We start from the raw sequence: 112,793 nt of genomic DNA, 5'->3' as shown, positions 1-112,793 counted from the left end.
TGTTCAAACCTACAGTTAGTTCTCAACTTTCGAAACAAGAAAAATGCTGCCACAACGACAGACGCTCTTGAGCCAAGAAATCGGGAGCTGCCAAAGCCGTGCGGAACTGTTGGAATGCTGGAAGCAGGCCGCCCGGGAATACGGCCTCGACCACGTGACGCTGGCGGTCGCTCCCACCAGCCAAGACAAGATCATCGGCCCGCTTGTGCGCGAGACCACGCTCCCGGCAGACTATTGCCGCGAATTCGACCGCCAGGGTTTCCTCCGCTATTGTCCGACCGTCCCGCATATCAGTCGCACGATCATGCATGCGGCATGGTGGCTGGGTGCCGACGGCCACAGTCCGGATTTCGAATGCCCGCAGCCCCTGGCAGACCTGATGCGGAAATACCAGCTGCTTTCCGGCATCCTGTTTTCGCTGACGGCAATTGACGGCACACGCTACGTGGTGCGCTATGACGGCAAGCGCCCGCCCCTGCAGCAGCACGACATCAATGAACTGTCCATGCTGACGACGCAGGCCTTCGACATGTTCGACCGTCTGCGCCGGACGGCGAGCAACACCAATGTCCTGTCCGCACGCGAGCTGGAAGTGGTGCGCTGGACGGCACAGGGCAAGACCTCGCTGGAGATCGGCCAGATCCTGTCGCTCTCCGACCATACCGTCAATGCTTACATGACCAATGCGATCCGCAAGCTCGATTGCGTCAATCGCACCCAGCTCGTCGCCAAGGCGATCCGGATGAAGATCATCAGCTGATCGCAGCAAGATCCTGAAATCGAAAGGCCCGGTCTTGCGACCGGGCCTTTTGCGTCATGGCAGGCGCGAGGGCCTCAGCGATCGAGGATCGCCCGGATCTCGACCATGTTGGACCGAACCCGAAGCGTATAGAAACCCATGGTCGCCAGATGCGTCGGCATGATCCAGCCGTCCTCGCGTCCATTGGAGATGATTGCCGGCTGGATTTTCAGGGCGCCCTGCAGCTGGCGCTCCATCTCGGCCCAGATGGCGGTCAGATTGCGCTCGCGAATGACATCGGCGAAATCGGCATGGGCGGCCTTCAGGAGAGCGTATTGCGCATAGAGCTGGCCGAACGCAAACCAGTAGCGATCATCGGCCCGTGTATCGAACCAGCCGGCATTGAACTCCTCGGAGCGGCGGCGAAGAATATCGGACGTGTTGCCGAGATCGCTCGCCATGCCTTCCAGCAGCTGCAGGAGGTTGTCGGCGCGCGAATCGAAGACCGCTTCGCAATTGGCAAGCGACGTGTTGAATCGGTTCCAGCTGTCGACGGCAGCGCGATAATAGCTGGGCGTCGGCGTCTTGAAGCCGAAGGGATCGACGCCGAAATACCAGGTTCCTTCATCGAACTGGATATTGCCGCGGGCATCCTGCAGGTCGTTGTTGATCCCCGAGGTTCCGCGCACGCGGCCGAGATTGTCGGCGAGCTGGATGGCGGTGCGGCGCACCACCTGGTTCACGCCGCGCTGGAACGAGGCCTTGTTGTCGAAGAAGGGGGTATTGTCCCAGTCGATGCCGAAGAAGCCGACCTTGTAGAGGAGCGTCGACGAGATCCAGGTGTTCTGGTTGACGTTCTGATCGGTCAGCGCGGCGGCGAGCGTGACGACGGCGGAATCCTGGCAGCGATTGGCCTGGTCCGGCAAGGGCGCGCCTGCGGGAACCTTGCGCGCATCGAGCTTGTAGGTCTCGACGAAGGCCGGGTCGAAGTCGTTCCAGATCTGCGTGCGGTAGAAGAACTGGCCGTAAGCGAGGATCAGGAGCAGCAGAATGCCAAGGATCGGCCCCTTGATGATCCAGCTGCGGTCGCGATACCAGCCATGCGCGGCGAGAAACGGCCAAAGCAGCCACGCGACGACCAGGCCGACGCCCCGGCCGATCGCGGCGAAGACGCGCTGGAAAAACGCGATGATCGGGTCAAGCATGGTCATCTCCTAGTCCATAGAGGCGTTTGCGAAATTGGGCCTTGTCCTTCAGATATGTCTCGGACAGGCGGGATACAACATAATCGCGATAAGCTTCCGGATAGCGCTCATAGGCGCGGTAGAAGCCCTGCTTGTCGAAGACGAAGCGCGAAACGAAATCGTCCGGCGTCAGATGCGCGATCAGCCGGTTGGTGAGCCACTGGTCGGGATGGCCGGGTTCGGCGCGCACCAGCCAGAGCCGAAACTTCGGATCGATATCCGCCATGCGCAGATTGCCCGTGCGTGACAGCGTCCTGAGCGCCTCCTGCAGGAGGGGATAGACGCCGCCTTCGTTGATGGCACGGGCATTGCGATGCAGGAAGGTCTGCATCCAGACGGGGTCGATCCGCGTCAGATCCGGCACGGGATCGAGGGTGGCCGCCACGGACAGCAGCGCCATTTCCAGCCTGTGGGCAAAGAGCCCGGAGCTTTCGACCCAGCTCGCCCGTGGCAGATCGAGACGGCCCGTGCGTGCCAGGAAATCGGCGACCTGTGCGGTATCGTCGATCGAGATATAGCTGACCTGCCAGGGCCGCGAGCGCCGGAAGCCGGGCGCGCCCGGATCGCAGATGACAGTGGTGATCTTGTCGTCGACGAACACGAAGACGCCGCCGAAATGATCGGCCCAGAAGGCATCGTGGCGGAAGACGAGTTGATCGGGCACCAGCGTGTTCTGCCTGATGTCGCCGGTTTCCTTGGCGAGCGCCACCATGCGGGTGAGCATGTCGTCGTCGCGCCAGGCATCGGGGCCGGTGACCAGTGCATCGCAGAGCTGGCGCAGCTCCCCGGCCTTGCCGAGCAGGTCCTCGGCCGACAGCACCTTGAACTTCACCTCGTTGATCGACAGCAGATCATCGAGCGTCTTCACCTCCGATACGCTGTCCTCGATCTCGCCATAGAGCGTGTCCTTGAGCGTGATCGCATGGATCGCCCGGGCGTTTGCGGCAAAAAACTCGTGCATCAGGCCGGCGGTATTGGAAAAACTCGTATGCACCACCGGCAGGCTGTCCTGCTCCGGGGTGAGGATCACGAAGCGGCGGTTGACCTTCAGCGGGTCGAGATAATCGGGATCGCCGAGTTCGTCGGCCACCTGTGGCGAAAAGCCGGTGATGTCGATGTCGAATTCGGTGAGTTTCGTCTCGGGCAGGCCAAAGGCGACAAGCGCCTTGTTGTAGCGGGCAACGAGATGCGGCTCGCGGATCGCCAGCAGGCGGCCGTAGATGAGCTCGGCTTGGAGGAGACGGTTCATGCGGGCCGCTCCGCTGGGAGGTAGGTCAGGTCACAGCTGAGTACGACTTGGTTGATCCGACCATCAAGGATGGCGATCAGCGTATCGAGCACGGCTTCGCGTTCACGCAGTACATCTGCGTTCCAGAACCTAACGACTGACCACCCATTGGCATTCATAAAAGCATTCCGTTTTGCATCATGTTCACTATCAGCATGCTGACTGCCATCGACTTCAACGACCAAGAGAGCCTCACGGCAGGCAAAGTCGGGGAAGAATGGTCCGATCGGCAGTTGCCGGACGAACTTGTATCCGCCGAGACGCCGCGCCCGCAATTCGCTCCATAAAGCAGCCTCAGCGTCGTTCTCGACCTTTCGCAGACTTCTCGCCCTTGCTGTCCTTTTCTGGTTCGCACCCCGCATCTGTGCACCCTTGACCACATCGCGATCTGCAAATGCCCCTCACCCTACCCTCTCCCCGCAAGCGGGGAGAGGGAGGAGCGCGACGCCAGCCACCTGGCCTTCTCCCCGCCTGCGGGGAGAAGGTGCCCGAAGGGCGGATGAGGGGCAAGCGCAGCACTCACTCACCACATCCCCTCCCCCTTCATCTTCTCGATCTCCCCGATCGCTCGCTCGCGCTGGCGTTCGCGGCGGATGATCTCCGTCACCGCCGCATCATCAGACTTGTCGGCATAGCGGAATTCCGAGTCGGCGTAGCGGTTGATCTCCTGAAGGATCATGTCCATCGTCACGGGGCCGCGCAGCTCCGCGATCATCGCCTTCTTCTCGTCATAGCTCTTGTGGACGAAGGCATCAGGCTTTTCGAACCAGGCATCGGGCAATTCGACATCCATTGCCCGCATCTTGATCGCATCGGTGATGTTCTTGATAGCGCGGCCGGTGAAGCGCGCTTCGGCGAGCTTGATCGCATGCAGATAGGCGCCGACATCCTCAAGCGTTTCTATCTTGCCCTCGGCCTTCTCGTAGCGTTCCCAGACCGCCACGAGCCCGTCCTCCTTCGGGCGGTCATGCTCGCCATAGGAGCGGCTGACGGCCTTCTGTATTTCCTGGCCGGCAAAGAGCTTGTGGTCTCCGAGCGGGATCTGGTGGTTCTTGCCAACCAGTAGCGAGAAGATGTCGATATAGTCCTCGCGCGTCTGCGGCCCGTCGACCAGCCAGCGGGCCCCGGCGCGCTGGCGCAGCGCATCGTCGACATTTTCAGGATAGTTGGAGAACATGCCGAAGGTCGCATTGCCGCGCACCACGGTCGAGGCGCCGGCAAAGCTCTCCATCAGTACTGCCGTCACTTCGTGCTGGCCGGCCGACGCCCGGTCGTCGGAGCGCCTGGCGGTCACCTGGTCGACGTCGTCGATCGTGCCGAAACCGATGACGCGGGGGTTGAGCACGTTGTTGACGAAGCTTTTGGCATTCTGGCCCGACTTGCCCTGATAGGACGAGATCTGGTCGACGCCGAAATTCTCGTAGTGGAAGGCGTAGCCAGCCATCTTGCAGTAGTCGTTGAGCAGCCCCGCCAGCATCTGGATCAGGATTGTCTTGCCGGTGCCCGGCATGCCGTCACCGATGAAGGTGAAGAGAAAGCCGCCCAGCTCGACGAAGGGGTTCATCTGCCGGTCGAAATCATAGGCCATCAGCATCTTGGCGAGCTTCAGCGCCTGATATTTGGCGATGTGGTTGCCGATGATCTCTTCCGGCTTCTTGAACGACATCGACAGTGGCTTCGACTTGACGCCCGGCACCGCGTCGAAACCATCAAGGGTAAAATCGTCCTGATCGACGCGGATATGGGCGTTTTCGAAGACGCCGAGATGTTCGAAGCGTGCCTTGCGGGTGAGAAGCCCGTCGAGCGCGAGATCGGCGAGACCGCGCACACGACCGATCAGCGTCTGATCGTCACCAGCCCCCTTGGCGGCTGTATCGATGGCAGCGACCATGCTTTTGAGCGCATCCTGGGCCGTATCGAACAGGAAATCGGGTTCGCGGATACCGTCGAGCTGTTCGCCCTCACCGGAGACGGTGGACTTGAGATAGGCGGCAAAGGCAAACGCTGCCACATAGGCCTGAGACGAGAGCAGCGCCTTGAAGCGGGCGGCCTCTTCGCCCTGCAGCGGTGCGCTGATGTTGCGCGCCTGCAAAGGCTCGAGTTCGCTCTGGCGGGCAAAGACATCCGATATCGCGAGCGCCACCTGCGCACCGCGCCGCACGCGATAGAGCACGGCATGCTGGGCCGGCGTCATCAGCGGATCGGCTGTGCCGGCCGACTGAATGGTTTTGGTGAGTTCGATCTCGCGGGTTCTGCGCACCGAGCCGGTGGAGACCGTCGAGACAAACCGCCGGCCCGTGCCGGCAATCGGGGCGCCGGACGAACCCTCGCCCTGATCGAGCACGATCACCCGCGTCACCAGCCCCTGGGCGACCGCGAGATGTTTGGCGATGTCTTCTTCCCTGAGCGTCGTCAGCCCGGCCGTCAGTTCACTCATCTTCAGACCTCGCTCACGATCTGGTTGCCGGAAATCACATGCACCTTGAAATTGCCGAAGATCGCGCTGACCTCGTTCGCCGCATAAAGCGCCTGATAGGCGTCATGCGGCACAAGTGCATGTTTTTCATAGGTCGAAACACCCATGCGCGCCGCTTCGAGATCATGCGTCTCGATATGGAATTCCTGGGTGGCCGGCGTTGATGAAAAGAAGCCCTTCACCGCCGGCTGCTCGCGCTTGGAGAAGACCTCCTGCACCGTCCAGGTCATCACCCAGGCATTCTCCGGTCTGCGCACCCGGTCGAGGATTTCGGTGACGCGACCGGAGTTTTCGGTCAGCCCGGTCGAATAGAGTGGCCCCAGCACGACGCGCCGCACCGATTTCGGATGCAGGTTGGGAAAGTCGCGATCCATATTCGTCGCGATCGTCGCCGGCGTCAGCGAATAAGCGGAATTCTTGGCGCAGAAATCATCGAAGCCGCGCGCCAGTTCCGGATTGAGCAGCCCGCCGACGGGAAGCGGAATCTCGACCTCTTCGTTGAGCGTGCCTGTCTCGGTCACCAGGATTTTCGCCACGTTCTCGGAGGAATCCTCGACCGTCGCGAGATAGATCATCGGCAGCGTGCTGACCCCGTCGAAGGCAGCCCAGCTGACGAGATAGGACGGCCGGCGCGATTGCGGATTGACGCTGACGGCAACGGTGGTCGGCAGGACGAAGGGCGAGAAGATCTCGCCGGCGCCGACCTGCTCGAGATAAAGCCGCTCGGCGATCTGCTGCTGCAGGGCTGCCGGAAACTCCTTCTGCCGCAAGATGAAATCGACCATTTCCGCGCGCAGCTTGCCGACATCCGGGATCGTCGAGAGCCGGGATGCAGCCCCTGCCCGGTCGTTTTCAAGCTCCAGCACGTTCTGGAAGATCGGAAACCCGCTCTCGGCCTGCGCGATCTTGAACTGGCCGGAAAAACCGATGCGGTTCTGCCATGAGGTAAAGGAGTTTCGCAGGCGATCGAGGTAGGGCAGAAGATGCAGCGTCGGCGGACCCTTTTCGCCGAAGCGGCGGTCCGGCTGGCCGAAGAACTGCTCGAGCCCCGACAGCGCCGAGGCCATCGTGGTGAAATAGTGCGACACGGCACTGGTGCGATCGACGACGTTCATGCCCCTCCCCCTATCAACAGGACTGCGCACCGCGAGAGCGGCACGCGATCCGAAGATCGCGTCCACGCATCCGGCATGATCAGGGCTTCACGTAGTTGGCGGCGTTGTGCTTGTCGAGCACGGTCTGGAAACGCCGGGCGAAGGCCTCGTCGGCGAGCTTCTTGCGGCGCTGGATGTCCTGCGTCGAGAGCATGTTCTTCTCGTGCAGTTCCAAGAGATCGCCGATATGGCGCTGGGCTGCGGCGCCGATGCCGGCCATCGTCTCTTCCGCCGCCGTGTCCACCTGGGAGCCCAGCGTGTTGATCCGGTGCGCGACCTCCTGCTGGGCAGCCGTCTTCAACGAATCCTCCAGCGCCTTGTAGAGCACGATGCGCTGCTCCGTATCGATGGTCAGCTTGTTGATCAGCGTGTTCTGGGCGGCAATCTGGTTGTTGAGCGAATCGACGAAGGTCTGGAACATCGAGGTGTAGCGTTCCAGCGTCTGGCTCTCGGCCAGCAGTTCCTGCTCGCGCGCCTGGGCCTGGTTGTAGTCGGTCGCGAGCTTGGAGCGCTCGGCTTCCAGAGCGGTCCGCTCGGACGTGTCGGTGGAGGCGGCGATCTTGTTTTCGATGTCGAGCAGCGCCGGATTGAGCGTCTCGATGCGCTTCTGGGTTTCCTCGAGATTGGCGATCGTCTGCTTGCGCCGCTCGATCACCTGCACGAGGCTTGTTTCCGAAGTCTTGTAGCGTTCTTCGAGGACGGACTTCTGTTCCTTGAGGATGCCGACGATGCTGTCCGACTTGGCGAGCAGTTCCTGCAGATTGCCGGCAAGCGACATGTTGCGCACGCGTTCGGTGCGCATGCGCTGCGCCTTCTGCTTGGAGAAGATGCCGATGAACTTTTCCATGCCGGAAAAGCTCTTCATGCTCTCGAACTCGGCGCCGAAGACATTGGTCGCGTCTTCCAGCCCGATGATCAGGTCGGCGATGTTGGATTCCATCACCTTCTGCTGCTTCAACACGTCCTCGATACGGGCATTCTCGATATCGAAGTCCTGGCCGGTCAGTTTGCTGTCGCTCTTGGCGAGCGTATCCAGCACCATTCCGGACTGTTCGATCTTGCCGCGCATGTCCGAGACGACCTTGCGCGTCTTCTCGATCTCGCTGTCGAAGGATTGCAAAGTCGCCATGTTCTCTCCCTGTCACTCCTGCCGGCGGCGGGCCGGCCTCGTCTCGTGCCACCATAACGCGTTTCCCGGTGCAGGAAAGCGTCGGAACGCACAGCGCCGATGGCGCTCACCCAATGTGGATGATCGCGGCCGCCACACAAGAGGGCGTAGCAGAGAAATGCGACAGCCGGTCAACGGCTGCCGCAGCGCCAAGTTGTGCCGAATTACTGTCCGCCGGCGGCGGGGTCCTTCAGATAGGCAATGACATTGGCGATGTCCTCGTCCTTCTTCAGACCGGCAAAGGCCATCTTGGTGCCCTTCACCAAGGCTTTGGGTGCCTTGAGATAGTCCGTCAGCAGCGCGTCGTCCCAGACCTTGCCCTGACCGAACTCGGTCATGGCGGGGGAGTATTTATAGTCGGCGATCGACGCCACCGGGCGCCCGACCACACCTTGCAGCGTCGGGCCGACCTTGTTCTTGGCCTCGGTTGCGATGTGACAGGCCGAACAGACCTTGAAGGCCTTGGCCCCGGCGACCGGATCGCCATCGGCGAGCGCCGGAAGCGGCAGGGCGAGCGTGGACAACAGCACCAGCATGGAAGACGTTTTCATCGAAACTCCTTTTGATCCATTCGACAGCGCCGGCAAGCGCTGCGATATCCAGACACCTGATGGCATGACACGGCAAGAGCGCGCATTGACGCGCATCAACTTCCACTGATTTTTGGCATTCGCGACATCGGCGCCGGAATGCGACAGTTAAAGGCGATGGAGGTCGCAAACAGGGGTCATGCCGCGGCGCAAACGCGCGGGCATCCTTGCAATTCTCCGGTATTGAATGTTGACTTGGGAACTTCAATAAAAAAACGGGAGCCTGAAATGAATACCATCCTCGCTTGTCGCCGCACCCTCGTCGCCACCGTCTCGCTGCTGGCGATCTCCGCCATGCCGCTTGCGGCGGCAGAAGCCGAGAGCTGCTCGACCGTCCGCTTCTCCGACGTCGGCTGGACCGACATCACCGCCACCACCGCGACCGCCTCGGTCATCCTCAAGGCGCTCGGTTACGAGCCGACCACCACGGTTCTCTCCGTGCCGGTCACCTACTCCTCGCTGAAGAACAAGGACATCGACGTCTTCCTCGGCAACTGGATGCCGACCATGGAAGGTGACCTCGCTCCCTATCGCGACGACAAGTCCGTCGAGATCTTCGGCCCCAACCTCGAAGGCGCGAAATACACGCTCGCCACCAATGCCAAGGGCGCTGAACTCGGCATCAAGGATTTCGCCGACATCGCCAAGAATGCCGACGCCCTCGGCGGCAAGATCTACGGCATCGAGCCGGGCAATGACGGCAACCGCCTGATCCTCGACATGATCGAAGGTGACAAGTTCGGCCTCGGCAAGTTCGAAGTCGTCGAATCCTCCGAACAGGGCATGCTGGCCCAGGTCGCCCGCGCCGAAAAGGACGGCGAACCCGTCGTCTTCCTCGGCTGGGAGCCGCATCCGATGAACGCCAACTTCAAGCTGACCTATCTGTCGGGCGGCGACGACGTCTTCGGTCCGAACTTCGGTGGCGCGACGATCTTCACCAACACCCGCGCCGGCTACACCGCCGAATGCCCGAATGTCGGCAAGTTCGTCACCAACCTGAAGTTCTCGCTCCAGATGGAGAACGAGATCATGGGCAAGATCCTCAACGACGGCGCCGATGCGGAAGCCGCGGCCACCGACTGGCTGAAGGCCAACCCGGCCGTGATCGAGCCCTGGCTCGCCGGCGTGACCACCAAGGACGGCAGCGAAGGTCTGCCGGCAGTCAAGACGGCTCTCGGTCTCTGAAGACTGTCCATCGACTGGGAAACCGCGCGGACGGACGCAGCACCGTCCGCGCGGCCTCCAGGCAATCCACATGAGGCGGTTCGGGGACATCAATGAATTTTCTGACTGACTACAAATTGCCCATCGGGGCGCTTTCGAAGAGTTTCGTCGACTGGCTGACGACCAATCTCGACGTACTGTTCAATCTGATCGCCACGATCCTCAGCGCATCCATCAATGCGATGCTCTTCGTGCTGCAGGGCCCCTTCCTGAAGGGGACGGCGTTCGAGCCCTTTTATCCGCTGCTGATGATTGCCCTCTTCTCGCTCTTTGCCTGGGTCATGCGCCGCTCGATAGGCGTGGTCGTTTTCACCTTTCTCGGCCTTCTCCTGATCTACAACCAGGGTTACTGGAAGGAGACGATGGAAACGCTGGCGCTCGTGCTGGCGGCTGCCGGCGTCTCGATGGTCATCGGCGTGCCGATCGGCATTGCCTGCGCCCGCCGCCCCTGGCTCTACACCGCCGTGCGCCCGGTGCTCGACCTCATGCAGACGATCCCGACCTTCGTCTACCTGATCCCGGCGCTCATCCTCTTCGGCCTCGGCATGGTCCCGGGTCTCATCGCCACCGTCATCTTCGCCATTCCTGCCCCGATCCGCCTCACCCGCCTCGGCATCATCTCGACCCCGCCCTCGCTGGTGGAAGCCGCGGTCGCCTTCGGCGCCACCCCCTCCCAGGTGCTGCGCAAGGTCGAACTGCCCTTCGCCACGCCGCAGATCATGGCGGGTCTGACCCAGACCATCATGTTGTCGCTGTCGATGGTCGTGATCGCGGCACTGGTCGGCGCAAGCGGCCTCGGCGTGCCCGTGGTGCGCGCGCTCAACACCGTCAACATCGCCCGTGGTTTCGAGGCAGGCCTCTGCATCGTCATCCTCGCCATCATTCTCGACCGGATCTTCCGCATCCCCGGCATGGGAGACGACGCATGAGCGACGCAGTAATCTTCGGCAATGTCGACATCGTCTTCGGCGACAATCCGCAACGCGCCCTCGAAATGGTCGACCAGGGCAGGACCCGCGACGAGATCGGTGCCGAAACAGGCCTGGTGCTCGGCGTCGCCGGCGCATCGCTTGCCGTCCAGGAAGGCGAAATCCTTGTGCTGATGGGCCTGTCCGGCTCGGGCAAGTCGACCCTGCTGCGCGCCGTGAACGGCCTTGCCCCGGTGGTCCGCGGCAATGTCGCCGTCAAGACGGACGCCGGCTTTGTCGATCCCTACAAGGCCTCGGCCGGCATTCTGCGCGATCTGCGCATGCACACCGTCTCCATGGTCTTCCAGCAGTTCGGCCTGCTGCCCTGGCGCACGGTTGCCGAAAATGTCGGCTTCGGCCTGGAACTGGCAGGCGTGCCGGATGCCGAGCGCGAAAAGACGGTGGCGACCCAGCTGGAACTGGTCAACCTGTCGAAATGGGCCGACCGCAAGGTGCAGGAACTCTCCGGCGGCATGCAGCAGCGCGTCGGCCTCGCCCGCGCCTTTGCGACCGGCGCGCCGATCCTCCTGATGGACGAGCCCTTCTCGGCACTCGACCCCCTGATCCGCACCCGTCTGCAGGACGAACTCCTCGAATTCCAGGCGCGGCTGAAGAAGACCATCCTGTTCGTCAGTCACGACCTCGACGAGGCCTTCCGCATCGGCAACCGCATCGCCATCATGGAAGGCGGCCGCATCATCCAGTGCGGCACGCCGCAGGAAATCGTGCGGAACCCGACCAACCAGTATGTCGCGGATTTCGTGCAGAACATGAACCCGATCAACATGCTGACGGCGGCCGACGTGATGCGCAACGGGGTCACCGGCGAACAGGGCCAGGTCACCGGCACGACGGCGCCGCGCACGCCGCTCGTCGACGTGCTCGATGCACTCGCGCGGCAACCCGGCACCATCGGGGTCGTTGACAACGGCGTCGTCATCGGCACGATCGATGCTCAGGATGTCGTGAGCGGCCTGACCAGGCACCGACGCAAGGCCTGACGCCCGGCCCGGCATCCGCAAGACAAACAGGCGGATACCGGAGACAAGGGATATGACGGACAAGCCAAAGGTGATTCGCGACACAGACGACGATGCGCGCCGCCAGGCGCGCATTTTGCTGCGCGGTGCACGATTTGCAGCCATCGGCGTCATCGACCCGGAAACGGGTTTTCCCTTCGTCAGTCGCGTGCTGCTCGGCACCGATATCGATGGTGCCGCCGTCATCCTCGTCTCGAACCTGTCGGCCCATACCGGCGCGCTGCTCGCCGATCCGCGCGCCTCGCTGCTGACCGGCGAACCAGGCAAGGGGGACCCCCTCGCCCATCCGCGGCTCACCGTGCAATGCCGGGCTGAAAGCGTCGAGCGCGACAGCGCGCTGCATGCGCGGCTGCGCGGCCGCTTCCTCGCCCGCCACCCGAAATCGCAGCTTTATATCGACTTTCCCGACTTCCGTTTCTTCCGTCTGGTGCCCGAAAAGGCGAGCCTCAATGGCGGTTTCGGCCGCGCCTATCATTTGGGCAGGGACGACTTTCTCATACCGATTCCTATCGATAATTTCTGGGAGGATCAGGAAAGCCTTATACGAGATTTAGGGGGGTCTAAACCGGCCATCGCCTCTCGGATCGCCACCGAAATTTACCATGCGCCGGATGGTAAATGGACCGTCTGCGGCATAGATTCTCAGGGAATAGACTTAATTTTCAAAGACATGCTCATCCGCCATGAATTTGTGACGCCCGTCACAAAAAAGCAGGATTTAGAATTAGTGTTACCTAAAACAGAATACACGGTACCTTAAATTTAGGCATATACAATTTTATTCTCGTTGATAGACTTAATGACATATCTAAGGCACCGATTTTACGATTGCCCCTCCCCCAAGGCGCTCGCCCAAGGAAAGTTGAACCGATGAAAACAAGAGCATTGTCCGAACAATCCACCGTTGCCGCAGGCTTGCTGTCCGCCATGGCAAACCCGAAGCGCCTCATGATCCTTTGCAGCCTTGTCGAGGGTGAAGTTCCGGTTGGCGTTCTGGCAGCCCAGGTCGGCCTGAGCCAGTCCGCCCTGTCGCAGCACCTGTCCAAGCTGCGCGCGCAGAAGCTGGTCAAGACCCGCCGCGACGCCCAGACGATCTACTACTCCTCGACCTCGGAATCGGTCATCAAGATCCTTTCGACGCTCGAAAGCATCTACTGCCCACCCGTTGCCGCGAGCAAAACTGCCGCCTGATGACAGCGCTGCCAAGACCCGATGCCATTGGCCTCGGGACGAGTGAACCCGCTGGTTTTGTCAGCCGGGGGGCATGACGGAAGCGCAGCGCAACGACAGACACACCGACCGTGAACTGAAGCCCCGGAAGCAAACCGCTCCGGGGCTTTTTGCCAGGAGCGACAGAGAGCAGAGAGCAACACCGCGCTCCTTCGCCACAAGCACCGGCAGTTTACCCTGTTAAGCTGGCATCTGGATCAGCGGATCACGCGACCGCATGCGTGGACCGGGCGACGACGGATCACGCGGCGAACGCCAGTCGGGACGCTTCAGGCGCATCCGCTTCCTTGCCCGCATCATCACGCAAATTGCCAGATCCATGACCTTTGTTGATGCCACCCCGGCAGTGGCTTGACCGCGCTTCATGCCCTGCTAACGTGACGACGCAACGACAGCCGCGGCAGACGCGCCGATGGCCGGGAGAATGGCCGCCCGCGACCAAAAGGGCCATGGAGAACACGATGTCTAACCGCCTGAATTCCACGCCGAACGACCTGCGCGCCTTCTGGATGCCGTTCACCGCGAACCGCCAGTACAAGAAGGAGCCGCGTCTCTTCGTCGGCGCCAAGGACATGCACTACACCACCCATGACGGCCGCCAGGTGCTCGACGGCACCGCCGGCCTCTGGTGTGTGAACGCCGGCCACTGCCGCCCGAAGATCACCGAAGCGATCCGCGAGCAGGCGGGCGAACTCGACTATGCGCCGGCCTTCCAGCTCGGCCATCCCAAAGCCTTCGAATTGGCGAACCGCCTGATCGATCTGGCGCCCGACAACATGGCGCATGTGCTTTACACCAATTCCGGCTCGGAATCGGTCGAGACGGCGCTGAAGGTGGCGCTGGCCTATCAGCGCGTGAAGGGACAAGGATCCCGCACCCGCCTGATCGGCCGCGAGCGCGGTTATCACGGCGTCAATTTCGGCGGCATCTCGGTCGGCGGCATCGTCTCCAACCGCAAGATGTTCGGCACGCTTCTGACTGGCGTCGACCACATGCCGCACACCCATCAGCCGGGCAAGAACGCCTTCTCCAAGGGCATGCCGGAGCATGGCGGAGACCTCGCCGACGAGCTGGAACGCATCGTCACCCTGCATGACGCCTCGACCATCGCCGCCGTCATCGTCGAACCCGTCGCCGGCTCGACCGGCGTGCTCATCCCGCCGAAGGGTTATCTGCAGCGCCTGCGCGAACTCTGCACCAAACACGGCATCCTGCTGATCTTCGACGAAGTCATCACCGGTTTCGGTCGCCTGGGCGCCCCTTTTGCGGCCCAGTATTTCGACGTGAAGCCTGATATCATCACGACGGCCAAGGGCCTGACCAACGGCGTCATCCCGATGGGTGCGGTCTTCGTCACCGCCGAAATCCACGACGCCTTCATGACCGGCCCGGAACACATGATCGAGTTCTTCCACGGCTATACCTATTCCGGCAACCCGATCGCCTCTGCCGCGGCCCTCGGCACCCTCGACACCTACAAGGAAGAGGGCCTGCTGACCCGCGCCGCCGAGATCGCCCCCTATTGGGAAGAGAAGCTGCATTCACTCCGGGATTGCCCGAATGTCATCGACATCCGAAATCTCGGCCTGATCGGCGCGATCGAACTGAAACCGATTGACGGCGAACCGACGAAGCGTGCCTTCAACGCCTTCCTCAACGCCTACAATGACGGCCTGCTGATCCGCACGACCGGCGACATCATCGCCCTTTCGCCGCCGCTGATCATCACGACCGAGCAGATTGACGAGCTCTTCGACAAGCTGCGCAAGGTGTTGATGAACAACATCTGAGATTTTCTCCCAGTGAAGACAAAAGGCGGTCCCTGTGGCCGCCTTTCGTTTGTCGAAGCTTGTGCGAAGCTGACCACGTCGATCCGCCTGCGCTTGTTCCGCCCCCGGCCATCCCGTATTCTCAAGGGAATCGCACGTTCGATCCCGGCGCAGATGACCGCGAGGGTAAGACCGACGACTGTAGCACACCCGGCCCTTTCCGCTTCCGACATCAGGTCTGGAGCGACTTGTCCGGGTCAGGTCCCGGGAGGATTTCCGTGGTCGACCTCTTCAAGCGCATGTTCGGTAAAGACGCATCCGCCAACTTCACCCCTGCTCAGCCAGAACCGGCCGCCGCCTCCGCGGCCCGGGCCGATGAGGCACGCCTCGCCGCCCGCCGTGCCCAGATCAGCAATGATCTCTTCGAACTGCAGCAGATCGCCATGGCGGAACTGGCGCTCCGCCGAGAGCAGGATGCCGCTGCCGCCAAGGCCGGCTTCGAGGCAGAAGACGGCGTCGGCGGCCGCATCCTGACCGTCTGACACGCGGCCGCCATCGCCGGTTTCCAATCCGCTCCGAGAAAGCTGTGGCGTCTTCGCGCACCATCCCGTCGGGGCTTTTGTCGCACTCCGTTTTTGTCTAAAGCAATCATGGGGAGCAACAAAAGAACCCTGATGGCGTCAAAACCGGCAGAGATCGGTCGCGCAGACCCAAGGAGACGGACATGAAATTTCAACTTCTCGCCAGTGCGGCCCTTGCCGCGCTGATCGCCACCGCACCAGCGGCCCGCGCCGAAATCGTGCTCGGCCTGATGGCGCCGCTGACCGGCCCGCTCGCAGCCGTCGGTGCCCAGATCAAGAACGGCGCCGAAACCGCCGTTGAGGAAATCAACAAGAAGGGCGGCGTCAACGGCGAACAGCTGAGCCTGAAGATTGCCGACGATGCCGCCGAACCGAAGCAGGGCGTTTCCGCCGCCAACCAGCTCGTCGGCGAAGGCGTGCATTTCGTCGTCGGCCCGGTCACGTCAGGTGTTGCCGTTCCCGCCTCCAGCGTTCTGGCCGAAAACGGCGTGCTGATGGTCACCCCGACCGCCACCGCCCCCGACCTCACCGCCCGCGGCCTGACCACCGTCTTCCGCACCTGCGGCCGTGACGACCAGCAGGCCGATGTCGCCGCACAGCTGGTTCTCGCCTCCTACAAGGACAAGAAGATCGCCATCCTCGATGACAAGGGCCAGTACGGCAAGGGCCTTGCCGATGCCTTCAAGACCGCCCTCAATGCCGGCGGCGTCACGGAAGTCTTCCGCGACTCCCTGACCGCAGGCGAAAAGGATTTCGGCGCGCTCGTCACCCGTCTGAAGTCGGAAGGCGTCGAAGTCATCTATTTCGGCGGCTACCACCCGGAAGCCGGCCTTCTGGTGCGCCAGATGCAGGATGCTGGCCTGAAGGCCCAGCTGATCGCCGGTGATGGCCTGTCGAACAACGAATATGTGACGATCGGCGGCGACGCTGCCGAAGGCACGATCTTCACCAACGCCGCCGACGCGCTGAAGAACGAAGACAGCAAGGCCGCCGTCGCCGCCCTCCAGGCGAAGAACGTGCCGGCCGAAGCCTTCACGCTCAACGCCTATGCCGCTGTCGAAGTGATCGCTGCCGGCATCACCAAGGCCGGCAGCGCCGACGATGCCGAAGCCGTGGCAACGGCCCTGAAGGACGGCTCGGAAATCCCGACCGCCATCGGCAAGCTGACCTATGGCGAGACCGGCGACCTGACCTCGCAGAGCTTCGCCGTCTACAAGTGGGAAGGCGGCAAGACCGTCGCCGCTGAATAAGACGTCAACATCGAGAATGAAGAAGGCGGCCGGCAACGGTCGCCTTTTTTTTTTATAACTCATCCCCAGGCAATGCGAAAAATCCGGCAATTCCGGCCCGCCTGGCGGTTTCCTTTGTCCCGTCGCCCTTTTATGACAGCCGCATGACATTTCCGTGAAAAGGTCCGGAACCCGATGCTCAGCCTGTTTCGTAAAATGCTTCCCCGTGAAGATCGTTTCTTCGACATGTTCGCCGCCCATGCCAAGACCGTGGTCGGCGCGGCCGAAGCGCTCGGCACCCTGTTGCAGGGCCAGGACATCGAGGGCAATTGCAGAAGGATCGTCGCCCTTGAGAATGAGGCCGACGACATCACCCGCGAGGTGCTGCAGGCCGTGCGCCGCAGCTTCATCACCCCCTTCGACCGGGGCGACATCAAGGACCTGATCCAGTCGATGGACGATGCCATCGACATGATGCACAAGACGGTAAAGACGGTTCGCCTCTATGAGCAGACCAGCTTCGATCCGCGCATGCAGGAAATGGGTCGCGCCATCGTCGAAGCGGCACACCTGATTGCCGAGGCGGTTCCGCTGCTCGACAAGATCGGCCAGAACCACCAGCGCCTGACGCAGATCGCCGAAGACGTGACCCGTGTCGAGGGTCGCTCGGACGAACTGCATGACGAAGGCCTGAAGGCGCTCTACCGCACCCATCGCGACAGCGGCAATGCCATGGCCTATCTCATCGGCACGGAAATCTACGGCGAACTCGAAAAGGTCCTCGACCGCTTCGAGGACGTCGCCAACGAGATCAGCGGCATCGTGATCGAGAACGTCTGATGGAAGCGACGCTCGCGTTCCCGCTGCTCGTCGCCCTGATCGGCATCGCGCTCTTCTTCGACTTCCTGAACGGCCTGCACGATGCCGCCAATTCGATCGCGACGATCGTGTCGACGCGGGTGCTCAAACCGCAATTCGCCGTCGCCTGGGCGGCCTTCTTCAATTTCATCGCCTTCCTCTTCTTCGGCCTGCATGTCGCCGAAACGCTCGGCAAGGGCATCATCGATCCGGCCATCGTCTCGCCGGCAGTGATCTTCGCCGCCCTGATGGGTGCGATCATCTGGAACATCGTCACCTGGATCTTCGGCATCCCCTCCTCCTCCTCGCATGCCCTGGTCGGCGGGCTGGTGGGTGCGGGCCTCGCCAAAGTCGGCTTCAGCGCCATCGTCTTTGCCGGCTTGTCGAAAACGGTGCTGGCGATTTTCCTCTCGCCGATGATCGGCTTTCTGCTCGCGCTCGTCCTCGTGCTGATCGTCTCCTGGGTCTTCGTCCGCCAGACGCCCTTTGCCGTCGACAACACCTTCCGCGTGCTGCAGTTCATCTCCGCCTCGCTCTATTCGCTCGGCCATGGCGGCAATGACGCACAGAAGACCATGGGCATCATCGCCGTCCTGCTGTTCAGCCAGGGTTATCTCGGGCCGGAATTCCACGTGCCCTTCTGGGTGGTGATCTCCTGCCAGTCGGCCATGGCGCTTGGCACGCTGTTCGGCGGCTGGCGCATCGTCCACACCATGGGCTCGAAGATCACCAGGCTCAATCCGATGCAGGGTTTCTGCGCGGAAACCGGCGGCGCGATCACCCTCTTTGCCGCCACCTGGCTCGGCATCCCGGTTTCGACCACCCACACGATCACCGGCGCCATCGTCGGCGTGGGCGCAGCAAGACGCGCAACCGCCGTGCGCTGGGGCCTCGCCGGCAACATCGTCATCGCCTGGATCGTCACCCTCCCCGCCGCAGCCCTGATCTCCGCCACCTTCTACCTCCTGGCGGATCTGTTCGGCTGAACCCGTTGCGTCTTGACCCGCGACGGCTATGATCCGGCGAGCGACAAAAAGACGAGGGAATCGTGACCGTGCAAGCAGGGGTCGAGGCGTTCATCACGCGCTGGCAGGGGCAGGAGGCGATATGACGACGTTGGACGTGGTCATTTCAGCCTTCGGACATGCCGTTTCAAAGAAGCTATCCAGCCCCGTGATCTCCGGCGCGCCGGAAGATCAACTGCGCGGTCCTCTCGAAGCCCTGATTATGGATGGGATCGTCCACCTGCTCGGCTATCCCAAGGACGCCGTGGCTCTGATCGGCGAAACCAGCCTCGCCGATATCATGACCCGGCCCGATTATGCGGTGACCTTCGGCAAGGCGCTGACCGGCTTCATCGAGGTCAAGGCACCTGGAAAAGGCGCCGATCCTCGGCGCTTTCAGGGGCACGACAAGGAGCAGTGGAACCGACTGAAATCGTTGCCCAATCTGCTTTATACCGATGGCATGAGCTTTTCGCTCTGGCGTGACGGTGAATTACAGGGCGCGATCATCCGCTTGGAAGGCGATCTTGAGGCGGATGGGAAAGCCGTAAAAGCGCCGGGAGAACTGCTGACGCTGTTTTCCGATTTCCTCACCTGGGCGCCGCAATCGCCGAAGAATCCGAGACGGCTGGCGGAAGTCTCGGCCCGCCTGTGCCGCCTCTTGCGCGACGAGGTGACGGAGCAGCTCGATCGCGGCAATCTGGTCTTGAGCGGGCTTGCCGACGACTGGCGCAAGCTGTTGTTTCCGCAGGCCGATGACGCGCAGTTTGCCGATGGTTATGCCCAGGCGGTCACCTTCGGCCTGCTGATTGCCAGAACCCGCGAGATTCCGCTGTCGCAGGGCATTGATCACGCCGCCTCTGATCTCAAGAAATCCAATTCGCTGATCGGCACGGCGCTCGGCCTTTTGACCGACAACCCGGAAAACCGTGCCACGCTGAAGACCTCCCTCGACACCATGGCGCGCGTGCTGGATGCGGTGAACTGGCGCCAGGTCGGCAAGAACGATCCCGATGCCTGGCTTTATTTCTACGAGCATTTTCTCGAAGTCTACGACAACACGCTGCGCAAGCGCACCGGCTCCTATTACACCCCGCCCGAAGTGGTGAATGCCATGGTGCGCATGGTGGACGAGGTGCTGCGCGGGCCGCTGTTCGAACGCCCCCTGGGCTTTGCCTCCGCCGATGTGACGGTGGCCGATCCGGCTGTGGGCACCGGCACCTTTCTTCTCGGCGTTCTGCGCAAGATTGCCGAAACCGTCAACACCGACATGGGAGAAGGTGCCGTACCCTCGGCCATTTCGGCGGCCGCCAACCGGTTGATCGGCTTCGAACTGCAGTTCGGCCCCTTTGCGGTGGCGCAGCTGCGTCTGATCGCCGAGTTCCAGGAACTGATGGCGCCGGCCGGGGTCAAATCCTCGACGCTGCCGGCGCTGAAACTGTTCATCACGGATACGCTCGGCAACCCTTATGTCGAGGATGAATGGCTGCCGCAGGTCATGCAACCGATTGCCGCCTCCCGCCGCCAGGCCAATGCCATCAAGAAGGGCCAGCCGATCACGGTCGTCATCGGCAACCCGCCCTATAAGGAAAAGGCGGAAGGTCGCGGCGGCTGGATCGAGGAAGGGTCGAAGGGGCATTCAGCCCCGATGGACTGGTGGCGCCCGCCGGTGGAATGGGGTGTCTCGGCCCACACCAAGCACCTGAAGAACCTCTATGTCTATTTCTGGCGTTGGGCCACCTGGAAGGTCTTCGGCACGGGCAACTATGCCGCGACCGGCACGCCCGACAAGGATGAGGAAGGCGTGATCTGCTACATCACCGTGGCCGGCTTCCTCAACGGCCCCGGCTTCCAGAAAATGCGCGAGGACCTGCGCCGCAGCTGTTCGCGCATCTGGATCGTCGATTGCTCGCCGGAAGGCCACCAGCCGGATGTCGCCTCGCGCATCTTTCAGGGCGTGCAGCAGCCGGTCTGCATCGTTATCGCCGCCAAGAAGCTCGGCAAGGATCTGGGCCGCCCTGCAGATGTGCGCTACCGGTCGCTGCCCGCCGGAAGGCGCGAGGCGAAGTTCGCGGCGCTGTCCAGCCTGTCCTTGGAAACCGGCGACTGGACAGAATGCCCGGGCGGCTGGCGCGAAGCCTTCTTGCCGGAAGCGACCGGCGCCTGGGCCGACATGCTGCCGTTGAAGTCCTTCTTTGTCTATGACGGCTCCGGCGTCATGCCGGGCCGCACCTGGGTGATCGCGCCGGACAGGGAGAGCCTTGCCCGCCGCTGGGATCTGCTGGTGGCGGAGAAGGACGAGACGAAGAAGGAGGTGCTGTTTCATCCGCAGCTTCGCAATGGCGCGGTTGCCAGCCGCCATATTCGCAAGATTGTTGAAAAGCCTCTTGGCGTTAGACCGACGCGAGCCATCTCGATCTTGGCTGACACAGGCAGTTGCGAGCCGGCGGTGAGATACGGCTACAGGAGTTTTGATCGCCAGTAGATTTCGGGGGATGCACGATTGATCAATGATGTGCGCCCTGAACTCTGGGACAGCTACTCCAACCAGCAGATCTTCCTGACGGGATTTGACGCTCACTCCCCAACATCCGGTCCGGCAATTTCCTTCACGGACCTTATTCCAGACCTACACCACTACAAAGGCTCCTTCGGCGGTCGCGTTATGCCGCTCTGGCGTGATGCTGCTGCCAGCCAGTCCAACATCCGCCCGGACATTCTGGCCTTTCTCGCCGATGCCTATGGGCAGGAGGTCACACCGGCCGATGTCATGGCCTATCTCGCCGCCGTCATGGCCCATCCCGCTTTTACCGCCCGCTTCAGGGACGATCTTGTCCAGCCCGGCCTGCGCGTGCCGCTGACGGCGGATGCCGGACTGTTTTTCGAGGCCGTGGCGCTCGGTCGTGAGGTGATCTGGCTGCATTGTTATGGCGAGCGTTTTGTCGATGCCGCGAGCGGCCGCCCCAAGGGTCCGCCGCGCCTGCCCCCGACAGATGCGCCGCGCATTCCCGCGGACGGCGCCATTCCCGGCGCGCCGGAACCCTTGCCGGACGTGATCGACTATCAGCCGGGAAACCGCCGGCTGATCGTCGGTCAGGGCTTCATCGACAATGTGGCGCCCGAGGTCTGGGCTTACGAGGTCTCCGGCAAGCAAGTGCTGAAACAATGGTTCAGCTACCGCAAGCTCGACCGCTCCCGCCCGATCATCGGCGATCGTCGCCCGCCGTCGCCGCTCGATAAGATCCAGCCGGATCATTGGCTTGCGGAATATACGAGCGACCTGATGAACCTGCTGCACGTTCTGGGGTGTCTGGTTCGGCTGGAACCGGCGCAGGCGGATCTCTTGCAACGCATCTTGGATAAGCCGATGCTCGGCCTTGATGCCGACACCGCGACCGCCGACAATGGTGCAGAATCATCGGACGACACCATCTAGGGCATCATGAGAGCGCAACTTGATCTGTTCGGCCTAGCCGTGGACTTGGCCCCCGCCGAACCCGCCAGCTATAAACCGGACCCGGATCGGGTGCGAGGCAAGCTGGCGGCTGTCTTATCAGAGATGCGAGCCGCCGACACCATGCCCTGGGACCGCAAGAAGCGCGCCTATCATCAGTTGCTCTTCCCGCAGATGACTCGCTCCCTACCGCCTGAAGAAGCCGAGGTCCTGCGCGCGGCCTTCGACGTGGAATGGCAACGCCTCACGGCGGCTTGACTCCCCCATTCGACCTTGGTCACGCAGACACTGCCCCTCCCACAGCGGCCGATCCCTGAGTTCCGGTGATGCCAGCCAGCAGCAAGCCTTTGGCATCGGAGCGGATTATCAGGCGTGCAGTGTCGGGTCTGGGGCTATGAGCGGAGGGCCGGGTGTCGGTAGCCGCCCGCAATGCGACACGTCGCCGGTCATATGAGGAACACGGTGACAGACGCGTTTGATGCGTTATGCTGGCCTTGCGGGTGAGCGACCGGGAGGACGACATGCGGAAGGGCTTCAGGGACTTGCTGGCGGAGGCCGAAGCGCTGGTTGAGGCGGTCGACACCGCCGAGGCGGCGCGGCTGCAGGTGAGCGACAACGTCGTCTTCATCGATCTGCGCGACCCGCGCGAACGCGAGCGCGACGGCACGATCCCCGATGCCTTCTCCTGCCCGCGCGGCATGCTGGAATTCTGGATCGACCCGGAAAGCCCGTATCACAAGCCGGTCTTTGCCGAGGACAAGCTCTTTCTCTTCTATTGTGCGAGCGGCTGGCGCTCGGCGCTTGCGACGAAGACGGCGCTGGAAATGGGGCTGGAGAATGTCTGCCACCTCGAAGGCGGCTTTTCCGCCTGGCGCGATGCCGGTCTGCCGGTCGAGGCGGTGGAGCTGAAGGGCAAGGGATGAGCCTTGCGGATCATCGGGAGCCTCCGCAACCGGTGCACGGCTTGAAGGACCGCGGCATACGCCCCATCTGAGACGTAAGGAGCCGCACGACTGCGGCCGGTGCGCATGACAGCATCCGGGCCGGTCGATGAAGCGCAACAGCCACGAACCCGTTCTCCGCCGACATCAGGTCGCTGGGGAACGGAATTCCGGCAGGTCTCGTCAGGAGACATCCATGGTCGACAAGGTCAGCCGTATCTCCGGCAGTGAAGCCTCCACCCGAACCGAGACGGGGCACACGCTCAATCTCGGCTCCGACGCCCAGAATGCCTGGGTTGCCGCCCGCCAGTCGAAAATCAACGATGACCTCCTGGAGCGGCACCGGGAGGCCGAGGAGGAACACGCCCGCCACGACACGCCCGATGACGGGCCGGAAACCTCCGAAAAACGGCCGTCGCGCCAGTGGATCGAGCCGCCGGAGGCGGAAGTGCCCCCCGAAGACAGCGCCGAGGAGCCGCGCCTGTCCGGCGAAAGCGAGCGCATCGGCACCCAGAATTTCGACGAGGATACGCCCTTCGGCGACCGCGAACTGATCGTCTGACGGGGCTGTGCCTACGCGCCCGCCTCCCCGCCGAGAGGTCGGGCGTCGCACTTTTGCCGGAGTTGCTCTACAGCTTTTCCGGCGAAAACGGGTTCGCCTTCAATGCTCTATGTCTTTGTTTTCACGCAATTCCGGACGCAAAACCGCTTCGCACTTTTGCTGGATTTGCTCTAGTCTGGCGACAAACAGACGAGGATCCGCCATGCCCCAGACGATTCGCATCGAAAACACCAAGCTTGCCGTCGAAATCTCCTCGCTCGGCGCCGAGATGCAGTCGCTGACAACCGCGGATGGCCGGAACTGGCTGTGGAACGGCGATGCGGCGTGGTGGACGGGGCGCGCTCCCCTTCTCTTTCCGATCGTCGGCAAGGCGCCCGGCGACAGGCTGGCGATCGACGGCAAAACCTATCCCATGGCCCAGCATGGCATCGCCCGGCGCCGCGAATTCGTCATCGTCGAGCAGACGGCGACCGCCTGCCGACACGAACTCGTCTCGACCGCCGAGACCCTCGACGTCTATCCCTTCGATTTTCGCCTGACGCTCGAGCATCGCCTGAACGGCCGGACATTGACGGTCACGGCCACCGTCGAAAACACTGGCTCTGTCCCGCTGCCCTTCGGCATCGGCTTCCACCCGGCTTTCCTCTGGCCACTGCCGGGGGCCGAGGACAAGGCCCATGCGGTAATCCTCGACAACGGCGCCGAACCCGGGGTCGTCCAGCTGGAAGGCGGACTGATCGGCAAGACGCTGCCCACCTCGCCATTCAAGGCGGGGCGGCTGGCGCTCAACCACGACCTCTTCGCAAACGACGCGCTGATCTTCCCGGAAGGGGCCGGTACCGGCCTGACATTTGCAGCAGAAGGCGGACCATTCCTGCATTTCAGCTTCGAAAACCTGCCCAATATCGCGCTGTGGCAAAAGCCCGGCGCCCCCTTCCTCTGCATCGAGCCCTGGCACGGCATGGCAGCCCATGCCGGCGGCACGGCGGAACTGGTCGAGCGGCCCTATACAGTGGCGCTCGCGGGAGACGATAAAATGGCCTTCGGCTTCAGTGTTGAAATCCGGGAGTGAGCGCAGAAGTCGACCCCAGGCACCGACCTTCTGAATGAGCTTTACTCGCGCTCGCGGACGGCTGAACACCGGTCGTTTCACCTTCACGCACCCCTAACGTCATAGGGTCCGCCGGAGGGACACGCAGGAATGCGAATCCACCATCATTTTATAGATAAAATTGCGCCCTCCGCCCTAAAAATTGACGACGTCGTAAATTATTATAGTTTTTTCTTGCCACCCTCTCCAAAATATGGATTCATTTATCGATAGAGTTCAAAAATTATCTATAATTTGAGAGAGGCATCATGAGCGAAATGATGAGTGCACAACGCTTAAACACAGAAACGCTGGCCCGCAGGATCGCGATTGTGATCGTCGGCGCAGCCTTGATGACACTGGCCGCCAAGACGCAAGTCCCATTCTGGCCGGTGCCGATGACGCTGCAGGTGGTGGCCGTAATGGGCTTTGCCGTCCTTCTGGGGCCACGCCTCGCCACCGGGATCTGCCTCGCCTATCTGGCCGCGGGCGCCGCCGGCCTTCCGGTCTTTTCCGGCAGCCCTGAACGCGGTATTGGGCTTGCCTATATGATGGGACCGACCGGTGGCTATCTGGCAGGCTTCCTCATCGTCTCCTGGCTGGTCGGCGCTCTCTCCTCAGGGCGCGGCCTGATCGGGCAGATCGGCGCCATGCTGGCGGGTCTGGTCGTCGTCTATGCCTGCGGCCTGGCCTGGCTCGCGATTTATGTGCCGGCCGCAAAGCTGCTGGCCGCCGGCCTCCTCCCTTTCCTCCCTGGCGATATCGTCAAGATCGCCGTGGTGGCAGCTGCAACAGCGCTGCTGTCGCGCACCCGCTTCAACCTCAGGGCTCTTGATCAATGAGCCCGGAAACGCCCGTGATCCGGCATGACTGGACGGTCGAGGATATCCTCGCCGTCCATGACCTGCCGCTGCTCGATCTCATCGGCAAGGCCAATGCGGTGCACCGCACACACCACGATCCCAACCGGGTTCAAAAAGCGAGCCTTCTGTCGATCAAGACGGGTGGCTGTCCGGAAAACTGCGCCTATTGCGCACAATCGGCGCATCACCGCGAGGTCGACCTCACCCGTGACCGGCTGATGAACCCGAAAGTCGTAGTCGCCATGGCCGCCCGCGCCAGACAGGCAGGCGCCGAGCGCTTCTGCATGGGCGCGGCCTGGCGGCAGGTAAAGGACGGTCCGGAATTCGACGCCGTCCTGGACATGGTGCGCGGCGTGCGGGATCTCGGCATGGAGGCCTGCGTCACGCTCGGCATGCTGAAACCGCACCAGGCCGAACGGCTGGCCGAGGCGGGCCTGACGGCCTATAACCACAATCTCGACACCAGCCCGGAATTCTACGACCAGATCATCACCACCCGCACCTATGAGGACAGGCTGGAAACGCTGGCCACCGTTCGCGCCTACGGCATCGATCTGTGTTGTGGCGGCATCATCGGCATGGGTGAGACGATGCGGGATCGTGCAGGCATGCTCAGGGTGCTCGCGACAATGGACCCGCATCCGGAAAGCGTGCCCATCAATGCGCTGGTGCCGGTTGCCGGTACGCCCCTGGCGGATCAACCGCCCATCGACCCCTTGGAATTGGTGCGCATGGTTGCCACCACCCGCATCGTCATGCCCACCTCGACGGTGCGGCTGTCGGCCGGTCGCTCCGGCCTGACGCGCGAAGCGCAGATCCTGTGTCTGGTCGCCGGCGCCAATTCCGTCTTCTATGGAGAGACGCTGCTGACCACGCCGAATGCCGGCATTGGCGAAGATGCCGAACTCTTTACCGCCCTCGCCGGCATCCCGTCCGGGCTGGACGCGGCAGGCAAGCAGGCCAGCGCCGCCTGATCCCCAAGGCCGGCAGGTGACCTCACCTGCCGGTCCCGCAACCGCAACCGGGAAACGCTTGTCTCCGCGTCGCTTCGATTGCATCGACGCGATTGCTCTTCTCACTCCCATGCCATGCCGGTAATCTGGCCAAAATGAATCGGAGTGACAGACAATGACCGACCTCGCACGCCGCATCGACCAGGGGACCGGTCGCGAACCAGCCGATATCGTGTTGAAGGGCGGGCGCTTCTTCGACCTGGTGACCGGCGAACTCGTCTCATCCGACATCGCCATCTGCGGCGAGACGATCATCGGCACGGTCGAGGGTTACCAAGGCCGCGAGGTGATCGACATCACCGGCAAGATCGTCGTACCCGGCTTCATCGACACGCATCTGCATATCGAAAGCTCGCTGGTCACCCCGCATGAGTTCGACCGCTGCGTGCTGCCTTATGGCGTGACGACCGTGATCTGCGATCCGCACGAGATCGCCAATGTGCTGGGCACCGAAGGCATCCAGTTCTTCCTCGATTCGGCCGAACAGACGATCATGGACATCCGCGTCCAGCTCTCCTCCTGCGTGCCGGCGACGCATCTCGAAACCTCCGGCGCCGATCTGCCGATCGAACGCCTGGTACCCTTCCGCAGCCACCCGAAGGTCATCGGGCTTGCCGAATTCATGAATTTTCCCGGCGTGATCCACAAGGATCCGATCTGCATGGCAAAACTCGAGGCCTTCCAGGACGGTCATATCGACGGCCATTCGCCGCTGCTGTCAGGCCGCGATCTGAACGGCTATCTCTCCGCCCGCATCCGCACCGATCACGAATGCACCAGTGCTGCCGAGGCCATGGAGAAGATCCGCAAGGGCATGCATATCCTCGTGCGCGAGGGCTCCGTGTCGAAGGACCTGCACGCGCTGATGCCGATCCTGACCGAGCGGCTTTCGCCGTTCCTGGCGCTCTGCACCGACGACCGCAATCCGCTGGACATCGCCGAACAGGGCCATCTCGACTATCTCATTCGCGAGGCGATCAGACACGGCGTCGAGCCACTGGCGATCTACCGCGCCGCCTCGATATCGGCCGCCCGCGCCTTCGGGCTGCGCGATCGTGGCCTCGTTGCCCCCGGCTGGCGGGCGGATCTGGTGGTCGTCGACAGCCTGGAAAACTGCAAGGCCGAGATGGTGTTTTCAGCCGGCCGGCGCGTGACGGACGCGCTCTTCGCCACCCGCAAGCCGGTCGCCCCCGTCGGCCTCGACAGCGTCAAGGCCAGGGCGGTGAAGGCCGCCGATTTCGGCGTACCGGTGGCGGAAGGCGAGACTCCCGTGATCGGCATCATGCCCGGGAAGATCATCACCGAGCACCGTCGCTTCCGCCTGCCGACCTCCGGCAACCAGACCGCCGTCGATCTCGAAAACGACGTGATCAAGGTCGCCGTCATCGAACGCCACGGCAAGAACGGCAACCACGCCAATGGCTTCGTCCAAGGGTTCGGCCTGAAGAAGGGCGCGATTGCCTCGACTGTCGGCCATGACAGCCACAACATCTGCGTGGTCGGCGTCTCCGAGGAGGACATGGCGCTCGCCGCCAACCGGCTGGGCGAAATCAAGGGTGGCTTTGTCGTGGTCGAAGACGGCAAGGTCACCGGCGAGATCCCGCTGCCCGTCGCCGGCCTGATGAGCCTCGAGCCCTACGAGAGCGTGCGCGACACGTTGCATCACCTGAGAAAAGCCGCCTATGCCCTTGGAACGACTCTCGAAGAACCCTTCCTCCAGGTCGCCTTCCTGCCGCTGCCGGTCATCCCGCATCTGAAGATTTCGGACAAGGGCATGGTGGATGTCGATCAGTTCAGGCTGATTGGGTGAGGATTACGGGCTTCGTTCGCACCGGGGCTAGATTCAGTGGGAACCGATCTCTGGATACAACCATGTGAGTTTTTCACAGGGGTCGTTCCAACAAAGGCTGCCCCTTCTCGTCACTCTCGTTGAATTCCAGCTGTCCGGGAAAGAGAACTCGAAATCGAATGCGGTCGCACTGAACGCATCCAAACAAGTCTTAGCATCAAGTCCGGTCGAACAACTGGAGCAAAGCCATGCCGGTCGTTTTTCGAAAGAGCGGATATCGATTTCTATTCTACTCAAACGAGGGATCGCCGCGCGAACCGGTTCACATCCATGTCTTCCGGGCTGGTGACGATGCCAAAGTTTGGCTGGAACCACAGATTGCTCTCGCGGAGAGCAACGGGTTCAACAGCCGGGAACTCTCTGATATCATGCGCATTGTGGATGAGAACCGTTCCGAGATCGAAAGGGCCTGGCATGAGCATTTCGGCGACTGAGGTCAGATTCGACGATGCGACCATGTGGGTCTCACTCTCGGACGGGCGGATCCTTGGCGTGCCGCTTGCCTGGTTTCCGCGACTTCTGCCCGCATCCCCTGCAGATCTCTTGAACTATGAGCTGAGCTCCACTGGCATTCATTGGGAAGACCTCGACGAAGACATTTCGGTGGCAGGACTTCTTGCTGGTCGGGGAGACCAGACGAGACCAACCGCTTTGGCGGCGGAATAACTTCTGCCGGCATGAATATTTCATCCGATCAACCCACTCCCCTCCGCCAGCGCCTCGCACGCCTCTATTACGGCCGCGACACCGCCGCCATCCGCTTCCAGTTCGCGCTGATGGTGATCGACCTTGCGATCATCGGTTTCTTCCTCGCCGGCCCCTATCTGCGCGACCGACCGAGCTATCTGATCCTCGATTATGCCATCGCCGCCTGGATCGCCGTCGAAATGCTGGCACAATGGGGCGCATCGCGCACCACGCGCGGCTTTCTCACGCGGCCGATGACCTGGGTCGACCTTTTCGTGCTTGGCACGCTGCTCTTTCCGCAATGGCTGTTCAACTTCGCCTTTCTGCGCGTCGCCCGCATCTGGGCCGTCGCTCAGCGGCCGGTCTTCAGGTTGATGCTGAACCGACTGGGGCTGAAGGAGCAGGGCGACGTCGTCACCGCCTTCATCAACCTCTTCGTCTTCCTATTCCTGGTCACGGGCTTCGTCTACAGCTTCTTCTTCTACCGCGAAGATGCCGGCACCGGCTTCATTGACGCGCTCTATTTCACGGTCGCGACGGTAACGACAACCGGCTTCGGCGACATCACGCTTCCCGGCACCTTCGGCAAGCTGACCTCGATCGTCACCATGATCATCGGCATCTCGCTCTTCGTGCGGCTGGCCCAGGCGATCGTCCGGCCTTACAAGGTCACCTTCCCCTGCCCCGAATGCGGCTTGCAGCGGCACGACGCCGACGCGGTGCACTGCAAGGCCTGCGGGCACACCCTGAACATTCCCGACGACGGCATGTGACAAGGCGGTCCAGCCGGTCAGAGACGCTTGCGGAAATAAATGACCCGCTCGGTTTCCGCAAAGCCGAGGGCCGCATGCATGGCGTGGGACGCCGCATTGTCGAGTTCGGCATCCGACGCGATTTCCCTGATGCCGAGCCCACGAGCCCAGTCGCACACAGCCATGACGAGGGATGCGGCAATGCCGGAGCGGCGTGCCGAGGGGTCAACGATGATGCCCTCGAGAAAGGCAACCGGTGTGGTCTCGCAGCCATTCACATAATCCGAGCGCAGGCTGGCCTCGGCAAGCCCGAGGGCCTCACCGGCCGGCCCGATACAGAGAAAGGCGACCAGCCTGTCGGGCTTGGCCAAGGCAGCCGCGATCTCGGCGCGGTGCCCGTCGAGGGAGAGGTCCGGCCACAGCCTGTGACGCAGCCCCGCCCAGGCTTCCATATCCTGTGCCGAGGCGATCCGCACCGTGCCCGTTATCTCACACCCGCGCACAGAACCCGTCGAGCGATCCGAGGTGGATCTCGCCATCGGCGACATATCCACCAAGCCCCGGCATGGGGACCGCCTCGCGGATGGTCATGCCATGCGGCACGGCGATCTCCTGCGGCCCACGGCGCAGGTTGAAGACGAAGAGCATCTGCTCGTCACCCTTCTTGCGGGTGAAGGCGAGCACATCCTCATTGGTCGCGAGGAAATGCATCTCGCCATCGAGCAGCGCCGGGTGCATCTTGCGAAAGGCAAGCGTGGCGCGGTAATGGGCGAGCACAGAGGCCTCGTCCTTTTCCTGGGCGTCGACGGCAAGGGCGGCATGCTCCGCCGGCACAGGCAGCCAGGGTTTTCCCGCAGAGAAGCCCGCCTGCTTCTTGCCCTTCTCCCAGACCATCGGCGTGCGGCATCCGTCACGGCCCTTGAAGGCCGGCCAGAAGCGGATGCCATAGGGGTCGCGGAGATCCTCGAAGGCAAGCTCCGCCTCGGGCATGCCGAGCTCTTCGCCCTGATAGAGGCAGATCGAGCCGCGCAGGGTGGCGAGCACGCTTGCCGCCAACTTTGCCACCGCCTCCCGCTCTTCCGGCTTGTGCATGAAGCGACTGACATGACGCGTCACGTCATGGTTGGAAAAGGCCCAGCAGACCCAGCCGTCCTTCACCTGTTTCTGGAAGCTCTCGACACAGTGGCGGATATGGCTCGGGGTGAAATCCGGCCCCAGCAGGTCGAAGGTGTAACACATATGCAGCTTGTCGCCGCCGGACGTATAGGCCGCCACGGTCTTCAGCGAACGCGCCCCGTCGCCGACCTCACCCACCGTGGTCCGATCAGGATATTGATCGAGCAGCGCGCGGAACCGCTTGAGGAACTCGATATTCTCCGGCTGCGTCTTGTCGTGCAGATGGCTCTGCATGCCATAGGGATTGACGTCGGGGGCATCGAGGCCCGCATCGTCGCTGTCGGGGGCGTGCGGCGGATTGTCCCGGAGCTCCTTGTCGTGGAAATAATAGTTCACGGTATCGAGCCGGAACCCGTCGACGCCACGGTCGAGCCAGAACTTCACCGCGTCGAGCACGGCATCCTGAACCTCGCGATTGTGGAAGTTGAGATCCGGCTGGGAGGTCAGAAAGTTGTGCATGTAATACTGCTTGCGCACCCCGTCCCATTCCCAGGCGGGACCACCGAAGACCGAGAGCCAGTTGTTCGGCGCCGTCCCGTCGGGCTTGGCGGCCGCCCAGACGAACCAGTCGGCTTTTGCATTGTCACGGCTCGTGCGGCTTTCCTTGAACCAGGGATGCTGGTCGGAGGTATGCGAGATCACCTGGTCGATGATGACCTTGAGGCCGAGGCGTTTCGCCTCCTTCATCATCGCATCGAAATCGGCGAGCGTGCCGAACATCGGATCGACGTCGCAGTAATCGGACACGTCGTAGCCCATATCTGCCTGCGGCGAGGTGAAGAAAGGCGACAGCCAGATGGCATCGACGCCGAGCGCGGCGATATAGGGTAGCCGCTCGATGATACCCTTGATGTCCCCGATACCATCGCCGTTGGTGTCCTGGAAGGAGCGTGGATAGACCTGGTAGATCACGGCACCCCGCCACCAGTTCGAAGACGTCGTCTGGTAGGGTTTGGCGGCGGCTTTGGTCATGGGCACGTCCTCTGGCTGGAATCAGGGATAGGGTTCAGGCAACCCGCTTGCGGGCCGAATGTCAAACGCACCCCCTGCTAGACTGACATCTGGCTGTAATGTTCCCGTCGCATAAGACCTGGTGATGACACGCACAGGATGAACGCCAGATTCATGGGGTGATTCCGGAATCGAGCAACCGCCGCATGCCCAGCACCCCGTTGCCCAGTCCCTCGCTGCCCGGCCCTCCTCCGACACGGCTGACCATCGTCACCGATGCCTGGCACCCGCAGGTCAACGGCGTCGTCCGCTCGATCGAGACCACCAATCGCGAACTGAAGAAGATGGGCGTCGAGGTCTCCATGATCACGCCCGAGCCGTTCCGCAGCGCGCCCATGCCGACCTATCCGGAAATCCGCCTGTCGCTGGTAACCCCGGCCCGGATCGGCCGGATGATCGAAGCACAGCAGCCGGATTATGTGCATATTGCCACCGAAGGGCCGCTCGGCCTGATGGCCAGGCGCTGGTGCCTGCGCAACAAGCGCGCCTTCTCGACGACCTATCACACCCGCTTCCCGGAATATGTTGCAGCCCGCCTGCCCTTGCCGCTCTCTTGGCTCTACGCCTATGTCCGCTGGTTTCACAATCGCGGCGGCGCCTGCATGGTGGCGACCGAAAGCCTGCGACGGGAACTGACCGCGCACGGCATCAAGAACCTCAGTCTCTGGAGCCGCGGCATCGACACCACCCTGTTTCGCCTGCGCGACAAGGCGGAAAAGCCCTTTGGCCTTGCCCGCCCGATCTTCATGACCGTCGGTCGTGTCGCGGTGGAGAAGAACCTGCCGGCCTTTCTCGATCTCGATCTTCCCGGATCGAAGGTGGTGGTGGGCGACGGCCCTGCCCGCGCCGAGCTTCAGGCCCGCTATCCCGACGTGCATTTCACCGGCATGCTGCATGGAGAAGCGCTGGCCGAAGCCTATACGCAGGCCGACGTCTTCGTCTTCCCCTCAAAGACCGATACCTTCGGCAATACCATTCTGGAGGCGCTCGCCTCCGGCGTGCCCGTCGCCGCCTATCCGGTCACGGGACCGATCGACATCATCCCCGCAGGCTCCAATGCCGGTGCGCTCGACCAGGACCTGCAGGTGGCGTGCATCGCGGCACTCCAGGCCTCACCGGACAGCGCCCGCAGGCTCGCCGAGACCTATTCCTGGCAAGCCGCGACCGAACAGTTTTTCGACAATGTCGTGGAAGCCAAGGAGCAGCGCCGAAAGCGAGGCCTGCGCGGCCGTTTCGGCACGCGGCCGGCCGACCTCACCGGTTGATGCCGGGCGGTCAGCGCCTGCGCTTGCGGCCTTCGAACGGATTTTCACCCGCCTTGAAATGAATGCGGATCGGCACGCCGGGCATCTGGAAGTCGGCGCGCAGACCATTGGTCAGGTAGCGCACATAGCTTTCCGGCAGGGCGTCAGGCCGCGTGCAGGAGATCATGAAGGCCGGCGGGCGGGCCTTCACCTGCGTCATGTATTTCAGCTTCAGGCGGCGACCCGAAACCGCCGGCGGCGGGTGCTGGGTCGTAACCGCGTCGAGCCAGCGGTTGAGCTTCGCCGTCGAGATGCGCTTGTTCCACACCATGTCGGTGTCGATGATGTTCTGCATCAGCTTGTCGAGGCCGTAACCGGTCTGGCCGGAGATCGGCACGGCACGGATGCCGCGGGCCTGCGGCAACAGACGTTCGGTCTTTTCGCGCAGATCCGCCAGAACCGCCTGCTGGTCCTCGACGAGATCCCACTTGTTGAAGGCGAGCACGGCGGCCCGCCCCTCGCGAAGCACGAAATCGACGATCTGCAGATCCTGCTTCTCGAACGGAATGGTCGCATCGAACACGATGACCACCGTCTCGGCAAACCGCACCGCGCGCAGGGTATCGGCCACCGAGAGCTTCTCGAGCTTCTCCTGCACCCGTGCCTTGCGCCGCATGCCGGCAGTATCGAACATCTTGATGGTGCGGCCGCGCCAGTCCCATTCGACCGAGATCGAATCGCGGGTGATCCCGGCCTCGGGTCCGGTCAGAAGACGGTCTTCGCCGAGGAAGCGGTTGATCAGCGTCGACTTGCCGGCATTGGGTCGTCCGACGATCGCGACGCGCAGCGGCTTGCTGTCGTCATATTCGGGTTCGGCCTCGTCGTCGTCGAGGTCGTCATCCTGCGGCAAGAGAATGTCGGTTTCGGCTTCGTCGTCCGGCTCCGGAAACGCGCGATCCTCGCCGATCGCCTCGACGATGGCATCGCGAAGGTCGATCATGCCCTGGCCATGTTCGGCAGAGATCGGAACGGGTTCGCCGAGACCGAGCGTATAGGCATCGTAGAAGCCGGAATCGGAACCACGCGCTTCCGACTTGTTGGCAACAAGCACAACCGGCTTGCCGCGCCGGCGCAGCATCTCCGCCAGTGACTGGTCGACCGGCGTCAGGCCGTATTTCGCATCGACGACGAAGAGCGACAGATCCGCTTCTTCGATTGCGGCCTCCGTCTGGGCGCGCATGCGGCCTTCGAGCGTCTCGGGGCCGGCCTCTTCGAGACCGGCCGTGTCGATGATGGTGAAGCGCAGGTCCACGAGCTTGGCGTCACCGGGGCGACGGTCGCGGGTCACACCCGGTGTGTCATCGACGAGCGCCAGCTTCTTGCCAACCAGACGGTTGAAAAGCGTGGATTTGCCGACATTCGGACGACCGACGATGGCAACGGTGAAACTCATGGAACACTAGCTTTCCGGCCCTTGGAGGCCTTGTTGTTACGGCGCCTTGCCGGAGGCCTTGATGTTGTCGAGCAGCATCTGGGCGCGGGCCGACGTGTTGCGCGGGGTTTCCGCGTCTTCTGTGATCTGCTCGAACCATTCGCGGGCGCGCACCATGTCGCCGGCCTTGTAGGCGGCAAGACCGAGCGCTTCGCGGGCAGCGTGGCGCATGGCATTGGCCGGCGTCGCCATGGCTTCGACCTCCGCCGAGACCTGCTCATAGGTGCCGTTGTCGACCATCAGCCAGGCAGCGCGAACGCGGGCGGCATTGCGCACGGCTTCCGGCACGCTCTGGTCGTCGCCGATCGCCTTGAACGCGGCAATCGCCGCTGCCGGATCGCCCTTTTCGGCGAAGACCGAGGCACCCCGGAACCGCGCCAGAACGCCATAGGCGCCATAGCCATCCTTCTCCAGCGCCTGCAACGCGGCTTCCGCCTCGTCGCGCTTGCCTTCGTCGGCGAGCTTCAAGGCAGCGAGGAACTGGTCGCCGGCGCCCGACGCCTGGGTCGTGTCCCAGTGATCCCACAGCCGATGGCCAGCCGTGCCGACGACGATCAGGGCTGCGACGCCGATGATGATGCGGCTGTAGCGCTTCCAGGCATTGCGCACCTGATCGGAGCGAAGCTCTTCGTTGACTTCGCGGATAAAGCTGTCGTTCTGGTCAACCATTCATACCCCCGGCAGTGCCGGCCTTTCCATGCAATCTCATGCGTGAGCGGCCTTCTAGCCGATTTTTGCGCGCTTGTAAGGGGAAAACCGCCAAATGCCCTGGGCGTTCACATCGGCAGCGGTGCGACCCCGATCAACAACTCGTGCAGCTTGAAGGTGATGAGCGCCCAGACGACGAGGCCGAGGACCACCGCGATGGCGTCGAAGCGGGCCGAAACGAACGGACGCAGCACGAGGTCGCCGGCCCGCAGGCGGCGCTTGTAGCTGATGCGAAGCACGACACCCCAGGCAAGCAGTGCGCCGAACAGCAGGATCGAGGCAAGATCGCCATTGGCGATCAGATGGGCTGCCGCCCAGATCTTGATGGCGAGCACGATCGGATGTTTCGTCTTCGTCGCAATATGCCCGGCCGGCAGGAAGCCGGCGACCAGACAGATAGTGGCGATCAGCATCAGCGTGATGGTGAGGTGGTTCATGCCCATGGGCGGGAACCAGACATTGACGACCGGCGCCGTGGCATAACCCCAGATCAGCACGACCAGCGACACGAGACTGAGCACCGAATTGATCACCCGCCAGCCCATCAGCCCGAAGCGCTCGATCATCGACAGGCGAAAGCCCGGTGCGACGACGCGGATGAGATGGGTTGCGAGAAACAGGATGATGCCGAGGATGAGGAGCGTCATGGGGCGGGACCTTTCAAGTCGAATTGCTGAAAGCCTTACTGGTCTCGGCCACGAATATCCAGCGCGTTCAAAGCTTCGCCGCATTTGGATGGGACGCAGACACCCCATTTGATTTCCGGGTGTTTGCCGATGTTTCGTTCCCTGACCGCCGTTTCCCTTGCCCTGATGGCGACGACCGCCCTTGCGGAAGACCCGGCCCCTGCGGCAAAAGGTGCAGGCGACGCGAAGCCGAAACAGATCCTGATGATCTCCTTCGACGGCGCGCACGACAACATGCTCTGGAAACGCAGCCGCGATATCGCGAGGCGGGCGAATGCCCATTTCACCTATTTCCTCTCCTGCGCGACGCTGATCCCGAGGGGCCGCGCGAGCGATTACAAGGCGCCGGGCATCAAGGCCGGGCGCTCCAATATCGGCTTTGCCCAGACGGTGGACGAGGTCGGGGCGCGGCTCGACAACATCTGGAGCGCGCACAACGAAGGCCACGAGATCGCCAGCCACACCTGTGGCCATTTCGACGGCAAGGACTGGACAAAAGACCAGTGGCTAACGGAATTTCAAAGCTTTGACCGCGTGCTCGCCGGCGCCTGGAAGGACAACGGCCTGTCCGACCGCGAGCCAAAGGGCTGGGCGGACTTCGTCCAATCAGGCATCACCGGTTTTCGCGCGCCCTATCTCTCGGCTCCCGACAGCCTTTACGAGGCCGAACGCGAGCACGGCTATCGCTACGATGCGAGCCTGGTGACCCATGACCCCGCCCCGCCGCGCAAGGAGGAGGGGCTGATCCGCTTCGGCCTGCCGCTGATCCCGGAAGGTCCCGAAAACCGCCGCATCATCGCCATGGACTACAACCTCTTCATCCGCCATTCCGGCGGCATCGACCACCCGTCGAAGGGCGACGAATTCGCCGAGCGCAGCTACAAGGCGTTCAAGACCGCTTTCGAGACCCAGTACAACGGGGAGCGCATGCCGCTGCAGATCGGCCTGCACTTCGTGACGATGAACGGCGGCGCCTATTGGGCGGCGATGGAGCGGCTGGTGGCCGAGGTCTGTCCGAAGCCCGACGTCGCCTGCGTCACCTATTCGGAGGCGCTGGAGATGCTGGGCACCAAGGGCGGCGCGGCCGCTGGCACGGGCGCTATGTGATCGGTCGATCAACGGGACAGCAAAAGGCCGCGCCGGTTGCCCGGCGCGGCCTTGTTCATTTCTTTCTCCGGCAATCGGCTCAGGTCGGCCGGTCTGCAGCAATCTCGCCTTCTGCGGCCTCACGCTCCAGGTAGCGCTGGTCGATCTCCGGCAGCGGTTCGTCGTCGATCGCCGCCTCGAAAGCCTTGAGGCGCTTGTGGATCGACAGAAGCTCGATGATCGTCGTCCAGGAATTGACCAGATACTGGAACGAATTCGACACCTGTCCGAAGGCGGTCGCGATCTGCTGGTAGATACCGTAGGTGATCTTGCCGGCGACAATGGTCGGCACGAGCACGATCAGGAGGAAAATCGCGTCCGCCTGCATGTAGAAATAGCGGGCGACATTGAAATAGAGGTAGTGGAAGTAGAGCGTGAAATAGTTGGTGCGGACGTTGTTGTAGAGTTCCTTCACCGTGGCGGGTTGGGCGCGATCGGCATGATCCTCGCCGTAGACCAGTTCCTTGCGGTAGGCAGCTTCCACACGCTGGTTGCGGAAGTTGAGGCCCGGCAGCCTGATACCGGCAACGGCCAGCAAGACAGTGCCGAAGGCCGACCAGAAGATCGCCAGCCAGAAAAGCGCATGCGGCACTTCGCCAATGATCGGCAGCTCGCTGACGTAACCCGACAGCGAAAACAGGATCGGCAGGAAGACGATCAGCGTCATCACCGCATTGATCAGCGAGATGCCCAGCCCCTCAAGTGTCGAGGAGAACCGCATCGTGTCTTCCTGCACACGCTGCGACGCACCCTCGATGTGCCGGACCTTCTCCCATTTCGACATGTAGAAGTTGTTCATCGCCGTTCGCCAGCGGAAGATATAGTGGCTGGTGAAGAAGTCGGTCACGATCGAAATCGCCATGCTGACAAAGACGATCTTCGCGAAGACGATCTGCAGGCTGTAGAAATCCCAGACGGTGATGCCGGGCTGCTTCGACAGCGCATTCTGCAGCAAATCGCCGAAGGGGCGGCGGAAATTGTTGATGACGACCGACACCTGAACGCCGAAATAGACCGCAGCGATAATGAACAGCGATCCCCAGATCGACCAGATCTTCCAGGGGTGATCCTTGGCCAGGATCGTCCAGACCCCACCAAAAGCCAACATGCACAGAAGGAAGTAGGCGTAGAAGAACAGGTTCGACGGCAGAGCGAAGAAGCTCAAATCGAAAGGCTCGGTCTCGGGATGGACATAACCCAGGCTGTTGCCGAAGCCTTGTACCGCGAAGTACCAGGCGAGAACGCAGACGAAGGTGAAGATGACCGCCGATGTGAAGAACAACTTGGGTCGGGGGAAGAAGGAATGAAACACGGGGGAAGCCTTCGTGTGGGAGAAGTCCTGCAAATCGAGACGGAACCTATGGCACAGGCTCCGATGCGGCAACAGCACCGGCAAATTGTGGCGGAATTACCCCCGCAATAATTACAGGTTTGCAAGAATAGGCCGGTTGACCGTTCGAGAGTGAACGCGTCAGGCTGCAGCACCCCGCAAGACGAAATCCGCCTCGATCTCGTCGAAAGGCACGAACACCTTGGAAGCCTCGTCTTTCTCGACCAGACCCCATTCGACCAGAACACCCACATCCTCATGCACGCGCTTCACATCGCGCTCCAGCGCCCGGGCAAGGCCTCTGATGGTGGACGGCCCGAGCGTTTGCAGGCGTTCGATGAGCTCCCACCGTTTCGGCGACAGGATCGAGAACAATTGCGCCGGAGAGGAAAAGGTCAGAACCGTGGAATGAGGCGCTGCTTTACCCGTCTTCCACACATCCACGAAGCGCTCAGCCATAGCCTCGACCTGGGCCAGCGCATCCGCGTCACGACGGATCTGAATACGAGCTTTCGTCATGGATCAGCCCTCCCCAAGATGAAGAACGGTCGTCGTATGATGTGTCCAATATAGACAAGCGGCAAGCAGCTGGTTCGCTTATCCTTGCCTCCGCCCCAAAAATCGCTAGGGAAGTCGCACAGCTTTTTCAGGAGTGCCAAATGAGCGACCTCAGCCTGCAGCAGGCCATCGACAACATCTACACCTCGATCAACAACGACAATGAAGAGATCGATCTGCACATTGCCGCCCTGAAGGCTGCGATGGCGCGCGAAGGTGTCAAGGAAGCGGTGTTCGAGCCGTCCAAGCTCGCCCAGTCGAACCGCCAGGGCCGCAAGATCATGCAGTCCTATTTCAAGAAGAAGGGCGTTGCCGTCGCCTTCTCGAAGTCCGAGTAAGCCTGCGGACAGGATGCGATAACGCTCGCCTCAGTCGGCGAGCGTCAGGATCAATGGTCCATTCTTCGTCACCACGATCGTGTGTTCGAACTGAACGGTCGGCGCCGGAGGATCGCTGAAGAGCGTCCAGGCATCCTTGTCGCCGTCCTCGGCCCAGTGGCCGCCGAGCGAGAGGAACGGTTCGACGGTGAACACCAGCCCCTCCTCCATGATCCGGGTTTCATCCGGATCCGGCCAGGTCGACAATTCCTTCGGCTCTTCGTGCAGCGAGCGGCCGACGCCGTGGCTCGCAAGATTGGTGATCAGCGTATAGCGGTTCTTCTTGGCGAATGCCCCGATCGAATTGCCGATATCGGCCATCGGCCGGCCCGTCTTCACTTGGTTCAGGCCCACCCAAAGTGCCCGCTTGCCGTCGCGCAGCAACCGTTCCTGCTTGGCCGTGCCAGGCGGCACGATGAAGGACGAGCCGGTATCGCCGAAATAGCCGAGCTTTTCGGCAGACACATCGATGTTGACGAGATCGCCCGCCTTGATCACCCGGTCGCCGGGAATGCCATGGGCAATTTCCTCGTTGACCGAGATGCAGGTGGCACCGGGAAACTGGTAGCAGAGTTCCGGCGCCGACTGCGCACCATTGTCTTCCAGAAGCTTGCGGCCGATCTGGTCGAGTTCGCGTGTCGTGATCCCCGGCTCGAGCGCCGCGGCCATCACCTTGACGGCGGTCGCGCAGATCCGCCCGATATCCTTGAGACGGACGAGGTCCTCTTCGGTTTCGACGATCATGGGCAGTCCTTCGGCGGTTGTTCTGAGCGGGTATCTGCTGCCTTAGGCGGCAGACGCCTTCTCCGTCAACGCCTTGCGCACCAGCGGCGCGACTTTTGTCCCGAAGAGCTCGATCCCGCGCATCAGCTCCTTATGTGGCATCGGCCCGATCGCCATCTGCAACAGGAAGCGGTCATTCTTGAAGATGTCGTGCATGGCGACGATCTTTTCGGCGACTGCCTCGGGATCACCGACGAAGAGCGCACCGCGCGGCCCTCGCGAGGCATCGAACTGTGCGCGGTTGGTCGGCCCCCAGCCGCGTTCGCGGCCGATCCGGTCCATCACGACAGCCTGCGGCGCGTAAAAGATGTCGGCCGCCGACTGCGTCGTGTCATGGACGAAGCCATGCACGTTGATCGAGGTCTTCAGCGTCGACGGATCGACGCCCGCCTTGGCCGCACTCTGGCGATAGAGATCGAAGAAGGGGGCAAAGCGATGCGGCTCGCCGCCGATGATGGCAAGCGCCAGCGGCAGGCCGAGATAACCGGCACGCGCCGCCGACTGCGGCGTGCCGCCGATCGCGATCCACAGCGGCAGCAGATCCTGCAGCGGACGCGGATAGACGCCCCTGCCCTGGATAGGCTTGCGGGTCTGACCTTCCCAGGTGACCACTTCGTTTTCGCGGATCTCCATCAAGAGCTGCAGTTTTTCGGCAAACAGCAGGTCGTAGTCTTCGAGGTCGTAACCGAACAGCGGAAAGCTTTCGATGAAGGAGCCGCGCCCGACCATCAACTCGACGCGACCATTGGAGAGCAGGTCGGCCGTGGCATATTGCTGGAAAACGCGCACCGGGTCGTCGGAGGAGAGCACCGAGACAGCACTCGTCAACCGGATGGTCTTCGTTTGCACGGCGGCAGCGGCAAGGATCGTTGCCGGCGACGACGCCATGTAGTCCGGACGGTGGTGTTCGCCGAGCCCGAAGACATCGAGGCCCACGTCGTCGGCGAGCCTGATTTCGGCAAGAAGTTCATCGACGCGGCGCTTGGCTTCGGCTCCCTTGTTGGTGGCATTCGGGTCGACATCGGCAAAGGTGTAAAGGCCAAGTTCCATGGCAAGACTCCTGATCACGTGTGTTGCCCCAGACATAGAGAGTTGCAGCTGCAGACAAAAGAGCCCGGCATCGAACAGTGTGTCACGCCTGCCGGCAAATCCCGCGCCGCACGGATGCAGCGCTGCGGCAAAACGCCGTTGCACCGGAACTTCTTTTGAGACTAACCTTTGATTTCGCGGGTGCAATAAATCACCCGTCATCCATCGGCATCCGTCGAGAAGGAAAATTCAGATGAAAAGAACAGTTGTCGTCACCGGCTCCACCAGCGGCATCGGGCTGGGTATCGCACGCGCTTTCGCGACGGAAGGCGCCAATGTCGTGATCAATGGCTTCGGCGACAAGGCCGAGATCGAAGCCATCCGCAAGTCGCTCGAAGACAAGGGCGGCAAGGCGCTTTATCACGCCGCCGACATGACCAAGCCGGCTGAAATTGCCGACCTGATCGCCACCGCAGAGCGGGAATTCGGCGGCATCGACGTGCTCGTCAACAATGCCGGCATCCAGCATGTCGCCCCGGTCGAGGAGTTCCCGATCGAGAAATGGGACATGATCATCGCGATCAACATGTCGAGCGCCTTCCACACGATTCGCGCCGCCGTTCCCGGCATGAAGGCGAAGAAGAAGGGCCGCATCATCAACATCGCCTCCGCCCACGGCCTCGTCGCCTCGCCCTTCAAGTCGGCCTATGTCACCGCGAAACACGGCATTCTCGGCCTGACCAAGACGGTGGCGCTGGAAACCGCCCGCGACGGGATCACGGTCAACGCGATCTGCCCCGGTTATGTGCTGACCCCGCTGGTCGAAAAACAGATCCCCGACACCGCCAAGGCCCGCGGCATTTCGGAAGACCAGGTGAAGAACGACGTCATGCTGCATCTGCAGGCGACCAAGGAATTCGTCGAGGTCGACCAGGTCGCGGCACTCGCCATCTATCTTGCCTCGGATGCGGCGGCCCAGGTCACCGGCACCTCGATCTCCATTGATGGCGGCTGGACAGCACAATAGACTTGAAAGATTGCGCTGCGCCGCCCACCATCGCGAGATGGGCGACGCAGCCGCGTCCGGCAGTCGGACACCGAGGGGGGACACGGTCTATTCATGGCAGACAGCATTCGTTTCATCCTGAACGGCGAGGACATCGCCCTTGCCAGCCTCGATCCGACCGAGACGCTGCTCGATTTCCTGCGGCTGAAGCGCCGGCTGACAGGCTCCAAGGAAGGCTGCGCGGAAGGCGATTGCGGCGCCTGTACGGTGCTGGTCGGACGCCTCATCTGCGGACGACTGGTCTATGAAACGGTCAATGCCTGCATCCGCTTCGTCGGTTCGCTCAACGCCACCCATGTGGTGACGATTGAACATCTGGCGGCCAAGGATGGCACGCTGCATCCGGTGCAGCAGGTCATGGTCGACTGTCATGGCTCGCAATGCGGCTTCTGCACGCCCGGCTTCGTCATGTCGCTCTACGGATTGTGGCTGACATCGGAGCACCCTGATAGAGCCGAGATCGAGCGCGCCCTGCAGGGCAATCTCTGTCGGTGCACGGGTTATGAGCCGATCGTCAAGGCCGCCGAACAGGTCGCCCAGATCCGCCCGTCTGCCTTGTTCGACCCGCTGGAGCGCGAGCGCGCCGAAATTGTAGCCCGCCTCGAAGAACTGGCGACCCGCGAAACCATCGCCATCACGGGCCCGGACGGCCGCCGCCTCGTTGTGCCCGGCAGCATCGAAGACCTCGCCGAAACGCTCGCCGCCCATCCGAAGGCAACTGTGGTCGCCGGCGCGACCGATGTCGGGCTGTGGGTCACCAAGCAGATGCGCGTGCTCGATCCTGTCATCTTCATCAACCATCTCGAAGACCTGCAGAAGATCACCGTGACCCCAGAGGGCATCACGCTCGGCGCCGGCGTCAGCTACACCAGCGCCTTAGAGGTGCTGCGAAAAGAGATCCCCGCCTTCGGTCGCCTGATCACCCGCATCGGCGGCCAGCAGGTGCGCAACATGGGCACGATCGGCGGCAATGTCGCCAATGGCTCGCCGATCGGCGACTCACCCCCGGCGCTGATCGCGCTCTCCGCCACCGTCACCCTGCGCTCCGCCAAGGGCACCCGTACCATGCCGCTTGAGGACTATTTCATCGACTACGGCAAGCAGGACCGGCAACCAGGCGAATTCGTCGAGAGCCTCTTCGTGCCGCGCCCCAAGGCGGAGAGCCACGTGGCCGTCTACAAGATCACCAAACGCCGCGACGAGGATATCTCCGCACTCTGCGGCGCCTTCCACCTGGAAACCGATGCCAGTGGCGTGGTCACGCATATCCGCATCGCCTTCGGCGGCATGGCGGGAACGCCGAAGCGGGCGCGATCCGTCGAGGCAGCGCTCTACGGCAAGCCCTTTACGCAAGAGGCGGTGAATGCCGCAAGAGACGCCTTCGACCTCGATTACAAGCCGCTCACCGACTGGCGCGCCACGGCCGAATACCGCCAGCTGACGGCGAAGAACCTGCTGACGCGGTTTTCCCTGGAGGTGTCCGGTTCGCCGCAGGAGCTGCAGCGCTTTGCGGCGGAGGAGGCGTGATGGGGAGCGTGTCTGAACGTCATGCCGTGTTGTACCCCCCTCTGCCCCCTGAGCCTGTCGAAGGGCGGACATCTCCCCCTCAAGGGGGGAGATCGGCAAGACGATTACGCTCGCCCAGATCAAGGGTCGCACTTGCCATGGAAGGGCAGGAAGGCTGCCGCGCGTCGATCTCCCCCCTTGAGGGGGAGATGTCCGGCAGGACAGAGGGGGGTGATCTTGCGGTCTCAAGGCCCCTCACCCTGACCCTCTCCCCGCAAGCGGGGAGAGGGGATATCAGGCAGGCGGTATCGCCACCTCTCCTTCTCCCCGCTTGCGGGGAGAAGGTGGCCGGCAGGCCGGATGAGGGGCAGCGCGAAACACACGGAGGCCTTCATGGATAAGGCGACCTACGAGACGACGAAATACATCAAGGGGCCGATGCACCAGTCGCTCCGGCATGATTCAGCGCACAAGCATGTGTCGGGAAGTGCCGAATATATCGACGATATTCCCGAACCTGCCGGCCTCCTGCACGGCGCGCTCGGCATGGCGGATCGCGCCCATGCCGAGATCCTGTCCATCGATCTCTCCGACGTGAAATCCTATCCCGGCGTGATCGATGTGCTGACCGCAGCCGACATCACCGGTGTCAACGACGTCTCCTCCGGCGGCCGTCATGACGAGCCGCTGATTGCGACCGACAGGATCGAATTCCACGGCCAGACCATCTTCGCCGTCATCGCCGAGACGCGCGATGCCGCCCGGAAAGCGGCGCGGCTGGCCAAGGTCGAATACCGAGACCTGCCGTTCTGGACCGATATCGACGGCGCGCTGGAGAATGGCAGCCCGCTCGTGACGCCCGGCATGACACTGAAGCGCGGCACGCCGGAGACCGAACTCGACAAGGCAAAGCATCGCGTCAAAAGCTCGATGCGCATCGGCGGCCAGGAGCATTTTTATCTCGAAAGCCATATCGCGCTCGCCATCCCCGGCGAGGATGATGATGTCACCGTCTGGTCCTCGACCCAGCACCCCTCTGAAATCCAGCACATCGTCGGCCATGTGCTCGACATCCCCTCGAATGCCATCACCGTCAACACACGCCGCATGGGCGGCGGCTTCGGCGGCAAGGAAACGCAAGGCAACCAGTTTGCAGCGCTCGCCGCACTCGCCGCCAAGAAGCTGAAGCGCGCCGTGAAATTTCGCCCCGACCGCGACGAGGACATGGGCGTCACGGGAAAACGCCACGACTTCAAGATGGATTTTGACGTCGCCTTTGATGACGACGGAAAGATCCATGCGATCGAGGCCAACTTCGCCGCCCGCTGCGGCTACTCCTCGGATCTCTCCGGACCCGTCACCGACCGCGCGCTGTTTCATGCCGATTCGAGCTATTTCTATCCGCATGTGAAGCTGACCTCGCAGCCCTTGAAGACCCACACCGTCTCAAACACCGCCTATCGCGGCTTCGGTGGTCCTCAGGGCATGCTGGGTGGCGAACGGGTGATCGAAGAGATCGCCTATGCACTGGGCAAGGATCCGCTGGAGATCCGCAAGGCCAATTTCTACGGCGAGAAGGGCTCGGGTCGTGACGTGACGCCCTACCACCAGCAGGTGGAAGACAACATCATCCTGAAGGTCGTCGAAGAACTGGAAACCGCGTGCGACTACCAGGCCCGTCGCCAGGCGATCGTCGACTTCAACAGGACGAGCCCGGTCATCAGGAAGGGCATTGCCCTCACACCGGTCAAGTTCGGCATCTCCTTCACCATGACCGCCTTCAACCAGGCGGGCGCGCTGGTCCACATCTATCAGGACGGTTCGATCCATCTGAACCATGGCGGCACGGAGATGGGCCAGGGCCTCTACACCAAGGTCGCCCAGGTCGTCGCCGATTGTTTCCAGGTCGATGTCGACACGGTGAAGATCACGGCCACGACGACGGGCAAGGTGCCGAACACCTCGGCCACGGCCGCCTCCTCCGGCTCGGACCTGAACGGCATGGCCGCCTTCGACGCTGCCCGCCAGATCAAGGAGCGTCTGGTCGCGTTTGCCTGCGAGAAATACGGCGTGCCCTCCGCCGAAGTCGAGTTTCTGCCGAACCGGGTCCGTGTCGGCGGTGAGATCTTCGCCTTCGGCGAGTTTGCCAAACTCGCCTATCTCGGCCGCGTCCAGCTGTCTGCCGCGGGTTTCTACAAAACCCCGAAAATCCATTGGGACCGCGCCGCCGGCCGCGGCACGCCCTTCTATTACTACGCCTACGGCGCCGCCTGCTCGGAAGTCTCGATCGACACTCTGACCGGCGAATATCTGATGGACCGCACCGACATTCTGCACGATGTCGGCAAGTCGCTGAACCCGGCCATCGATATCGGCCAGATCGAAGGCGGTTTCGTCCAGGGCATGGGCTGGCTGACGACGGAAGAACTCTGGTGGGACGGCAAGGGCCGCCTCAGGACCCATGCGCCCTCCACCTACAAGATCCCGCTCGCCTCCGACCGGCCGAAGATCTTCAACACGAAGCTGGTGCCCTGGTCGGAAAATACCGAGCCCACCATCGGCCGCTCCAAGGCCGTCGGCGAGCCGCCTTTCATGCTGGCGATCTCGGTTCTGGAGGCGCTGTCGATGGCGGTGGCATCGGTGGCGGATTACCGGGTTTGCCCACGGCTTGATGCGCCGGCCACACCCGAGCGGGTGTTGATGGCGGTGGAGAGGTTGAAGCGGGTGTGATGGATGGAGCGATGACGCACCACGCCGTTCCAGACAGTCACCGCAGGAACGCACGGCGGATGCGCAAAGCTCTGACGGTCGCGGAATTGCGTTTCTGGAATGCCGTGCGGGCCCATCGCCTGATGGGATTGGGGTTCCGACGCCAGGTGCCGATCGCCGGTTACATCGTCGATTTCGCCTGCCCGGAGCACAAACTGGTGGTGGAAATCGACGGGCCTAGCCACACATTCGATCAGAGGATCGAGCGCGATCAAGTCCGAGATCAGACGCTTGCTGCCCTGGGATGGATGGTCCTGCGCTTCACCAATGAAGATGTGCTGAACGATCTGGATGATGTGTGCATCCACATCCTGCGAGTGATTGGAGTGCGGCGTTTTGAGTAATGCATCCGCATTTACCCCCCTCTGTCACTCCGTGACATCTCCCCCTCAAGGGGGGAGATTGCCGAGACACGTCCTGCCCGTTGAACATATCCTTCTGCGGCCTTACCAACGACACAGCGGCACAGGGCTGAACAGCCTGCGGAAGCCGAGCGTCATCCCCACGCCAATCTCCCCCCTTGAGGGGGAGATGCCCGGCAGGGCAGAGGGGGGTACCCCGCACCCAAGCACAGCGCAGCGAGATGCGGCATGACCACCCTGCCCGCCTTCCTCAAGAGCCATCCGCACACCGTTCTCTGCGAAGTCGCCGAGACGAAAGGCTCGACGCCGCGCGAAGCCGGTACGTTGATGCTGGTGGCTGCTGAAGCGATCTGGGGCACGGTCGGCGGCGGTCATCTCGAATTCATGGCAATCGAACACGCCCGCAAACATCTGGCGGGTCAAAGCGTGCCGGATACGCTCGACGTACCGCTCGGCCCGGAAATCGGCCAATGCTGCGGCGGCCGAACGCTTCTGTCTATTCGAACCGTCGATCAGGCCCTCGTTGCCGAACTCACGCAACGCCTGGCAGATGAACGCGCGGTCTTCCCCGACGTCATGGTCTTTGGCGCGGGCCATGTCGGCCTCGCGCTCGCCCGGGCGCTGGCTCCCCTCCCGCTCAACGTCAGCCTGATCGACACACGGTCGCAAATCGATGGCGACGTGCCCGACGGCATCACCTTTCGTCGCGTGGCCATGCCGGAGGCCGAGGTGTCGAAGCTGAAATCCGGTGGCGCCATCGTCATCCTGACGCATGACCATGCATTGGATTTCCTCATCGCCAGACAAGCGCTCGCCCGCGCCGACCTCGCCTATGTCGGCATGATCGGCTCGAAGACCAAGCGCGCAACCTTCGGCTCGTTTCTCGAACGCGAGGGTGCGGATCGGTCGGGGCTCGAACGCCTGACGCTGCCGATCGGCGGCAGCACGGTGAAGGACAAGCGTCCGGCAGTGATCGCCGCCATGGTCACGGCGGAATTGCTCGGCGTGCTGCTCGGCGCCCACGCTTGAATCAATCTCTCAAGCGCTGGAATCACATTGCCAACGCATGGCACCAAACCACTGAATTCGAAAGGCTTCCTCAAAGCGGCCCCGGACGGAGATAATCGTCCACACCGCCTCGGTGGCGCCAGAGATCGCCACGCGCATCGGCCCCGGACAACCGGTTCGCCATACCGATATCTCTCAACAGATCGTCGGAGATGTCATCGATATGGATCAAGTGCCGACGCCGACGCGACCGGAAAAGCCCGGACCACAGGAAGGACACCAGCCTGTCAAACGGCAATATTCTACTGATCGCGGACACCATGTCTGCCTCCACGCGGGTTCAATCTATCGGTTTCTGATGGCCTGACCTTGCCCGCGCTTGCGGCGGCAATCCAATTCAAATACGCTGGCTTTGCATAAAGAAAGCTTATCCATGAAACTGTCGAAACAGCTGCCGCTCAATGCGCTCCGCGTCTTCGAAGCCGTTGCCCGGCTTGAGAGTTTTACGCGCGCAGGCGAAGAACTCGGCATGAGCCAGACGGCGGTGAGCTATCAGATCAAGCTGTTGGAAGCCCATGTCGGCGAGGCACTTTTCCTGCGCAGGCCGCGGCGCATTTCGCTGAGCGAAGCCGGCGAGCGGCTGTTACCGAAGGTCACGGAAGGGTTTGAATTGCTGCGCGAGGCCCTTGCCGATCTGCGCAACACGGCCGATGGCACGCTGATCATCCACGCCACGGCGACCTTCGCTTCGCAATGGCTCGCCCGCCATCTCGGCCACTTCCAGCTGCGCAATCCGGGGATCGCGGTGCGGCTGGATACATCGCAGGAGGTGATCGATTTCAGCCGCACCCAAGCTGATCTCGCCATCCGCACCGGCAGGGGCATCTGGCCGGGTTTGCGTGCCCATTTCGTCATGCGCAATCACTTCACGCCGATGCTTTCCCCAAAGCTTGCCGACAGCATCGGCGGTGTGCGCGAACCGCTCGACCTTTTGAAGCTGCGCATCATCGATCCGTCGGATCCCTGGTGGCGGATCTGGTTCACGGCAGCCGGTTATCCGGACGTCGCCCTCGACAGCCACCAGCGCACCCGGCTCGGTGCCCAGTCCTTCGAGGCCGCCGCGGCCGTTGCCGGCCACGGCATCGCCATTCTGCGGCCCGAATTCTATCCCGAGGAGATCGCGTCCGGGCGGCTGATCCAGCCCTTCGAGCTCACCTGCGAGGACGGATCGCACTACTGGCTGGTCTATCCCGAAGCGCGCCGCAATGCCGGCAAGATCCGTGCCTTCAGGGAATTCATGCGTGGCGCCTTGCAAAGCTTCGAGTCCGTTCCGCCCGGCGCAGGTGCCTGAGCCGAGCATCCCCGCCAACCTTGAGACATCGACGGGCTTCCGCTCATTTGGCAACGGAGAAAACTTCCCGTGCAGCTTTTGCTGCAGCGCTTCCTTTCCCCTTCCCTTCCTGCGGTTTTTTTCGCAATGTCGATGCAATCGGGGAACATGAAAGACTTGGCATATGTATGAATACGCGATCGCCTGGGAATGGCTGTCCTTCGCCGTCCGCTGGCTGCATGTGATCACGGCCATCGCCTGGATCGGCTCGTCCTTCTATTTCATCGCGCTCGATCTCGGCCTGGTGAAGCGTCCCGGCCTGCCCGTCGGCGCCTATGGCGAGGAATGGCAGGTGCATGGCGGCGGCTTCTATCACATCCAGAAATATCTGGTGGCCCCCGCCTCAATGCCGGAGCATCTGACCTGGTTCAAATGGGAAAGCTACGCCACCTGGCTGTCAGGCTTTGCCATGCTGGCGGTCGTCTACTATGGCGGCGCCGATCTCTTCCTCATCGACCGTTCGGTGCTGGAGCTTGCCCCCTGGCAGGCGATCTGTCTGTCGCTCGCCTCCTTGGCGCTCGGCTGGATCCTCTACGACCTCCTGTGCAAGTCACCACTCGGCCGCAACACCTGGGGCCTGATGGCGCTGCTCTATATCGTGCTGATCGCCATGGCCTGGGGCTATACGCAAGTGTTCACCGGCCGCGCCGCCTTCCTGCATCTGGGCGCCTTCACCGCGACCATCATGTCGGCCAATGTCTTCTTCATCATCATCCCGAACCAGAAGATCGTCGTTGCCGACCTGATCGCCGGCCGCACGCCGGATCCGAAATACGGCGTCATCGCCAAGCAGCGCTCGCTGCACAACAACTATCTGACGCTGCCCGTCATCTTCTTCATGCTGTCGAACCACTATCCGCTGGCCTTTGCGACCCAGTTCAACTGGGTGATCGCAGCACTTGTCTTCCTGATGGGCGTCACCATCCGCCACTGGTTCAACACCACCCATGCGCGGAAGGGACAGCCGACCTGGACCTGGCTGGTGACGGTGCTGATCTTTATCGTCATCATGTGGCTGTCGACCGTGCCGAAGGTGCTGACCGGTGCTGAAGAGCAGGCAAGCCTCTCGCCCCGGCAACAGTCATTTGTCGACAACGGCCATTTCGAAGCCGTACGCGATGTCGTACAGGGGCGCTGTTCGATGTGCCACGCAGCCGAACCCGTCTGGGAAGGCATTGCGAGGGCACCGAAGAACGTAAAATTCGAGACGGACGGCGAGATCGCCGCCCATGCCCATGAAATCTACATCCAGGCCGGCCGCAGCCATGCCATGCCGCCCGGAAACATCACCGAGATCTCGCCCGAAGAGCGCAAACTGCTCGTCGCCTGGTACGAGACGACGGTCGAAGGCAAGTGATGACAACAGAGATCCTGATCCGCGGCCGCCTCCTTTCCTTCCGTCGAGCGCCCGAGCATGCCGGCGACCACGGGAGCTATCTCTACGAGGAAGACGGCGCGCTGCTGGTCCGTGATGGCAAGATCGCAGCCGCCGGAACCTATGGCGAGGTAAAGCCGAAGGCCGGCGCGGAGACATCAGAGATCGACCACCGCCCGCATCTCATCCTGCCCGGCCTGATCGACTGCCATGTGCATTTCCCGCAGATGCAGGTGATCGCCTCCTATGCCGCCAATCTGCTGGAATGGCTTGATACCTACACCTTCCCCGAGGAATGCCGCTTCGTCGAGACGGCCCATGCAGAACGGATCGCGACGCAATTCTTCGACGAGTTCCTGCGCCAGGGCACGACCACGGCGGTTGCCTATTGCTCGGTGCACAAGGCCTCGGCCGATGCCTTCTTCACTGAGAGCCTGCGTCGCGGCACGCTGATGATCGGCGGCAAGGTGATGATGGATCGCAATGCGCCGCAGGGGCTGCTCGACACGCCACAGCTTGGTTATGACGAGACGCGCGCCGTCATCGAACAATGGCATGGCAAGGGCCGCAACCACGTCGCCATCACGCCACGCTTTGCCATCACCTCGACGCCCGAGCAGATGGTCATGACGCAGAAACTGGCGGAGGAATTCCCGGACCTGCATATCCAGACACATCTGTCGGAGAACCACGACGAGATCCGCTACACCTGCGAACTCTATCCTGACGCCCCTGATTATACCGACATCTATGCCCGCTACGGATTGCTGCGGAAAAAGGCCCTCTTCGGCCATGCGATCCACCTCACGGATAGAGAAGCCGATGCCATGGCGGAGAGCGGTGCTGTCGCGGTCCACTGCCCGACCTCGAACCTCTTCCTCGGCTCCGGCCTCTTTCCGCTGAAGGCGATCCAGCGCCGCGAAAAACCTGTGACCGTCGCGGTCGCCACAGATATCGGCGGCGGCTCAAGCTATTCCATGTTCAAGACCATGGACGAGGCCTACAAGATCCAGCAATTGCTCGGCGAGCGGCTGAACCCGCTCGAAAGCTTCTACCACATGACACTCGGCAATGCCGTGGCGCTCGATCTTGCAAACCGGATCGGCACGCTGGACGAAGGCACGGATGCCGATATCGTGGTGCTCAATGCGGCCGCCACACCCGCCATGCGGCTGAGGATGGAAACGGTGACCTCGCTCACCGAAGAGCTGTTCCTGCTGCAGACGCTGGGAGACGACCGCGCCGTGGTCGAGACCTATGTCGCCGGCAAGGCGTCGAAACCGAGGGCGGAGGCGTAAGGGTAAGATGAGCGAAAGCGGCTATTCCGGCACCCCTCTTCCGAAGAAGCTCGGATTGAAGCCGGACCTGACCGCTTTGTTCGTCGGATTGCCATCGGACCTCGACTATCTGACCACCGATCTGCCGGCCGCATCGACCGTCGGCGGCCTCGAAGCGGCGCACGGTTCCGGTCTCGACTACCTCCACGTTTTCGAAACGGAACGCGCCCGCCTTGAGGATCACGCGTTGCGTCTCAAAGCCATGCTGAAACCCTCAGGCATGCTGTGGATTTCCTGGCCGAAGAAAGCCTCGAAAGTCCCGACGACCATCACCGAAGATGTGCTGCGCAGCGTTTTCCTGCCGACGGGCCTCGTCGACGTGAAGGTCTGCGCGGTCACCGACATCTGGTCCGGCCTCAAATTCATGACCCGCAAGGACCTTCGCTGAACCCACAGCCATCCCGAGGAGGATGCACCGTGCTGGCCACCAACCTCGCTCTCGGCACCCTGATGATCTCGCTGACGGTGGTCATCCACACGCTCGGCCTCATCGCCATCACCCATGTGATGAGCTGGGTCACGGACCGCGTCCGCCTGCACGGCCATCGCAGCCGTATGCTGGCGATGAACACGGTCGTGATCGGGGTCTTCGCCGTGCTGACGACGGAGGTCTGGCTCTGGGCCGCAAGCTTCACCCTGATCGGCGTCGTCGATGATTTCGAGACCGCCCTCTATTTCTCCACCATCACCTTTTCCACCGTCGGCTACGGCGATGTCGTGCCGCATCCCGAATGGCGCATGCTGGCAGCGCTCGAAGGCGTCAACGGCTTCCTGCTGATCGGCTGGTCGACCGCCTATCTGATCGCCGCCGGCATGCGCGTCGGGCCGTTCAAATCGGGCGAACACTTCTGAAACCGCAAAGAGGTAAATTTTTTTTACCTCTTTGCGTCGCTGCCAGTTCACAGCCGGCCTGCTGCCGTGATATGGCGGTTCTCAAGACCTTTCCGGAGAACCAGACCATGGCACCGATCCTCGAAATATCAGATCTGAAGAACCTCGCCCGCAAGCGCGTGCCGAAACTCTTCTTTGATTATGCCGACAGCGGCTCCTACACCGAGAGCACCTACCGGGCGAACGAGAGCGATTTCTCGAGGATCAAGCTGCGCCAGCGCGTTCTCGTCGACATGAGCGGCCGCTCGCTGGAAACGACGATGATCGGCGAAAAGGTGAAGATGCCGGTGGCACTGTCGCCGACGGGCCTGACCGGCATGCAGCATGCCGATGGCGAGATGCTGGCGGCAAAGGCAGCGGAAGAATTCGGCGTGCCCTTCACGCTCTCGACCATGAGCATCTGCTCGATCGAGGATGTCGCCTCCGTCACCAAGCGCCCCTTCTGGTTCCAGCTCTACGTCATGCGCGACCGCGACTTCGTCGTGAACCTGATCGAGCGCGCCCGCGCCGCCGGTTGCTCGGCGCTGGTGCTGACCGCCGACCTGCAGCTGCTCGGCCAGCGCCACAAGGATATCAGAAACAGCCTCGCCGCCCCGCCGAAGCTCACCCCGAAGCATCTCTACCAGATGGCGATCCGCCCGCGCTGGTGCTGGAACATGCTGCAGACCAACCGCCGCACCTTCCGCAACATCCATGGCCATGCCAAGAACGTCACCGACCTCTCCTCGCTGCATGCCTGGACGGCCGAACAGTTCGACCCGAAGCTCTCCTGGCCCGATGTGGAATGGATCAAGAAGCAGTGGGGCGGCAAGCTGATCATCAAGGGCATTCTCGACGTCGAGGACGCTCGTATGGCCGCAGAGACCGGGGCTGACGCGATCATCGTCTCCAACCATGGCGGCCGCCAGCTGGACGGCGCCCATTCCTCCATATCAATGCTGCCGAAGATCGTCGATGCCGTCGGCGACAGGATCGAAGTGCATCTCGATGGCGGTATCCGCTCCGGCCAGGACGTGCTGAAGGCGGTGGCGCTGGGTGCCAAGGGCACCTATATCGGCCGCCCCTTCCTCTATGGCCTCGGCGCCATGGGCCAGAAGGGCGTGAAGACGGCGCTGGAGATCATCGCCAAGGAGATGGATGTGACGATGGCGCTCTGCGGCAAGCGGCAATTGGCCGATGTCGACCGCGGCATCATTGCGGAATGCCCGTTCTGACTGAAGACGTGATGCGAGGCGCTCTTGGCGCCTCGCCATTAAACTTGCCCGGCCGAAGCTACTCCGCGACGAAGCCCGTTGCCAGCGCGCTCGCCCATTCCGGCCGGTGGCGTTCGCCCGCCAAGCGGCTCATCGCCATGTGATCATAGGGCACCAGCCGGAACGTGACGCCCAAGGCGCCCGACGCATCATCGAGGATGGCATAGCTCGCATGCGGCAGCCCCGCCTCCACCTTGTGCGGGTAAGGCGCGTCATCCGTGTAACCCGGCCCGCCGACACTGCCGGGATTGACGATCAGCCGCCCATCGGAAAGCTGCACCGCACGCGGGATATGGGTATGACCGCAGAGGATCAGCGGTTGGGTGATGCCATCAGCCCAGGTCTCGATCGTCGCCCGGTCGCGCAGATGCACATGGCCTTCGCGCGACACCTGCTCCAGCCAGTAGGTGCCGTCGTCCTGCGGACGGGCATGACAAAGATAGGCAACGTCCCGGAAGACGGCATCGAACGGCAATGACCGCAGCCAGTCGAGATGCTCGGGCTTGAGTTGCCGGAAGGCATCCGCTTCCCATTCATGCATATCGCCGGCGGCATGTTCGACCAGGTAGCGATCATGATTGCCGCAGACGGTGAAAAGGTCCAGCGGCACGAGAATGTCGGCGGTGCGCCCGGCTTCGAGCGGCCCGGACAGGCAGTCGCCGAGGTTGACGATGTCGGCAGTCGCAATCCCCTGTGCGGCGATATCGGCAAGCACGGCCTCGAGAGCGAGCGCGTTGCCATGAATGTCGGCGATGGCTGCGAACCGCATCAGCTCCCCCGATAGGTGGAATAGCCATAGGGCGATAGAAGCAGCGGCACATGGTAATGCGCCGTGGGGTCGGAAATGCCGAAGCGGATCGGGATCACGTCGAGAAAGGGCGGATCGGTGAGCCTGGCTCCCGTGTCCTTAAGATAGTCCCCGGCATGAAAGAGCAGCTGATACTGCCCGACCTGAAACTCCTCGCCAATGAGCATCGGCCCGCCATCGACGCGCCCGTCGTCATTGGTGAAGACGGTCTTGATCAGTTCCGCCTCCTCGCCATTCATCCGCATCAGCTGGATGCGCAAGCCCTGGGCGGGTTTGCCGAGCGCCGTATCGAGCACATGGGTGGTAAGGCCGGTCATAGCTGGGGCTCCCGAATCGTGAAGGGGGTCTCGAAGAAGAACTCTTCCAGATTGTTGCCGGGTCCATCGCGATCGACAACCAGGAAATCGCTGACCGCGCCAATCGCCATCAGCGGATGGTGCCAGGTGTTGCGCCGATAGTTCACGCCCTGATGCGGGGCGGCCAGAAACACCTGCGGCACGCCCGGCTTGCCGTCTTCGTCCGGCGAGACCGCGACCAGGAAGGGCCGTACGGAGAGCGGTGAAAAGCTCTGGCTGCCGAAGGGATGCCGCTCCATCATGCCGATCGCGTACGGGAAGACGCGCGGCTGGCCCCGGAAGATGTTGACGATCACCCTGGCCCCCTCGCCCGCAATCTCGGGCGAGAACAGCGCATGAAAGCGCTCCGTGGTGCCGCCATTGATCAGCCGCATGGTCGGCGGATCGGCTTCGATGACCTCGCCGAAGGGCGCGAAGGCTTGAGCCGTCAGGGGACGGATGGGGAGGTTTATGGGCAAAGGGGGTTATTCTCCCTGAATATGCGGATGGCGGAGCTGGTCGATCTGGCGGACCAGCTTCGGAAGATCAGACTGCACCGTATCCCAGATAATCTGCCAATCCAGTCGGTCATATTCGTGGACCACAAGATTGCGTAAGCCCCGCATCTTGGCCCAAGCGATCTCCGGCTGCTCGGACGTTATATCGGGAAACCGCGCCTGGATGCGCGCAGCGGCCGCTGCGACCAAAACAAAGGTCATCGCCACCGCATGTTGGCGCAAAACATCGGACTGAAACGCCTCAAAACTCACCCCATCGAGAAAGCCGATGGCTTCGGTCGCCGCCTCCTCCATGTCGATGAGATTATCGAGCAGCCGCTCTTCGGGCGTCATATGGCTCTCGCTTCGGCGAGAATCCGATCGCGCATACGCGCTTTCAAGCCTCCAGAGGTGACGATGTCCACCCGACAGGGCAACAGATCTTCCATCTCCGCCTGCAACCCACCCAGATCAAACAGCGTCATCCCCGGCAGCCCATCGACAAGAATGTCGAGATCGCTGTTCGGGCCGTCCTCACCCCGTGCGACGGAACCGAAGACGCGCGGGTTCGTCGCCTTGTGACGTGCCGTCACATCGCGGATGGCTTGCCTGTTCTTCTCCAGCACTTCGGACGGTCGCATGCTCCATCTCCTGGACCGCAATCATAGAACAAACGCGAAGCGGGAGAAAGCGGCGAGACCATGCCCCAAACGAAAACAGCGCCGGCGTTTCCACCGGCGCTGCAATCTTTAAGCCTCAGCCTGAAATCAGGCGGCAGACTTGGCGTAATCGGCCGTCGGCACTTCGGCGATCGTCTTCAGGACGACGGAAGCTATCTGGTAGGGGCAGCCCTGGGAGTTCGGGCGACGGTCTTCCAGGTAACCCTTGTAGCCGTTGTTGACGAAGGAATGCGGAACGCGGATCGAGGCGCCACGGTCGGCAACGCCGTAGGAGAACTTGTTCCACGGAGCCGTTTCGTGCTTGCCGGTCAGGCGCAGATGGTTGTCCGGACCGTAGACAGCGATATGCTCTTCCCAGTTCTTGCCGAAGGCCGCCATGAGGGCTTCGAAATACTCCTTGCCGCCCACTTCGCGCATGAACTGGGTGGAGAAGTTGCAATGCATGCCCGAGCCGTTCCAGTCGGTGTCGCCGAGCGGCTTGCAATGGAATTCGACGTCGATGCCGTACTTTTCGCAGAGGCGGAGCAGCAGGTAGCGGGCGATCCAGATCTGGTCGGCGGCCTTCTTGGAGCCCTTGCCGAATACCTGGAATTCCCACTGGCCCTTGGCCACTTCGGCATTGATGCCTTCGTGGTTGATGCCGGCTTCGAGGCAGAGGTCAAGATGCTCTTCGACGATTTCGCGAGCGACCGAGCCGACATTCTTGTAGCCGACGCCGGTGTAGTACGGGCCCTGCGGCGCCGGGTAGCCCTGCTCCGGGAAGCCGAGCGGACGGCCGTTTTCGTAGAAGAAGTATTCCTGCTCGAAACCGAACCAGGCGCCTTCGTCGTCGAGGATCGTGGCGCGGCTGTTGGACGGATGCGGGGTGACGCCGTCGGGCATCATGACTTCGCACATGACGAGAGCGCCGTTGGTGCGAGCCGGATCAGGATAGATGGCGACGGGCTTCAGCACGCAATCCGACGAGTGGCCTTCGGCCTGCATCGTCGAGGAGCCGTCAAAGCCCCAGAGCGGCAGCTGTTCCAGGGTCGGGAAGCTGTCGAATTCCTTGATCTGCGTCTTGCCACGCAGGTTCGCTACCGGCTTGTAGCCATCGAGCCAGATGTACTCGAGCTTAAACTTGGTCATGGTGCTCTCTCTTCAGTCTCGCGCCATTCATGAGCGCAACAGAGGGGTGATTCTCCGGCTTGCCCGGGAGTCGCGAGATAAAATGCAGGAAGCGTGCCAGTTTGCGGCGACCACCGCAACGGATGGCAATTTTCGCAGGATCGGCCCCGAAAAACCGGACAGCAAAAGGGTTTTCTTAAATACCCTGCGACATAATGACGGAACCTTCGGACGCCATCAGGGGTTTCCGAGAGGGAAAAGACCAGAAATGCACTGTGATGATTTTAAATTCATCACTTTTTCTGCGCCATATGTGCCCATATTTTAGGCATTTTGCACTTTTCGTGTGCATTTGATTTTTAGACGTGTTAGGGATGGAGCATCGAGACAACACTCGGTGAAACGAGAGGTAGTAGCATGACAACGAACATGGTTCGGGAATCGGCGAAGATCTACGAATTCCCGGTGCGTGACCTGGCCCGGCTCAACGCCATGCGTGAGCGCCAGACGCCGAAACCCGTGATCTACGAGAGCGGTTCGGCAAGCTGGTATCACGAGGAAGCGATCCGCGAGGCCGAACGGGCGCCGAAGCAGTAAGGCCGTCAAGGCAAACAAGAAAGCCGCCCGCATTGCGGACGGCGAAAAGCATGCGACGAGCGGGCCCTTGCCCGCTCTTTTCGTTTTCAGAGCAATTCCAGCAAAAGCGGGAACCGGTTTTGCGTCCGGAATGGCGTCAAAACAGACGACTTAAGCCTTGGTGCCGAAGAGGCGCAACCGCATCACGCCGCCATCCGGATGCATGGCAATGCGCACATGGGTGACCGGACCGATCTTCTGCACCTGATCGCCCTCGTAGAGATGCTCGGCATCCATCTGCATCTTCTGCCGCGGCAGAACAGGCTTCCACTGTTCGGACGCCGCGATTTCCCCCGCGCTGAACGTATCGCCGGCCTCCGGCAGATAGGCGCCGAGCAGTTCGCAGGTATCGGGATAATTGCCCTTGAAGAAATGGGTGTCGATCAGCACGCGATTGATCACCCCGGCATGGCCGAGCCGGATGATCGCCCAGTCATGCCCTGGGCCGCGGCGACGCTTGGTTTCCCAGCCATCGCCCATGTTGATGCCGCGCCCCGGCGACAGGATCTTGTCGGGATGACCGTAATGCGCATCCGACCAGGCAAGCGATTTCGCGCCGTGGAAGATATAGGCGAGGTCGATCTCCTCCGTCGCCCCCACCTTCGACCAGTCGAAATGGGCGGCGCCATAGACGCGCAACCGCGCCACACCGCCATCCGGGTAGATGTTGAGACGCAGATGCGTCCAGACCTTGGACGTGTCGGCATTGGCAAAGAAGTGCTGCGCGGAGGCGCCGAGCGGCGATTTCGCCACGAGTTCCGTCCAGACCGTCTGATCGGTCGGATCGCCGTCTTCGACAAAGGCCGCCTCGATCGAGCCATGCGGCGGATAGTTTCCGGTAAAATAGCGTGTGTCGACATCGAAACCGAAGATCCGGCCCGGCATGGCGAGCCTGACGATCGCCCAGTCATGGCCCGGCACGCGCTTGCGCCGGCTTTCCCAGCCATCCATGTATTTGCCGTTGTCGTCGTAAAGGTCGGGGTCGAAACTCGCGGGATCATCGTTCAGCATGCGCGACACCGGCGCGAAGAACTCGTCGGAGGTCGAGAGCCCCCGCGCACCGAGCCGGGCCGAGGCGAGATTGACGGCACCGGCCGCAAAATCGGGCAGTGCGACGGTCGAGATGTCGAGCATGTCAGTGGGTCTCCGGAAGAAGGCTTTCGAGGCGAAGCCGGGCGATTTTCTCCACCTGCTGGCAGGCGGTGTCGAGTTCCTGATCTCTGGAATTGTTGATGCGCGTCTCGAAGGCCGCGAGAATGTCGTCCTTGGTGAGCCCCCTGACCGCGATGATGAAGGGAAAGCCGAACTTTTCGACATAGGCCGTATTCAGTTCAGTGAAGCGGGCATGCTCGTCAGCCGACAGCCGATCGAGCCCGGCACCGGCCTGTTCGCGCGCGCTGTCCTCGGTCAATCCACCGGCAATGGCAAGCTTGCCGGCAAGATCCGGATGCGCCCTCAAGACGCCAAGCCGCTCGTCCGCGCTCGCGGTCCGGAAGATCATCGCCAGCGCATCATGCACGTCGAGCGCGGTGAGCGGTTCGGCAATCATGCCGGCATCGAAGGCCCGCTCGGCAATGAAGGGAGAATGCTCGAACACGCCGCCGAAACGCTGAACGAAGTCTGCTCTGTCCATGCCATCAATCCAGTATCATGTAAGGCCGGAGCAAAGACGCCACGGCAGGTAAGGGCTGCCGCGAAGCAGTCAGCACAAGGAGTAGCCGAGCCCCAGACGCTTGTCGAGTTTCCGTCTGAGGGAGTTGATATCGACCCCGGACCGAACTCGACGGCTGGCAGCAAGCCTCGATCGGCTGATCTCAGGAGCACAATCTCCCGAGATTTCGAAAGGATAGGTCACACGATAGCCAGGCGATGTCCGCAATCCTTCCGTCATCGACATGGCGCGCCTCGCCAAGGAGTGAGCGTCTTCAGCTCCGGCGCCCAGGTTGGGGCGTGACGGGTTGGCAATAAATCGCGGTGCCGGCGCCTTCCGGTACCGCGACGGCTTTGGGCGTCTTCTGGCGGGTGGTCGAGGATACCCGCAGCAGGCGCTGGAACTTCGGGCAGTCCATATGCGATTCCGCCTTGCAATCGGCCACATGCCGCAGGGCATTTCGAAGCGTCGTCAGCTTGCGGATCTGCGCGTCCAGCTGGTCGGCCTTGCCATGCAGGGTCAACCGCGACAGCTCCGGCAGACCGTCGGGACCGAACATGCCCCGCATCTCTTCCAGCGAAAAACCCGCCGTCTTGCCAAGCGCGATCAGCGACAGTTGCATGAGGGCGCGCGGCTCGAACTGGCGGCGAAGCCCGTGTCGGGCGACCGACCGGACAAGCCCCACCTCCTCGTAGTAGCGCAACGTCGCAGCGGAGACGCCGGCCCTGCGCGCCAGTTCGCCGATATCGAGCAATTTCATCCTTGACCTCAAGTTGACTTGAAGTGGCAGGCTATCTGTCTCCCTTCCACGAGACAACGAGAAACATCATGAAATTCCCTTCTGCCGCGGCCAAAAATCCTGCACTTGTCGTTCTTGCCGGCAGCATGCTTGTCGGTTCGCTCGGCATCAGCCTGGCAACGGTTGCCCTGCCTGCCCTGGCGAAAGCCTTCGCCGCCCCCATCCAGTCGGTACAGTGGGTCATCATCGCCTACCTCGTTGCCGTCACCGCCAGCATCGTCGTGCTCGGCAGACTGGCCGACATCATCGGCCAGACCCGCGTCCTGATCCTCGGTCTTACGGTCTTTGCGCTGGCATCGCTTGCCTGCGCCCTCGCCCCGTCCCTCTCCTGCCTGATCGCCGCCCGCATTTTCCAGGGGCTTGGCGGCGCGGTGCTGATGGCCTTGCCGGTCTCGATGATCCGCACGGTCGTCGCAAAGGAGAAGACAGGCTCGGCCATGGGCCTGCTCGGCACGATGTCGGCCGTGGGCACGGCACTGGGCCCATCGCTTGGAGGCCTGACGATCGAGCGATACGGCTGGAATGCGGGCTTTCTGGCGGTCGGGCTTCTTGGCCTGATGCTCTTGATACTGGCCATCGCCACCTTTGCCAGACCGACCCGCAGCGCGAAGAGCGCGTCCGGATCGATCGATTGGCTGGGCAGCCTGCTGTTGGCGCTGGCGCTCTCGACCTACGCGTTGTCGATGACGGCGGGGAATGGCGCTTTGGATGCCAGGGGGCTCCTCACGATCACGGCGGTTCTGATCGCGTTGTTTGTCTGGCGCCAGAAGGCGGCGGCAAGTCCGCTCGTGCCCATCGCCCTCGTCGGCGACCGGCGGATCGGTCTTTCCCTGGCCATGAACCTCCTTGTCACCACCGTCATGATGTCGACCCTGGTGGTCGGGCCCTACATGCTGTCGCTCGGCCTCGGGCTTGGTGACTCCTTGATCGGACTTGTGATGGCCATCGGGCCGCTGACCTCTGCGCTTTCAGGGGTGCCGTCCGGTCGCCTGACCGACCGCTACGGCGCGGCACGCATGTTGCCGTTTGGCCTCCTGCAGATCATCGTCGGCCTCGTTGCTCTCGCGATCCTGCCACGCCTCCTCGGTCTCTGGGGGTATGGCCTGGCTCTGGTTCTGCTCACGCCGGGTTTCCAGATCTTCCTGGCCGCCAACAATACCGTCACCATGCAAACGGTGGCGGAAGATCAAAGGGGCGTGCTTTCTGGCCTTCTCGGCCTTTCGCGCAACCTCGGCTTTGTCACCGGTGCATCGGCGATGTCGGGCCTCTTTGCCTATAACCTCGGCGTGGTCGAACTGGCTATGGCAGCTCCGGCGCTGGTCGCGGACGCCTTCACCGTCACCTTCGTGACGGCCACGGCCCTTCCCATCCTCGCTCTCATCGCCGATCGCCTCAGGCGTTGAGCCTCACACCTTCAATTGATAGCCGTTCCGCTCGGGAAACGGCCAGTCGGCCAGCAGCGCCATGTCCGGCCGGTAGATCTCCACCTTGAGCGGATAGCACTTCGCCTCATCGCTCGAATGGCTGGTGCTGCAGTCACCGCCCGGGCAGGCCGAGAGCGCGCCGAGCAGATCGATTTCGGCGAACATTTCGAGGAAATCGCCGGGGCGTACCGGGCTCGCCTTCATGAAATACTGCTGCGTGTCACGGGTGAAACCGGTGCACATGAAGACGTTCAACACGTCATGCACATGCGGCTCGACCGCCTTGATATCGGCGCCCGTGTGATGGGCAAGCGCCCGGCAGAGATTGGAATGGCAGCAATGGTGATAGTCGCCGCCCGAAAGCAGCCGGTTGGTATAGGGGTCACAGCGCGTGCCGATCACGTCATGCACCCCGCCGCCGAATTCGTCGAAACCGTACCAGCCGAGCGTATCATGGCTGATCGTCGCCATGGGGCGCAGCGACGGCAGGTTGCTCCAGAGACGGTTGCCGGTCGTGACATGGGTGGCATGCAGCGCCCGCGTCTTGCCGGAAAAGAAGCGCTCGGAGAGGTCGTTGGCGTTCCAGAGGTTGAGGTCGCCCACCTGCGGCCCCTCGATGCTGACGATGCGAAAGAAATGCCCTTTCGGCACCTCGAAGGTATTGCCTTCGCGCGGCGGAACGATCACTTCGCCGACCTTTTCCATGGTCGCCCGCGCCCGCTCCAGGATGCTCATGTCGGGCGCCTTCAGGGACTCGACCGGATAACACACGACCGGCTTCACCGCCAGGCGGGCAGCCGCGTCGGCGGGAACGGGGATGGTGGCGTTGAAGGGGGACATGGGAGGCTCCGATTGGCGCGAGAATGAGGAATCGCCCGGCAAGTTGCCCGAAGCGCGCGCTGCTGACAACACGGCTTCTCCCACCACGAGGTCGTGCACCGCGATGATCGCCTGGAACAAGCAGGCCACACGTTCTGTCACACACAGTTGCTAGAGAATGGGCCGCCAAGATCCCCACATTTGCAAGGAGCAAAGTCATGGCGGACTGTCCCAGCAATTCTTCTCCCATCATTCGTGACGTCATTGCGGCCCGCGCCTCGCGCCGGGCCTTTCTTTCCGGCGCCGCCAGCCTTGGCGCGCTCGCAGCCGGTTCCGGCTTCGTCGGCTCGTTCTTCGCCGAAGAGAGTTTTGCCGCCTCGGCAACCTCCTCGCTCGGCTTCAGCGAATTGAAGCGCGTCTACGACAAGGACATGGCCGTGGCACCCGGCTACACGGCGGAAGTGGTCGCGCGTTGGGGCGACCCGATTGCGGCCGACGTCGCCGATTTCTCCGGCGAAGTGCCCTCGGCAGCCGAACAGCTGGTTCGCTTCGGCTACAATTGCGACTACATCGCCTTCATGCCGCTGCCCAAGGGATCGGCCACGGCCGACCACGGCCTTCTCTGCGTCAACAACGAATACATCTCGCCGAACGTGATTTTCGACGGCATGACCGAAGACGATGCCGGCAAGATGATGACGCAGGAACAGGTGGATTTCGGCATGGCCGCCATGGGCCACTCGATTGTCGAGGTGAAGATCGAGAACGGACGCTGGGCCATGGTCAAGGACAGCCCGTTCAACCGTCGCCTGACAGTCGAGACGAAGATGCAGCTGTCCGGCCCCGTCGCCGGCCACGACCTCGTCAAGACCAAGGAAGACCCGCAGGGTCTGACGGTCAAGGGCACCAACTACAATTGCGGTGGCGGCGTCACCCCCTGGGGAACCGTGCTGACCTGCGAAGAAGGGGCCTCCGACACCTTCGGTGGCAGCACAGCCGGCTCTCCGATCGCCGCAGTTCTCGACCGCTATGGCTTCGACGGTTCGGACTTGTATGGCCGCGCCCGCTTCCATGACCGTTTCGACATGGACAAGGAGCCCAACGAACCGAACCGCTTCGACTGGGTGGTGGAGATCGATCCCTACGATCCGCAATCGACACCGATCAAGCGCACGGCCCTTGGCCGCATGAGCCACGAGGCCTCGACCGTCGTGCACAACAAGGACGGCCGGATCGTCGTTTACATGGGTGACGACGACTATTTCGAATACACCTACCGCTTTGTCACGGAAGCCGCCTTCGACCCGGCGCAGCCGGAGACGGCCAAGGACATTCTCGACAAGGGCGTCCTCTCCGTTGCCCGTTTCGATACCGATGGCACGCTGCACTGGCTGCCGCTGGTTCATGGCCAAGGTCCGCTGACCGCCGAAAACGGCTTCGCGTCACAGGCCGACGTGCTGCTGAAGACACGGCTTGCGGCTGATGCCGTCGGCGCAACCCCGATGGACCGCCCGGAAGATTTCGAAACCAATCCGGTGACCGGTCGCGTCTACGCGGTGATGACGAAGAACAAGAAGCGCGAGCAGGACAAGCTCAACCCCGCCAATACCCGGCCTGAAAACCTCTGGGGCCATATCGTCGAACTCATCCCGCCCGGCGGACGCGGCAAGGATGCCGACCATACGGCAGAGGTCTACCAGTGGGACCTCTTCGTGCTGGCCGGCAATCCCAAGGACGAAGCGACCAAGGCGAGCTTCCATCCGGAAACCTCGGAAAACGGCTGGTTCGTCTGCCCGGACAATATCAGCTTCGACCCTCAGGGGCGTCTCTGGGTCGCAACCGATGGTGCCAATGATTTTGGCCTGCCGGACGGCATCTACGGCATCGACACAGAAGGCCCGGCCCGCGGCCTGCCGAAGCTGCTCTTCACCTGCCCGGCCGGTGCCGAGGCGACCGGCCCCTGCTTCACGCCGGACGGCAAGACGCTCTTCGTGTCCGTCCAGCATCCGGCCGAAGATGCCGAAACGCTCGACAAGGCAACGACGCTGTGGCCGGACTTCAACGGCAAGCTGCCCCGCCCGTCGGTCGTCGCGATCCGCCGCCAGGATGGCGCCGCCGTCGGCGTCTGAGCGAAAGAAAACCGCCGTCCCTCCCCTTCGGGAGAGGGGCGGCATACCCGCTGCAGGATCACCAAGCCGGCTTGTGAAACTTGTGCCAATGCTCTGCAATCTCGATCCGCTTCGGGACCCAGACCTTCTCATGGCCCGTCACATAATCGATGAACCGCGCCAGCGCCGCAGCCCTCCCCGGTCGACCGACCAGACGGCAATGGAGGCCAACGGACATCATCTTCGGGCTGCCGTTTTTGCCCTCCTCATAGAGCACGTCGAAGGCGTCCTTGAGATAGGTGAAGAACTGGTCGCCGGAGTTGAAACCCTGCGGCGTGGCGAAACGCATGTCGTTGGTCTCAAGCGTATAGGGGATGATCAGGAAGGGTTTGCCCTCGAGATCCGGCACCCAGAACGGCAGGTCGTCGGAATAGTTGTCGGAGGAATACAGGAAGCCGCCCTCCTCCATCACGAGGCGTAGCGTGTTCATGGAGGGCTTGCCCTGATACATGCCGAGCGGATGCGAGCCGGTCAGCTCTTGATGCAGGCGCACCGCCTCGCGGATATGCTCGCGCTCGACGTCCTCAGGAAAATCCTTGTATTCGAGCCAGCGATAGCCGTGGCTGGCGATCTCCCAGTCGGCTTCCTTCATCGCGGCCACGGCTTCCGGGTTGCGCGCCATGGCGAGTGTGACGCCATAGACGGTAACAGGCACCTTGCGCTCGGTGAACATTCGCCACAGCCGCCAGAAGCCGGCGCGCGAGCCGTATTCGTAGATCGATTCCATGTTGAGATTGCGCTGGCCGGCCCAGGGCTGGGCGCCGACGATCTCTGACAAGAGGCATTCCGATGCCGGGTCGCCATCGAGAATGCAGCTTTCGCCCCCCTCCTCGTAGTTTACCACGAACTGCACCGCGATCCGCGCATCCCCCGGCCACTTCGGATCGGGAATGTCGCGGCCATAGCCGATCAGGTCGCGGGGATAGGGAGCAGTCGTCATCGGTTCACCTCTCGTGTTTTGACGCGAGGCTATTGGCGACGATGGCAGCTGTCGAGATGGAAAAAGCGGAATTTGCTGCAGCGCAAACCGGTCAGGCAATCTTGCGGCTGGAAACCCGGCCCAGCGGATGCAGCGAATGCACGGTAAACGGCGCGCCCCGCTCAGTTTCGACAAACAGCGCGAGATTGGCCACAACCACGGGCTCGGCGAGCACCGGATCGAAATGGGCCTTCAGACCCTGTTCGATGCGCGGGAAATCCCGTGCCAGAAGCGGGCCGGTCAGCGTCATGTGGAAACGGAACTCGTCCATCACGTAAGGATGGCCCCAGCGGTTGAGGTTGGAGAATTGCGGCGCCGACAGGCGCTCGGGATTGCGCCGCTCGATCTCGGCCTCGCTGAGCGGTGCCCGATAGCCATCGAAGGCCTGCACGACGGCCGCCGCCAGGTGGTCGATGGCGCTGCACGGCCGTTCGAGAATGAGCCCGTAGACTTCTCCGACCCGCCCGACGCTGAGGCCCGACAGCGTCACCGGCTCCAGACTACCGGCAAAATGCATCAGTTCGCGCAGCAGCATCGCCTCATTCGCCCCCTCGTTCAGCCGGAACGGCGCCTTGAAGGTGGCGTGGAAACCGAAACGCCGGGGAAGCGCCGTGTGGAAGGCGATTTCGTGCACGCCGATTCCCTTGAGGCCTGGATGATCCACCGCATGGCCGGAATAGACATTGCGTCCGAGCCAGCCGGCAGCGGCAAGCGTCAGCGGATCGCCGGGCGGCGGCGTGAAGCAGATGGCATAACGCATGTCGAGCACCCCGTGCTGGCTCGGTTCGGGCACTTTAGCAAGTGCCGTTGCAACCCAGTGGTTAGGTGATTTGCATGACAGTATGACGAAACGGGAGGCGTGAAATCTGACAGATGAAGCCTAAGCCGCTCACGACCGCGTGTCGTGCCAGCGCCTTGGTGCTGACCTCGGCCGATCAGCAGAGCGTGGCGGCGACGGCAAGGTGATGGGTGGTCGAAAAACTCGCCGGCAATCCGGCGTCCAGTCCCTGGATTGGCGCGAGCGCCGCGCGCGCCAGCACATGCGCCAGCCCGAAGCTGACCTTGAAACCGCCGGTAAGCGCGATGACCCGCTCGGCCTCGGGATGCGGCCCGACCATCGGATCGCGGTCGATTGCCTTCGGCCTCAGGCCCGCCCAGCGCTCGATCACGTCGGCATCGCCGAGCGCGGGCGCAAGCTGCACCGCCCGCGCCACAAGATCATCCAGCTGCCGGTCCGTCGAAAACGGCTCATCGAACCGATCCTCGCTGGTGCTGCCGATCGCGACCTGACCGCCCTCATGCGGCACGATATAGAGGCCATCGAGATAGAGCAGCGGAAGATCGGGCGCCACCGAAGGTGCCGAAAGAAGCGCCGCCTGCCCTTTCACCGCCTGGCCGAGTGGACGGGCAAGCGCCGGACCGAGGGTGGACAGAAGCGGAAACGAGGCATGTCCAGCAGCCACGATCAGATGGCCGAATCCGATGCTGCTGCCGTCGGACAGGGTGGCACGCGCACCCGTCGTATCAATGGCCTCAACCGCGACGCCTTCCCGAAACGTCACGCGCGAGGATTGTCGCAATCGGGCAATGAGCATGGCGGTCAGTCCGCGCGGCGAAACGCGCGCCGCAAACGTGTCCGAGACCAGACCCGCCGCCATCACATCGGACGCCGGCCAGCCGTCACCATGCGGCGACCGGTCGATGACGTCCCAGCTGAAACGCACGCCCTGCTGGCTCCAGTTGGTTTCGGCTTCCGCCTGATGCCGTTCGGCAATCTTGCGCAGATGCGGTTTCGGAAGCGGGATCAGACGGCCAGCCCGGCGATAACCGGCGGAAAGTCCGGTCTCTGCCTCCAAAGCTGCTATCGCATGCTCCAGCGACAGCAGCGCGTCGAATTGCAGCTGTTTCTTGTCGTTCCATTTGTCAGGCATATGCGGCATCAGCGCGCCGAGCAGTCCACCGCTTGCACCGCCCGCAAGCGGTCCGGCATCGACGAGCAGCGTGGCAAGCCCTGCCCGGTCCGCTTCAAGTGCCGCCCAAAGCCCCATGATGCCGCCACCGGCGATCAACACATCCGCAGATGATTGACCCACGACCACGGGCGATTTATCGGACATGTCATGACCCAATCAAATGAGCTGCCGGCAAACGAGACGCTGGCCAATGCGGCACCGGATACGACCGAAGCGCCCCTGACCTGGCACGACGGCGATATGCCCTATTCGACCGCCTTTGGCGATCACTTTTATTGCCAGACGGATGGTCGTCTCGAATGCGGCCACGTCTTCCTCGCGGGCAACGGCCTGCCGGCGCGCTGGCAGAACGCGGCCGAATTCCGCATCGGCGAGCTCGGCTTCGGCACCGGCTTGAACGCAGCCGAAACCTGGCGCCAGTGGAAGGCGCATCGCGGGCCAAACGGCCAACTCCATTTCGTCTCCTTCGAGCTGCACCCGATGCAGGCTGATGACATCGACCGCGCCCTGTCGCGCTGGCCGGAGATCGATGCCGAACGCAAGTCCCTGGTCGCTCGCTGGCCGGAAACGCCGGAAGGCCACGTCGACATCGACCTCGATGCCCAGACCCATCTCACCGTCGTCTGCGGCGATGCCCATGCCAGCCTCGGCGCAAGTGATCTCACCTTCGACGCATGGTTCCTGGACGGCTTTGCTCCGTCGCGCAACAGCGCCATGTGGTCGGCCGAACTCATGCAACTGGTGTTTGACCGCACGCGGCCCGGCGGAAGCTTCGCCACCTATGCGGCCGCAGGCTTCGTGCGCCGCAATCTGATCGCGGCAGGCTATGCGCTGGAGCGCCGGCCGGGCTTTGCCGGCAAACGCGAAATGCTGTGCGGTATCAGGTCTATCGACTAGAGCTTCCGGCGAAAACGATGGGTCGCCTTCAATGCTCTATATCTTTGTTTTCACGCAATTCCGGACGCAAAACCGCTTCGCACTTTTGCTGGACTTGCTCTAGGAGCCGTCGGCGCGCAGCGCCGCCGGTGCCGCCTGTGACCATTCTTCGATCTTGCGCAGCAGCAGTTCCGGCGAAATCGGCTTCGACAGGTAATCATCCATGCCGCAGGCAAGGCAGGCTTCACTGTCGCTTGCCATGGCATGCGCGGTAACCCCGATGATCGGGACGTGTTCGCCCTGCCCTGCCGCCTTTTCCTCCTCGCGGATGATCTCGGTCGCGCGATGCCCGTTCATGACAGGCATCGAGACATCCATCAGGATCAGGTCGGGCCGTTCGCCCTGCCAGGCCGCAAGCGCCACCTCACCGTTCTCCACGATACGATAGGCGATATCGGTACCGGCGAGGATCTGGCGGAAGACGATCTGGTTGACCGGATTGTCTTCGGCGATCAGCACCTTGAGCCCGCTGCCGTGGCGAAGCTCTGCTTCATCGACATTCGCCACGGCCGGCCGACCCGTCGTGACAGCAGGCTCGGCAGCGGCTCTGGATCTGGCAGCCATCACGCCATTCACGCGCGCGCTGCGGATTACATCGATAATGGCGCCGCGCAGCACGTTGGCACGGGCCGGCTTCATCAGATGCGCCTCGATGCGCAGGCTCTCGAACAGCCGGTCGTCGCCGACCATGTCCATCGACGTCAGGAAGATCAGTGCCGTCTCGTCGAAACGGGGATCATTGCGGATGGCACGGGCCACATCCAGACCGTTCATCTCCGGCATCTGGTAGTCGATCACGACGAGATCGATCGACAGGCCTTCGCGATGGGCCTCGTCCAGTATGGCAAGCCCCGAAGGCCCATCGGGGACCGCAAGACCATCGAACCCCCACATGGCCAGTTGCTCGCTGATGATCCGGCGGTTGATGGCATTGTCGTCGATGACGAGCACGCGTGCGTCCTTGACATTGGGCGGCAATTCCTTCTGCCGGCTGCGCTCGGCCACAACGGGCAAGGGCAGATCGACGATGAAGGTCGAGCCTTGTCCGACCTCCGATTCCACCCGCATCTGCCCGCCAAACAGTTTGACCAACCCGCCGGTGATCGCAAGGCCGAGACCGGTTCCCTCATGACGCCGCGTCGATGAGGTGTCGGCCTGGGAAAACTTCTCGAAGATCTTCGCCTGCATCTCCGAGGGAATGCCGATACCGGTATCCTCGATCTGGAGACGCAGCGTTGCCATTCCCTCCGCCAGAGGCTCGCTTGAAACCTCGACATGCACATGGCCGCGTTCAGTGAACTTGATGGCATTGCCGAGCAGATTGGTGACGATCTGGCGGAAACGCCCGGGATCGCCCATGAAGGTGTGGCGCACCGTCTGGTCGCCGGACACGACGAGCTCGATGTCCTTTTCCGCCGCCGCCGAGAGCAGGGTCGCCACATCCTCGACCGCTTCGACCGGATCGAAGGGCGACTTGCGCAGCTTCATCTGGCCCGCATCGATCTTCGAGAAGTCGAGAATGTCGTTGATGATCGTCAGCAGCGCATTGCCGGATTTCACCACGATGTCGACGAATGTCTTCTGCCGGCTGTCGAGCTCCGATTTCGACAGAAGCTCCGCCATGCCGAGCACCCCATTCATCGGGGTCCGGATTTCGTGGCTCATATTCGCGAGGAAGTCTGATTTCGCCTTGTCGGCCGCCTCGGCGCGGGCGAGCAGCACTTCGAGTTCCGCTTCACGGGCTTTCAGCTCTGTGAAATCGGTCAGCACGACCACGCAGCTGCGGTCGCTGCCGAATGTCGCTTCCAGCTTGACCCATGTTTTGCCGCCGACGAAGAAGCTCGTCGAAATGGCGGTCGATTGCTGAAGCGCGGACTGCCATTGCGCGAGAATGGCGAAGGCATCGTCGCCGAAGTCGCCCCGCTCGGCACAATATTGGAAGACCGGTCGCCAGCTTTCGCCTTCGCGCAACAGTCCATCCGGCAGGTCGAGGATCCTGCTGAAGGACGGGTTGACCTCCGCGATACGCCCCTGCTCGATCATCAGCAGTCCCTGCGACATCATCCGCATGGATTCCTGAACGAAGCCGCCCAGCCGCTCGAGTTGCTGCTGCGCCTCCGTGATTTCCCGTTCACGCTGGCGGATCTCCGTGAGATCCGAATAGGTCAGCAGGATCTTGCGGTCGCGAAGGCGGGTGACGGTCGCCATGACATGTTTGCCATCCGCATAGGCGAGTTCCATCGTGTGGGACCCTTCGAGCGCATCGAATTGTTCGATGCGGCGGCGATAGCCTTCCTCGAAATCCAGGCCAGGCCAGGCGCGCCCTGTCCGGTGGTTGATTTCGCAGTAGAAGCGGAAGCTGCGGCCTTCGAGCGGCACATCCTCGGGCCAGTCCCAGATGTCGCGGCATTTGCGGTTGGCGAATTCGACCATGTAGTCGGCCCCAAGGATCACCACACCGACCGGCATGATGTGAAGCATCGCCAGGATGTCCTGATACAATGCCTCCGACTGTTCCTGGGCCGCCATCAGCGCCGCCTGCCCTTCGCGGATCACCGAGACATCGGTCACGGAGCCAACGAGGTGATGCGTGTTGGTCGACGTCGTGATCCGGCTGAGCCGGGTCATGATGGGGATCTCCCGTCCCGGAAGGCGGATGACGTCGTTGGCGTTTTCGAAGACCTCGCCCTTTTCCAGCACCCGGATATGTTCATCGAGCCGCGTGTCGTGCCACGGGAACATTTCCTCCACGGTCATGCCATAGACGTCTTCGCGCTTGCATTCGTGCAGGCCTTCATAGGCCGCATTGATGTAGATGAGCCGCCGATCCATATCGCGAATGAACACCGGCATCGGCAATTGCTCCAGAGCCGTGCGATAAAGCAGTGTCTCTTCCTCGCGCTGAAGCAGATCGCTGATATCGGAAAAGGTAATCAGCACACGGTCGCCCGCGAGCCTGCGGCTGCCGCCCGCCAGTGCCCGCCCTGAACGGGTCTTCACATCGATCAGCGGACCATTGTCGAGGCAGCGCAATTGGTCGAGACGGAAGGCGATCCGTTCCTGGATCTCCTCTTCGCTCGGACCATTCCCGGTGTTTTTGTAGACCAGGCGCAGCAGGTCGCCATAAAACTGGCCCTCCAGGCGCACGTCGGCGCCGAACTCGAACATATCGGTCATGGCAGCGTTGACATATTCGACGATGAGGTCGCGATCGAGAACGATGATGCCAACCGGCAGCGAGGTCATCAGGGACTCGAACTTGTTCTTGAGTTCCTGCGCCTCGCGGGTCGCCGCGATGAGTCTTTCCTCTCCCCTGCTCAACTGCGAAAGATCGGTGATGGAGCCGACGATATAACGCGCGCCGTCCGGCCCGACGACGACACCCGTTCGCGACAGGATCGGGATCTCACGGCCATAGGCCGTGACGAAGATGTCGTGCACCTCCTCCGTCACGCCGGTTGCCAGGACGCGAAGATTGCCCTGACGGTAGCTCTCGCCCATCTCCGGAAAATTCGCGAGCTCGTCCTTGCCGAGCAGTTCCGCAAGAGGTCGCCCCGCCATGGCCACATAGGCGGGATTGGCGAAGATGAGCCGGTGCTGGCTGTCGCGCACATAGCTGGCGAGCGGATATTGCTCCAGGACGGCCCGGAAGATGTCGAGCTGCGGCGCCCCGGTCGGGGAAAGCGCAGCCGCGGTGTCGTTGGCCATGGCCGGCATGCGGGCTGGGGAGACTGGCTGCGCCTCGGCCTCGACCAGACCGAAGAGATAGAGCCGCTCGTCGTCATCGAAGAAACGTTCGATCCTCAGCAGGCGGTGGGGGCCGGAACCGAGGCTGAACGGCACACATTCTTCTTCACCGAACACGAGAACGCGGCGTTCTCTGTCGTCCCGGAAGGCGTCGGCGCCACCGCCGAGAATGTCCTGATCGCTGCGCCCCGGAAAGCTGGTTTCCGGCAAGCCGACGAGGCGCGCAAAAGCGGCATTGACAGCCACATAGCGTAGCTGGCTGTCCTTGACATAGGAAGGCAGCTCCAGCGCGGCGATTTTCTCGCAGACCAAGTTGAGCAAGGCGCTTCCCCGAACCACTATAATTTATCCCCCAAATAAATGACGTGGAATGGTAAACAGCGGGTAACCCCGGATCATCCATCGCTTTAAAAGACAAAACAAATATTGAATCTCCGGGCCAATGTCGTGATCAAGACGGGTGATGTTCCAGATGAGCCGGTTTTTCGTCGCAAACGGCAATGCCTTTTGCGGCCCGAACCTGCGAGACTTGATGTCGAGATTGACACAATGGATCGACCATGAGCGACATTACGACACCCGCCTTGTCCGAGACTGAACCCCAATCCCCGGGCGGCGAGCGCCGCAGGCGCACTGGTGGACGCGGCGATCGCTCCCGCACGGGTGCTGCCGGCAAGTATCGCAATCTCGTCAACCGCCTGACCAAGACCGAGCTGCTCGACCCCTCCGCCCTCGACGATATCCATGAGGCCTCTCTGACCGTTCTCGAAGAGATCGGCATGGACATCATGCTGCCGGAGGCGCGCGCGATCATGAAGGCGCATGGCGCTGACGTCACCGAAGGCTCGGACCGTGTTCGTTTCGATCGCAACCTGATCATGGATATGGTCGCCTCGGTGCCGCGTGAATTCCAGATGTTCGCCCGCAATCCCGAGCGCAACGTCAAGATGGGCGGCAACAACCTCGTCTTCGCCCAGATCGCCTCTGCCCCCTTCGTCGCCGATCGCGAGGGCGGCCGCCGCGCCGGCAACCAGGAAGACTTCCGCAAGCTCGTGAAGCTCGCCCAGTGTTACGACGTGATCCATACGACCGGCGGCTATCCGGTAGAGCCGATCGACATCCACGCCTCGGTCCGCCACCTCGACTGCCTGTCCGACATGGTGAAGCTGACCGACAAGGTCTTCCATTGCTATTCGCTCGGCAAGCAGCGCAATCTCGACGCCATCGAGATCGCCCGCATCGGTCGGGGTATCTCGATGGAGCAGATGGAGAGCGAGCCGTCGCTCTTCACCATCATCAATTCGTCTTCGCCGCTGCGTCTCGATGGCCCGATGCTTCAAGGCATCATCGAAATGTCGTCGCGCGGCCAGGTCGTCGTCATGACACCTTTCACGCTCGCCGGCGCCATGGCCCCCGTCACCATCGCCGGCGCCGTCGTCCAGCAAAATGCCGAAGCGCTCTGCGGCATCGCATTCACCCAGATGGTCAAACGCGGCGCGCCTGTTGTCTATGGCGGCTTCACCTCGAATGTCGACATGAAGACGGGAGCGCCCGCCTTCGGCACGCCGGAATACATGAAGGCCGTCATCGTCGGCGGCCAACTCGCCCGCCGCTACGGTTTCCCCTACCGCACGTCCAACACCAATGCCGCCAATACGCTGGACGCCCAGGCGGCCTACGAATCCGCCTTCTCGCTCTGGGCGCTGACCCAGGGCGGTGGCAATTTCATCATGCATTCCGCCGGCTGGACGGAAGGCGGCCTGACCGCCTCCTTCGAAAAATTCATCCTCGACGTCGACATGCTGCAGATGGTCGCCGAATTCCTGACACCGCTCGATGTCAGCCAGGATGCGCTGGCGCTCGACGCGGTGCGCGAAGTCGGCCCCGGTGGGCATTTCTTCGGCACGGCGCACACGCTCGCCCGCTACGAGACCGCCTTCTACTCGCCGATCCTCTCGGACTGGCGCAATTTCGAGACCTGGACGGAAGCGGGCCGCCCGACCACCTACGACCACGCCAACCGGGTCTTCAAGGAAAAGCTGGCCTCTTACGAGCGCCCGCCGATCGACCCTGGTGTCGAGGAAGAGCTCGACGCCTTCGTCGCGAAACGCAAGGCCGAAGGCGGAGTTGCGACGGATTTCTGAGGCGTCAGGCCAACTGCTTCAAGTAGGACTGATAGGTCTGGTGCGGTTCAGGCTCGAACCGGTCGCCCATCACCTTCCAGTCCTCCACCCGGTCGAGGCGGAAATCGCGAAAGCCGTCTCGCATCTCGCACCAGGCGGTCATCACCCAGATCGCGCCGAAGACGGAAAGACCGAGCGGCCAGACGATGCGCTGGCTGCGCTCGCCGGGCAGCGAGTGATAGGCGATCCAGACCTTGCGCTTGGCAGACAGTGCGGTGCGGACATCCCCGAGGCAAGCTGGCACCTCAGGCTGCACGGATGAACGGAAGGCATGGATCGGCGCCGAAATCAGCCGTTCGGCGTGTTCCATCGGCAACATGCCGAGCATCTTCTCCCTGGCCTCCCGCGCCGCCTGGCCGAGCCTCGGGTCACCCAGCATTTCGACGGCCCGCAGCCCAAACGCCAGCGCCTCCAGCTGTTCGAAGGTGAAGGTCAGCGGCGGCGCATCAAACGCCTCGCGCAGCATGTAGCCGACGCCGCGCTCGCCCTCGATCGGTGCACCCGAAGCGATGAGATGGTCCATGTCGCGATAAATGGTGCGCGGCGCCACCTCCATTTTCTCGGCAATTTCGGCCGCCGTCATGGCGCGACCGGTGGAGCGCATCAGCTGGATGATCCGGAAAAGGCGGTCCGCAGGGCGCATAGAAAGGCCTCAATGAAGGTTATGGCCAGAAGGTTGTCAGTTGGGCCGTGTTAGGTCAAGCATCATCACCCCACGGAGGAGCCGAATGACCGAAAACACCATTCTCGAACTCGCCATTTGCACCGTCGCCAACAAGCCCGCTGCAGCCGAGGCCCGCCGCGCGGCGATGCAGGCCGTGCGCCATTATAAGGGTTTCGTCCGCTGGCGCGCCCTCAACGCTCTGGAACAGGGCGACATGATCGCCGATCTCGTTGAATGGACCGACAAGGCCAGCGCCGATGCGGCAGCGATGAAGGTCCAGACCGATCCCGCCTTTGCCCCCTACATGGCGGCAATCACGGGTGTTACCCTGATGCAGCACTTCGAGACGCAAGGGACGATCTGAGCATCGATGGCCGAAGCCCTGAAACATTTGATCGGCCCACACACGGCCCGCGATACGGCCGATGCCGTGGCGCGGGCCTGGGGGGCCCTCGACAGCAGCGCATTCCTCGCCGACATCCTGCCGGCGCTGGATGCACTCGAGCTCATGCAACGCGGCCAGTGCATCGCCGACGCGCTGCATCGCCATCTGCCGGACGATTTCGAGGCGGCGGCGGCGATCCTGCAGGACTGCCTGCCGGCACCGGAGAGAACGGGGCTGAGCGGATGGGCGTTGCTCTCGTTCAACCAGTATATCGCGGCCCATGGTCGGGGCCACGTCGAGACCGCCCTTGCGCTCTTGAAGACGCTCACGCCGCATTTCACCGCCGAATTCGGCATTCGCACCTTCATCGCCGACGAACAAGAGAAGGCTCTCGCGATCATTTCAGGCTGGGTGACCGACCCGAACCATCACGTCCGACGCCTTGCCAGCGAAGGCACCCGCCCCCGCCTGCCCTGGGCCATGCGCCTGCCGAGACTGGTCCAGGATCCCGCCCCCATCCTGCCGATCCTCGAAGCCTTGATCGATGACGAGGAAGATTACGTCCGCCGTTCGGTCGCCAACAGCCTCAACGACATCGCCAAGGATCACGCGGATCTCGTCGCCGATTTCGTCGAGCGCCATCAGGCCGGCGCCTCGAAAAACCGGCTCTGGCTTCTAAAACATGCCTCGCGCACCCTGGTGAAGAAGGGGCACGTCAAGGCGCTTGCCAATTTCGGCTATGAACCGGTATCGGACGTGACCGTCGCGCTGGATCTGGCGAGCGACCGCATCCCCTTTCCGGGCGAACTCGGCTTCCGCATCCACCTGGCCAATACCGGAGCATCGACCCGGACCGTGCTGATCGACTACGCGATCCACCATCAGAAGAAGGATGGCTCGCTCACGCCCAAAGTCTTCAAGGGCAAGAGCCTTGTATTGGCGGCCGGCGAAAGCGTCACCATGGAGAGACGCCACCCGCTCCGCCCGATCACCACCCGTGTCTATCACACTGGCCGGCACGAGCTGGAGATCCTGTTGAACGGCGCCTCCGTCGCAAGGCAAGATTTTCACCTCGATCTCGGGGGGAAAGAAACGGCATGAGCGAGCCAGGCCATGAGATCCGGTTCGAGGCCGAGGTGATCCGCTTCAATGGTCCCGGCGGCTGGCATGGCGTCTTCCTGCCGGTGGATGCCGCGTCGGAAGTCCGCTTCTTCGGCCGCGCCAATGCCCTCGGCGCAATCCCCGTCAGGGCACGGATCGGCGCCAGCGATGTCAAAACCTCGCTGTTTCCCGACAAGCGCCGCGACAGTTATCTCCTGCCGTTGAAAGCCAGCCTGCGCCACAGCGAAAACATTGGGGAGGGTGACCTCATCACGGTCACCCTCCATCTCGATCTATGATGCACCGCTGCCTGGACATCACTCCGCGCGCTTCTTGCCGGTGATCATCGCCCGCACCAGGTTCTCCTTGTGCTCGAGGCTCGCGAGAACCACGCCGGCGATATGCATTCCGATCAGGCCGAGCGTCGCATAGACCAGGACCTTATGCGTATCCTCAACCCATTCGATGCCCCAATAGGCATCGGTGGTCATCATATAGCCCGTGGTCACGATACCGGCGATCATCACAAGCAGGGCGATCACCATGGCCCCGCCGGCCGGATTGTGGCCGATATAGCGCTTGGCCCGCATCGCGGCGGTATCCGCCAGAAACCGCAAGACGGTGAGCGGGCTGTAGACGAAGCTGGAAAAGCGGGCATGCTCGGTCCCGATCAGGCCCCAGAGAACCCGGAAGGTGATGAGCGCACCGATCACATAGCCGGAGATGATATGCGCATCCTTCCATTCGTCACCGGTCAGGAAGGAGAAGGCGAAAAAGCCGACCAGCGCCCAGTGAAACAGGCGCACGAAGGGGTCCCAGACCGCAACCAGGGCCGGCCGCGCGCGGCGGCCGGACTGGAGGTTGCCGGGCACGCTGTGCTCGGCGTTTGCCATCACTCGGCTCCAACCTGTTCGCCGGTGGCAGGGTTGAAGATCGCCTCGACCTTCTTGCCGTCCTTGATGCCGTAGACTTCGTAGCAGCCGTCTTCGACCTTCACCTGGCGCACGTCGTAGCCCATGTCGGTGGCCTTCGCCTTCATGGCCTCTTCAGTCATCCACGTGTCCTTCGGCGCGTCGCACTTGGTGCTTTCGTCTTCGGCGTGGGCAAAGCCGGCAAAGGAGGCGAAGGTGATGAGCGAGAGAGCAATGAGCTTGTTCATGAGAGTGTCCTCGTAAAGACGACGGGGCGGGATTGCCTTGCGTCGTTGAACAGAACTTATGAGACACGGGCTGAGCGTTACCTGACGTCGATTGTCAGCGAAATTTCAGCTTTCTGATGGTAAGAAAGAGGGATGATCCCGATCCCGCGCCCATCCTTTTCCCGTCTTGCGGTCCGCCTCGCCACCTGTGCCCTGATCGGCCTTGTCGCTGCGGTCCCGGCCGGCATGCCGGCCAAGGCGGATGAAGATCCGCACGAAAGCGCCCATGACGAAGTCCGGGACGGCGTGGCGAGCGGCCGGATCAAATCACTGGCGGAACTGCGCCGCACCGTTCTCTCCAGAGTTCCGGGCGACATCGTCTCGGCCCGCGTCGAACAGGAGCATGGCCTGGACCTCTACGAGTTTCGCGTGCTGCGGGCCGATGGTCGGCTCGTCGAGGTGGAGGTCGATGCCGGCTCTGGCGAGATCCGCGAGATCGAGAACGACTGATGCGCATTCTTTTGATCGAAGACGACCCGCGCATCGCGCGCGACGTGACCACCCATCTGGAGCGGGACGGCTATGTCGTCGTGCATGAGACCGATGGCGAGGCCGGCTGGTTTACAGGCGACGAAGAGGATTTCGCCGCCGTCGTGCTCGATCTCGGCCTGCCCGGCATGGATGGCCTTGCCGTGCTCAAGCGCTGGCGCAATGCCGGCCGGCGCATGCCGGTCCTCGTGCTCACCGCGCGCGGAAACTGGCAGGAGCGGGTCGAAGGTATCGATGCCGGCGCCGACGACTATCTGCCGAAACCGTTCCAGATGGCGGAACTGCTCGCCCGGCTGCGGGCCATCATCCGCCGGACCGCCGGCCAGGCAAGCCCGGTGCTGGAATTCGGCGACATCGCCATCGACACCCGCAACAAGGCGGTGAGCCTTGCCGGCCTGCCGGTCGACATGACCCCGCTCGAATATCGCTGCCTGAGCCATCTGGCGATGAATGCCGACCGCCATGTCTCCCAGGCGGAACTGACGGAACAGCTCTATGCGCAGGACTTTGAACGCGACAGCAACTCGGTCGAAGTCCTGATCGGGCGCCTGCGCCGCAAGCTCGGTCGCGATGCGATCACCACCCGGCGGGGCTTCGGCTACAGAATGGGCGGCCCCGACACGTGATCCAGTCGATCCGCACCCGCTTCGTCCTCGTCTCGCTGCTCAGCGTCACAGCGGCCCTGTCGCTCGCGGCCTTCGTCTTCGTCGAACTCTTCACCCGCAGCATCGAGCACCGTCTCGACCAGGAACTGACCGACCATCTCAACAACATCGCCGGCCAGATCGAATTCGCCCCTAACGCTACGGTCCGCCTGCCCGATCGCCCGACCGACATCCGCTTTTCCACCCCCTATGGCGGCCTTTACTGGCAGATGACCGACGACAAGCGTGGCACCCAGCTGCGCTCGTCCTCGCTCTGGGACTACACGCTGTCCCTGCCTGATGATCCGCAGGAGACCGGCACGGTCCACCGCTACGACCTGCTCGGCCCCGATGGCGAAACCCTGCTCGTGCAGGAGCGCAAGATCATCGCCAAGGCGCCGGATGGGGAAAGACCGCTGCGCCTCGCCGTTGCCATCGACACGGCCACCGTGACCGAAGCGCGGCAGGCCTTTGTCGCCGACATCATGCCCTATCTTCTGGCCCTCGCCGCCTTTCTCGTCGCCGCCTCCTTGGCGCAGCTCACCTTTGGCCTGAAACCGCTCTCTGCCATTGGAGACGGTCTGGAACGCATCCGCGCCCGCAAGGCGACCCGTCTCACCGGCCCCCTGCCCGGCGAGTTGAAGCCGATGGTCGACGCGATGAACCGCCTGCTCGACGACCAGGACGCGCTGATTGCCCGCGCCCGTGCCCGCTCGTCCGACCTTGCCCATGGCCTGAAGACCCCGCTTACCGTGCTCGCCAATGACGCAGAAACGCTCAAGGAGCGCGGCGAGACCGAGATCGGCGCCGAACTCGCGCATCTGGCCGGCGTCATGCGCAACCATGTCGACCGCGAACTCGCCCGCAGCCGGATTGCCGCCACCGCCAGCCTGCGCAGCGCCGATGCCGATCTCGGAACATGCGTCGCGATGATCGTGCGCACGCTGAAACGCACGCCTGACGGTGAACGTCTGGCCTGGACCATCGACGTTCCGGATGCGCTGAACCTGAGCGTCGATCCGAGCGACCTGCAGGAACTGATTGGCAATATCACCGAAAACGCCGTCAAATGGGCAAGGAGCCGGATCGATATCCAAGCCAGCGCCTCCCCGGCCGGCGTGACGCTGATTGTCGCCGATGACGGCCCTGGCGTCGGCGAGGCGGACTTAAAACGCATGACCGAGCGCGGCGTGCGCCTGGATACCCGCATCGCCGGCACCGGCATCGGGCTTTCCATCGTCAGCGACATTGCCGAGGTCTATGGCATCGACGTCAAAATCGAGAATGGCGACATCTCGGGCCTGCGCGTCACATTGCGCTTCGCCCCCCCCGCAGACCCCGTCAAACGGCTGAAATGGGAAGCAAATCCGCCCCCCGGACGGGAGGCGTCTGCCACCTCCTTCCTTTCGCAGTGCAAAAGAAATCTTGACTTCTGTCGCGAACAGGCCCATTTGCAGGTCAGCTTTTACCTTCCGGCCGCCGCGTGAGCGTGCCCAGCGACATCTGAGACGCGACGAAGGATAAAGCGCATGACATCAAGGCGGACATTCCGCCGATGCGCTTGGAAAGCTTTTTTCCAACTTACAAGTTCCCAAATCACGCGGGGTTCTTGACGCCAATGCCAACCGGCTCGCGAAGAACGCGTTCCGGGGTTTGTGCATTTGGCGCCCCGAAAGGTATGACTTTGACAACTTTCGCTGAGCTTGGCCTCTCCGAGAATATCGTCGCAACCCTGACTGCTCTTGGTTTCGCGACCCCCACTCCCATCCAGGAAAAGGGCATCCCCGTCGTTCTCGGCGGCCGCGACCTGATCGGTCTTGCCCAGACCGGCACCGGCAAGACAGCCGCTTTCGGCCTTCCGATGATCGAAATGCTTCTCAAGGATGAGAAGCGCCCTGACAACCGCACCACCCGTGCTCTCATCCTCGCCCCGACCCGCGAACTGGTGAACCAGATCGGCGACAACCTGCGCAGCTACCTGCGCCGCCTGCCGCTGAAGATCAACCAGGTCGTCGGTGGCGCCTCCATCGGCAAGCAGCAGCTGCAGCTCGAAAAGGGCACCGACATCCTCGTCGCGACCCCTGGCCGCCTGCTCGACCTGATCGCCCGCAACGCGATCTCGCTGCGCGCCGTGCGTTACCTCGTTCTCGACGAAGCCGACCAGATGCTGGACCTCGGCTTCATCCATGACCTGCGCAAGATCTCGAAGATGGTCCCGCCGAAGCGCCAGACCCTGCTCTTCTCGGCCACCATGCCGTCGTCGATCGCCGATCTGGCTTCGAGCTTCCTGACCGACCCGATCAAGGTCGCGGTCACGCCTCCGGGCAAGGCCGCAGACAAGGTCGAACAGCACGTGCATTTCGTCGCCGGCCAGAACGCCAAGACGGAAATGCTCAAGAAGATCCTCAACGACAATCCGGATGGCCGCTCCATCGTCTTCCTGCGCACCAAGCATGGCGCGGAAAAGCTGATGAAGCACCTCGACGCCACCGGTTACTCGGTCGCCTCCATCCACGGCAACAAGAGCCAGGGCCAGCGCGAGCGTGCCCTCAAGGGTTTCCGTGACGGCGAGATCAAGACGCTGATCGCCACCGACGTTGCCGCCCGCGGCATCGACATCCCGGCCGTCTCCCACGTCTTCAACTACGACCTGCCGGAAGTTCCGGACGCCTATGTCCACCGCATCGGCCGTACGGCCCGCGCTGGCCGTGACGGCATCGCGATCGCCTTCTGCGGTCCCGACGAAGGTCGCCTGCTGCGCGACATCGAAAAGCTGATGAGCATCGAGATCCCGGTCGCCTCTGGCGAACCGCCGGCAAACCTCGCACGCCCGGCACGTCCGCAGCGTCGCGGCGGCGGCGGTGGTGCAGGTGCTGGCGGCAACAACCGCAATCACCAGGGCCAGGGTCGCGGCAAGTCCGAAGGCGGCGCCAAGGCGGATGGCCGTCCGGCCAAGTCCGGTCACCGCAAGGGTGGCAATGGCGGCGGCAACGGCAATGGCGCGAACCGCTCGGCCAATGGCAACGGCCAGAACCGCAGCGGCAATGGCCAGGCACGCCCGGCCCGCTCCGGGACTGCCGGCGGACGCCGTCGCGAAGCCTGAGGCTTTTAGCGTAAAGCATTGAGAGAATGGCGCGGCTTCGGTCGCGCCATTTTCGTTTCAGGATCAGGGATGGTGCATGTGTCTGGCGGGACGCTCAGACGGGCGGCACGGCCGGCTTGCGGTTGGTCAGATAGACCCCGAGCACGACGACGCAGGTGCCGACGATCATCGGGATTGTCAGATGTTCGCCAAAGGCAATCGCGGCCTCGACGGCGGCCAGCGGCGGGACGAGATAGATCAGCGAAGCCGCCTTGGACACGTCCCCCTTGCGGATCAGATAGAGCAGCAGCGCGATCGCCCCCATCGAGATGCCGAGCACCGACCAGGCAAGCGTTGCAAAGAAGCCGAAACTCCAGTCCACATGCATGTCTTCCAGCAGGAAGGCAGCGGGCACCGTGACCAGCAGCGCGCCGACATATTGCAGTGTCGCAACGGCCCGCAGATCCCCCTCCTTCAGATAGCGCTTCTGATAGATCGTGCCTGCCGTCACGCAGGCCATGGCGAGCACGTTGATCGCCACCGCATAGACGGGGATCGTCTCCGCATCGATGACGACGACATTCGGCAGCACGGCAATGGCAATGCCGACAAAACCGACGAACAGGCCGATACGCTGGGTGACGCTCAAATCCTCGCCGATCAAAGCGGCGGCGGCAACACCGGTCATCAGCGGCTGCAGACCGGCAATGATGCCCGACAGAGCCGCCGGAACCCCCTGCCCGATCGCCCACCACACCATGCCGAGATAGAGCCCGTGCAGGAAGATGCCCGACACGATCGCATGCAGCCAGCCGCTGCGATGTTTCGGCCAGGAAACCCCGCTCACCCGACAGAGGATGAAGAACAGCACGACCGCCACCCCGTAGCGCACGACGAGAAAGGTCAGCGGATCGGCGAAATGCGCGCCGTATTTCGCGGAGATCCAGCCCGTCGACCAGAGAAGGACGAACAGAATCGGGGCAAGACGGGCAAGGGTCATCGCAGTCACCGCAAGATTAGGAGTGGCAAACGGACCGTTTGCTTTGCTCGCTCGTTAATGCGGCATGGTGCCAAGGTCAAAACAGTTCTGCTGCAAACCGCAATCAATTTCACTGAGGCAGTGCCGCCGAAAAATTTTCGCAGGAGATCGATGGTTAAATTTTAAGCAGGCGAAACGGACATCATGGCCCTGGGATCGGCCACTTCGCCGAATTCAATGGCAAACACCGTACATCTTCGGCAAGCGCAAGCGCTAAATCGCGCAAAAATTGCGCTTTTGCCGAAATTCGAGGCGGAAATGCGCCTCTCAGAATAATCGCCTGCTGCCACTGAGGCCGCTTGCATTGCCAAAATGGTTGTATTCAAATGACAAAAAAAGGGGACGGCGCCATTGGCATTTGATGAAATGATTACTGCGGACAACACGCCGCGTGCACCCTACCAGAACTACCACGACTGGTACTCCAGTCAGGACCCCGCAAGGCTCCTGGCAAAGTCCAGGGACGCGGAGAACATCTTCCGCAAGACCGGCATCACCTTTGCGGTCTATGGCCATGAGGACTCCTCGGAAAAGCTTATCCCCTTCGACATCATCCCGCGCATCATTTCCGGTCGCGAATGGCGAAAACTCGCTCTCGGCATCGAACAGCGCGTGCTCGCCCTCAATGCCTTTCTCGACGACATCTATCACAAGCAGGAAATCATCAAGGCCGGCCGCATCCCGCGCGAACTGATCGAGAAGAACGTCGCTTTCCTGCCCGAGATGCTCGGCTTCCGCCCGCCGGGCGGCGTCTACACCCACATCGTCGGCACCGACATCGTGCGCACCGGCGAGGACCAGTTCTACGTGCTGGAAGACAATGCCCGCACGCCCTCCGGCGTCTCCTATATGCTGGAGAACCGGGAAACCATGATGCAGATGTTCCCCGAGCTCTTCCAGCTCAACAAGGTGCAGCGCGTCGAGGACTATCCCTATCTGCTGCGCCAGTCGCTCGCCTCTCTGGCGCCTCCCGGCTGCAAGGGCAAGCCGCGCGTCGCGGTCTTGACCCCCGGCATCTACAATTCCGCCTATTACGAACACTCCTTCCTCGCCGACATGATGGGCGTCGAACTGGTCGAAGGCTCGGACCTGCGCGTCATCGACGGCAAGGTGAAGATGCGCACTACGCGCGGCTACGAGGCGATCGACGTGCTGTATCGTCGCGTCGACGATGACTTCCTCGACCCCTTGACCTTCCGACCGGACAGCTGTCTCGGCGTGCCCGGCATCATGGATGTCTACCGTGCCGGCAACATCACGATTGCCAATGCGCCCGGCACCGGCATCTCGGACGACAAGGCGATCTACTCCTACATGCCGGAAATCGTCGAATTCTATACCGGCCGCAAGGCGCTTCTGGAGAACGTGCCGACCTGGCGCTGTTCGGAAGCCGACAGCCTCAAATACGTGCTGGAGCATCTGGAAGAACTGGTGGTCAAGGAAGTCCACGGCTCCGGCGGCTATGGCATGCTGGTCGGCCCGACTGCCTCGAAGAAAGAGCGTGCCGACTTCGCCGAAAAGCTGAAGGCGCGGCCCTCGAACTACATCGCCCAGCCGACCCTCTCGCTGTCGACGGTGCCGATCCTCGTCAACAAGGGCATCGCGCCCCGCCACGTCGACCTCCGTCCTTATGTCCTCGTCTCCGACAAGGTGCAGATCATCCCCGGCGGCCTGACCCGCGTGGCCCTGAAGCAGGGTTCGCTCGTGGTCAATTCCAGCCAGGGCGGCGGCACCAAGGACACCTGGGTATTGGAGGACTGACATGGTCATGCTCGGAAGAACTGCCAACGGCCTCTTTTGGATGTTCCGCTACATCGAAAGGGCCGAGAACATTGCCCGCCTCGTCGATGCGGGCCTGAGGATGTCGCTCACCCGCTCAGGCGCCTCGGACGACGACTGGGATGCGGTGCTGAACAGCGCCGATGTGCGCCCGCTCTTTGCCGAACGCCACGGCAAGGTGACGGCGTCCGACGCCATCGATTTCCTGCTGCGCGATCCGGCCAATCCGTCGAGTGTCATGTCCTGCATCGACGCCGGCCGCAACAATGCCCGCATGGTGCGCACGGCGCTCACCCGCGAAACCTGGGAAGCCACCAACGAATGCTGGATCGAATTGAAGCAGATGCTCGCCCGCAAGCTGAAATCGGCCGACCTTCCGGAAGTCATCGACACGGTGAAACGCCGCGCCGGCCTGATCCGTGGTGCCTTCCACGGCTCGATGCTCAGAAACGAGATCTACAACTTCGCCCGGATCGGCACCTTCATCGAACGCGCCGACAACACCAGCCGCATCCTCGACGTGAAATATTACGTGCTTCTGCCGGCCATCAACCATGTCGGCTCCTCACTCGACAACATGCAGTGGGAATCGATTTTGCGTTCGGTCTCGGCCCATCGCTCCTATCGCTGGGTCTATGACGGGGAATACAAGGCCGCGAACATCGCCGACTTCCTGATCCTCAACGGTCAGATGCCCCGTTCGCTTGCCTATTGTTACGAGAAGATCACCTCCAACCTCGGCTATCTCGCCAAGGACTACGACCACAGGCTGCCGGCCCATGAGACGGCCGACGCTGTCGTCAAGACACTGAAGTCGACCACCATCGGCACGATCATGGACCAGGGACTGCACGAATTCCTCGACGGTTTCATCGCCAGCAACAACAAGCTGGGCAATGAGATCACCGAGGGTTACCGGTTCTACAGCTGAGCAGGAATGGATCCCATGCGTTTGCGCATCACCCACACCACCGAGTATCGTTATGACGACCCGGTGCAGTATTCGCTGCAGCGCCTGCGGCTGACGCCCTGCAGCAGCCCGGGCCAGACCGTGACCGCCTGGAACATCGCCGTCGACGGCGCCAAGGTGGAGGCGGGCTTCAACGACCAGTTCGGCAACCACACCCATCTCGTCTCCACCGAAGGGCCGAGCCGCAGCGTGCATATCGTCGCCAGCGGCGAGGTCGACACGCAAGACCGCGCCGGGGTCTTTGGGCCGCATCTGGGTTACGTTCCGCTCTGGCTCTACCTGCGCGACACGCCGCTGACCAAGCCCGGCAAGCTGACCCGCGAACTGATGCGCAGCCTGTCGGGCGACAACGAACTGGCCAAGATGCATGACCTGATGGGCAAGCTGCATGCCGCCGTCGCCTATGAGACCGGCACCACCGGCACCGAGACGACAGCCGAACAGGCACTCGAGGCAGGCCGCGGCGTCTGCCAGGACCACGCCCATGTCTTCATCGCCGCCGCCCGGCTGATGAACCTGCCGGCCCGTTATGTCTCTGGTTATCTGATGATGGACGACCGGATCGAGCAGACGGCGACCCATGCCTGGGCGGAAGTTCATCTGCCCGGCCTCGGCTGGGTCGGCTTCGACGCCGCCAACAATCATTGCCCGGACACCCGTTATGTCCGCATCGCAACAGGCCTCAGCTACACCGATGCCGCCCCCGTCTCCGGGCTTCGCATGGGGGTCGCCGCCGAAGATCTCGCCGTCAAGGTCGTGGTCGAAGACAGCTCGCAAAGCCAGAGCCAGTCGCAGAGCTGAGCCGAAGGACAGCCGCATCGACCGCACGCACCGTTCACGGTTGGCGCAAATGTGTCATGCGTGCCGGCGCGCAAGCCCGGCGCCATCCCGGTATGGTTCAGTGACAGGCTGAACCCCAACGCCGCGCCCGACACTGCCGGCTGCGTGACAAAGGCCACCGATGCTGTTTGGCAAATCCCTGTTCCAGTCCGTCGTCGACCGGCTTGCCGAGGAAGAGACGCAGGAAGACGTGGAAACCGTCGAGCCGCGATTTCGCATCGACGGCCTCGGCGCGAGTTTTGCGCCCGAACGCGTGTCGGCGACACCTGAGGATGATGACCGTCGGCGCGAGGCCTATCTCTTCCTGATGGGGGACGACGAGCCTGCGCCGCAGGCGCCACTGAAACCGGAAAAACCGGATTGGCTGGACCGCCTGTCGATCGAGGACATCGCCGCCGACCTAAAGATCACGCCCAGTGACGACCGAGAAACGCTGCAGGAAAGGCGCCGTGCCTTTGCACGGCTCAATCACCCCGACCGCATTCACCCGGATTTCCGCGATCAGGCGACCACACGCATGAAGATCGCCAATCTCCTGGTTGACGAGGCCCTGTTGCGCTGCCGGCTGTGATCGGACGGATCCCGGTGGCTCAGTCGTACAGGCGCCTGAGCAGCTGGTTGACATGGTTGCGTTCACCGACGCCGCCGAGCTGGTCGAGCACCCATTGCTCGTGATCGTTCCAGATCGGCATCAGCTCCTGCAGATAGTCGGCCCCGGCCGGCGTCATATACAGCGACTGCACGCGGCGATCGGTTTCCGACTTGCGCCGTTCGATGAAGCCCTTGTTCTCCAGACCGTCGACGATCGCCACGAAATTCGCCCGCTGGATGCCCAGCGCCTCGGCCACTTCGCTCTGCTTTGCCCCCTCATTGCGGGTCAGCAGCAACAGCACCGCAAAATCCGTCGGCCGCAATCCCTTGGAAGAAAAGGCTTCGTTGAAATGCTGGAAGACCGCCAGTTGCGCCCGCCTCAACCGGTAGCCGACAGCATCCTCCATGACGGAGAAGTCCAATTTGCTGTGCGTCCCCGTGAACTCGCCATTCATTAATTCCGGCATTTTTTCGCCATTGTTCGTTGCCCCTGGTGCCCCCGCTCCCCGGCGGCCACCCCTATCCCCCGTGATCTTAGCGGTAAAAAGTGACACCACAAGACGGGAAGACCACCCGTCACGCGCGAAATCGCAGTTCTTGCGCAGAAATTGCGCATTTTGGATCCCGAACCCCTTAATAATCAGGGGTTGAAAGTACAACAACTGAGCGATGAACGGCCATTTCCACCCGCCGCCACGCCCCGCATGGAGAAAGGCGCCGGCAGCCGCTTTTTGCGATTGAAGGCAATCGCCGACTGCGCTATGACCGCTTTCGGAACGGTCGAGTCAAATTGCCCGTCGGAAGCACCCGTAGCTCAGCTGGATAGAGTGTTGGATTCCGATTCCAAAGGTCACAGGTTCGAATCCTGTCGGGTGCGCCATTTTCAGTACATAACTGCCAATCGAAAAACCGTCGGTTTCCATCTGCGGAACTCTATAGTCGCGCGGCGCTTGGTTTGGGACTCACCAGCAAGAATGCCTTAAGGCGTAGAAGCGGCGGATTTCGGCGACGGAAAAGCTCAAATGTATCTGGTCCTTTTCCGATGTTCGGATCAGGAACGTTTGCCCATCGGCCGACCGGCTCTCAGACCACTGCCTCGGCGAGATGGCGAGCAGAATCCAATTTCTTCCGATCCTTAACGATGGACGAACGGGGGAAGCTGAGGTCGGGGCGGCATGTCGAGGCTCGGGCCGACATTGCCAGACGGTGAGGCACCCATTGCGTCATGCCGTCTCGTCTGATGCGGACGCCGGAGTCAGATGGGTCAACTCGCACAACCAGCGACCATCGACACGGCGATAGATATCGGTGATCCATTCATCCGCACTGATCGGGACGCCGCGGAACCAACCCGTGTTCTGACCACGGCCCGTGACGAAACCCGTATCGCCGAGGGCGCGAACAACAATGCTCTGCTTGGTCATGCTATCATGAATGAGTGTCCCGCTGGCGATCGCGTCCAACACAGCCGTACCCGAGACAGGACCGCGCTCCGTTGTCACCAGAACCCAATCCGCACTGATGCACCGACGGATTTTCGCGGGATCGTTGGTGACCATCGCGCGATTGAACGCCGCCTCGGCATCGACCAGCGCCTGTTCGTCTTCGATCATGCTCCGGCCTCCTCGTTCCAGCGCCGCTGCATTTCCTGCGGCGAGACGGTCTCGATCGTCTGCGACAGCATCCAGCGGTGACCGAAGGGATCGAGCACCAGTGCACTGCGTTCCCCGAAACTCTGGTCGGCTGCTGCGCGCAACACGGTGGCACCCTGCGCGGCAGCGAGTGCCACATCCGCGTCGACGGCCTTCGTCGAGAGGTGTAGCGTCACCGGCGAACCGCCGATCGTGTCCGGGCTGACCGCGCCGAAATCCGGATATTCGTCGCTGAGCATAACGACACTCTCGCCGAAGCATAGTTCGGCATGGCCGATGCGTCCGTCGGACGGGTCGGTCATCCGGAAGATTTCCTCGGCGCCAAAGGCGGACTTGTAGAAAGCGATGGCCGCCTGACCACCGCGCACAACGATATAGGGCGATACCACAGTGATGGACGGCATGATCAATCCCTTGCACGATGATTTAGTTTACGATACGTAACGTAATTAAATGAGTCAAGATGAATCATCCCGAGCACGCCTGCGTGGCAGGCCACCAAGCACCGCAGCCCGCAACAAGGCGCTGCAAGCCGCTCGCGACATCCTGTTGAGCGAAGGATTTGGCAGACTGACCATCGAAGCCGTTGTCGCGAAGTCGGGGATCAGCAAGCCCACTCTTTATCGCAACTGGGCCAATGCCAGCGAACTGGCAATGGCAGCGCTCATGCCCGATCAAGATTTGCAGGTGGACAAGACCAGGAGCGACCTGGCAGGATCGCTACGCGGCCAGATGCACTCCCTTGTCACAGTCTTTGCAACGACGCGAGGTCGCCAGATCGCGCTGGCACTGGCGGCGTCCGATCCTGAAAGCGAAATGACAAAGGCCTTTCGCAACCGGGTCATCCTGTCGAGCCGGGAAGCTGGGCGGCGGCTCATGGACGACGCTGTCGCGCGAGGGGAGATAGCAGCGCCCGCCGAAATCGAGACGCTGCTCGACATGATCTACGCGCCTGTTTTTTATCGGTTGCTCGTTGGTCATCTGCCGCTCGACATTCATTTCGCCGACAACCTCGTGAATCGGGCACTCACGTTGCTTGCCGAATCCGATGGTCGCTGAAGGATGCGTAAATGCCCTGAGCTGCTGCTTGGAGCGTTCTGATGCCCTAAAGGAGCGCTATAGCGTACACATAGTTCTCATCATCGCCCGGCGCGGTGCGCCATTGTTTAAAGAAACCCAAGACAAGTGGTGATGTCGACACGCTTCTGCGCGTTCACCAGAACAACGTCAGCAAACGCCGCATTGGGGCGCTCGGCTGCCCCCCTCAGCCCCTCAACCCCGGCGCTTCATGCCCCGTACGCTCGACATATTCCGTATAACCACCGCCATACTGGAACACGCCTTCCGGCGTCAGCTCCAGCACGCGGTTTGACAGCGCCGCGAGAAAATGGCGGTCGTGGCTGACGAAGAGCATGGTGCCCTCGTATTGCGACAGCGCCTTGATCAGCATTTCCTTGGTGTCGAGGTCGAGGTGGTTGGTCGGCTCGTCGAGCACGAGCAGGTTCGGCGGGTCGAACAGCATGATTGCCATCACGAGACGTGCCTTTTCGCCGCCCGAGAGCACCCGGATGCGCTTGTCGATATCGTCGCCGGAAAAGCCGAAGCAGCCGGCAAGTGCCCGAAGCGGCGCCTGGCCTGCGCGCGGAAAAGTCGTTTCCAGCATTTCGAAGATGGTCATCTCGCCGTCGAGCACATCCATCGCATGCTGGGCGAAATACCCCATCTTGACGCTGGCGCCGATCGTGACAGTGCCTTCGTCCGGCTTCGAATCGCCTGCAACAAGTTTCAGCAGCGTCGACTTGCCGGCGCCGTTGATGCCCATGATGCACCAGCGCTCGCGGCGGCGAACCATGAAGTCGAAACCGTCATAGATCACCTTGTCGCCATAACGCTTGGAGACATTCTTGACCGCGACCACATCTTCGCCGGAGCGCGGCGCCGGCTGGAATTCGAAGGCGACGACCTGGCGGCGCTTCGGCGGCTCGACCCGGTCGATCTTCTCCAGCTTCTTCACCCGGCTCTGCACCTGGGAGGCGTGGGACGCGCGCGCCTTGAAACGTTCGATGAACTTGATTTCCTTGGCGAGCATTGCCTGCTGCCGCTCGAACTGCGCCTGCTGCTGCTTTTCGTTCTGCGCCCGCTGGCCCTCGTAGAATTCGTAGTCGCCCGAATAGCTGTTGAGCTGGCCGGCATCGATCTCGATGATCTTGGTGACGATGCGGTTCATGAACTCGCGGTCATGCGAGGTCATCAGCAGCGCGCCGTCATAGGTCTTCAGGAACTGCTCAAGCCAGATCAGGCTTTCGAGGTCGAGATGGTTCGACGGTTCGTCGAGCAGCATCACGTCGGGGCGCATCAGAAGAATGCGGGCAAGCGCCACGCGCATCTTCCAGCCGCCGGAGAGCGCGCCGACATCGCCGTCCATCATGGCTTCCGAGAAGGAGAGACCGGCCAGAACTTCGCGCGCCCTGCCCTCCAGCCCGTAGCCGTCGAGCTCCTCGTAACGCGCCTGGACCTCGCCATAGCGTTCGATGATCGCGTCCATCTCGTCCATGCGGTCCGGATCGACCATGGCGGCTTCCAGCTCGCGCAGCTCGGCGGCAACTTCACTGACAGGCCCGGCCCCGTCCATCACTTCGGCCACGGCCGGACGACCGGCCATGTCGCCGACATCCTGGCTGAAATAGCCGATGGTAACCCCCTTATCGACCGAGACCTGCCCCTCGTCCGGCTGCTCATGGCCGATGATCATCCGGAAGAGCGAGGTCTTGCCCGCGCCGTTCGGGCCGACGAGGCCGATCTTTTCGCCGCGATTGAGGGCGGCCGACGCCTCGATGAAGAGGATGCGGTGGCTGAGCTGCTTTGAGATGTTTTCGATACGGATCATGGACAAGGGCGCCTGCTGGAAATCGGCGCCCTTATGGCATGCCGCCATCCATCTGTCCCCGATTTTTTGCGCTGCGGCACGAAGGTGCTAAGGACCGGAGGACCACGCGGGCGCCGAGATCGGTGAAACGGCATCGACAGAGATCAGCGCCCGCCGTCGCCGAAGCGCCCGACAGAGGGTCGCCCGACTGATCCCTTGGCGCCGTGCGGCATCGGCAAGCGATACGCCTCCATGCACCATCAGGTCGAGCGCGGCGCTCAGGCCTTCGGGGCCGAGCTTGGCCGGCCGGCCGATGGCCTGCCCGCGCAACCGCGCCGCCGCCATCCCGGCGCGCGTCCGCTCCGAAATCAGACCACGCTCGAACTCCGCCAACGCCCCCATGATATGAAAGATCAGCAGACCACCGGCCGATCCCGTGTCGATCGCCTCCGTCACGGAATAGAGCGCGATCCCCCTGCGGCCGAGATCATTGACCAGCTCGATCAGGTGCGAAAGCGACCGGCCCAGGCGATCGAGCCGCCAGATGACCAGCGTGTCACCGGACCGCAGCACCGCCATGGCTTCGGCAAGCCCGGGACGCTGCCGCAGCGCGCCCGAATGCCCGAGATCGGTGAAGACCCGCTCACAGCCGGACGCGTCCAAAGCCTTGAGTTGCATGTCCACATTCTGATCCAGCGTCGACACGCGCGCGTAGCCGATCCGCATACCCTCTCCTGAATCTCTTTGGAAACAGATGCTTGCAGAAACCTCCAAGCGCCGAAACCCACGCTGGACGGTATCACAATGGTTCCTTTTTAAGCACAGCAATAAGGTTCGGTCAACAAAAATTACACCCATAAGATGTGTCTACGCCGGCCGGGCGAAAGCCCTGCGGCAGAGGGACTTCGCCGTCTGCCGCCTTGAGGCGGCCGACACAACCGGCGACCAATTCAAGGCTGGCATTCGAAAGAAACCGGGTTGCGCAAATGGGAACGGTTTCGAGACGCCGGAGGGCGTCCGGCCGTCAGGATCAACCCGCAAACAGGAGGACTTCAGCATGCCCAGCTATTCGCTCACTTTGAACATCGAACCGGCCGATCTGAACGTGATCAAGGCCGCCGGCCAGCGGATCACCCTTGCCAAGCCCGTTGGCTCCGGCGACCCCAATGTCGTCTGGCTCTCGATCGATCCCTTCCAGTCCACCTCGGTCGAGTGGAAGGAGGATTACTGGATTTATGCCTCGACCACCGAGGTGGCGCAGGGCGCGGCGATCAACAAGCTCTCCGAGGTGACACCCGGTCCGGCCCTCGATGCGGGTTACTACCCGTTCACGCCGGCCGCCACATTCGGGGTCTTCCAGAACGACACCGGGGTCAATTCCGGCACCTTCGCCGCCGTCAACAACATGCCCTACAACCAGTATCCGGCCCTGACCTTCGGCCTGTCGCAATCGGCCATGGTCAACAAGAAACCGGCGGAGCGCAAGCCGATCTCGGCGCAGCTGGTCCCGTCGCAGAACCGCATCCAGATGACGCCCTTCACGAATATCTATGTCTGGCTGCAGAGCCAGTTCGCCAGCGAGACGATCATCACCAAGATCACCGGCAACACCGCGATCGCCAAGTTCGGCGGCGCCGTCAGCGACATCACGCTGAAATACGACCCGACCCGGGGCGTCTTCGTGCCGGACCAGAAGTCCCACGACCTGGTGAAGATGGGCCTGATCGAGCTGCGCACGCCGCTGCTCGTGTGAGTTCAGTCGGGGATGCGGCAGGCAGCTGGCGCATCCCGTTCCCCCTCATGCAACAGCAAACCAAGAAGGTCAGCGCCGGACAACGGAGGATCTGCCGGCCACAGGGAGTTTCACAATGTTCCACATCCCAACGATATCAGCAGTCTTCATTAGCCTATGGTGCACCACACAAGCCCTGGCCGCACCTGAAATCGAAAACTTGGCGAATGTTGATGAGACACAGCTCTCTATCGAAGATTTCTCCAACGCGGAGGCCATGCCACTGCCATCCGTCACCAAGGAAGAGCTGGCCAAGATGAAGAGCGAGTTCCGCATGCGCAATCCGGATATCCCGGATCAAACTTCAAACCAGCCCCAGGAAGACGTGCCCAGTCTTCCCGGTACGCTGAAAAAGATTAACGCCCCCTGGACCGATCCCCCTTATTGGAGCGCCGGTCGCCTCAACTTTATCAATGATAAAGGCAAGCCGAGATGGTGTACGGCCCAATTTGTCGCTGAGAACGTCATCCTGACCGCCGCTCATTGTGTCTTCAACCGCGACAAACGGGTATGGTACAGCAACTTTGTCTTCATGCGGGCGAGTTCGGAGGGGGACTCTCCGCAGAAGGTCCAATTGCGATGCATCTCGATCTACAAGACGTACTACGATCCAATGCTGAATTACGCCTACGACTATGCGTTCATCCTCACGACCGACGAAGATGACCGGCCACCGCTGATGATGGAAACAGGCACGCCAGCTTCAAAAACTGTGACCGCGATCGGCTATCCGCAGGACCCGGATAGAGGCCGCTTCATGTATAGAGTGAAAGGCTCCTGGTTGAAGGTCGAGGGTGGCATTGCGACCATGGACAACAATCCGTTGAAGAAGGGCAGCAGCGGCGGCGCTTGGTTCACTGGGTTCAAAGCCGGAAGCCTGGAGCACGACAAGAACCGCGTCATCAGCCTGAACTCTCATCGCGTTGAAAACCAATCGCAAACCAACGGTCCGCTCTTCACCGAAGACACAGTCCAGTTGAAGAAGCATGTCGACGAAGCGAAATGCCTCAACTGAAAAAGCACCGCTACCACCCGGCGCCAGCCATCTGTGCGCCGGGTGGCACCTATCCGGCACCCGCGCACTTTGCCGCGGAGTGAGCCGTTTTCCTCCGCCGTCCTTTCCGTTATGAACGCTCCATGAGCGACGATACCGACCAATCCCAGCCCGAAACCATCACCCTCTACGAGGCCATCGGCGGCGATGCGACCGTGAGGGCGCTGACGAACCGCTTTTACGAGCTGATGGACACCTTGCCGGAAGCGGCCCATTGCCGGGCCGTGCACCCGCCGGATCTGACCGGCAGCGCCGAAAAATTCTACGATTATCTGACCGGATATCTCGGCGGCCCGCCGATCTACATGGAAAAGCGCGGACATCCGATGCTGCGGCGACGCCATTTCGTCGCCGAGATCGGCCCCGTCGAACGCGACGAGTGGCTGCTCTGCTTTCGCCGGGCCATGGACGAGACAATCGCCAACCCGAAGCTGCGCGACATCATCTGGCCACCGGTCGAAAAGCTGGCCTTCCATATGCAGAACAAGGAATAAGTCGAATGACGATCCTGGAAGAGAGCCGCTGGGCAAGCGTCGCGGCCGGGCTGATCGGCGCCTCCGGTGTGGCACTGGCGGCGGCAGCGAGCCATGCCGGAGGTGAACAATTGTTGCGGCCGGCCTCGACGATCTGCCTGGCGCATGCCCCGGCACTCGTTGCCCTCAGCCTGGCCGGCGATCGTATCCGGCTTGGAGGCCTCGTCGCTCTCGGCATGACGCTCGGCACGCTGCTCTTTGCCGGCGATCTCGTCGCCCGTCATTTCCTCGGCAGTGGATTGTTCCCGATGACGGCGCCGACCGGCGGTCTGACGCTGATCGCATCCTGGCTTGTGCTGGCTGTGGCAGCAGCACTGCGCCGCCGTTGAACCTCCACCAGAGGAGCAACGCGCGGCGATAACACGGCGAAATGATTCAGTGAGCGACGGTGCTCAAGGGGTAGCCGCCGAACATCAGAAGGTTTCCGTGCGGATCGCGGATGTGGAAGCGCATTTCGCCGCCACATGTCTCGGACGGCCGGATCGCCTCGATCCCCCGATCGCAGAAATCCCGGTAGATCTCGATCGGCGCATGGGCGCGGAAGAACACCGAACTGTTCTGGCACTGGACAGGATCGTCGCTCAGCCAGAAGTGCAGCTCCATGCCACCCCTTCGGACGACGAGGTAATCGAGCCCATCAAGGCCGACATCCTCGAAGCCGAGTGAACCGACATAGAAATTGCGCGTTTCCGAGAAATTCAGGGAAGGAAGGATTGGTACCGCGTTGAGGACCGTCTGGGCAACGGGCTGGTGAGCGTTCATGCGGAATGTTCCTTTTGATCCCGCATGAGCTGACCGGCGAACGACTACGATCTTGCGTGGGCGTTTCGCTGCCATCTTGGCGCGGGAAATTCGATGACGAGGGCGGGGGCCCGGTTCACAGCTTCGTACATGGTAGCGGATTTACGTTCGTGCAAGCCCGGCAAAGTGATGATTTCACAATTCATCACTTCACTTTCCTGCGAGCGTTGCAACATTGCCTCGGCGAGTTCGGGCAGAAGCCCTTCGCCGCGTTGACGTGCAAGCTCGTGAAATGAGCCGATGCCACCCTTTTCGAAAACGTCCCTGCTCATCCGTCCGAATTCCTTTCATTCAGCGTCTGCAATGCGCGCTCGAGGCTGGATTTCGAGCCGTTTCGCAGCGGTATGAAAGTCTTGCCGAACTTCTTGCAACCGCTCTTCACGCGCAGACACGCGTCGTGACTGATACAGTCGATCGGGCAGAAGACGCAGTCGACGGAGGGCAACACCGTGTCGATCCGCGAAACCGCTTCCCGTAAACCCCCATCATGGTGAATTAGTTCCGCACCGTGGCTGGTTGCGATCTGGCGCAAATGCGCGACCTGGCAATCCCGTCCCCCGACATAGAGGAAACTGCGGATTGCCTCTCGCTTGGCAGCCGGCACAGCAACCTTCCCGACGGCCGGATCCGCCGCCTTGTGTTGCCGTGTATTCTTGCCCTTCTTGGCCATGATACCTCCTCAGCCGAAACCCTCTGTCGAGGGCTTCCTGTCACCATTGCGGGGGACCATATTTAACTTGAGAAATCGAGGCAAGATTAAACATGATAAATTCTATCATATTTTAGTCCGGGCTGTGGAGGGCTGGGCGAACCACGCTGCGACGCGGACATCGCCGCAGCTCCGCATTCACTCGGTCACGGTATTGAGCGACAGAAGACGGATCCCGACGAAGTTCTCGAGCACATCGGCCACGATCTCTCCATAACCGATCACCACGCCATTGACCTGAAGTTCCACAGGTTGGCCGAACTGCGTATCAAGCCTCAGCTGTTCGCCTTCACTTGCCGCCATCAGCTTGGCGACCGGCAATTTGGTCCGACCGAGAATTGCGGAAATCTCGACCGGTATCTCGCCCACCTGAACATCACCACCGCGAAGGCGCACGCTGCGATTCTCGGCGGCATCGATGGAGATTGCGGGCCAGTCACCCGCAACGGGCGCCACAGCAGGCGAAGCACCCTTGCCGGCCGGCGATGAGGGGGTGGACATGTCCCCGGCGGACATCGGCTGATCGAAGCCGTCACTCATGATATTTGCCTCTTTTAGTATATGCGGATACAGGCCGCGACACCCAGAGGTAGAGGGATTCGGAAAAGGCTTGATCGCCAATCCCTTGTTAAGGTTGACGAAAGGTGAAAATCCACAGCGCTTGACCGCGAATGGGTCAATTCATCCGCTTGCCGCGGGCAATCCGTGCCTCGATCACCGGCTCGCAGCGACCGCTGAGCCGACGCAAGGTTCCGAGCGGAAACGGCATGCGCGTGAGTGATTCGACCAATTCGGCGCTTTCCGGTCTGGCGAAGGTGACGAACATGTCCGCTTTCAGCACGGATTTCTTGGCGCAGGTCAGGAAGATCTCCTCCTCACCGAGACACAGATAGAAATGATCCGGGAGGAATTCGATGGCGCTCGACTGGAGGATGGCTCCCTGCTCATTCAGCCCGACGATGCGCACCTGCAGGCTGCAATAGGATTTCACCCCGGCACGTGGATAGATCGCCCGCGCGACCAGATTGGTCTTGCGGTAGCGGTCATGCGGGTTGTCATTTGCACCGTAAAATTGCGCCAGGTAATGGCGCCGCCGCGGCTCAAGCATTAAGCAATACCTAAAACACATGGTTAACAATTGCTTAACACATACACCCGAGTTCGCCCGGATACAACCGTCTCCAGAAGCCAGGGTGTGGATGTCACACCCGAAAGCGCACTGGCGACACGAGATGCGCAACCGACAGTGCGGTCGAAGAGTGTTGATCCGGCTTCCCTGCAAGAAGCGACGAAAGCGCTGCACAGCAGGGTTTCTGACCGTGGCGCACCCAAATTTTTACCGTTTGATAAAAGTTTGAACCTGGATTACCTTTCCCTGCATCGCTTCGAATATAAAAGAGGGAACTGCGATGCGAAGACTGGAACCGGGCCTCAAGGCCGGGCGGCTTGACGCTGCCGATTACGCAAAGAATTTCACCGACCTCCACCCCCGCCTCGGCGACCACGAGGCGCTTGTCGCTTCCGACAGATGTTACTTCTGTCACGACGCCCCCTGCATGACGGCCTGTCCCACCGCCATCGATATCCCGATGTTCATCCGGCAGATATCGACTGGCAATCCGCTCGGCGCCGCCAAGACCATCTTCGACCAGAACATCCTCGGCGGCATGTGCGCCCGCGTCTGTCCGACCGAAACGCTCTGCGAGGAGGCCTGTGTGCGCAACACGGCCGAAGAACGCCCGGTCGAAATCGGCCGCCTGCAGCGCTACGCCACTGACATCGCCATCGACGAGGGCCGCCAGTTCTACCGCCCCGCCGCCTCGACCGGCAAAACGGTCGGCATCGTCGGCGCAGGCCCCGCCGGCCTCGCCGCGGCCCATCGGCTGGCCATGCACGGCCACCAGGTCACCATCTACGAAGCGAAGGAAAAGGCCGGAGGCTTGAACGAATACGGCATCGCTGCCTACAAGACCCCCAACGACTTTGCCCAGAAGGAGGTCGACTACATCCTCTCGCTCGGCAATATCGACGTGCTCGACGGCCAGGAAATGGGCATCGACTTCAAGCTGGCCGATATCACGGCCAAGCACGATGCCGTCTTTGTCGGTGCGGGCCTCGGCAACGTCAACGGCCTCAACATTCCCGGAGCCCAGATCAACGGCGTGCTCGATGCCGTCGAATTCATCGCCAACCTTCGCCAAGCAAACGACAAGGCCGATGTCCCCGTTGGCCGCGACGTCGTCGTCATCGGCGGCGGCATGACCGCGATCGACGCTGCCGTCCAGGCGAAGCTGCTCGGCGCCGAAAACGTCACCATCTGCTACCGCCGCGGCAAGGAGCACATGAACGCCTCGGAATTCGAGCAGGATCTGGCAACCTCGAAGGGCGTCCACATCCGCCACTGGCTCCAGCCGAAGGAAGTGGCCCATCACAGCGGGCACTGTTCGGCGATCACCTTCGAATACACCCATCTCGAAAACGGCCTGATGAAAGGCACCGGCCACACGACCGAGATCAAGGCAGATCAGATCCTTGTCGCGATCGGCCAGAAGCTCGACGGCCAGGGGCTGGATGGCCTCAAGATCGAAGGCGGCAAGATCGCCATCGACGCCGAAGGCCGCACGTCGATCCCGGGTGTCTGGGCCGGCGGCGACTGCGCCTTCGGAGGCCAGGACCTGACGGTGTCTGCCGTCGCCATGGGCCGCGATGCGGCCGAAAGCATCAACCGCTCTCTCGCCGTCATGACGGCGGGCGTGACAGCAGTCGCTTAAGAGAGGATTTGAACAATGGCTGATATCAGGAATAACTTCGTCGGCATCAAGTCGCCCAACCCCTTCTGGCTGGCCTCGGCTCCGCCGACCGACAAGGCCTACAATGTCGAACGCGCCTTCAAGGCCGGCTGGGGCGGCGTCGTCTGGAAGACGCTCGGCTCCGAAGGACCACCGGTCGTCAACGTCAACGGCCCGCGCTACGGCGCAATCTGGGGCGCCGACCGCCGTCTTCTCGGCTTGAACAACATCGAGCTGATCACCGACCGTCCGCTGCAGATCAATTTGCAGGAGATGAAACAGGTCAAGATGAACTGGCCGGACCGGGCGCTTGTCGCCTCGATCATGGTCCCTTGCGTCGAGGAGGAGTGGAAGGCGATCCTGCCGCTGGTCGAAGAGACCCGCGCCGACGGCATCGAGCTCAACTTCGGCTGTCCGCACGGCATGTCCGAACGCGGCATGGGTGCCGCCGTCGGACAGGTGCCTGAATATATCGAAATGGTCGTGCGCTGGTGCAAGCAATACACCCGCATGCCCGTCATCACCAAGCTGACGCCCAACATCGCCGACATCCGCAAGCCGGCGCGCGCGGCAAAGGCCGGGGGCACCGACGCCGTGTCGCTGATCAACACGATCAACTCGATCGTCTCGGTTGATCTCGACAGCTTTGCCCCCTCGCCCACCGTCGGCGGCAAGGGCACGCATGGCGGCTATTGCGGCCCGGCGGTGAAGCCGATCGCGCTCAACATGGTCGCCGAGATCGCCCGCGATCCGGAAACCTACGGGCTTCCGATCTCCGGCATCGGCGGCGTCACCACCTGGCGCGATGCGGCCGAATTCCTCGTGCTCGGAGCCGGCAATGTCCAGGTCTGCACGGCGGCGATGACCTACGGCTTCAAGATCGTCCAGGAAATGATCTCGGGCCTCAACGACTGGATGGATGCCAAGGGTCACAAGAGCCTCGACGACATCTGCGGCCGCGCGGTGCCCAACGTCACCGACTGGCAGTATCTCAACCTCAACTACATCGCCAAGGCCCATATCGACCAGGATGCCTGCATCAAGTGCGGCCGCTGCCACATCGCCTGCGAGGATACCTCGCACCAGGCGATTACCAGCATGGTCGATGGCATCAGGCATTTCGAGGTGATGGAAGACGAATGCGTCGGCTGCAATCTCTGCGTCAACGTCTGTCCGGTCGAAAACTGCATCACCATGGTCGGGCTGGAACCGGGCGTGATGGACCAGCGAACCGGCAAGCCGGTGGATCCCGCCTATGCCAACTGGACGACCCACCCCAACAACCCGATGTCGGTTCAGGCAGCGGAATGATAACGATGGTCTGCCCGGCCGTGATGGCCGGGCAGACCGCCTCGATAACGGCATTTTGACCCCGGATTCAGGGAATCTTTAGCGATTGGCAGCGACAATACCTGTAAAGGCGGACTGACCCCTCATTTCTCCGGGGATTTCCTTTACGGGCATCGTGAATATGACAGCACTCACGGAAAAACTGGACCGTAGGCCGCGCTGGCGCGCGCGCCTGCAGATCATCGTGCCCAGTCTCCTGGTCCTCTCCATGATCGCCGTGTCGGCATTCTATGCCGATAGCCAGCAGAGGCAGATTGACCGGGAATACAGCCGCGATGCGGTCCAGGAACAACTCGGCACCATCAGAACCAAGCTTGAAGGCAACATCAACGCGAACGTGCGGCTGCTTCAGGGCCTCGTCGCCGTCGTCAGTTCGGAACCCTATGTCTCACAGCAAAGGTTCGCGGCACTCGCCGAAAACCTTCTCGCCAATCCCTCGCAGATCCGAAATATTGCGGCAGCCCCCGATCTGATCACCGCCTTCGTCTATCCTTACGAGCGAAACCGGGGCTTCATCGGCAAACATCTGTTCGCCGCGCCCGAAAATGCCCGACTGCTGCACGCCCTGAAAGACGGCCAGACCGTCATCATCGGCCCCAATATGCTCAACAACGGCACCCAGGGCCTGGTCGTGGCGCTTCCGGTTCGCATTGTAAACGACAAGGGAGATCCGGCCTTCTGGGGCGGGCTGATCGGCGTCATTGATCTGCCCCGTGTCTATGATGACAGTGGTCTCCTGGCCAATGACCTGCCACTGCGGCTCGTGCTCGCCAAGAAGACAGCGCACGGTTCCGGCACCTCCGTCATTTTCGGCGATCGCAATGTTCTGGATCAGGATCCGATCCGCATGGTGATCGATCTTGGAAACGACCAGTGGACGATCGCCGCGATACCGCAAAACGGTTGGGGCACCGGCACGGCCCTGTCGGCCGTCGTCCGTCTCGGCATATTCCTTGTCGCCTCGATGATTGCCGCGACCGTGATCTGGGTGGCGTTGCTGATGGCCGAAAGGCAGAAGAACTACGCCGCGTTGCGTGAGCGCGAGGAACAGCTGACCGCCCTGTCCAGCCGTCTCGGCCTTGCGCTCGAAACCTCCAGCATCGGCATCTGGGAACTCGACCTCGCCTCCGGGGACATCAAGTGGGACGATCGGATGTACCAGCTCTACGGCGTCGATCGCGATGTCCAGACCTGCTATGACGTCTGGAGATCCTGCGTGGATCCTGATGACCTCGTGCATGCCGACAAATGCCTCGCTGAGGCGATCGCGCAGGGAAAAACCTACGAGACACAATTCCGCATCACGCGCGACGGCGAAATCCGCCACATCCGCGCTGTCGGCACAGCCTTCCGCAACCCGCAAGGCCGGATGAGCGTGCTCGGCGTCAACTGGGATGTCAGCGCAGATGTGCGCCTGCAGGAAGAACTGCGCGAGGCTCAGCGCCAGACCGAGCAGCAGAATGCAGCGCTTGATGCCGCTCGACTGCGCATGGAGCACAATTCCCTGCACGATGCCCTGACGGGTCTGCCGAACCGCCGTTTCCTCGACCAGAAGCTCGCAGCCCCGCTCGACGATTCCGCAGGGTATGGGCAGCTGACGATCCTGCATCTCGACCTCGACCGGTTCAAGGAGATCAACGACACGCTCGGCCACGGCGCAGGCGACGCCATCCTGCGTCACGTGGCAACCGAGTTGGAGAAAGCCGTCACGCTCGGAGATTTCGTCGCACGGATCGGCGGCGACGAATTCGTCGTCGTGTGCACAAAGCCGCTGGAACCGGAAGAGGCCACCCGGATCGGCGAACGACTGATTGCAGCGATCAACCGGCCGATCGTTTACAACGACCACGAATGTCGGGTCGGCGCCTCCATCGGCATCGCGATCCGCCAGCAGGCCTCCGTTGCTGCCGAGCAGCTGCTGGTCAACGCCGACATTGCCCTCTACGAGGCCAAGCGCCGAGGCCGCAACCGCGTCGAGCACTTCAACGACAGTCTGCGCGCCCGGACCATCAACGTGAAGCAGACGGCCGACGCCATCCTGCGCTCGCTCGGCAACGAGGACTTCATTGCCTATTACCAGCCGCAATTCGACGCGAACACGCTTCAGATCAACGGCGCCGAGGCGCTGGCCCGCTGGAACCATCCCAAGAAGGGCATCCTGACGCCCGACAAGTTCCTCGAAATCGCCGAAAGCCTGAATGTCGTGTCCCAGATCGACGCCAGCATTCTCGAACAGGCGCTCGCCCAGCTGTCACGCTGGAGAGCGCTCGGCCTCGGCATCGAGCATGTCTCGGTCAACATTTCCGCCCAGCGCCTGTTCGAAGACAAGCTGATCGATCGCCTGGAGACCCTGGCGCTGAAGCCGGGCAGCCTCTCCTTCGAATTGCTGGAATCGATCTCCTTCGATGACAAGGCCGATGCGGTCGCCGAAAGCCTGGAGCGGATCCGGGCGCACGGCATTGCGATCGAGATCGACGATTTCGGCACCGGTTATGCCTCGATCCTCTCCCTGATCAAGCTCTCGCCCAGCCGCTTGAAGATCGACCGCCAGCTCGTTGCTCCCATCGTGACGAACGCCACCCAGCGCCGGCTGATCAGTTCGATCGTCGATATCGGGCGTTCCTTCGGCGTCGGCATCGTCGCGGAAGGAGTGGAAACCATGGAACACGCCGCCATCCTGCGCGATCTTGGCTGCCAGACGCTGCAAGGCTATGCCCTCGCCCGTCCGATGAGCCCGGACGCTTTCGTGGAATTCGCTCTGCGTCACGCGGCAGAAAACGACGTTGCCCTGCCCCGCACCGCCTGATCGCGCGTGACGGCCTGGAAAACGCGCTTAGCCGCCGAACAGGTTCAGGCTCTGGCCGGCGGCCATGGCGGCATAGGCAAGCGCACCGAAATAGATGAGCGTCAGCACCACCATCAGATGGCCTGCGGCCACCACCGCTCCGTCCCGCTGCGAAATGCCGGTGGAGAGCAGAAGGATCGCCACGCCCGGCAGCGTGTTGGAAAAGGGAATGAATGACAGCGGCATCATCAACAGCACGCCTGCTGCCGTCAGCACCAGACCGTTGATCCGGTTGATGACGGCGCCGGTCGTCAATGCGAGCAGGCGCGGGCGCACATAGCGGTCGACCTTGCGCAGGATGGTGAGCCCGCGTTGCAGCACCGGCACCAGCTTTCCGGTATCGAGCTTGCGATCCGCCACCTTGGCCGGAAGCCAGGGGAAGCGGTTGAAGGTGATCGCGACCCCGATCAGAACGATGCCGGCACCGAAGACGGTGGAGACACCCGGAATGGACACCGGCACGAGAAATGGCAGAGACAACAGGCCACACAGCAGAAGCAGCCCGCTCTCGCCCATGGTCTGCAGGATTTGCCGCAGGGTAACGTGTTCGCCATCCATCGAGGCAATCACCTCCTCAAGGACCGCACTGGTGCTTCTGTCCGTATCCTGGAAGCCGATCGTCGTTGTCATCAGGGCCGCTTTCGATTAACTGCGGGAATGGATCTGTCATGGGTGCGGCAATGCGGCTGCACCTCCTGCCGCAGATGAATGAGAATGCCGGCCCGGTCAAGTCACCCCGCAGGATGACGCATCCCCATCGCCGCGAGATGAAGCATGACCGAAAACGTCGATCTCCCCGCTGCTCCCGCCAATCGCCATACCGTGCATGCCAAGGGGCGCGAAAAGCTTCTGGCCCATGCCGCGATGCTGCTCTTTGCCGCCCTGATCGCTGGTTCGTTCTCGTTCGGCGGCATGGCGGCCCAGCATCTGGAAGCCGGCCCGCTCACGCTCTGGCGCTATCTGATGACCATGGTCGTCATGGGCATCTTGACCTTCGGCATCCTGCGCGTGCCCTTCACGACGCCGCGCCGCGTCTGGCGCTATGCCCTGCTCGGCGGCTTGATCGCCATCTACATGCTGACCATGTTTGCGGCGCTCGAATTCACCAGCCCCGTGCAAACAGGCGCCGTCTTCACCCTGATGCCGCTGATCAGCGCCGGCTTCGCGCTCGTCTTCATCGGTCAGAGGACGCGGCCGGACGTGCTGATCGCCCTTGTCATTGCGGCCCTCGGCGCGATCTGGGTCATCTTCCGGGCCGATATCGGCGCCATCCTGTCCTTCGATGTCGGCCGTGGAGAGTTGATCTATTTCGTCGGCGTCATCTGCCACGGTGCCTATGTGCCGCTGATCCGCAAGTTCGGCCAGGGCGAAAACCCGGTCGCCTTCGGCTTCTGGGTCGTGGTCTTCACCATTCCCTGGCTGCTGCCGACGGGAGCAGTCCCGCTCGCCGAGACAGATTTCGCCGCACTCCCCGGCACCGTCTGGGCAACGATTGCCTATCTGTCGATCGTCACGACCGCGATCACCTTCATGCTGCTGCAATATGCGTCGATGCGCCTGCCCGCCCCCAAGGTGCTCGGTTACGGCTACCTGACACCGACCTTCATCATTCTGTTGGAAGGCCTTCTCGGCCATGGCTGGGCAAGCCCGGCCGTCTTCCTCGGCGCCCTGGTCACGGCCGCCGGTCTTCTAGTCATGGGCCTGCTCCGGGACTGACGGCAGACGTCATGATCAGGCCGCTGACAAAGAGCGCCTCGAGAAAAAGCGCCGCCGCCTCGAAGCGGTCGGGACCATCCCGGCCATTGCCGAGCACGGCCTGCACCTGCACGTCGAAATCGGCGTAGTGCTGGGTGGTTGACCAGATCGAGAAGATCATGTGGTGCGGATCACAATCGCGCACCTTGCCGGCCGAAATCCAGGCCCGGATGACCTCCGCCTTCTCGTCCACCAGCGCCTTCAACGGTCCTTCAAGCACACCCATGATATGCGGCGCGCCCTGCAGAATTTCATTGGCGAACAGCCGGCTTTCGCGCGGAAAATCGCGCGCCATTTCCAGCTTGCGACGGATATAGGAACGGATCTCTTCCTCCGGATCACCATCGGCATCGAAGGCCGCGAGCGGCTCCAGCCAGTTTTCCAGCACGCGGTCGATCAGGGCGCGGTGCATCGCCTCCTTGGTGCGGAAATAATAGAGCAGGTTGGGCTTCGACATGCCGGCGACCTCGGCGATCTGGTCGATCGTCGAGCCATGGAATCCCCGCTGCGAGAAAACCTCCAGCGCCGCCTCGAGGATGAGTTCCTCCTTCTCCTCCTGGATCCGCGTCCGCCTTAGGGTCTGCGCCGCTCTCGGTATCGCCATCGTCGAGTTGTTCCCACCTAAGCCACTGAACTCTATCAGGAATATCAAAGCCCAAAATCTGGGCATCTGCTTTGTATTTTGTCGCAGATTTTTGCCGATTCCGTCTTGAGTGCCGGGCTGGAAGCTGTAATGTTTTACCAGTCGGTCAAATTATTGGACAGATGTCAAATAAAGGCAACTGCCGATACGACAGCGGAAAAGACAAAGACAAGCCGCTGTCGCTGACCCCGGGAACATGGGGAACGGGCGGAAGATCCGGATCCCCGAAAAACAGGTGAGGATCTGCAATGACGGCGCAACCCGGCACGAACCTTCGCGTGAACGGCGATCGGCTGTGGGACATGCTCATGGAGATGGCGAAGATCGGCCCCGGCGTGGCCGGCGGCAACAATCGCCAGACCCTGACGGACGAGGATGCGGAAGCTCGCCGCCTGTTCCAGCGCTGGTGCGAGGATGCGGGGCTGACCATGGGCGTCGACACCATGGGCAACATGTTCATGACCCGCGCCGGAACCGATCCGGAGGCGCTTCCCGTCTATGTCGGCAGCCACCTCGATACCCAGCCGACCGGCGGCAAATATGACGGCGTGCTCGGCGTGCTCGCCGGTCTGGAAGTCGTGCGCTCGATGAACGACCTCAACATCAAGACCAGGCATCCGATCGTCGTCACCAACTGGACCAACGAGGAAGGCGCCCGTTTTGCACCCGCCATGCTGGCCTCCGGCGTCTTTGCCGGCGTGCTGACCCAGGATTACGCCTATGGCCGAAAGGATATGGACGGCAGGACCTTCGGTGACGAACTGAAGCGCATCGGCTGGGTGGGCGACGAAAAGGTCGGCGACCGCAAGATGCACGCCTATTTCGAATATCACATCGAACAGGGGCCGATCCTCGAAGCCGAGGAAAAGCAGATCGGCGTCGTGACCCACTGTCAGGGCCTGTGGTGGCTGGAATTGACCCTGACCGGCAAGGAAGCCCATACCGGCTCCACGCCGATGAACCACCGCGTCAATGCCGGCCTTGCCATGGCCCGGATCATGGAAATGGTGCAGACCGTTGCCATGGACAACCAGCCGGGCTGCGTCGGCGGCGTCGGGCAGGTAAAATTCTCCCCCAATTCCCGCAATGTGCTGCCCGGCACGGTCATTTTCACCGTCGATATCCGCTCGCCCGAGCAGGCCAAGCTCGATGCCATGCGCGCAAGGATCGAGAAGGAAGCGGCCGAGATCTGTTCAGCCCTCGGCGTCGGCTGTGCCGTCGAAGCCGTCGGCCATTTCGACCCTGTTACCTTCGATCCGAAGCTCGTCGCCTCCGTCCGCAAGGCGGCGGAAGATCTGGGCTACAGCCACATGAACATCATCTCCGGCGCCGGCCACGACGCCTGCTGGGCCGCCAAGGTGGCACCTTCGACGATGATCATGTGCCCTTGCGTGGACGGCCTGAGCCACAACGAGGCGGAGGAGATCTCGAAGGAATGGGCCTCCGCCGGCTGCGACGTGCTGCTCCGGGCGGTTCTGGAGACGGCGGAGATTGTGGCGTAGGATCATGACCTGACCGTAGTGGAGGTATGCCGATGGCTTTGCCAAGAGAACTGTCTGCTGAAGAGAAGGCTGAGTTTCGCGCCAAGGGATTTCAGCGATTTGAACTATGGCTGCCCGACTTGAGAGATCCAACGGTGCGAGAACAGGCATTGGCTGAGGCAAACAGGATGGCGTTTGCCGATGAGGAAGACGATGTCATGGAGTGGATCGATAGCCTTCAAAAGGACATGTGGGATCACGAACCCGGTGAAGGTGGTCAATGAAGCGTGGCGACGTCGTCACTGTCATACTCTCCAGCGATTTGGGCAAACCTCGCCCGGCCGTTGTTGTTCAGACAGACTCGATGACGGAGTCGCAGTTGAGAACCGTGCTCGTCTGCCCGATCACCAGCTTCAGTTCAGGGCCGAGCATTTTTCGGGTGCCGGTGGAACCCACCTCCACGAACGGGCTGAAACTGCAGTCGGAAGTCATGGTCGACAAGATCAGTCCGGCCAGCAGACAGAGGATCGGGGACGTAATCGGCACCTTCGACGACGTGACAATGCGACGCGTGGAGCGCTCCATGGCTTTGGCCCTGGGCTTCGCCGGATGAGCACACACTGAACTGAAAATACGGGGAGAGACCACATGACCACCACAGTCATCAAGAACGGCACGATCGTCACCGCCGATCTGACCTACAAGGCCGACGTCAAGATCGAGGGCGGCGTGATCGTCGAGATCGGGCCCAATCTCTCCGGCGACACCGTGCTGGATGCGACCGGCTGCTATGTCATGCCTGGCGGCATCGACCCGCATGTGCATCTCGAAATGCCCTTCATGGGCACCTATTCCGCCGACGACTTCGAAAGTGGCACGCGGGCCGGCCTTGCCGGCGGCACGACCATGGTCGTCGACTTCTGTCTGCCCGGCCCCGACCAGTCGCTGCTCGATGCGCTCACGATGTGGGACAACAAGACATCGCGCGCCACGGCTGACTATTCCTTCCACATGGCGATAACAGGCTGGAACGAACGCGTCTTCGACGAGATGAAGACGGTCGTCCAGGATCGCGGCATCAACACCTTCAAGCATTTCATGGCCTATAAAGGCGCGCTGATGGTGAATGACGACGAAATGTTCGCCTCCTTCCAGCGCTGCGCCGAACTCGGCGCGCTCCCCCTTGTGCACGCAGAAAACGGCGACGTCGTCGCCTCGATGACCGCGAAGCTCCTCGCCGAAGGCAATAACGGCCCGGAGGCCCACGCCTATTCCCGTCCGCCGGAGGTCGAGGGCGAAGCCACCAACCGCGCGATCATGCTGGCCGATATGGCGGGCGTTCCGCTCTACGTCGTGCACACCTCCTGCGAGCAGGCCCATGAAGCCATCCGTCGCGCCCGCCAGAAGGGCATGCGCGTCTATGGCGAGCCGCTGATCCAGCACCTGACGCTCGACGAAAGCGAATATTTCAACAAGGACTGGGACCACGCCGCCCGCCGCGTCATGTCGCCCCCCTTCCGCAACAAGCAGCACCAGGATTCGCTCTGGGCCGGCCTGCAGTCGGGCTCCCTTTCGGTCGTGGCCACAGACCACTGCGCCTTTACCACCGAGCAGAAACGCTTCGGCCTCGATAGCTTCGCCAAGATCCCGAACGGCACCGGCGGGCTCGAAGACCGCATGCCCATGCTCTGGACCTATGGGGTCGCGACCGGTCGCCTGACGATGAACGAATTCGTCGCGGTCACCTCGACCAACATCGCCAAGATCCTCAACATCTACCCGAAGAAGGGCGCGGTCCTCGTCGGCGCCGATGCCGACCTCGTGGTCTGGGATCCCAAGCGCTCCAAGACCATCTCCGCCAAGACCCAGCAGTCCTCGATCGACTACAATGTCTTCGAGGGCAAGCAAGTCACCGGCCTGCCGCGCTACACGCTGACGCGTGGTTATGTCGCGATCGAGGAGAGCGCGGTGAAGACCCGCGAGGGCCATGGCAAGTTTGTGAAGCGCGAGCCGTTCACGGCGGTCAACAAGGCGCTGTCGACCTGGAAGGAACTGGTTGCTCCGCGCAAGGTGGAACGCTCGGGCATTCCGGCGACGGGGGTGTGAGCGTGATGCCAGCGAAGAAGACATGGCTGCGGAGAAGTGCGCGCTTCGGCGCGGGCTACGCAGCGGCCGTGTTTGTCGGCGTCATGGGCATCTGGGCGACGCTTGAGGTCACAGATGCCGTCACCTACGGTCGACTGCCGCTCTTCGTCTTGATTTTTCCCGGCTCCATTCTTCAAGCACTTCGGTTGACGGCGGAAATCATGCCGGTCGCCTTGTTGCTGGCCGCACCCTTCACCCTGCTGGCCACCTGGGTACTTCTGCGAATGCAGTGGAACCGCTGGTGGCATTTTGCCATCGCGGGTGCCGCCTGCCCCCTCTCCGGCATCGCTCTTTTGCAACTGGCAACCTGGGGCCGTTTCTTCAATCAGAACTCGGCGTCAATGGCCCTGTCCCTGGTCCCGACAGGCATGATCTGCGCGATCATCTATTGGTGGATCGCCCTGCCACGAACAGAGAGGTTGGCGACATGAGCCCGACCTCACACCTCAACCAACCCATCCAGCTCCGGCAGCAGCACGACGCTCTCCTGCTCGTTCGGGTCGGTGCGCGCTATGATCGCCGTACAGGGCGCGTTCGACAGGTTCGCCGGCAGATGCGGCACGCCGGCCGGAATGTAGAACAGCTCGCCCGCGTGAACCACGACATGGTTTTCCAGCCGGTCGCCGTACCAGGTATGCGCCTGACCGGAGAGCATGTAGATCGCCGTTTCGTGGCTCTCGTGCAGATGCGCCTTGGCGCGCGCGCCGGGCGGCATGGTCAGCACATGCATGCAGATGCCCTTGGCACCCACGGTTTCGGCGGCGATTCCCTCAAAGTAACTCAGTCCCTGCTTGCCCTCATAGGTATGGCCGGGCTTCACGATCCGGCAGGTGGGTTTCGATGATGCATCCATGGTCTGATCCTCATCCCTTTGGCGGAAACGCCGCCAGTCCCGGCCCGCGAGAGATGCGCGGCCGCCTCATCAAAGAATGCAAGAGGCGAAAGGCCTTTGCAAGAAACCCGATTGGTCCCAGCGCATGAATGCACCCATCTCCGTCGTCTCGGCCAGGAACCTGAGCCTCACCTTCGAGACCAATGACGGCCCCGTCCACGCCCTGTCGAATGTCGATCTCGAGGTAAAGAAGGGCGATTTCGTCTCCTTCATCGGACCCTCCGGCTGCGGCAAGACCACGTTCCTCCGCGTCATCGCCGATCTCGAAAAGCACACCGCCGGCGAGATCACGGTGAACGGCATGACGCCGGAAGAAGCACGCAAAGCGCGCTCCTACGGCTATGTCTTCCAGGCCGCCGCCCTTTATCCCTGGCGCACGATCGAAAACAACATCGCGCTGCCGCTCGAAATCATGGGCTACAGCGCCGACGAAAAGAAGAAGCGCATCGAGCGCACCCTTGATCTCGTCAACCTCTCGGGCTTTGCCAAGAAATATCCCTGGCAGCTCTCCGGCGGCATGCAGCAGCGCGCCTCGATCGCGCGCGCGCTCGCCTTCGATGCCGACCTGCTGCTGATGGACGAACCCTTCGGCGCGCTCGACGAAATCGTCCGCGACCACCTGAACTCCGAGCTCCTGAAGCTCTGGGACCGCACCAACAAGACGATCTGCTTCGTCACCCATTCGATCCCCGAGGCCGTCTACCTCTCCACCAAGATCGTCGTCATGAGCCCTAGGCCCGGCCGGGTAACCGACATCATCGAGTCGACGCTACCCAAGGAACGCCCGCTCGACATCCGCGAGACGCCGGAGTTTCTCGAGATCGCGCATCGCGTGCGCGAGGGCCTGAAGGCGGGGCATTCTTATGAGGAATAGTGGTTCGTTGAGGAAGACGACCCCTCCCCAACCCCTCCCCACAAGGGGGAGGGGCTTTGGTGCCCGGGGCACCGCTATCACCCAGCCGGCAACGCATCACCGCGTTGCAAACTTCCGCATCATACCCAAAGCCGAGCGCAGAAGATGCTTGGTATCGCTTTGGCCATATGACGGTCGTCAGCGGAGAATCTCCTTCAGCACGAGGGCGGCGGGAAAGCCCCTCCCCCTTGTGGGGAGGGGTTGGGGAGGGGAAACTGCTCGCTCCATGATCGATGGAAGGCACAACCAAATGCCGCATTCCAACATCGACCCGAAGACCCGCAAACGCGCCCGCACCTTGCGCTCCGAACTGACCAAGGCGGAGCGCGAAATGTGGGACATACTCCGTGACTTCCGCCCGCGTGGTGCACGCTTCCGCAGGGAAACACCCATCGGTCCATACATTGCTGATTTCGCTTGGCTGGCAGCGCGCGTCATAGTTGAGGTCGATGGACACAGCCACGAAACGGATGAAGGGCGCCGGCACGATATCCGTCGGGACGCCTTCATGGCGTCACAGGGCTTCAAAGTGCTGCGCTTCGACAACGACTTCGTGATCGACAATCCTGATCATGTTTTTCTGACAATCGAAGCCTCCATCGCACATCTTCTGAAGAAGGCACCCACCCCATGAACCCCATCTTCCTCCTCTGGCTCGGTGCGGCCATGGCGACCTTTCTCGGTGCCGCCACCGTCTCCCGCGCCTATGTCGACAACGGCAAGCTCTGGGTGCTCTTGGCCTCGCTCGCCCTCTACTGCATCGGCAATCTGATGATGGT

Annotated in this window: 114 protein-coding genes, 1 tRNA gene and 2 pseudogenes (1 of these 117 running past the window's edge); 70 read left to right on the top strand and 47 right to left on the bottom strand. The window is 62.2% G+C overall.

The genetic code is table 11. The features are described 5' to 3' along the window. Positions 1-67 precede the first annotated feature (67 nt). Entirely contained in the window at positions 68-760 is a 693-nt protein-coding gene (locus DMY87_RS13770) for a helix-turn-helix transcriptional regulator (protein ID WP_110792235.1), read from the top strand. A 74-nt stretch (positions 761-834) separates the two neighbouring features. Here DMY87_RS13770 and DMY87_RS13765 read toward each other — a convergent pair whose 3' ends face one another. From DMY87_RS13765 to DMY87_RS13735, 7 genes are all read right to left on the bottom strand, one after another. Further along, the gene (locus DMY87_RS13765) at positions 835-1,944 is read right to left on the bottom strand and encodes a DUF2333 family protein (RefSeq protein WP_110792094.1); all 1,110 of its coding nucleotides are present in this window, start codon (positions 1,942-1,944) and stop codon (positions 835-837) included. Further along, complete coding sequence (locus DMY87_RS13760; RefSeq protein WP_110792092.1) at positions 1,937-3,232, bottom strand: DUF6638 family protein; 1,296 nt, start codon at positions 3,230-3,232, stop codon at positions 1,937-1,939. Before DMY87_RS13760 ends, DMY87_RS13765 begins: the two co-directional genes overlap by 8 nt. After that, positions 3,229-3,633 (bottom strand): endonuclease domain-containing protein, encoded by a 405-nt coding sequence (locus DMY87_RS13755; protein ID WP_110792233.1) that lies wholly within the window; start codon positions 3,631-3,633, stop codon positions 3,229-3,231. Before DMY87_RS13755 ends, DMY87_RS13760 begins: the two co-directional genes overlap by 4 nt. A gap of 161 nt (positions 3,634-3,794) precedes the next feature. Further along, positions 3,795-5,708, bottom strand: a complete 1,914-nt coding sequence (locus DMY87_RS13750) for an AAA family ATPase (protein WP_110792091.1) — start codon at positions 5,706-5,708, stop codon at positions 3,795-3,797. 2 nt (positions 5,709-5,710) lie between these two features. Beyond that, positions 5,711-6,862 (bottom strand): hypothetical protein, encoded by a 1,152-nt coding sequence (locus tag DMY87_RS13745; RefSeq protein WP_110792089.1) that lies wholly within the window; start codon positions 6,860-6,862, stop codon positions 5,711-5,713. Positions 6,863-6,941: 79 nt separating this feature from the next. Then, entirely contained in the window at positions 6,942-8,030 is a 1,089-nt protein-coding gene (locus tag DMY87_RS13740; protein WP_110792088.1) for a coiled-coil domain-containing protein, read from the bottom strand. 203 nt (positions 8,031-8,233) lie between these two features. After that, a complete protein-coding gene (locus DMY87_RS13735) occupies positions 8,234-8,620 on the bottom strand; it encodes a c-type cytochrome (RefSeq protein WP_110792086.1) in 387 nt (128 codons plus the stop codon). Between the two features lie 333 nt (positions 8,621-8,953). Between DMY87_RS13735 and DMY87_RS13730 the strand changes: the two genes are divergently transcribed. The 21 genes and pseudogenes from DMY87_RS13730 to DMY87_RS13630 all read left to right on the top strand — a co-directional run bounded on the left by DMY87_RS13730 (position 8,954) and on the right by DMY87_RS13630 (position 29,794). Further along, complete coding sequence (locus DMY87_RS13730; protein ID WP_245408917.1) at positions 8,954-9,844, top strand: choline ABC transporter substrate-binding protein; 891 nt, start codon at positions 8,954-8,956, stop codon at positions 9,842-9,844. A 92-nt stretch (positions 9,845-9,936) separates the two neighbouring features. Beyond that, positions 9,937-10,812: a choline ABC transporter permease subunit gene (gene choW, locus DMY87_RS13725; protein ID WP_110792083.1), complete on the top strand. Its 876-nt coding sequence runs from the start codon at positions 9,937-9,939 to the stop codon at positions 10,810-10,812. Beyond that, positions 10,809-11,852, top strand: coding sequence for a choline ABC transporter ATP-binding protein (gene choV, locus DMY87_RS13720; RefSeq protein WP_110792081.1), 1,044 nt, complete (start codon positions 10,809-10,811; stop codon positions 11,850-11,852). Before choW ends, choV begins: the two co-directional genes overlap by 4 nt. A 52-nt stretch (positions 11,853-11,904) precedes the next feature. Then, entirely contained in the window at positions 11,905-12,651 is a 747-nt protein-coding gene (locus DMY87_RS13715) for a HugZ family pyridoxamine 5'-phosphate oxidase (RefSeq protein WP_110792079.1), read from the top strand. Between the two features lie 110 nt (positions 12,652-12,761). Further along, the gene (locus tag DMY87_RS13710) at positions 12,762-13,082 is read left to right on the top strand and encodes an ArsR/SmtB family transcription factor (protein WP_110792077.1); all 321 of its coding nucleotides are present in this window, start codon (positions 12,762-12,764) and stop codon (positions 13,080-13,082) included. 500 nt (positions 13,083-13,582) lie between these two features. Beyond that, the gene (gene aptA, locus DMY87_RS13705) at positions 13,583-14,911 is read left to right on the top strand and encodes an omega-aminotransferase AptA (protein WP_110792231.1); all 1,329 of its coding nucleotides are present in this window, start codon (positions 13,583-13,585) and stop codon (positions 14,909-14,911) included. Positions 14,912-15,168: 257 nt separating this feature from the next. After that, the gene (locus DMY87_RS13700; protein WP_110792075.1) at positions 15,169-15,432 is read left to right on the top strand and encodes a hypothetical protein; all 264 of its coding nucleotides are present in this window, start codon (positions 15,169-15,171) and stop codon (positions 15,430-15,432) included. Positions 15,433-15,614: 182 nt separating this feature from the next. Next, the gene (locus DMY87_RS13695) at positions 15,615-16,721 is read left to right on the top strand and encodes a branched-chain amino acid ABC transporter substrate-binding protein (RefSeq protein ID WP_110792074.1); all 1,107 of its coding nucleotides are present in this window, start codon (positions 15,615-15,617) and stop codon (positions 16,719-16,721) included. A gap of 174 nt (positions 16,722-16,895) precedes the next feature. Next, positions 16,896-17,540, top strand: a complete 645-nt coding sequence (locus tag DMY87_RS13690) for a DUF47 domain-containing protein (protein ID WP_110792072.1) — start codon at positions 16,896-16,898, stop codon at positions 17,538-17,540. After that, positions 17,540-18,544 carry an inorganic phosphate transporter gene (locus DMY87_RS13685; RefSeq protein WP_110792070.1) on the top strand — a complete coding sequence of 335 codons (1,005 nt, stop codon included), beginning with the start codon at positions 17,540-17,542 and terminating at the stop codon, positions 18,542-18,544. Before DMY87_RS13690 ends, DMY87_RS13685 begins: the two co-directional genes overlap by 1 nt. Before the next feature lie 28 nt (positions 18,545-18,572). Continuing rightward, positions 18,573-21,998: pseudogene (locus DMY87_RS13680) on the top strand (type ISP restriction/modification enzyme). A gap of 6 nt (positions 21,999-22,004) precedes the next feature. Continuing rightward, a complete protein-coding gene (locus DMY87_RS13675; protein ID WP_110792067.1) occupies positions 22,005-22,274 on the top strand; it encodes a hypothetical protein in 270 nt (89 codons plus the stop codon). Positions 22,275-22,537: 263 nt separating this feature from the next. Then, a complete protein-coding gene (locus DMY87_RS13670; protein WP_110792230.1) occupies positions 22,538-22,939 on the top strand; it encodes a rhodanese-like domain-containing protein in 402 nt (133 codons plus the stop codon). 214 nt (positions 22,940-23,153) lie between these two features. Then, the gene (locus DMY87_RS13665; RefSeq protein WP_110792065.1) at positions 23,154-23,519 is read left to right on the top strand and encodes a hypothetical protein; all 366 of its coding nucleotides are present in this window, start codon (positions 23,154-23,156) and stop codon (positions 23,517-23,519) included. A gap of 202 nt (positions 23,520-23,721) precedes the next feature. Further along, complete coding sequence (locus tag DMY87_RS13660) at positions 23,722-24,591, top strand: aldose 1-epimerase family protein (RefSeq protein ID WP_110792063.1); 870 nt, start codon at positions 23,722-23,724, stop codon at positions 24,589-24,591. Between the two features lie 287 nt (positions 24,592-24,878). Next, entirely contained in the window at positions 24,879-25,451 is a 573-nt protein-coding gene (locus tag DMY87_RS13655; RefSeq protein ID WP_110792061.1) for a biotin transporter BioY, read from the top strand. Further along, entirely contained in the window at positions 25,448-26,446 is a 999-nt protein-coding gene (gene bioB, locus DMY87_RS13650; RefSeq protein ID WP_110792059.1) for a biotin synthase BioB, read from the top strand. The genes DMY87_RS13655 and bioB overlap by 4 nt, the downstream gene beginning before the upstream one ends. 154 nt (positions 26,447-26,600) lie before the next feature. Further along, a complete protein-coding gene (gene ade, locus DMY87_RS13645; protein ID WP_110792057.1) occupies positions 26,601-28,295 on the top strand; it encodes an adenine deaminase in 1,695 nt (564 codons plus the stop codon). Positions 28,296-28,522: 227 nt separating this feature from the next. Beyond that, positions 28,523-28,768, top strand: coding sequence for a DUF4160 domain-containing protein (locus DMY87_RS13640; protein ID WP_110792055.1), 246 nt, complete (start codon positions 28,523-28,525; stop codon positions 28,766-28,768). Continuing rightward, entirely contained in the window at positions 28,749-29,000 is a 252-nt protein-coding gene (locus tag DMY87_RS13635) for a DUF2442 domain-containing protein (protein ID WP_110792053.1), read from the top strand. Before DMY87_RS13640 ends, DMY87_RS13635 begins: the two co-directional genes overlap by 20 nt. An 11-nt stretch (positions 29,001-29,011) precedes the next feature. After that, positions 29,012-29,794 (top strand): potassium channel family protein, encoded by a 783-nt coding sequence (locus tag DMY87_RS13630; protein WP_110792051.1) that lies wholly within the window; start codon positions 29,012-29,014, stop codon positions 29,792-29,794. A gap of 17 nt (positions 29,795-29,811) precedes the next feature. Here the strand turns inward: DMY87_RS13630 and aac(6') are convergent, their stop codons facing one another. Next, a complete protein-coding gene (aac(6'), locus tag DMY87_RS13625; protein ID WP_425353501.1) occupies positions 29,812-30,225 on the bottom strand; it encodes an aminoglycoside 6'-N-acetyltransferase in 414 nt (137 codons plus the stop codon). 37 nt (positions 30,226-30,262) lie between these two features. Further along, positions 30,263-31,921 carry a beta-galactosidase BglA gene (gene bglA, locus DMY87_RS13620; RefSeq protein ID WP_110792047.1) on the bottom strand — a complete coding sequence of 553 codons (1,659 nt, stop codon included), beginning with the start codon at positions 31,919-31,921 and terminating at the stop codon, positions 30,263-30,265. 185 nt (positions 31,922-32,106) lie between these two features. Here bglA and DMY87_RS13615 point away from each other — a divergent pair, with 185 nt between their 5' ends. Beyond that, positions 32,107-33,225, top strand: a complete 1,119-nt coding sequence (locus tag DMY87_RS13615) for a glycosyltransferase family 4 protein (RefSeq protein WP_110792228.1) — start codon at positions 32,107-32,109, stop codon at positions 33,223-33,225. Between the two features lie 10 nt (positions 33,226-33,235). Here the strand turns inward: DMY87_RS13615 and der are convergent, their stop codons facing one another. The 3 genes from der to DMY87_RS13600 form a co-directional block, all read right to left on the bottom strand. Beyond that, positions 33,236-34,657 carry a ribosome biogenesis GTPase Der gene (der, locus tag DMY87_RS13610; RefSeq protein ID WP_110792044.1) on the bottom strand — a complete coding sequence of 474 codons (1,422 nt, stop codon included), beginning with the start codon at positions 34,655-34,657 and terminating at the stop codon, positions 33,236-33,238. A gap of 36 nt (positions 34,658-34,693) precedes the next feature. Beyond that, positions 34,694-35,365 (bottom strand): tetratricopeptide repeat protein, encoded by a 672-nt coding sequence (locus DMY87_RS13605; RefSeq protein ID WP_110792043.1) that lies wholly within the window; start codon positions 35,363-35,365, stop codon positions 34,694-34,696. Positions 35,366-35,472: 107 nt separating this feature from the next. Beyond that, a complete protein-coding gene (locus DMY87_RS13600) occupies positions 35,473-36,051 on the bottom strand; it encodes an NnrU family protein (RefSeq protein ID WP_110792041.1) in 579 nt (192 codons plus the stop codon). A gap of 129 nt (positions 36,052-36,180) precedes the next feature. Between DMY87_RS13600 and DMY87_RS13595 the strand changes: the two genes are divergently transcribed. After that, on the top strand, positions 36,181-37,197 hold the full coding sequence (locus DMY87_RS13595) for a polysaccharide deacetylase family protein (protein ID WP_110792039.1): 1,017 nt from the start codon (positions 36,181-36,183) through the stop codon (positions 37,195-37,197). Positions 37,198-37,276: 79 nt separating this feature from the next. On the opposite strand, the gene sbmA is transcribed toward DMY87_RS13595, so the two are convergent. Beyond that, a complete protein-coding gene (gene sbmA, locus DMY87_RS13590; RefSeq protein WP_110792038.1) occupies positions 37,277-38,548 on the bottom strand; it encodes a peptide antibiotic transporter SbmA in 1,272 nt (423 codons plus the stop codon). A 159-nt stretch (positions 38,549-38,707) separates the two neighbouring features. Next, positions 38,708-39,085: an HVO_A0114 family putative DNA-binding protein gene (locus tag DMY87_RS13585; protein ID WP_110792036.1), complete on the bottom strand. Its 378-nt coding sequence runs from the start codon at positions 39,083-39,085 to the stop codon at positions 38,708-38,710. 140 nt (positions 39,086-39,225) lie between these two features. On the opposite strand from DMY87_RS13585, the gene DMY87_RS13580 reads away from it, so the two are divergent. Beyond that, positions 39,226-39,462: a hypothetical protein gene (locus DMY87_RS13580; RefSeq protein ID WP_110792035.1), complete on the top strand. Its 237-nt coding sequence runs from the start codon at positions 39,226-39,228 to the stop codon at positions 39,460-39,462. A gap of 30 nt (positions 39,463-39,492) precedes the next feature. Here the strand turns inward: DMY87_RS13580 and map are convergent, their stop codons facing one another. Then, positions 39,493-40,245 carry a type I methionyl aminopeptidase gene (gene map, locus DMY87_RS13575; RefSeq protein WP_110792033.1) on the bottom strand — a complete coding sequence of 251 codons (753 nt, stop codon included), beginning with the start codon at positions 40,243-40,245 and terminating at the stop codon, positions 39,493-39,495. A gap of 42 nt (positions 40,246-40,287) precedes the next feature. Next, on the bottom strand, positions 40,288-41,334 hold the full coding sequence (locus DMY87_RS13570) for an LLM class flavin-dependent oxidoreductase (protein ID WP_110792032.1): 1,047 nt from the start codon (positions 41,332-41,334) through the stop codon (positions 40,288-40,290). Between the two features lie 232 nt (positions 41,335-41,566). Between DMY87_RS13570 and DMY87_RS13565 the strand changes: the two genes are divergently transcribed. The 11 genes from DMY87_RS13565 (at position 41,567) to DMY87_RS13510 (ending at position 54,231) form a co-directional block, all read left to right on the top strand. Further along, positions 41,567-42,340 (top strand): 3-hydroxybutyrate dehydrogenase, encoded by a 774-nt coding sequence (locus tag DMY87_RS13565; protein WP_110792030.1) that lies wholly within the window; start codon positions 41,567-41,569, stop codon positions 42,338-42,340. Between the two features lie 93 nt (positions 42,341-42,433). After that, positions 42,434-43,906: a xanthine dehydrogenase small subunit gene (xdhA, locus tag DMY87_RS13560; protein ID WP_110792028.1), complete on the top strand. Its 1,473-nt coding sequence runs from the start codon at positions 42,434-42,436 to the stop codon at positions 43,904-43,906. A gap of 372 nt (positions 43,907-44,278) precedes the next feature. Further along, positions 44,279-46,615 carry a xanthine dehydrogenase molybdopterin binding subunit gene (gene xdhB / locus DMY87_RS13555; RefSeq protein WP_110792026.1) on the top strand — a complete coding sequence of 779 codons (2,337 nt, stop codon included), beginning with the start codon at positions 44,279-44,281 and terminating at the stop codon, positions 46,613-46,615. Positions 46,616-46,626: 11 nt separating this feature from the next. Next, positions 46,627-46,998: an endonuclease domain-containing protein gene (locus DMY87_RS13550; protein WP_110792225.1), complete on the top strand. Its 372-nt coding sequence runs from the start codon at positions 46,627-46,629 to the stop codon at positions 46,996-46,998. Between the two features lie 246 nt (positions 46,999-47,244). Further along, positions 47,245-48,045 carry a xanthine dehydrogenase accessory protein XdhC gene (gene xdhC, locus DMY87_RS13545; protein ID WP_110792025.1) on the top strand — a complete coding sequence of 267 codons (801 nt, stop codon included), beginning with the start codon at positions 47,245-47,247 and terminating at the stop codon, positions 48,043-48,045. Positions 48,046-48,457: 412 nt separating this feature from the next. Beyond that, the gene (locus DMY87_RS13535; RefSeq protein ID WP_110792021.1) at positions 48,458-49,375 is read left to right on the top strand and encodes a LysR substrate-binding domain-containing protein; all 918 of its coding nucleotides are present in this window, start codon (positions 48,458-48,460) and stop codon (positions 49,373-49,375) included. A gap of 163 nt (positions 49,376-49,538) precedes the next feature. After that, positions 49,539-50,771: a urate hydroxylase PuuD gene (puuD, locus tag DMY87_RS13530; RefSeq protein WP_110792020.1), complete on the top strand. Its 1,233-nt coding sequence runs from the start codon at positions 49,539-49,541 to the stop codon at positions 50,769-50,771. Then, positions 50,771-52,087 (top strand): guanine deaminase, encoded by a 1,317-nt coding sequence (gene guaD, locus DMY87_RS13525; RefSeq protein ID WP_110792018.1) that lies wholly within the window; start codon positions 50,771-50,773, stop codon positions 52,085-52,087. Before puuD ends, guaD begins: the two co-directional genes overlap by 1 nt. Before the next feature lie 7 nt (positions 52,088-52,094). Then, complete coding sequence (locus tag DMY87_RS13520) at positions 52,095-52,514, top strand: hypothetical protein (protein WP_110792016.1); 420 nt, start codon at positions 52,095-52,097, stop codon at positions 52,512-52,514. Between the two features lie 29 nt (positions 52,515-52,543). Continuing rightward, positions 52,544-52,978 carry a potassium channel family protein gene (locus tag DMY87_RS13515; protein WP_110792015.1) on the top strand — a complete coding sequence of 145 codons (435 nt, stop codon included), beginning with the start codon at positions 52,544-52,546 and terminating at the stop codon, positions 52,976-52,978. 107 nt (positions 52,979-53,085) lie between these two features. After that, positions 53,086-54,231, top strand: coding sequence for an alpha-hydroxy acid oxidase (locus tag DMY87_RS13510; RefSeq protein ID WP_110792223.1), 1,146 nt, complete (start codon positions 53,086-53,088; stop codon positions 54,229-54,231). 58 nt (positions 54,232-54,289) lie between these two features. On the opposite strand, the gene DMY87_RS13505 is transcribed toward DMY87_RS13510, so the two are convergent. The 6 genes from DMY87_RS13505 to DMY87_RS13480 all read right to left on the bottom strand — a co-directional run bounded on the left by DMY87_RS13505 (position 54,290) and on the right by DMY87_RS13480 (position 57,718). After that, on the bottom strand, positions 54,290-55,039 hold the full coding sequence (locus DMY87_RS13505; protein ID WP_110792013.1) for a metallophosphoesterase family protein: 750 nt from the start codon (positions 55,037-55,039) through the stop codon (positions 54,290-54,292). Next, the gene (uraH, locus tag DMY87_RS13500; protein ID WP_110792012.1) at positions 55,039-55,395 is read right to left on the bottom strand and encodes a hydroxyisourate hydrolase; all 357 of its coding nucleotides are present in this window, start codon (positions 55,393-55,395) and stop codon (positions 55,039-55,041) included. Before uraH ends, DMY87_RS13505 begins: the two co-directional genes overlap by 1 nt. Next, a complete protein-coding gene (locus tag DMY87_RS13495) occupies positions 55,392-55,892 on the bottom strand; it encodes an ureidoglycolate lyase (protein ID WP_110792010.1) in 501 nt (166 codons plus the stop codon). Before DMY87_RS13495 ends, uraH begins: the two co-directional genes overlap by 4 nt. 6 nt (positions 55,893-55,898) lie before the next feature. After that, on the bottom strand, positions 55,899-56,264 hold the full coding sequence (locus DMY87_RS13490; RefSeq protein ID WP_110792008.1) for a HepT-like ribonuclease domain-containing protein: 366 nt from the start codon (positions 56,262-56,264) through the stop codon (positions 55,899-55,901). Further along, positions 56,261-56,551: a nucleotidyltransferase family protein gene (locus DMY87_RS13485; protein WP_110792006.1), complete on the bottom strand. Its 291-nt coding sequence runs from the start codon at positions 56,549-56,551 to the stop codon at positions 56,261-56,263. Before DMY87_RS13485 ends, DMY87_RS13490 begins: the two co-directional genes overlap by 4 nt. Positions 56,552-56,677: 126 nt before the next feature. Then, positions 56,678-57,718, bottom strand: a complete 1,041-nt coding sequence (locus tag DMY87_RS13480; protein ID WP_110792004.1) for a glutamine synthetase beta-grasp domain-containing protein — start codon at positions 57,716-57,718, stop codon at positions 56,678-56,680. Positions 57,719-58,114: 396 nt separating this feature from the next. Here DMY87_RS13480 and DMY87_RS13475 point away from each other — a divergent pair, with 396 nt between their 5' ends. Further along, positions 58,115-58,294, top strand: coding sequence for a DUF2735 domain-containing protein (locus tag DMY87_RS13475; RefSeq protein WP_054148428.1), 180 nt, complete (start codon positions 58,115-58,117; stop codon positions 58,292-58,294). Positions 58,295-58,444: 150 nt separating this feature from the next. Here the strand turns inward: DMY87_RS13475 and alc are convergent, their stop codons facing one another. From alc to DMY87_RS13460, 3 genes are all read right to left on the bottom strand, one after another. Further along, positions 58,445-59,467, bottom strand: coding sequence for an allantoicase (alc, locus tag DMY87_RS13470; protein WP_110792002.1), 1,023 nt, complete (start codon positions 59,465-59,467; stop codon positions 58,445-58,447). A gap of 1 nt (position 59,468) precedes the next feature. Further along, positions 59,469-59,966 (bottom strand): 2-oxo-4-hydroxy-4-carboxy-5-ureidoimidazoline decarboxylase, encoded by a 498-nt coding sequence (gene uraD / locus DMY87_RS13465; RefSeq protein ID WP_110792001.1) that lies wholly within the window; start codon positions 59,964-59,966, stop codon positions 59,469-59,471. Between the two features lie 292 nt (positions 59,967-60,258). Next, positions 60,259-60,744, bottom strand: coding sequence for a helix-turn-helix domain-containing protein (locus tag DMY87_RS13460; RefSeq protein ID WP_110791999.1), 486 nt, complete (start codon positions 60,742-60,744; stop codon positions 60,259-60,261). 68 nt (positions 60,745-60,812) lie between these two features. On the opposite strand from DMY87_RS13460, the gene DMY87_RS13455 reads away from it, so the two are divergent. Continuing rightward, entirely contained in the window at positions 60,813-62,186 is a 1,374-nt protein-coding gene (locus DMY87_RS13455) for an MFS transporter (RefSeq protein WP_110791997.1), read from the top strand. A gap of 3 nt (positions 62,187-62,189) precedes the next feature. Here DMY87_RS13455 and DMY87_RS13450 read toward each other — a convergent pair whose 3' ends face one another. Further along, positions 62,190-63,047 (bottom strand): urea carboxylase-associated family protein, encoded by an 858-nt coding sequence (locus DMY87_RS13450; RefSeq protein WP_110792221.1) that lies wholly within the window; start codon positions 63,045-63,047, stop codon positions 62,190-62,192. A 197-nt stretch (positions 63,048-63,244) separates the two neighbouring features. On the opposite strand from DMY87_RS13450, the gene DMY87_RS13445 reads away from it, so the two are divergent. Next, complete coding sequence (locus tag DMY87_RS13445) at positions 63,245-65,155, top strand: PhoX family protein (RefSeq protein ID WP_110791994.1); 1,911 nt, start codon at positions 63,245-63,247, stop codon at positions 65,153-65,155. A 58-nt stretch (positions 65,156-65,213) separates the two neighbouring features. Here the strand turns inward: DMY87_RS13445 and puuE are convergent, their stop codons facing one another. The 3 genes from puuE to DMY87_RS13430 all read right to left on the bottom strand — a co-directional run bounded on the left by puuE (position 65,214) and on the right by DMY87_RS13430 (position 68,290). Beyond that, a complete protein-coding gene (gene puuE / locus DMY87_RS13440; RefSeq protein ID WP_110791992.1) occupies positions 65,214-66,134 on the bottom strand; it encodes an allantoinase PuuE in 921 nt (306 codons plus the stop codon). A 91-nt stretch (positions 66,135-66,225) separates the two neighbouring features. Further along, a complete protein-coding gene (locus tag DMY87_RS13435; protein WP_110792218.1) occupies positions 66,226-66,933 on the bottom strand; it encodes a DUF1045 domain-containing protein in 708 nt (235 codons plus the stop codon). Between the two features lie 175 nt (positions 66,934-67,108). Next, on the bottom strand, positions 67,109-68,290 hold the full coding sequence (locus DMY87_RS13430; RefSeq protein ID WP_110791990.1) for an NAD(P)/FAD-dependent oxidoreductase: 1,182 nt from the start codon (positions 68,288-68,290) through the stop codon (positions 67,109-67,111). Between the two features lie 3 nt (positions 68,291-68,293). On the opposite strand from DMY87_RS13430, the gene mnmC2 reads away from it, so the two are divergent. Next, positions 68,294-69,043, top strand: coding sequence for a tRNA (5-methylaminomethyl-2-thiouridine)(34)-methyltransferase MnmC2 (gene mnmC2, locus DMY87_RS13425; RefSeq protein WP_110791988.1), 750 nt, complete (start codon positions 68,294-68,296; stop codon positions 69,041-69,043). 99 nt (positions 69,044-69,142) lie between these two features. On the opposite strand, the gene DMY87_RS13420 is transcribed toward mnmC2, so the two are convergent. After that, on the bottom strand, positions 69,143-73,150 hold the full coding sequence (locus DMY87_RS13420) for a response regulator (RefSeq protein WP_110791986.1): 4,008 nt from the start codon (positions 73,148-73,150) through the stop codon (positions 69,143-69,145). 239 nt (positions 73,151-73,389) lie between these two features. On the opposite strand from DMY87_RS13420, the gene DMY87_RS13415 reads away from it, so the two are divergent. Next, a complete protein-coding gene (locus tag DMY87_RS13415; RefSeq protein WP_110791984.1) occupies positions 73,390-74,973 on the top strand; it encodes a trimethylamine methyltransferase family protein in 1,584 nt (527 codons plus the stop codon). 4 nt (positions 74,974-74,977) lie between these two features. Here DMY87_RS13415 and DMY87_RS13410 read toward each other — a convergent pair whose 3' ends face one another. After that, entirely contained in the window at positions 74,978-75,655 is a 678-nt protein-coding gene (locus tag DMY87_RS13410) for a helix-turn-helix transcriptional regulator (RefSeq protein ID WP_110791983.1), read from the bottom strand. 85 nt (positions 75,656-75,740) lie between these two features. On the opposite strand from DMY87_RS13410, the gene DMY87_RS13405 reads away from it, so the two are divergent. From DMY87_RS13405 to DMY87_RS13395, 3 genes are read left to right on the top strand one after another with little or no spacing between them, the layout of a single operon-like run. Further along, positions 75,741-76,040 carry a hypothetical protein gene (locus DMY87_RS13405; RefSeq protein ID WP_110791981.1) on the top strand — a complete coding sequence of 100 codons (300 nt, stop codon included), beginning with the start codon at positions 75,741-75,743 and terminating at the stop codon, positions 76,038-76,040. 6 nt (positions 76,041-76,046) lie between these two features. Next, a complete protein-coding gene (locus DMY87_RS13400; protein ID WP_110791979.1) occupies positions 76,047-77,162 on the top strand; it encodes a DNA alkylation repair protein in 1,116 nt (371 codons plus the stop codon). Next, a complete protein-coding gene (locus DMY87_RS13395) occupies positions 77,159-77,461 on the top strand; it encodes a DUF1905 domain-containing protein (protein ID WP_110791977.1) in 303 nt (100 codons plus the stop codon). The genes DMY87_RS13400 and DMY87_RS13395 overlap by 4 nt, the downstream gene beginning before the upstream one ends. A gap of 18 nt (positions 77,462-77,479) precedes the next feature. Here the strand turns inward: DMY87_RS13395 and DMY87_RS13390 are convergent, their stop codons facing one another. Together DMY87_RS13390 and DMY87_RS13385 are read right to left on the bottom strand one after the other, a co-directional pair. Then, complete coding sequence (locus DMY87_RS13390) at positions 77,480-78,055, bottom strand: cytochrome b/b6 domain-containing protein (protein WP_110791976.1); 576 nt, start codon at positions 78,053-78,055, stop codon at positions 77,480-77,482. Then, a complete protein-coding gene (locus DMY87_RS13385; RefSeq protein ID WP_110791974.1) occupies positions 78,055-78,321 on the bottom strand; it encodes a PepSY domain-containing protein in 267 nt (88 codons plus the stop codon). The genes DMY87_RS13390 and DMY87_RS13385 overlap by 1 nt, the downstream gene beginning before the upstream one ends. Positions 78,322-78,453: 132 nt before the next feature. On the opposite strand from DMY87_RS13385, the gene DMY87_RS13380 reads away from it, so the two are divergent. The 4 genes from DMY87_RS13380 (at position 78,454) to DMY87_RS13365 (ending at position 82,596) form a co-directional block, all read left to right on the top strand. Further along, entirely contained in the window at positions 78,454-78,810 is a 357-nt protein-coding gene (locus DMY87_RS13380) for a PepSY domain-containing protein (protein WP_110791972.1), read from the top strand. Beyond that, the gene (locus tag DMY87_RS13375; RefSeq protein ID WP_110791971.1) at positions 78,810-79,475 is read left to right on the top strand and encodes a response regulator transcription factor; all 666 of its coding nucleotides are present in this window, start codon (positions 78,810-78,812) and stop codon (positions 79,473-79,475) included. The genes DMY87_RS13380 and DMY87_RS13375 overlap by 1 nt, the downstream gene beginning before the upstream one ends. Next, on the top strand, positions 79,472-80,980 hold the full coding sequence (locus tag DMY87_RS13370) for a sensor histidine kinase (protein WP_110791969.1): 1,509 nt from the start codon (positions 79,472-79,474) through the stop codon (positions 80,978-80,980). The genes DMY87_RS13375 and DMY87_RS13370 overlap by 4 nt, the downstream gene beginning before the upstream one ends. A gap of 191 nt (positions 80,981-81,171) precedes the next feature. Continuing rightward, positions 81,172-82,596: a DEAD/DEAH box helicase gene (locus DMY87_RS13365; RefSeq protein ID WP_110791967.1), complete on the top strand. Its 1,425-nt coding sequence runs from the start codon at positions 81,172-81,174 to the stop codon at positions 82,594-82,596. Positions 82,597-82,690: 94 nt separating this feature from the next. Here the strand turns inward: DMY87_RS13365 and DMY87_RS13360 are convergent, their stop codons facing one another. After that, positions 82,691-83,575, bottom strand: a complete 885-nt coding sequence (locus DMY87_RS13360; RefSeq protein WP_110792216.1) for a DMT family transporter — start codon at positions 83,573-83,575, stop codon at positions 82,691-82,693. A gap of 390 nt (positions 83,576-83,965) precedes the next feature. Between DMY87_RS13360 and DMY87_RS13355 the strand changes: the two genes are divergently transcribed. From DMY87_RS13355 to DMY87_RS13340, 4 genes are all read left to right on the top strand, one after another. Continuing rightward, positions 83,966-85,375 carry a circularly permuted type 2 ATP-grasp protein gene (locus tag DMY87_RS13355; RefSeq protein WP_110791966.1) on the top strand — a complete coding sequence of 470 codons (1,410 nt, stop codon included), beginning with the start codon at positions 83,966-83,968 and terminating at the stop codon, positions 85,373-85,375. A 7-nt stretch (positions 85,376-85,382) separates the two neighbouring features. Then, a complete protein-coding gene (locus tag DMY87_RS13350) occupies positions 85,383-86,324 on the top strand; it encodes an alpha-E domain-containing protein (protein ID WP_110792214.1) in 942 nt (313 codons plus the stop codon). 15 nt (positions 86,325-86,339) lie between these two features. Continuing rightward, positions 86,340-87,164, top strand: a complete 825-nt coding sequence (locus DMY87_RS13345) for a transglutaminase family protein (RefSeq protein ID WP_110791964.1) — start codon at positions 86,340-86,342, stop codon at positions 87,162-87,164. A gap of 160 nt (positions 87,165-87,324) precedes the next feature. Next, entirely contained in the window at positions 87,325-87,774 is a 450-nt protein-coding gene (locus DMY87_RS13340) for a hypothetical protein (RefSeq protein WP_110791963.1), read from the top strand. A gap of 19 nt (positions 87,775-87,793) precedes the next feature. On the opposite strand, the gene DMY87_RS13335 is transcribed toward DMY87_RS13340, so the two are convergent. Then, entirely contained in the window at positions 87,794-88,201 is a 408-nt protein-coding gene (locus DMY87_RS13335) for a MarR family winged helix-turn-helix transcriptional regulator (RefSeq protein ID WP_110792211.1), read from the bottom strand. Positions 88,202-88,597: 396 nt separating this feature from the next. Between DMY87_RS13335 and DMY87_RS13330 the strand changes: the two genes are divergently transcribed. After that, positions 88,598-88,674, top strand: a tRNA-Arg gene (locus DMY87_RS13330). Positions 88,675-89,017: 343 nt separating this feature from the next. Here the strand turns inward: DMY87_RS13330 and DMY87_RS13325 are convergent. Further along, on the bottom strand, positions 89,018-89,407 hold the full coding sequence (locus DMY87_RS13325; protein WP_110791961.1) for a nuclear transport factor 2 family protein: 390 nt from the start codon (positions 89,405-89,407) through the stop codon (positions 89,018-89,020). Then, complete coding sequence (locus DMY87_RS13320; protein WP_110791959.1) at positions 89,404-89,850, bottom strand: VOC family protein; 447 nt, start codon at positions 89,848-89,850, stop codon at positions 89,404-89,406. The genes DMY87_RS13325 and DMY87_RS13320 overlap by 4 nt, the downstream gene beginning before the upstream one ends. Positions 89,851-89,899: 49 nt before the next feature. On the opposite strand from DMY87_RS13320, the gene DMY87_RS13315 reads away from it, so the two are divergent. Beyond that, positions 89,900-90,505, top strand: coding sequence for a TetR/AcrR family transcriptional regulator (locus DMY87_RS13315; RefSeq protein WP_110791958.1), 606 nt, complete (start codon positions 89,900-89,902; stop codon positions 90,503-90,505). A gap of 205 nt (positions 90,506-90,710) precedes the next feature. On the opposite strand, the gene DMY87_RS13310 is transcribed toward DMY87_RS13315, so the two are convergent. Then, positions 90,711-92,333, bottom strand: coding sequence for an ABC-F family ATP-binding cassette domain-containing protein (locus tag DMY87_RS13310; protein WP_110792209.1), 1,623 nt, complete (start codon positions 92,331-92,333; stop codon positions 90,711-90,713). A gap of 87 nt (positions 92,334-92,420) precedes the next feature. Then, a complete protein-coding gene (locus DMY87_RS13305) occupies positions 92,421-93,038 on the bottom strand; it encodes a recombinase family protein (protein ID WP_110791956.1) in 618 nt (205 codons plus the stop codon). A gap of 331 nt (positions 93,039-93,369) precedes the next feature. On the opposite strand from DMY87_RS13305, the gene DMY87_RS13300 reads away from it, so the two are divergent. The 4 genes from DMY87_RS13300 to DMY87_RS13285 all read left to right on the top strand — a co-directional run bounded on the left by DMY87_RS13300 (position 93,370) and on the right by DMY87_RS13285 (position 96,020). After that, entirely contained in the window at positions 93,370-94,065 is a 696-nt protein-coding gene (locus tag DMY87_RS13300; RefSeq protein WP_183041832.1) for a hypothetical protein, read from the top strand. A gap of 115 nt (positions 94,066-94,180) precedes the next feature. Then, positions 94,181-95,119 carry a trypsin-like serine peptidase gene (locus DMY87_RS13295; RefSeq protein ID WP_110791954.1) on the top strand — a complete coding sequence of 313 codons (939 nt, stop codon included), beginning with the start codon at positions 94,181-94,183 and terminating at the stop codon, positions 95,117-95,119. Positions 95,120-95,241: 122 nt separating this feature from the next. Then, positions 95,242-95,652, top strand: a complete 411-nt coding sequence (locus DMY87_RS13290) for a group II truncated hemoglobin (protein ID WP_110791952.1) — start codon at positions 95,242-95,244, stop codon at positions 95,650-95,652. Between the two features lie 5 nt (positions 95,653-95,657). Further along, positions 95,658-96,020: a DUF423 domain-containing protein gene (locus DMY87_RS13285; RefSeq protein WP_110791951.1), complete on the top strand. Its 363-nt coding sequence runs from the start codon at positions 95,658-95,660 to the stop codon at positions 96,018-96,020. 46 nt (positions 96,021-96,066) lie between these two features. Here DMY87_RS13285 and DMY87_RS13280 read toward each other — a convergent pair whose 3' ends face one another. The 5 genes and pseudogenes from DMY87_RS13280 to DMY87_RS13260 all read right to left on the bottom strand — a co-directional run bounded on the left by DMY87_RS13280 (position 96,067) and on the right by DMY87_RS13260 (position 98,309). Next, positions 96,067-96,453 carry a VOC family protein gene (locus DMY87_RS13280; RefSeq protein ID WP_110791949.1) on the bottom strand — a complete coding sequence of 129 codons (387 nt, stop codon included), beginning with the start codon at positions 96,451-96,453 and terminating at the stop codon, positions 96,067-96,069. A gap of 44 nt (positions 96,454-96,497) precedes the next feature. Then, positions 96,498-96,764 (bottom strand): hypothetical protein, encoded by a 267-nt coding sequence (locus DMY87_RS13275; RefSeq protein ID WP_110791948.1) that lies wholly within the window; start codon positions 96,762-96,764, stop codon positions 96,498-96,500. Then, positions 96,761-97,069 (bottom strand): annotated as a pseudogene (locus tag DMY87_RS13270) (DUF2325 domain-containing protein); the annotation flags it as partial. The pseudogene DMY87_RS13270 and the gene DMY87_RS13275, both read right to left, overlap by 4 nt. A 270-nt stretch (positions 97,070-97,339) precedes the next feature. After that, complete coding sequence (locus DMY87_RS13265) at positions 97,340-97,741, bottom strand: FliM/FliN family flagellar motor switch protein (RefSeq protein ID WP_110791945.1); 402 nt, start codon at positions 97,739-97,741, stop codon at positions 97,340-97,342. Positions 97,742-97,877: 136 nt separating this feature from the next. Then, positions 97,878-98,309 (bottom strand): hypothetical protein, encoded by a 432-nt coding sequence (locus DMY87_RS13260; protein WP_110791943.1) that lies wholly within the window; start codon positions 98,307-98,309, stop codon positions 97,878-97,880. A 301-nt stretch (positions 98,310-98,610) separates the two neighbouring features. Between DMY87_RS13260 and DMY87_RS13255 the strand changes: the two genes are divergently transcribed. The 3 genes from DMY87_RS13255 (at position 98,611) to DMY87_RS13245 (ending at position 104,146) form a co-directional block, all read left to right on the top strand. Continuing rightward, positions 98,611-99,972 (top strand): NAD(P)-dependent oxidoreductase, encoded by a 1,362-nt coding sequence (locus DMY87_RS13255; RefSeq protein WP_110791942.1) that lies wholly within the window; start codon positions 98,611-98,613, stop codon positions 99,970-99,972. A gap of 15 nt (positions 99,973-99,987) precedes the next feature. Further along, entirely contained in the window at positions 99,988-101,301 is a 1,314-nt protein-coding gene (gene preA / locus DMY87_RS13250) for an NAD-dependent dihydropyrimidine dehydrogenase subunit PreA (RefSeq protein ID WP_110791940.1), read from the top strand. A 160-nt stretch (positions 101,302-101,461) separates the two neighbouring features. Continuing rightward, entirely contained in the window at positions 101,462-104,146 is a 2,685-nt protein-coding gene (locus DMY87_RS13245) for a bifunctional diguanylate cyclase/phosphodiesterase (RefSeq protein ID WP_110791938.1), read from the top strand. A gap of 27 nt (positions 104,147-104,173) precedes the next feature. On the opposite strand, the gene DMY87_RS13240 is transcribed toward DMY87_RS13245, so the two are convergent. Then, a complete protein-coding gene (locus DMY87_RS13240) occupies positions 104,174-104,815 on the bottom strand; it encodes an exopolysaccharide biosynthesis protein (RefSeq protein ID WP_110791937.1) in 642 nt (213 codons plus the stop codon). 144 nt (positions 104,816-104,959) lie between these two features. Here DMY87_RS13240 and DMY87_RS13235 point away from each other — a divergent pair, with 144 nt between their 5' ends. Next, positions 104,960-105,901 (top strand): DMT family transporter, encoded by a 942-nt coding sequence (locus DMY87_RS13235; RefSeq protein ID WP_110791935.1) that lies wholly within the window; start codon positions 104,960-104,962, stop codon positions 105,899-105,901. On the opposite strand, the gene DMY87_RS13230 is transcribed toward DMY87_RS13235, so the two are convergent. Next, complete coding sequence (locus DMY87_RS13230) at positions 105,879-106,544, bottom strand: TetR family transcriptional regulator C-terminal domain-containing protein (protein ID WP_110791933.1); 666 nt, start codon at positions 106,542-106,544, stop codon at positions 105,879-105,881. The two genes, DMY87_RS13235 and DMY87_RS13230, sit on opposite strands and share 23 nt — an antisense overlap. A gap of 287 nt (positions 106,545-106,831) precedes the next feature. Between DMY87_RS13230 and DMY87_RS13225 the strand changes: the two genes are divergently transcribed. From DMY87_RS13225 to DMY87_RS13205, 5 genes are read left to right on the top strand one after another with little or no spacing between them, the layout of a single operon-like run. Then, on the top strand, positions 106,832-108,085 hold the full coding sequence (locus DMY87_RS13225; RefSeq protein WP_110791932.1) for a Zn-dependent hydrolase: 1,254 nt from the start codon (positions 106,832-106,834) through the stop codon (positions 108,083-108,085). Positions 108,086-108,117: 32 nt separating this feature from the next. Then, positions 108,118-108,348, top strand: a complete 231-nt coding sequence (locus tag DMY87_RS13220) for an antitoxin MazE-like protein (protein WP_165826225.1) — start codon at positions 108,118-108,120, stop codon at positions 108,346-108,348. Further along, positions 108,345-108,677 carry a type II toxin-antitoxin system PemK/MazF family toxin gene (locus DMY87_RS13215; protein WP_110791928.1) on the top strand — a complete coding sequence of 111 codons (333 nt, stop codon included), beginning with the start codon at positions 108,345-108,347 and terminating at the stop codon, positions 108,675-108,677. The genes DMY87_RS13220 and DMY87_RS13215 overlap by 4 nt, the downstream gene beginning before the upstream one ends. A 35-nt stretch (positions 108,678-108,712) precedes the next feature. Then, complete coding sequence (gene hydA, locus DMY87_RS13210; RefSeq protein WP_110791926.1) at positions 108,713-110,170, top strand: dihydropyrimidinase; 1,458 nt, start codon at positions 108,713-108,715, stop codon at positions 110,168-110,170. A gap of 5 nt (positions 110,171-110,175) precedes the next feature. Further along, positions 110,176-110,640: a hypothetical protein gene (locus DMY87_RS13205; protein ID WP_110791925.1), complete on the top strand. Its 465-nt coding sequence runs from the start codon at positions 110,176-110,178 to the stop codon at positions 110,638-110,640. Positions 110,641-110,648: 8 nt separating this feature from the next. Here DMY87_RS13205 and DMY87_RS13200 read toward each other — a convergent pair whose 3' ends face one another. After that, positions 110,649-111,062 carry a cupin domain-containing protein gene (locus tag DMY87_RS13200; RefSeq protein ID WP_110791923.1) on the bottom strand — a complete coding sequence of 138 codons (414 nt, stop codon included), beginning with the start codon at positions 111,060-111,062 and terminating at the stop codon, positions 110,649-110,651. A gap of 124 nt (positions 111,063-111,186) precedes the next feature. Between DMY87_RS13200 and DMY87_RS13195 the strand changes: the two genes are divergently transcribed. The 3 genes from DMY87_RS13195 to DMY87_RS13185 all read left to right on the top strand — a co-directional run. Next, on the top strand, positions 111,187-111,975 hold the full coding sequence (locus DMY87_RS13195; protein WP_110792207.1) for an ABC transporter ATP-binding protein: 789 nt from the start codon (positions 111,187-111,189) through the stop codon (positions 111,973-111,975). Positions 111,976-112,264: 289 nt separating this feature from the next. Next, on the top strand, positions 112,265-112,648 hold the full coding sequence (locus DMY87_RS13190; protein ID WP_110792205.1) for an endonuclease domain-containing protein: 384 nt from the start codon (positions 112,265-112,267) through the stop codon (positions 112,646-112,648). Further along, positions 112,645-112,793 carry the 5' portion of a hypothetical protein gene (locus DMY87_RS13185; RefSeq protein ID WP_110791922.1) on the top strand. It continues 187 nt past the right edge of the window, so the window shows 149 of its 336 coding nt (coding positions 1-149); it begins with the start codon at positions 112,645-112,647; its stop codon lies off the right edge, out of view. The genes DMY87_RS13190 and DMY87_RS13185 overlap by 4 nt, the downstream gene beginning before the upstream one ends.

The sequence above is a fragment of the Peteryoungia wuzhouensis genome, assembly GCF_003205195.1.
Classification (GTDB): domain Bacteria; phylum Pseudomonadota; class Alphaproteobacteria; order Rhizobiales; family Rhizobiaceae; genus Allorhizobium; species Allorhizobium wuzhouense.
Note: the sequence above shows the minus strand (reverse complement) of the source record. Positions and strands in the feature narration are given on the sequence as shown.

Coding starts and splice junctions, on each gene's coding strand:
- DMY87_RS13460 (WP_110791999.1), bottom strand. CDS start 60,744: ATGAAATTGCTCGATATCGGCGAACTGGCGCGCAGGGCCGGCGTCTCC.
- DMY87_RS13395 (WP_110791977.1), top strand. CDS start 77,159: ATGAGCGAGCCAGGCCATGAGATCCGGTTCGAGGCCGAGGTGATCCGC.
- bioB (WP_110792059.1), top strand. CDS start 25,448: ATGAGCCCGGAAACGCCCGTGATCCGGCATGACTGGACGGTCGAGGAT.
- DMY87_RS13240 (WP_110791937.1), bottom strand. CDS start 104,815: ATGACAACGACGATCGGCTTCCAGGATACGGACAGAAGCACCAGTGCG.
- der (WP_110792044.1), bottom strand. CDS start 34,657: ATGAGTTTCACCGTTGCCATCGTCGGTCGTCCGAATGTCGGCAAATCC.
- puuE (WP_110791992.1), bottom strand. CDS start 66,134: ATGACGACTGCTCCCTATCCCCGCGACCTGATCGGCTATGGCCGCGAC.
- DMY87_RS13750 (WP_110792091.1), bottom strand. CDS start 5,708: ATGAGTGAACTGACGGCCGGGCTGACGACGCTCAGGGAAGAAGACATC.
- DMY87_RS13260 (WP_110791943.1), bottom strand. CDS start 98,309: ATGCTTGAGCCGCGGCGGCGCCATTACCTGGCGCAATTTTACGGTGCA.
- DMY87_RS13565 (WP_110792030.1), top strand. CDS start 41,567: ATGAAAAGAACAGTTGTCGTCACCGGCTCCACCAGCGGCATCGGGCTG.
- DMY87_RS13285 (WP_110791951.1), top strand. CDS start 95,658: ATGACGATCCTGGAAGAGAGCCGCTGGGCAAGCGTCGCGGCCGGGCTG.
- bglA (WP_110792047.1), bottom strand. CDS start 31,921: ATGACCAAAGCCGCCGCCAAACCCTACCAGACGACGTCTTCGAACTGG.
- DMY87_RS13315 (WP_110791958.1), top strand. CDS start 89,900: ATGAGTCAAGATGAATCATCCCGAGCACGCCTGCGTGGCAGGCCACCA.
- DMY87_RS13455 (WP_110791997.1), top strand. CDS start 60,813: ATGAAATTCCCTTCTGCCGCGGCCAAAAATCCTGCACTTGTCGTTCTT.
- DMY87_RS13450 (WP_110792221.1), bottom strand. CDS start 63,047: ATGTCCCCCTTCAACGCCACCATCCCCGTTCCCGCCGACGCGGCTGCC.
- DMY87_RS13690 (WP_110792072.1), top strand. CDS start 16,896: ATGCTCAGCCTGTTTCGTAAAATGCTTCCCCGTGAAGATCGTTTCTTC.
- map (WP_110792033.1), bottom strand. CDS start 40,245: ATGATCGTCGAAACCGAAGAGGACCTCGTCCGTCTCAAGGATATCGGG.
- DMY87_RS13570 (WP_110792032.1), bottom strand. CDS start 41,334: ATGGAACTTGGCCTTTACACCTTTGCCGATGTCGACCCGAATGCCACC.
- choW (WP_110792083.1), top strand. CDS start 9,937: ATGAATTTTCTGACTGACTACAAATTGCCCATCGGGGCGCTTTCGAAG.
- DMY87_RS13675 (WP_110792067.1), top strand. CDS start 22,005: ATGAGAGCGCAACTTGATCTGTTCGGCCTAGCCGTGGACTTGGCCCCC.
- preA (WP_110791940.1), top strand. CDS start 99,988: ATGGCTGATATCAGGAATAACTTCGTCGGCATCAAGTCGCCCAACCCC.
- DMY87_RS13230 (WP_110791933.1), bottom strand. CDS start 106,544: ATGGCGATACCGAGAGCGGCGCAGACCCTAAGGCGGACGCGGATCCAG.
- DMY87_RS13740 (WP_110792088.1), bottom strand. CDS start 8,030: ATGGCGACTTTGCAATCCTTCGACAGCGAGATCGAGAAGACGCGCAAG.
- xdhC (WP_110792025.1), top strand. CDS start 47,245: ATGACCACCCTGCCCGCCTTCCTCAAGAGCCATCCGCACACCGTTCTC.
- DMY87_RS13615 (WP_110792228.1), top strand. CDS start 32,107: ATGCCCAGCACCCCGTTGCCCAGTCCCTCGCTGCCCGGCCCTCCTCCG.
- DMY87_RS13225 (WP_110791932.1), top strand. CDS start 106,832: ATGACGGCGCAACCCGGCACGAACCTTCGCGTGAACGGCGATCGGCTG.
- DMY87_RS13695 (WP_110792074.1), top strand. CDS start 15,615: ATGAAATTTCAACTTCTCGCCAGTGCGGCCCTTGCCGCGCTGATCGCC.
- puuD (WP_110792020.1), top strand. CDS start 49,539: ATGTATGAATACGCGATCGCCTGGGAATGGCTGTCCTTCGCCGTCCGC.
- DMY87_RS13380 (WP_110791972.1), top strand. CDS start 78,454: ATGATCCCGATCCCGCGCCCATCCTTTTCCCGTCTTGCGGTCCGCCTC.
- DMY87_RS13195 (WP_110792207.1), top strand. CDS start 111,187: ATGAATGCACCCATCTCCGTCGTCTCGGCCAGGAACCTGAGCCTCACC.
- DMY87_RS13505 (WP_110792013.1), bottom strand. CDS start 55,039: ATGCGGTTCGCAGCCATCGCCGACATTCATGGCAACGCGCTCGCTCTC.
- DMY87_RS13430 (WP_110791990.1), bottom strand. CDS start 68,290: ATGTCCGATAAATCGCCCGTGGTCGTGGGTCAATCATCTGCGGATGTG.
- DMY87_RS13235 (WP_110791935.1), top strand. CDS start 104,960: ATGACCGAAAACGTCGATCTCCCCGCTGCTCCCGCCAATCGCCATACC.
- DMY87_RS13595 (WP_110792039.1), top strand. CDS start 36,181: ATGTTTCGTTCCCTGACCGCCGTTTCCCTTGCCCTGATGGCGACGACC.
- DMY87_RS13635 (WP_110792053.1), top strand. CDS start 28,749: ATGAGCATTTCGGCGACTGAGGTCAGATTCGACGATGCGACCATGTGG.
- DMY87_RS13375 (WP_110791971.1), top strand. CDS start 78,810: ATGCGCATTCTTTTGATCGAAGACGACCCGCGCATCGCGCGCGACGTG.
- DMY87_RS13350 (WP_110792214.1), top strand. CDS start 85,383: ATGCTCGGAAGAACTGCCAACGGCCTCTTTTGGATGTTCCGCTACATC.
- DMY87_RS13360 (WP_110792216.1), bottom strand. CDS start 83,575: ATGACCCTTGCCCGTCTTGCCCCGATTCTGTTCGTCCTTCTCTGGTCG.
- DMY87_RS13710 (WP_110792077.1), top strand. CDS start 12,762: ATGAAAACAAGAGCATTGTCCGAACAATCCACCGTTGCCGCAGGCTTG.
- DMY87_RS13745 (WP_110792089.1), bottom strand. CDS start 6,862: ATGAACGTCGTCGATCGCACCAGTGCCGTGTCGCACTATTTCACCACG.
- choV (WP_110792081.1), top strand. CDS start 10,809: ATGAGCGACGCAGTAATCTTCGGCAATGTCGACATCGTCTTCGGCGAC.
- DMY87_RS13190 (WP_110792205.1), top strand. CDS start 112,265: ATGCCGCATTCCAACATCGACCCGAAGACCCGCAAACGCGCCCGCACC.
- DMY87_RS13655 (WP_110792061.1), top strand. CDS start 24,879: ATGAGCGAAATGATGAGTGCACAACGCTTAAACACAGAAACGCTGGCC.
- DMY87_RS13310 (WP_110792209.1), bottom strand. CDS start 92,333: ATGATCCGTATCGAAAACATCTCAAAGCAGCTCAGCCACCGCATCCTC.
- DMY87_RS13290 (WP_110791952.1), top strand. CDS start 95,242: ATGAGCGACGATACCGACCAATCCCAGCCCGAAACCATCACCCTCTAC.
- DMY87_RS13490 (WP_110792008.1), bottom strand. CDS start 56,264: ATGACGCCCGAAGAGCGGCTGCTCGATAATCTCATCGACATGGAGGAG.
- mnmC2 (WP_110791988.1), top strand. CDS start 68,294: ATGACCCAATCAAATGAGCTGCCGGCAAACGAGACGCTGGCCAATGCG.
- DMY87_RS13265 (WP_110791945.1), bottom strand. CDS start 97,741: ATGAGTGACGGCTTCGATCAGCCGATGTCCGCCGGGGACATGTCCACC.
- DMY87_RS13665 (WP_110792065.1), top strand. CDS start 23,154: ATGGTCGACAAGGTCAGCCGTATCTCCGGCAGTGAAGCCTCCACCCGA.
- hydA (WP_110791926.1), top strand. CDS start 108,713: ATGACCACCACAGTCATCAAGAACGGCACGATCGTCACCGCCGATCTG.
- DMY87_RS13485 (WP_110792006.1), bottom strand. CDS start 56,551: ATGCGACCGTCCGAAGTGCTGGAGAAGAACAGGCAAGCCATCCGCGAT.
- DMY87_RS13295 (WP_110791954.1), top strand. CDS start 94,181: ATGTTCCACATCCCAACGATATCAGCAGTCTTCATTAGCCTATGGTGC.
- DMY87_RS13730 (WP_245408917.1), top strand. CDS start 8,954: ATGCCGCTTGCGGCGGCAGAAGCCGAGAGCTGCTCGACCGTCCGCTTC.
- DMY87_RS13715 (WP_110792079.1), top strand. CDS start 11,905: ATGACGGACAAGCCAAAGGTGATTCGCGACACAGACGACGATGCGCGC.
- DMY87_RS13585 (WP_110792036.1), bottom strand. CDS start 39,085: ATGACGAAAGCTCGTATTCAGATCCGTCGTGACGCGGATGCGCTGGCC.
- DMY87_RS13215 (WP_110791928.1), top strand. CDS start 108,345: ATGAAGCGTGGCGACGTCGTCACTGTCATACTCTCCAGCGATTTGGGC.
- DMY87_RS13275 (WP_110791948.1), bottom strand. CDS start 96,764: ATGAGCAGGGACGTTTTCGAAAAGGGTGGCATCGGCTCATTTCACGAG.
- DMY87_RS13640 (WP_110792055.1), top strand. CDS start 28,523: ATGCCGGTCGTTTTTCGAAAGAGCGGATATCGATTTCTATTCTACTCA.
- DMY87_RS13345 (WP_110791964.1), top strand. CDS start 86,340: ATGCGTTTGCGCATCACCCACACCACCGAGTATCGTTATGACGACCCG.
- DMY87_RS13685 (WP_110792070.1), top strand. CDS start 17,540: ATGGAAGCGACGCTCGCGTTCCCGCTGCTCGTCGCCCTGATCGGCATC.
- uraH (WP_110792012.1), bottom strand. CDS start 55,395: ATGACCGGCCTTACCACCCATGTGCTCGATACGGCGCTCGGCAAACCC.
- DMY87_RS13320 (WP_110791959.1), bottom strand. CDS start 89,850: ATGCCGTCCATCACTGTGGTATCGCCCTATATCGTTGTGCGCGGTGGT.
- DMY87_RS13580 (WP_110792035.1), top strand. CDS start 39,226: ATGAGCGACCTCAGCCTGCAGCAGGCCATCGACAACATCTACACCTCG.
- DMY87_RS13305 (WP_110791956.1), bottom strand. CDS start 93,038: ATGCGGATCGGCTACGCGCGCGTGTCGACGCTGGATCAGAATGTGGAC.
- DMY87_RS13335 (WP_110792211.1), bottom strand. CDS start 88,201: ATGGAGGATGCTGTCGGCTACCGGTTGAGGCGGGCGCAACTGGCGGTC.
- DMY87_RS13475 (WP_054148428.1), top strand. CDS start 58,115: ATGACAACGAACATGGTTCGGGAATCGGCGAAGATCTACGAATTCCCG.
- DMY87_RS13325 (WP_110791961.1), bottom strand. CDS start 89,407: ATGATCGAAGACGAACAGGCGCTGGTCGATGCCGAGGCGGCGTTCAAT.
- DMY87_RS13600 (WP_110792041.1), bottom strand. CDS start 36,051: ATGACGCTCCTCATCCTCGGCATCATCCTGTTTCTCGCAACCCATCTC.
- DMY87_RS13630 (WP_110792051.1), top strand. CDS start 29,012: ATGAATATTTCATCCGATCAACCCACTCCCCTCCGCCAGCGCCTCGCA.
- ade (WP_110792057.1), top strand. CDS start 26,601: ATGACCGACCTCGCACGCCGCATCGACCAGGGGACCGGTCGCGAACCA.
- DMY87_RS13255 (WP_110791942.1), top strand. CDS start 98,611: ATGCGAAGACTGGAACCGGGCCTCAAGGCCGGGCGGCTTGACGCTGCC.
- xdhB (WP_110792026.1), top strand. CDS start 44,279: ATGGATAAGGCGACCTACGAGACGACGAAATACATCAAGGGGCCGATG.
- guaD (WP_110792018.1), top strand. CDS start 50,771: ATGACAACAGAGATCCTGATCCGCGGCCGCCTCCTTTCCTTCCGTCGA.
- DMY87_RS13550 (WP_110792225.1), top strand. CDS start 46,627: ATGACGCACCACGCCGTTCCAGACAGTCACCGCAGGAACGCACGGCGG.
- DMY87_RS13660 (WP_110792063.1), top strand. CDS start 23,722: ATGCCCCAGACGATTCGCATCGAAAACACCAAGCTTGCCGTCGAAATC.
- DMY87_RS13535 (WP_110792021.1), top strand. CDS start 48,458: ATGAAACTGTCGAAACAGCTGCCGCTCAATGCGCTCCGCGTCTTCGAA.
- DMY87_RS13385 (WP_110791974.1), bottom strand. CDS start 78,321: ATGAACAAGCTCATTGCTCTCTCGCTCATCACCTTCGCCTCCTTTGCC.
- xdhA (WP_110792028.1), top strand. CDS start 42,434: ATGGCAGACAGCATTCGTTTCATCCTGAACGGCGAGGACATCGCCCTT.
- DMY87_RS13415 (WP_110791984.1), top strand. CDS start 73,390: ATGAGCGACATTACGACACCCGCCTTGTCCGAGACTGAACCCCAATCC.
- DMY87_RS13390 (WP_110791976.1), bottom strand. CDS start 78,055: ATGGCAAACGCCGAGCACAGCGTGCCCGGCAACCTCCAGTCCGGCCGC.
- DMY87_RS13765 (WP_110792094.1), bottom strand. CDS start 1,944: ATGCTTGACCCGATCATCGCGTTTTTCCAGCGCGTCTTCGCCGCGATC.
- DMY87_RS13410 (WP_110791983.1), bottom strand. CDS start 75,655: ATGCGCCCTGCGGACCGCCTTTTCCGGATCATCCAGCTGATGCGCTCC.
- DMY87_RS13755 (WP_110792233.1), bottom strand. CDS start 3,633: ATGCGGGGTGCGAACCAGAAAAGGACAGCAAGGGCGAGAAGTCTGCGA.
- DMY87_RS13280 (WP_110791949.1), bottom strand. CDS start 96,453: ATGAACGCTCACCAGCCCGTTGCCCAGACGGTCCTCAACGCGGTACCA.
- DMY87_RS13365 (WP_110791967.1), top strand. CDS start 81,172: ATGACTTTGACAACTTTCGCTGAGCTTGGCCTCTCCGAGAATATCGTC.
- DMY87_RS13480 (WP_110792004.1), bottom strand. CDS start 57,718: ATGACCAAGTTTAAGCTCGAGTACATCTGGCTCGATGGCTACAAGCCG.
- DMY87_RS13520 (WP_110792016.1), top strand. CDS start 52,095: ATGAGCGAAAGCGGCTATTCCGGCACCCCTCTTCCGAAGAAGCTCGGA.
- DMY87_RS13605 (WP_110792043.1), bottom strand. CDS start 35,365: ATGGTTGACCAGAACGACAGCTTTATCCGCGAAGTCAACGAAGAGCTT.
- DMY87_RS13220 (WP_165826225.1), top strand. CDS start 108,118: ATGGCTTTGCCAAGAGAACTGTCTGCTGAAGAGAAGGCTGAGTTTCGC.
- DMY87_RS13405 (WP_110791981.1), top strand. CDS start 75,741: ATGACCGAAAACACCATTCTCGAACTCGCCATTTGCACCGTCGCCAAC.
- DMY87_RS13760 (WP_110792092.1), bottom strand. CDS start 3,232: ATGAACCGTCTCCTCCAAGCCGAGCTCATCTACGGCCGCCTGCTGGCG.
- DMY87_RS13510 (WP_110792223.1), top strand. CDS start 53,086: ATGGCACCGATCCTCGAAATATCAGATCTGAAGAACCTCGCCCGCAAG.
- DMY87_RS13205 (WP_110791925.1), top strand. CDS start 110,176: ATGCCAGCGAAGAAGACATGGCTGCGGAGAAGTGCGCGCTTCGGCGCG.
- DMY87_RS13670 (WP_110792230.1), top strand. CDS start 22,538: ATGCGGAAGGGCTTCAGGGACTTGCTGGCGGAGGCCGAAGCGCTGGTT.
- DMY87_RS13445 (WP_110791994.1), top strand. CDS start 63,245: ATGGCGGACTGTCCCAGCAATTCTTCTCCCATCATTCGTGACGTCATT.
- DMY87_RS13245 (WP_110791938.1), top strand. CDS start 101,462: ATGACAGCACTCACGGAAAAACTGGACCGTAGGCCGCGCTGGCGCGCG.
- uraD (WP_110792001.1), bottom strand. CDS start 59,966: ATGGACAGAGCAGACTTCGTTCAGCGTTTCGGCGGCGTGTTCGAGCAT.
- DMY87_RS13340 (WP_110791963.1), top strand. CDS start 87,325: ATGCTGTTTGGCAAATCCCTGTTCCAGTCCGTCGTCGACCGGCTTGCC.
- DMY87_RS13435 (WP_110792218.1), bottom strand. CDS start 66,933: ATGCGTTATGCCATCTGCTTCACGCCGCCGCCCGGCGATCCGCTGACG.
- DMY87_RS13300 (WP_183041832.1), top strand. CDS start 93,370: ATGCCCAGCTATTCGCTCACTTTGAACATCGAACCGGCCGATCTGAAC.
- aptA (WP_110792231.1), top strand. CDS start 13,583: ATGTCTAACCGCCTGAATTCCACGCCGAACGACCTGCGCGCCTTCTGG.
- alc (WP_110792002.1), bottom strand. CDS start 59,467: ATGCTCGACATCTCGACCGTCGCACTGCCCGATTTTGCGGCCGGTGCC.
- DMY87_RS13735 (WP_110792086.1), bottom strand. CDS start 8,620: ATGAAAACGTCTTCCATGCTGGTGCTGTTGTCCACGCTCGCCCTGCCG.
- DMY87_RS13400 (WP_110791979.1), top strand. CDS start 76,047: ATGGCCGAAGCCCTGAAACATTTGATCGGCCCACACACGGCCCGCGAT.
- DMY87_RS13200 (WP_110791923.1), bottom strand. CDS start 111,062: ATGGATGCATCATCGAAACCCACCTGCCGGATCGTGAAGCCCGGCCAT.